The sequence below is a fragment of the Pseudomonas sp. NY15181 genome (assembly GCF_048068055.1).
Taxonomy (GTDB): domain Bacteria; phylum Pseudomonadota; class Gammaproteobacteria; order Pseudomonadales; family Pseudomonadaceae; genus Pseudomonas.
Genome location: NZ_JBLUPT010000017.1, coordinates 1 through 82,024, shown reverse-complemented (window position 1 = coordinate 82,024; position 82,024 = coordinate 1). Strand labels below are relative to the sequence as shown.

At 64.8% G+C, this 82,024-nt stretch carries 75 protein-coding genes, 1 tRNA gene and 1 pseudogene; 38 read left to right on the top strand and 39 right to left on the bottom strand.

The window, feature by feature from the left end:
• Positions 1–232 precede the first annotated feature (232 nt).
• Positions 233–1,432: a tyrosine--tRNA ligase gene (tyrS, locus tag ACNFBT_RS26440; protein WP_416753707.1), complete on the bottom strand. Its 1,200-nt coding sequence runs from the start codon at positions 1,430–1,432 to the stop codon at positions 233–235.
• A gap of 182 nt (positions 1,433–1,614) precedes the next feature.
• On the opposite strand from tyrS, the gene ACNFBT_RS26435 reads away from it, so the two are divergent.
• Both ACNFBT_RS26435 and ACNFBT_RS26430 read left to right on the top strand, forming a co-directional pair.
• Positions 1,615–3,060, top strand: a complete 1,446-nt coding sequence (locus tag ACNFBT_RS26435) for a peptidoglycan DD-metalloendopeptidase family protein (protein ID WP_416753705.1) — start codon at positions 1,615–1,617, stop codon at positions 3,058–3,060.
• A gap of 3 nt (positions 3,061–3,063) precedes the next feature.
• Complete coding sequence (locus ACNFBT_RS26430; protein ID WP_416753703.1) at positions 3,064–4,155, top strand: anhydro-N-acetylmuramic acid kinase; 1,092 nt, start codon at positions 3,064–3,066, stop codon at positions 4,153–4,155.
• 57 nt (positions 4,156–4,212) lie between these two features.
• On the opposite strand, the gene erpA is transcribed toward ACNFBT_RS26430, so the two are convergent.
• The gene (erpA, locus tag ACNFBT_RS26425) at positions 4,213–4,563 is read right to left on the bottom strand and encodes an iron-sulfur cluster insertion protein ErpA (protein ID WP_015475300.1); all 351 of its coding nucleotides are present in this window, start codon (positions 4,561–4,563) and stop codon (positions 4,213–4,215) included.
• 134 nt (positions 4,564–4,697) lie between these two features.
• Complete coding sequence (gene argC / locus ACNFBT_RS26420) at positions 4,698–5,732, bottom strand: N-acetyl-gamma-glutamyl-phosphate reductase (RefSeq protein ID WP_416753701.1); 1,035 nt, start codon at positions 5,730–5,732, stop codon at positions 4,698–4,700.
• A gap of 266 nt (positions 5,733–5,998) precedes the next feature.
• On the opposite strand from argC, the gene hemJ reads away from it, so the two are divergent.
• The 4 genes from hemJ to ACNFBT_RS26400 all read left to right on the top strand — a co-directional run bounded on the left by hemJ (position 5,999) and on the right by ACNFBT_RS26400 (position 9,467).
• The gene (gene hemJ, locus ACNFBT_RS26415) at positions 5,999–6,421 is read left to right on the top strand and encodes a protoporphyrinogen oxidase HemJ (RefSeq protein WP_416753713.1); all 423 of its coding nucleotides are present in this window, start codon (positions 5,999–6,001) and stop codon (positions 6,419–6,421) included.
• A 23-nt stretch (positions 6,422–6,444) separates the two neighbouring features.
• Positions 6,445–7,413: an NAD(P)H-dependent flavin oxidoreductase gene (locus tag ACNFBT_RS26410; protein WP_416753699.1), complete on the top strand. Its 969-nt coding sequence runs from the start codon at positions 6,445–6,447 to the stop codon at positions 7,411–7,413.
• 106 nt (positions 7,414–7,519) lie between these two features.
• A complete protein-coding gene (locus tag ACNFBT_RS26405) occupies positions 7,520–8,623 on the top strand; it encodes a DUF805 domain-containing protein (RefSeq protein ID WP_416753697.1) in 1,104 nt (367 codons plus the stop codon).
• Positions 8,624–8,678: 55 nt separating this feature from the next.
• Positions 8,679–9,467: an SDR family NAD(P)-dependent oxidoreductase gene (locus ACNFBT_RS26400; RefSeq protein WP_416753695.1), complete on the top strand. Its 789-nt coding sequence runs from the start codon at positions 8,679–8,681 to the stop codon at positions 9,465–9,467.
• Between the two features lie 7 nt (positions 9,468–9,474).
• Here the strand turns inward: ACNFBT_RS26400 and ACNFBT_RS26395 are convergent, their stop codons facing one another.
• Positions 9,475–10,956, bottom strand: a complete 1,482-nt coding sequence (locus ACNFBT_RS26395; RefSeq protein ID WP_416753693.1) for an AAA family ATPase — start codon at positions 10,954–10,956, stop codon at positions 9,475–9,477.
• Between the two features lie 92 nt (positions 10,957–11,048).
• Between ACNFBT_RS26395 and ACNFBT_RS26390 the strand changes: the two genes are divergently transcribed.
• From ACNFBT_RS26390 to ACNFBT_RS26380, 3 genes are all read left to right on the top strand, one after another.
• Positions 11,049–11,387 carry a histidine triad nucleotide-binding protein gene (locus ACNFBT_RS26390; RefSeq protein ID WP_152219864.1) on the top strand — a complete coding sequence of 113 codons (339 nt, stop codon included), beginning with the start codon at positions 11,049–11,051 and terminating at the stop codon, positions 11,385–11,387.
• A 95-nt stretch (positions 11,388–11,482) separates the two neighbouring features.
• Complete coding sequence (coq7, locus tag ACNFBT_RS26385) at positions 11,483–12,130, top strand: 2-polyprenyl-3-methyl-6-methoxy-1,4-benzoquinone monooxygenase (RefSeq protein WP_416753691.1); 648 nt, start codon at positions 11,483–11,485, stop codon at positions 12,128–12,130.
• Between the two features lie 145 nt (positions 12,131–12,275).
• Positions 12,276–12,953, top strand: a complete 678-nt coding sequence (locus ACNFBT_RS26380; RefSeq protein WP_416753689.1) for a carbonic anhydrase — start codon at positions 12,276–12,278, stop codon at positions 12,951–12,953.
• Positions 12,954–12,995: 42 nt separating this feature from the next.
• On the opposite strand, the gene speD is transcribed toward ACNFBT_RS26380, so the two are convergent.
• Positions 12,996–13,790, bottom strand: a complete 795-nt coding sequence (gene speD / locus ACNFBT_RS26375; protein WP_207887532.1) for an adenosylmethionine decarboxylase — start codon at positions 13,788–13,790, stop codon at positions 12,996–12,998.
• A gap of 221 nt (positions 13,791–14,011) precedes the next feature.
• The gene (locus ACNFBT_RS26370; protein ID WP_275609961.1) at positions 14,012–14,434 is read right to left on the bottom strand and encodes an OsmC family protein; all 423 of its coding nucleotides are present in this window, start codon (positions 14,432–14,434) and stop codon (positions 14,012–14,014) included.
• 378 nt (positions 14,435–14,812) lie between these two features.
• Here ACNFBT_RS26370 and crp point away from each other — a divergent pair, with 378 nt between their 5' ends.
• Entirely contained in the window at positions 14,813–15,460 is a 648-nt protein-coding gene (crp, locus tag ACNFBT_RS26365) for a cAMP-activated global transcriptional regulator CRP (protein ID WP_024763566.1), read from the top strand.
• Between the two features lie 60 nt (positions 15,461–15,520).
• Here the strand turns inward: crp and trpC are convergent, their stop codons facing one another.
• From trpC to ACNFBT_RS26330, 7 genes are all read right to left on the bottom strand, one after another.
• Complete coding sequence (gene trpC, locus ACNFBT_RS26360) at positions 15,521–16,357, bottom strand: indole-3-glycerol phosphate synthase TrpC (RefSeq protein ID WP_416753686.1); 837 nt, start codon at positions 16,355–16,357, stop codon at positions 15,521–15,523.
• Complete coding sequence (trpD, locus tag ACNFBT_RS26355) at positions 16,354–17,403, bottom strand: anthranilate phosphoribosyltransferase (RefSeq protein ID WP_416753685.1); 1,050 nt, start codon at positions 17,401–17,403, stop codon at positions 16,354–16,356. The genes trpC and trpD overlap by 4 nt, the downstream gene beginning before the upstream one ends.
• Positions 17,400–17,996 (bottom strand): aminodeoxychorismate/anthranilate synthase component II, encoded by a 597-nt coding sequence (locus tag ACNFBT_RS26350; protein ID WP_416753683.1) that lies wholly within the window; start codon positions 17,994–17,996, stop codon positions 17,400–17,402. The genes trpD and ACNFBT_RS26350 overlap by 4 nt, the downstream gene beginning before the upstream one ends.
• 351 nt (positions 17,997–18,347) lie before the next feature.
• The gene (locus ACNFBT_RS26345; RefSeq protein WP_416753682.1) at positions 18,348–18,998 is read right to left on the bottom strand and encodes a glycoside hydrolase family 19 protein; all 651 of its coding nucleotides are present in this window, start codon (positions 18,996–18,998) and stop codon (positions 18,348–18,350) included.
• Between the two features lie 46 nt (positions 18,999–19,044).
• Complete coding sequence (locus ACNFBT_RS26340; protein WP_416753680.1) at positions 19,045–19,230, bottom strand: hypothetical protein; 186 nt, start codon at positions 19,228–19,230, stop codon at positions 19,045–19,047.
• Positions 19,227–19,592 (bottom strand): hypothetical protein, encoded by a 366-nt coding sequence (locus ACNFBT_RS26335; protein ID WP_416753678.1) that lies wholly within the window; start codon positions 19,590–19,592, stop codon positions 19,227–19,229. Before ACNFBT_RS26335 ends, ACNFBT_RS26340 begins: the two co-directional genes overlap by 4 nt.
• A complete protein-coding gene (locus tag ACNFBT_RS26330; RefSeq protein ID WP_416753711.1) occupies positions 19,589–20,317 on the bottom strand; it encodes a DUF1983 domain-containing protein in 729 nt (242 codons plus the stop codon). Before ACNFBT_RS26330 ends, ACNFBT_RS26335 begins: the two co-directional genes overlap by 4 nt.
• A gap of 396 nt (positions 20,318–20,713) precedes the next feature.
• Here ACNFBT_RS26330 and ACNFBT_RS26325 point away from each other — a divergent pair.
• A pseudogene (locus ACNFBT_RS26325) lies at positions 20,714–21,064 on the top strand (phage tail protein); the annotation flags it as partial.
• A 52-nt stretch (positions 21,065–21,116) separates the two neighbouring features.
• Here ACNFBT_RS26325 and ACNFBT_RS26320 read toward each other — a convergent pair.
• The 3 genes from ACNFBT_RS26320 to ACNFBT_RS26310 form a co-directional block, all read right to left on the bottom strand.
• Positions 21,117–21,590, bottom strand: coding sequence for a GNAT family N-acetyltransferase (locus ACNFBT_RS26320; protein WP_416753676.1), 474 nt, complete (start codon positions 21,588–21,590; stop codon positions 21,117–21,119).
• An 83-nt stretch (positions 21,591–21,673) separates the two neighbouring features.
• Positions 21,674–22,033: a hypothetical protein gene (locus tag ACNFBT_RS26315; protein ID WP_416753675.1), complete on the bottom strand. Its 360-nt coding sequence runs from the start codon at positions 22,031–22,033 to the stop codon at positions 21,674–21,676.
• A 20-nt stretch (positions 22,034–22,053) separates the two neighbouring features.
• Positions 22,054–22,263, bottom strand: a complete 210-nt coding sequence (locus tag ACNFBT_RS26310; RefSeq protein WP_416753673.1) for a TraR/DksA C4-type zinc finger protein — start codon at positions 22,261–22,263, stop codon at positions 22,054–22,056.
• Between the two features lie 414 nt (positions 22,264–22,677).
• On the opposite strand from ACNFBT_RS26310, the gene ACNFBT_RS26305 reads away from it, so the two are divergent.
• Both ACNFBT_RS26305 and ACNFBT_RS26300 read left to right on the top strand, forming a co-directional pair.
• Positions 22,678–23,448 carry an XRE family transcriptional regulator gene (locus ACNFBT_RS26305; protein ID WP_416753671.1) on the top strand — a complete coding sequence of 257 codons (771 nt, stop codon included), beginning with the start codon at positions 22,678–22,680 and terminating at the stop codon, positions 23,446–23,448.
• Positions 23,449–23,557: 109 nt separating this feature from the next.
• Positions 23,558–23,872, top strand: coding sequence for a pyocin activator PrtN family protein (locus tag ACNFBT_RS26300; RefSeq protein ID WP_416753669.1), 315 nt, complete (start codon positions 23,558–23,560; stop codon positions 23,870–23,872).
• A gap of 200 nt (positions 23,873–24,072) precedes the next feature.
• On the opposite strand, the gene trpE is transcribed toward ACNFBT_RS26300, so the two are convergent.
• From trpE to ACNFBT_RS26250, 10 genes are all read right to left on the bottom strand, one after another.
• Complete coding sequence (gene trpE, locus ACNFBT_RS26295) at positions 24,073–25,566, bottom strand: anthranilate synthase component I (RefSeq protein WP_416753667.1); 1,494 nt, start codon at positions 25,564–25,566, stop codon at positions 24,073–24,075.
• A 215-nt stretch (positions 25,567–25,781) separates the two neighbouring features.
• Positions 25,782–26,603, bottom strand: a complete 822-nt coding sequence (locus tag ACNFBT_RS26290) for a phosphoglycolate phosphatase (protein ID WP_416753665.1) — start codon at positions 26,601–26,603, stop codon at positions 25,782–25,784.
• A complete protein-coding gene (gene rpe / locus ACNFBT_RS26285; RefSeq protein ID WP_015475282.1) occupies positions 26,603–27,277 on the bottom strand; it encodes a ribulose-phosphate 3-epimerase in 675 nt (224 codons plus the stop codon). Before rpe ends, ACNFBT_RS26290 begins: the two co-directional genes overlap by 1 nt.
• A 188-nt stretch (positions 27,278–27,465) precedes the next feature.
• Complete coding sequence (locus ACNFBT_RS26280; protein ID WP_416753664.1) at positions 27,466–28,293, bottom strand: ABC transporter permease; 828 nt, start codon at positions 28,291–28,293, stop codon at positions 27,466–27,468.
• Positions 28,294–28,306: 13 nt separating this feature from the next.
• Positions 28,307–29,557: an ABC transporter permease gene (locus tag ACNFBT_RS26275; RefSeq protein ID WP_416753663.1), complete on the bottom strand. Its 1,251-nt coding sequence runs from the start codon at positions 29,555–29,557 to the stop codon at positions 28,307–28,309.
• Positions 29,558–29,686: 129 nt separating this feature from the next.
• A complete protein-coding gene (locus ACNFBT_RS26270) occupies positions 29,687–30,736 on the bottom strand; it encodes an ABC transporter substrate-binding protein (RefSeq protein ID WP_416753662.1) in 1,050 nt (349 codons plus the stop codon).
• Positions 30,737–30,809: 73 nt separating this feature from the next.
• Positions 30,810–31,919, bottom strand: coding sequence for an ABC transporter ATP-binding protein (locus ACNFBT_RS26265; RefSeq protein WP_416753661.1), 1,110 nt, complete (start codon positions 31,917–31,919; stop codon positions 30,810–30,812).
• Positions 31,920–32,099: 180 nt separating this feature from the next.
• A complete protein-coding gene (locus ACNFBT_RS26260; RefSeq protein WP_416753659.1) occupies positions 32,100–33,137 on the bottom strand; it encodes an ABC transporter substrate-binding protein in 1,038 nt (345 codons plus the stop codon).
• A 164-nt stretch (positions 33,138–33,301) separates the two neighbouring features.
• A complete protein-coding gene (locus ACNFBT_RS26255) occupies positions 33,302–33,931 on the bottom strand; it encodes a response regulator (RefSeq protein WP_416753658.1) in 630 nt (209 codons plus the stop codon).
• Between the two features lie 30 nt (positions 33,932–33,961).
• Entirely contained in the window at positions 33,962–36,379 is a 2,418-nt protein-coding gene (locus ACNFBT_RS26250) for a PAS domain S-box protein (protein ID WP_416753657.1), read from the bottom strand.
• 152 nt (positions 36,380–36,531) lie between these two features.
• Between ACNFBT_RS26250 and ACNFBT_RS26245 the strand changes: the two genes are divergently transcribed.
• Positions 36,532–37,581, top strand: coding sequence for an alpha/beta hydrolase family protein (locus ACNFBT_RS26245; RefSeq protein WP_416753656.1), 1,050 nt, complete (start codon positions 36,532–36,534; stop codon positions 37,579–37,581).
• Here the strand turns inward: ACNFBT_RS26245 and ACNFBT_RS26240 are convergent.
• Genes ACNFBT_RS26240 through ACNFBT_RS26230 form a run of 3 tightly spaced genes read right to left on the bottom strand, consistent with a single transcriptional unit; the run spans position 37,578 to position 40,037 of the window.
• On the bottom strand, positions 37,578–38,342 hold the full coding sequence (locus tag ACNFBT_RS26240; RefSeq protein WP_416753710.1) for a DnaJ domain-containing protein: 765 nt from the start codon (positions 38,340–38,342) through the stop codon (positions 37,578–37,580). The genes ACNFBT_RS26245 and ACNFBT_RS26240 overlap by 4 nt on opposite strands.
• 1 nt (position 38,343) lies before the next feature.
• The gene (gene murU, locus ACNFBT_RS26235) at positions 38,344–39,018 is read right to left on the bottom strand and encodes an N-acetylmuramate alpha-1-phosphate uridylyltransferase MurU (RefSeq protein WP_416753655.1); all 675 of its coding nucleotides are present in this window, start codon (positions 39,016–39,018) and stop codon (positions 38,344–38,346) included.
• A complete protein-coding gene (locus ACNFBT_RS26230) occupies positions 39,015–40,037 on the bottom strand; it encodes an aminoglycoside phosphotransferase family protein (RefSeq protein WP_416753654.1) in 1,023 nt (340 codons plus the stop codon). The genes murU and ACNFBT_RS26230 overlap by 4 nt, the downstream gene beginning before the upstream one ends.
• A 129-nt stretch (positions 40,038–40,166) precedes the next feature.
• Between ACNFBT_RS26230 and ACNFBT_RS26225 the strand changes: the two genes are divergently transcribed.
• From ACNFBT_RS26225 to ACNFBT_RS26170, 12 genes are all read left to right on the top strand, one after another.
• Positions 40,167–42,941: an LPS-assembly protein LptD gene (locus ACNFBT_RS26225; RefSeq protein ID WP_416753653.1), complete on the top strand. Its 2,775-nt coding sequence runs from the start codon at positions 40,167–40,169 to the stop codon at positions 42,939–42,941.
• A complete protein-coding gene (locus tag ACNFBT_RS26220; RefSeq protein ID WP_416753652.1) occupies positions 42,922–44,214 on the top strand; it encodes a peptidylprolyl isomerase in 1,293 nt (430 codons plus the stop codon). Before ACNFBT_RS26225 ends, ACNFBT_RS26220 begins: the two co-directional genes overlap by 20 nt.
• 130 nt (positions 44,215–44,344) lie before the next feature.
• The gene (pdxA, locus tag ACNFBT_RS26215) at positions 44,345–45,346 is read left to right on the top strand and encodes a 4-hydroxythreonine-4-phosphate dehydrogenase PdxA (protein WP_416753651.1); all 1,002 of its coding nucleotides are present in this window, start codon (positions 44,345–44,347) and stop codon (positions 45,344–45,346) included.
• A gap of 116 nt (positions 45,347–45,462) precedes the next feature.
• Positions 45,463–46,281, top strand: coding sequence for a 16S rRNA (adenine(1518)-N(6)/adenine(1519)-N(6))-dimethyltransferase RsmA (gene rsmA / locus ACNFBT_RS26210; protein ID WP_416753650.1), 819 nt, complete (start codon positions 45,463–45,465; stop codon positions 46,279–46,281).
• Positions 46,278–46,658, top strand: a complete 381-nt coding sequence (gene apaG, locus ACNFBT_RS26205; protein ID WP_416753649.1) for a Co2+/Mg2+ efflux protein ApaG — start codon at positions 46,278–46,280, stop codon at positions 46,656–46,658. The genes rsmA and apaG overlap by 4 nt, the downstream gene beginning before the upstream one ends.
• Positions 46,658–47,482, top strand: coding sequence for a symmetrical bis(5'-nucleosyl)-tetraphosphatase (locus ACNFBT_RS26200; RefSeq protein WP_416753648.1), 825 nt, complete (start codon positions 46,658–46,660; stop codon positions 47,480–47,482). The genes apaG and ACNFBT_RS26200 overlap by 1 nt, the downstream gene beginning before the upstream one ends.
• A gap of 43 nt (positions 47,483–47,525) precedes the next feature.
• A complete protein-coding gene (glpE, locus tag ACNFBT_RS26195; RefSeq protein ID WP_416753647.1) occupies positions 47,526–47,855 on the top strand; it encodes a thiosulfate sulfurtransferase GlpE in 330 nt (109 codons plus the stop codon).
• 288 nt (positions 47,856–48,143) lie between these two features.
• Complete coding sequence (locus ACNFBT_RS26190; RefSeq protein ID WP_416753646.1) at positions 48,144–50,066, top strand: PrkA family serine protein kinase; 1,923 nt, start codon at positions 48,144–48,146, stop codon at positions 50,064–50,066.
• A 103-nt stretch (positions 50,067–50,169) separates the two neighbouring features.
• Positions 50,170–51,441: a YeaH/YhbH family protein gene (locus ACNFBT_RS26185; protein ID WP_416753645.1), complete on the top strand. Its 1,272-nt coding sequence runs from the start codon at positions 50,170–50,172 to the stop codon at positions 51,439–51,441.
• A complete protein-coding gene (locus ACNFBT_RS26180; protein WP_416753644.1) occupies positions 51,438–52,991 on the top strand; it encodes a SpoVR family protein in 1,554 nt (517 codons plus the stop codon). The genes ACNFBT_RS26185 and ACNFBT_RS26180 overlap by 4 nt, the downstream gene beginning before the upstream one ends.
• Positions 52,992–53,050: 59 nt before the next feature.
• Positions 53,051–53,560, top strand: coding sequence for a DUF4136 domain-containing protein (locus tag ACNFBT_RS26175; protein WP_416753709.1), 510 nt, complete (start codon positions 53,051–53,053; stop codon positions 53,558–53,560).
• 203 nt (positions 53,561–53,763) lie between these two features.
• Positions 53,764–54,993 (top strand): multifunctional CCA addition/repair protein, encoded by a 1,230-nt coding sequence (locus ACNFBT_RS26170; RefSeq protein ID WP_416753643.1) that lies wholly within the window; start codon positions 53,764–53,766, stop codon positions 54,991–54,993.
• Positions 54,994–55,097: 104 nt separating this feature from the next.
• Here ACNFBT_RS26170 and folK read toward each other — a convergent pair whose 3' ends face one another.
• Complete coding sequence (gene folK, locus ACNFBT_RS26165) at positions 55,098–55,634, bottom strand: 2-amino-4-hydroxy-6-hydroxymethyldihydropteridine diphosphokinase (RefSeq protein WP_416753642.1); 537 nt, start codon at positions 55,632–55,634, stop codon at positions 55,098–55,100.
• Entirely contained in the window at positions 55,625–55,978 is a 354-nt protein-coding gene (gene folB, locus ACNFBT_RS26160; protein ID WP_343578197.1) for a dihydroneopterin aldolase, read from the bottom strand. Before folB ends, folK begins: the two co-directional genes overlap by 10 nt.
• A gap of 80 nt (positions 55,979–56,058) precedes the next feature.
• Here folB and plsY point away from each other — a divergent pair, with 80 nt between their 5' ends.
• Positions 56,059–56,628, top strand: a complete 570-nt coding sequence (gene plsY, locus ACNFBT_RS26155) for a glycerol-3-phosphate 1-O-acyltransferase PlsY (RefSeq protein ID WP_416753640.1) — start codon at positions 56,059–56,061, stop codon at positions 56,626–56,628.
• A 93-nt stretch (positions 56,629–56,721) separates the two neighbouring features.
• Here the strand turns inward: plsY and tsaD are convergent, their stop codons facing one another.
• Positions 56,722–57,747, bottom strand: coding sequence for a tRNA (adenosine(37)-N6)-threonylcarbamoyltransferase complex transferase subunit TsaD (tsaD, locus tag ACNFBT_RS26150; RefSeq protein ID WP_416753639.1), 1,026 nt, complete (start codon positions 57,745–57,747; stop codon positions 56,722–56,724).
• A 201-nt stretch (positions 57,748–57,948) separates the two neighbouring features.
• Here tsaD and rpsU point away from each other — a divergent pair, with 201 nt between their 5' ends.
• The 9 genes from rpsU to ACNFBT_RS26105 all read left to right on the top strand — a co-directional run bounded on the left by rpsU (position 57,949) and on the right by ACNFBT_RS26105 (position 71,750).
• Positions 57,949–58,164: a 30S ribosomal protein S21 gene (gene rpsU / locus ACNFBT_RS26145; RefSeq protein WP_003085057.1), complete on the top strand. Its 216-nt coding sequence runs from the start codon at positions 57,949–57,951 to the stop codon at positions 58,162–58,164.
• 196 nt (positions 58,165–58,360) lie between these two features.
• Positions 58,361–60,376 carry a DNA primase gene (gene dnaG / locus ACNFBT_RS26140; RefSeq protein ID WP_416753637.1) on the top strand — a complete coding sequence of 672 codons (2,016 nt, stop codon included), beginning with the start codon at positions 58,361–58,363 and terminating at the stop codon, positions 60,374–60,376.
• Between the two features lie 79 nt (positions 60,377–60,455).
• Positions 60,456–62,312, top strand: coding sequence for an RNA polymerase sigma factor RpoD (gene rpoD / locus ACNFBT_RS26135; RefSeq protein ID WP_416753636.1), 1,857 nt, complete (start codon positions 60,456–60,458; stop codon positions 62,310–62,312).
• A gap of 106 nt (positions 62,313–62,418) precedes the next feature.
• The gene (locus ACNFBT_RS26130) at positions 62,419–66,153 is read left to right on the top strand and encodes a bifunctional diguanylate cyclase/phosphodiesterase (RefSeq protein WP_416753635.1); all 3,735 of its coding nucleotides are present in this window, start codon (positions 62,419–62,421) and stop codon (positions 66,151–66,153) included.
• Between the two features lie 16 nt (positions 66,154–66,169).
• Positions 66,170–66,246, top strand: a tRNA-Ile gene (locus tag ACNFBT_RS26125).
• Positions 66,247–66,662: 416 nt separating this feature from the next.
• A complete protein-coding gene (locus ACNFBT_RS26120) occupies positions 66,663–67,148 on the top strand; it encodes a Bro-N domain-containing protein (protein WP_416753634.1) in 486 nt (161 codons plus the stop codon).
• A 371-nt stretch (positions 67,149–67,519) separates the two neighbouring features.
• Positions 67,520–67,843 (top strand): hypothetical protein, encoded by a 324-nt coding sequence (locus tag ACNFBT_RS26115; protein ID WP_416753633.1) that lies wholly within the window; start codon positions 67,520–67,522, stop codon positions 67,841–67,843.
• 161 nt (positions 67,844–68,004) lie between these two features.
• Positions 68,005–70,185, top strand: coding sequence for a putative bifunctional diguanylate cyclase/phosphodiesterase (locus ACNFBT_RS26110; protein WP_416753632.1), 2,181 nt, complete (start codon positions 68,005–68,007; stop codon positions 70,183–70,185).
• Positions 70,182–71,750, top strand: a complete 1,569-nt coding sequence (locus ACNFBT_RS26105; RefSeq protein WP_416753630.1) for a PAS domain-containing methyl-accepting chemotaxis protein — start codon at positions 70,182–70,184, stop codon at positions 71,748–71,750. Before ACNFBT_RS26110 ends, ACNFBT_RS26105 begins: the two co-directional genes overlap by 4 nt.
• A 231-nt stretch (positions 71,751–71,981) precedes the next feature.
• Here the strand turns inward: ACNFBT_RS26105 and ACNFBT_RS26100 are convergent, their stop codons facing one another.
• The 4 genes from ACNFBT_RS26100 to ACNFBT_RS26085 form a co-directional block, all read right to left on the bottom strand.
• Positions 71,982–73,331: a glutamine synthetase family protein gene (locus ACNFBT_RS26100; RefSeq protein ID WP_416753629.1), complete on the bottom strand. Its 1,350-nt coding sequence runs from the start codon at positions 73,329–73,331 to the stop codon at positions 71,982–71,984.
• Positions 73,332–73,403: 72 nt separating this feature from the next.
• Positions 73,404–73,955, bottom strand: a complete 552-nt coding sequence (locus ACNFBT_RS26095) for a helix-turn-helix domain-containing protein (RefSeq protein WP_416753628.1) — start codon at positions 73,953–73,955, stop codon at positions 73,404–73,406.
• A gap of 13 nt (positions 73,956–73,968) precedes the next feature.
• The gene (locus ACNFBT_RS26090; RefSeq protein ID WP_416753627.1) at positions 73,969–75,258 is read right to left on the bottom strand and encodes an NAD(P)/FAD-dependent oxidoreductase; all 1,290 of its coding nucleotides are present in this window, start codon (positions 75,256–75,258) and stop codon (positions 73,969–73,971) included.
• 106 nt (positions 75,259–75,364) lie between these two features.
• Complete coding sequence (locus tag ACNFBT_RS26085) at positions 75,365–76,123, bottom strand: hypothetical protein (protein WP_416753626.1); 759 nt, start codon at positions 76,121–76,123, stop codon at positions 75,365–75,367.
• A gap of 286 nt (positions 76,124–76,409) precedes the next feature.
• Here ACNFBT_RS26085 and fnr point away from each other — a divergent pair, with 286 nt between their 5' ends.
• Entirely contained in the window at positions 76,410–77,120 is a 711-nt protein-coding gene (fnr, locus tag ACNFBT_RS26080) for a fumarate/nitrate reduction transcriptional regulator Fnr (RefSeq protein ID WP_416753625.1), read from the top strand.
• A 293-nt stretch (positions 77,121–77,413) separates the two neighbouring features.
• Here the strand turns inward: fnr and ACNFBT_RS26075 are convergent, their stop codons facing one another.
• Both ACNFBT_RS26075 and ACNFBT_RS26070 read right to left on the bottom strand, forming a co-directional pair.
• Positions 77,414–79,387: a PhoX family protein gene (locus ACNFBT_RS26075; protein WP_416753624.1), complete on the bottom strand. Its 1,974-nt coding sequence runs from the start codon at positions 79,385–79,387 to the stop codon at positions 77,414–77,416.
• Between the two features lie 206 nt (positions 79,388–79,593).
• The gene (locus ACNFBT_RS26070; RefSeq protein ID WP_416753622.1) at positions 79,594–80,301 is read right to left on the bottom strand and encodes an MOSC domain-containing protein; all 708 of its coding nucleotides are present in this window, start codon (positions 80,299–80,301) and stop codon (positions 79,594–79,596) included.
• A gap of 100 nt (positions 80,302–80,401) precedes the next feature.
• Between ACNFBT_RS26070 and ACNFBT_RS26065 the strand changes: the two genes are divergently transcribed.
• Positions 80,402–81,280 carry a LysR family transcriptional regulator gene (locus ACNFBT_RS26065; RefSeq protein ID WP_416753621.1) on the top strand — a complete coding sequence of 293 codons (879 nt, stop codon included), beginning with the start codon at positions 80,402–80,404 and terminating at the stop codon, positions 81,278–81,280.
• A gap of 347 nt (positions 81,281–81,627) precedes the next feature.
• On the opposite strand, the gene ACNFBT_RS26060 is transcribed toward ACNFBT_RS26065, so the two are convergent.
• Positions 81,628–82,024 (bottom strand): acyl-CoA dehydrogenase C-terminal domain-containing protein (locus tag ACNFBT_RS26060; protein ID WP_416753620.1); only part of this gene is annotated, 397 nt, incomplete at its 5' end.

The following is an 82,024-nucleotide window of genomic DNA, read 5'->3' as shown; positions in this document are numbered from 1 at the left end:
GCGCATTCTACAGCGATCAGGATCACTGTCAAGCACCTCGGCGATCTTCTTTTCGACTCACCGCCGGAGCAGCGAAGGAAAAGTGGCAAGCGATTCACCTGCCGGACCACCACTCTCAACTTCGAACATCTGTAAGTGCCTGATTTTCAAGCTCTTTCAGCGCTTCGTCGCTGGGAGTGGTGCGCATTATAGGGACTTAAAAAGACCCGTCAACGACTTCTTTAAACTTTCTTTACTCGGCGACCAGGGAGACGCGCGCAAAAGCCTTCTTACCGGCCTGCAGGACGTGGTTAGCGCCGATCTTGAAGACGAAGCTGCGATCCACGACTTCACCATCTACACGCACGCCACCGGAAGACAGCAGGTCGCGAGCGACTGCGGAGTTCTTCACCAGGCCCGCCTTATTAAGGACAGCGCCGATCGGCAGGTCTTCCGCCGCAGCAACCTCCACTTCAGGCAGGTCTTCCGGCAGCTCACCATCCTTCAGGCGGTTGCCAGCGGACTTGTGCGCCGAAGCGGCAGCCTCTTCACCATGGAAGCGCGCAACGATTTCCTCGGCCAGCTTGATCTTGATGTCCCGCGGGTTGGCGCCAGCCTCCACATCCTTCCTGAAGCCGTCGATCTCTTCCATGGAGCGGAAGCTGAGCAGCTCGAAGTAACGCCACATCAGGGTGTCCGGAATGGAGACCAGCTTGCTGTACATGACGCCCGGCGCTTCCTGGATACCGATGTAGTTGCCCAGGGACTTGGACATCTTCTTCACGCCATCCAGGCCTTCCAGCAGCGGCATGGTCAGGATGCACTGCGGCTCCTGGTCGTACGCACGCTGCAGCTCACGTCCCATCAGCAGGTTGAACTTCTGGTCAGTGCCACCGAGTTCCACGTCCGCGCGCAGCGCTACCGAGTCGTAACCCTGAACCAGCGGATAGAGGAACTCGTGAATGGCGATGGACTGGTTGTTGGCATAGCGCTTGCTAAAATCATCGCGTTCCAGCATGCGGGCAACGGTGTACTGGGACGCCAGGCGGATGAAGTCGGCAGGGGAAAGCTGGTCCATCCAGGTGGAATTGAAGGCTACTTCGGTCTTCGCGGGGTCGAGGATCTTGAAAACCTGGGCCTTGTAGGTCTCGGCGTTCTCGAGAACCTGCTCACGAGTAAGGGGGGGACGGGTAACACTCTTCCCACTGGGGTCACCGATCATCCCAGTGAAGTCACCGATCAGGAAGATCACCTGATGCCCCAGATCCTGGAACTGGCGCAGCTTATTAATAAGAACGGTGTGACCGAGGTGCAGATCGGGGGCGGTCGGGTCGAAGCCGGCCTTGATACGCAGGGGCTGACCGCGCTCGAGCTTGGCGACCAGCTCGGCCTCCACGAGAATTTCGTCCGCTCCGCGCTTGATCAGCGCCAGCTGCTCTTGGACCGACTTCATTGCAGTTTCCTGTACGTTGCGAGTTTCGAAAGGGAACCAACGATACAAGAACAGGCACTAAAAACAAGTTTTGCCCGGCGCCAGAGGACAGGACGTCAGAAGGCCGTCAGCAGGGTTGCCTCTGAAGGAATTTGGTTATATTTTAGGCAGTTATTTCACATTCCCAAAACACCACTCACGCCATGACGCAATCCGATCAGAAAGCGCCGTACTACCCGAAGAGCCATCTGCTGGCCGCAAGCGGTGTAGCAGCGCTCCTCAGCCTGGCTCTGCTGGTGTTCCCCTCGGCCGAGGTCGAGGCGAAGAAGACCACGCTCAATCTGGAGCTGGAGAGCGGCACCGACCGCATCATTCAGGAAAAAGACGATCTTCGACCCAACCCGGTCACGGAAGACGACGGCTCTTCTCCCTTTGCACAGATAGAAGGTTCGTCCGATAACCAGAACAGCGCCGGAAAAGACGCGGACAAGAAGAACGATCTCGCCGACTCGAGCAAACACCCCTCCCCCTCCGCCCCCGCAGAACCTGCGTGGAAGAGCGTGACCGTGGGCAAGGGCGACACTCTTTCCAACGTGTTCGCGAAGGCCGGCCTGCCGGCAAACGCCGTGCACGACATGCTTGCCGCCAACAAGGACGCCAAGCAGTTCACTCGTCTCGATGTCGGCCAGGACGTGGATTTCCTCATTGACGCCAAGGGCGACCTGCAGGGCCTGAAGGTCAAGCGCAGCGATATGGAGACCATCAGCCTGAGCAAGTCCGCCAAGGGCTATGACTTCAAGCGTGACCTGGTCAAGCCGTCGGTGCACGCCAACTATGCCCACGGCCGTATCGATAGTTCGCTGTTCGCCGCCGGCAAGAGCGCAGGCTTGTCCCACGACCTGATCATGTCGATGGCCAACATCCTCGGCTACGACATCGACTTCGCCCAGGATATTCGCGAGGGCGACGAGTTCGATGTGATCTACGAGTCCCAGCAGGTGAACGGCAAGCAGGTCGACACCGGCAGCATCCTCGCAGTCCGCTTCGTCAACCGCGGCAAGGCATACACCGCGGTGCGCTACACCACCAAGCAGGGCAACACCAGCTATCTGCGCGCCGACGGCAGCAGCATGCGCAAGGCGTTCATCCGTACTCCGGTGGACTTCGCCCGCATCAGCTCGCGCTTCTCGATGGGGCGTTTCCACCCCATTCTGAACAAGATCCGGGCACACAAGGGCGTGGACTACGCAGCGCCGATCGGCACGCCGATCAAGGCGACCGGCGATGGCAAGATCCTCGAAGCCGGCCGCAAGGGCGGTTACGGCAATGCGGTGGTGATCCAGCACGGTCAGAGCTACCGCACCGTGTACGGCCACATGAGCCGCTTCGCCAAGGGTATCCGCTCCGGTACGGCGGTGAAGCAGGGCCAGATCATCGGCTACGTCGGCATGACGGGTCTGGCCACCGGTCCGCACCTGCATTACGAGTTCCAGGTTAACGGCCAGCACGTCGATCCGCTTAGCGCCAAGCTGCCGACGGCCGACCCATTGAGCGGTCCGGAGCGCAAGCGCTTCCTCGCGCAGACCCAGCCGCTGATGGCTCGCATGGACCAGGAGAAGGCGACCTTCCTGGCCATGAACAAGCGCTGAGCCATGCCGCTCTATCTGGGGGTGATGTCCGGCACCAGTCTCGACGGACTGGACATCGCCCTGATCGAGCAAGGCGAGCAGACCACTCTGCTCGCTTCCCATTACCTCCCCATGCCGCCGGCCCTTCGCGCCGATCTACTGGCGCTCTGCTCCTCCGGCCCTGACGAAATCGCCCGCTCCGCCCTCGCGGAAAACAGTTGGGTCCATCTGGCAGCCCAAGGCATCAATGAACTCCTCGCCCGCAAGAAGCTGGACGCCAGCGCTATTCGCGCCATCGGCAGCCACGGCCAGACCATTCGCCACGAGCCGCACCTGGGTTTCACCGTACAGATCGGCAATCCGGCACTGCTCGCCGAATTGACCGGCATCGATGTAGTAGCCGACTTCCGTCGTCGCGACGTCGCTGCCGGCGGCCAGGGCGCGCCCTTGGTCCCGGCCTTCCACCAGGCCCTGTTCGGCAGCGACAGCCGCGAGTGCGCGATCCTCAACGTCGGCGGCTTCAGCAACGTCTCCCTGCTCAGCCCCGGCAAGCCCGTGCGCGGATTCGACTGTGGTCCGGGCAATGTGCTGTTGGACGCCTGGATTCAGGAACAACGGGGCGAAGCCTACGATCGTGATGGCGCCTGGGCCGCCAGCGGCAGCATCGACCAGGCACTGCTGCGGAAGATGCTGACGGACGACTTCTTTGCCGCCAGGGGACCGAAGAGCACCGGCCGCGAACGCTTCAACCTGAACTGGCTGACCTCGGTTCTGGCTGATCACAGCCCAGTGAAGGCCGAAGATGTACAGGCGACCCTGCTGGAGCTGACGGCACACAGCATTGCCGCCGCGCTGCTGGATGCGCAGCCCGGGTGCGAGGAAGTGGTGGTTTGCGGTGGTGGCGCTTTCAACGCAACGCTGATGCAACGGCTGGCCGCGCACATGCCCGGCGCCAACGTGATCAGCAGCATCGACCGTGGCGTACCGCCGGAGTGGATGGAGGCCATGGCCTTCGCCTGGCTGGCCCATCGGTTCCTGGAACGACTGCCGGGCAACTGCCCGGAAGTCACCGCCGCCCAGGGGCCGCGCATTCTGGGCGCGCTCTACCCCGCCTGAGTCGACCGCACATACGAAAACGCCGCGCAATTGCGCGGCGTTTTCGTTACTACGGCATCAGATCGAGAAGGACTGACCGCAGCCACAGGTGGTCGCTGCATTCGGGTTCTTGATGACGAACCGCGAACCTTCGAGGCCTTCCTGGTAGTCCACTTCCGCACCCGCGAGGTACTGGAAGCTCATCGGATCGACCACGAGGCTGACGCCGTCGCGCTCGACGATGGTGTCGTCGTCCGCGGTGTCCTCATCGAAAGTGAACCCGTACTGGAAGCCCGAGCAGCCACCGCCCGTGACGAACACCCGCAGCTTCAATCGCGGATTGCCTTCTTCGTCGATCAGGTTCTTCACCTTGGTCGCAGCGCCGTGGGAAAACACCAGCGGAGTGGGGGTGAAGGTTTCGATGGTCATGGTGACAACTCTCCCGGCCGAGGCCGTACGTTACAACATTGCGGGCTATTATCCGCTTACCCCAGAAAAACGGTCAACTAATCCGACACATCCTTTGGTCCAGATCAATCGACCGCTTCCCGCGGCATTTTTCCTTACGGCAGCAGCGCGACGTTGGACAGGCCCATGTGCTCGTCCAGGCCGAACAGGATGTTCATGTTCTGGATCGCCTGGCCGGACGCGCCCTTCACCAGGTTGTCGATCACCGACAGAATCACCACCAGGTCGCCACCCTGCGGACGGTGCACGGCGATACGGCAGACGTTGGCGCCGCGTACGCTGCGGGTTTCGGGATGGCTGCCAGCCGGCATCACGTCGACGAACGGCTCGTTGGCGTAGCGCTCTTCATAGAGCTTCTGCAGATCGACACCACGGTCGGCGACGCGGGCATAGAGGGTCGCGTGAATGCCACGGATCATCGGAGTCAGGTGCGGCACGAAGGTCAGGCCGACATCGCCTTTCGCGGCGCGGCGCAGGCCCTGGCTGATTTCCGGGAGGTGACGGTGGCCCTTCACCGAGTAGGCCATCATGCTCTCGCCGGCCTCGCAGAACAGCGAGCCGACCTTGGCGCCACGACCGGCGCCGCTGACGCCGGACTTGCAGTCGGCGATCAGTTGGCTGGCATCGGCCAGGCCATTTTCCAGCAGCGGGATGAAACCGAGCTGGGTGGCGGTCGGATAGCAACCGGGCACGGCGATCAGGCGCGCGGACTTGATGGCCTCGCGGTTGACTTCCGGCAGGCCGTAGACGGCTTCGGGCAGCAGCTCCGGCGCGCCGTGGGGCTGGCCGTACCACTTGGCCCACTCTTCGGCGTCCTGTAAGCGGAAGTCGGCGGACAGGTCAATCACCCGGGTACCGGTGGCCAGCAGCTCGCCGGCCAGGGCGTGGGCCACGCCGTGGGGGGTCGCGAAGAACACCACGTCGCAGTCGCCCAGGCGCTTCACGTCCGGCACGCTGAAGGCCAGGCCGTCATAGTGGCCTCGCAGGTTCGGGTACATATCGGCGACTTTCACGCCCTCCTCGGAACGCGAGGTAATCACCTCGACGCGTGCCTGGGGATGTTGTGCCAGCAGGCGCAGCAGTTCCACGCCCGTATAACCCGTACCACCTACGATACCGACCTTGATCATCTACCTGTCACTCCACCTATGGGGCCAAATTCAGGGGCAACCATGATATGAGCCGCTGCCCCTGCTGAACAGAGCGAATCCGCCTGGGGTCGACCATTCCGTCGGCCCGGGGTTTTGTAGTTCCGATCAACACACTGCCAAGCGCATCGCCCGACACGACGCGAGACCGGAAAACGATCGCGCCCGCAGAGCCGCTGCATCGAGGATGACGCCATTGCACTGCGCCACTACTATCGGCTCATCACTGATTCGAGGAAGTCCCGATGCTGTACCTGTGGCTCAAAGCCTTTCACATCATTGCCGTGGTCTGCTGGTTCGCCGGCCTGTTCTACCTGCCGCGCCTGTTCGTCTACCACGCCATGAGCGAGGACACCGCCAGCCACGAGCGCTTCTGCGTGATGGAGCGCAAGCTGTACCGCGGCATCATGGGCCCGTCGATGATCCTCACGATCGTCCTCGGCGCCTGGATGCTCTACCTCAACCCGGCCTGGCTGAGCCAGGGATGGCTGCACGCCAAGCTCACGCTGGTGGTCCTGCTGATTGGCTACCACCACGCCTGCGGGGCCATGCTCAAGCGCTTCGCCCGCGGCGAGAACGGCCGCAGCCACGTGTTCTACCGTTGGTTCAACGAAGTACCGGTCCTGTTCCTGCTCGCCATCGTCATTCTGGTGGTGATCAAACCCTTCTGACCCTGCCGACCGAGGAGACTGCCATGTCCCTGCCCGCCCTGCTCGACCGTCGCCTGCGCGTTCCCCTGGTGGCGGCACCGATGTTCCTGGTGTCCACCCCGCAACTGGTACTGGCCTGCTGCAAGGGCGGCATCGTCGGCAGCTTCCCGGCGCTGAACCAGCGCGAAAGCAGCGGCTTCAAGGCCTGGCTGGAAGAAATCGAGGCGGGCCTGGCCACCGCCCCCAAGGCAGCGCCCTATGCGGTGAACCTCATCGTCCACCACAGCAACCCACGCCTGCAGGCGGACCTGGCGCTCTGCGTGGAGCATCGCGTGCCCATCGTCATCACCAGCCTGGGCGCAGTGCGCGAGGTCGTGGACGCCGTGCACAGCTATGGCGGCCTGGTCTTCCATGACGTCACCACCCGCCGCCATGCCGAAAAGGCCGCGGAAGCCGGAGTCGACGGTCTGATCGCGGTCGCCGCCGGCGCCGGCGGCCATGCCGGCACCTGGAGCCCCTTCGCGCTGGTCGCGGAAATCCGCCAGTTCTTCGACAAGACCCTGCTGCTGGCCGGCTGCATCAACCATGGCCATGAGATTCTCGCCGCGCAGATTCTCGGCGCCGACCTCGCCTACCTCGGCACCCGCTTCATCGCCACCCGCGAGAGCAACGCCTCCACCGATTACAAACGGATGCTGCTCGAAGCCCGCGCCGCTGACATCATCCACACGCCGGCGGTGTCCGGCGTACCGGCCAGCTTCATGCGGCAGAGCCTGGAGGCTGCAGGCTTCGACCTGAAACGCCTGACCGACAAGGCCGACATCAACTATGGCGAGAAGCTCAAGCCAGTGAGCGACGAGGCCAAGGCCTGGAAGACCGTCTGGTCGGCCGGCCAGGGCGTCGGCAACATCCATGACCTGCCGTCGGTGGAGGAACTCATCGCGCGGCTCGACAACGAGTACCGCCAGGCCCTGACCCGCAGCACCACGCTGCCCGGCCAACTGCTGGTCTGACCAGCACCACCACTTGCCGATATCTGTGCCGGGGCCGCTTGTTGCCCCCCAAAGGCGCTATTACGCTGTATCGATCTCACCACAGCCCGCTGACAAGGATGCCCCAATGGACCAAGCCCGCTTCAAGATCGTGTTCGACGGCACGCTGATGCCGCAGACGCCGCTGGAAACCGCCAAGGAAAATCTCGCCCGCCTATTCAAGAGCGACACGTCGAAGATCGACGCGCTGTTCAGCGGCAAGCCGGTGGTGCTCAAGCGCGACCTCTCCGACGACGAGGCCGACAAATACCTACGCGCCCTGCATGGCGCGGGTGCCAACGCCCGCAAGGAAGCCGAGGAACTGGCGAGTGGCTTGAGCCTGGTCGAAACCGACGACCATCCCAGCGACGCGACGCTCGCCAGCCGCGCCTCCGCTGAAGCGATCCGCGACGATCAGATGGCCTGCCCCAAATGCGGGCATGTACAGCCCAAGGCCAGCGACTGCAGCGCCTGCGGCATCATCATCGAGAAATATGTCGCCCGTCAGGCCGAGATGAATGCCAGCGCGGCGGCGCCCGCCGCAGGGGCGTCGACCGCTTCTCCCTATGCCCCACCGCAGGCCCGCGTGGGCGATGAGTTGCCGGAGTTCGGCGAGCTCAAGCCCTTCACCAGCGAAGGCCGTATCGGCCGGGTGCGTTACCTGGGCTGGAGCATGGCGCTGTTCCTGGTCGCCATCCCGGTCTTCCTGCTGGTGGCCGGCGCCTTTGCGGTCTCCCAGACGCTGGGCATGCTGCTGGCGGCTGTCATATTCGTCGCCTACGCGATCGTCGGCATCATGATGGGCGTCCAGCGCCTGCACGATATCGGCTGGTCGGGCTGGCTGATGCTGCTCAACATCGTCCCGGTGGTTGGCAGCGTGTTCCCCCTGCTGATGATGCTGATCCCCGGCAACGACGGCGCCAACCGCTACGGCCCGCCGCCTCCGCCCAACAGCCGCGGCGTGGTAGCTCTGGCCTGGAGCATGGTGATCGTTCCGGTGGTAGTCGGTATCCTTGCCGCCGTCGCGATTCCCAGTTACGAGCAGTACGTCGAGCGCGCCAAGGCGGCCCAGTACCAACAGTCCGAGCAGGCCGAGCCGGATGCCGCCGCCACGGCCGCACCGTCTGACCAGTTCAACAGCGGCGACACCGAAGGCGCCGACTCCGACGACGCCGCCAGCACCGACCAGTAATGCAACAACCCGTGGCGGGCGTGGTCGAACGCCACCCCGCCACAGAGACCTTTGAATGCCTCGTTTTGCCCTCATTACCGGCGCCTCCAGCGGCATCGGCCTGGCACTGGCCGAAGCCCTTGCGCGCCGCGGCCAGGCGCTGATCCTGGTGGCCCGCCAGCGCGATGCGCTGGACAGCATCGCCTGCGAGTTGTCGCAGCGCTTCGGCGTCGAGGTGCTGTTCCGCCTCTGCGATCTCTCCGAACCCCTGCAGATCTCCGGCCTGCTCCACGAACTGGAGCAAAGCGGGCGGCAGATCGAGTTGCTGGTGAACAACGCCGGCATCGGCACCTCGGGTGCCTTCCTCGACCATGACTGGCCAAGCGAGCAGGAACTGCTGGAGCTCAACGTCCTCGCCGTTGCACGCCTGTGCCACGGCATCGGCGCCATGATGGAGCGCAGCGGCGGCGGGCAGATTCTCAACGTCGCCTCCATGGCCGGTTTGCTGCCCGGTCCGTGGATGAGCAGCTACTACGCGAGCAAGGCGTTCGTGCTGCACTTCTCCGAAGGCCTGCGCGAAGAGCTGAGAAAGCGCGGCATCAAGGTCTCCGTGCTGTGCCCCGGCCCCACCCGCACCGCTTTCTACCGCAACGCTGACATGCACCTGGACAAGGTCGGCAACGACAAGCGGATCATGTCCCCGGAGCAAGTCGCCTTCCTCACCGTGAAAGCCCTGCGCCGCGCACCGGCCATCATCATTCCCGGCTGGCGCAACCGCCTGTTCGTGCAGGGCATCCGGCTGCTGCCGCGCTGGGCCACGCGCAAGCTGGCCGGCCGCCTCAACTGCATGGCGTTGGCCAGCTGAACCACACTCAGTCGGCACGCACCGTGCGGCCGTCGGCCCACTCCCGCAGCTCGGCCAGCTCTTCGGCCATCACCACCGACAGCGGCGCCGTCCGCCGGATCTCCTCCAGCAGCAACGGCTGATCCACCGACTTTTGCCGCGCCTGCGCGGCATAGAAGGTACCGACCACGGCCTGCTCGATCTCGGCACCGGAAAAGCCCTCGGCGGCTTCGGCCAGCGCGCCCAGTTCGAACTGCGCCACGTCCAGCTCGCGGCGCGCCAGGTGGATACGGAAGATATCCATGCGCACCTCACGGTCCGGCAGGTCGACGAAGAACAATTCATCGAAGCGCCCCTTGCGCACCAGTTCCGGCGGTAGACGGTTGATGGCATTGGCGGTGGCGACCATGAACACGGGCGCCTTGCGCTCGGCCATCCAGGTCAGCAGCGTGCCGAGCACACGCTGGCTGACGCCATTGTCCTGGTCGCCGGTGGCCACGCCCTTCTCGATTTCGTCCGCCCAGAGCACGCAGGGCGCCATGCTGTCGGCCAGGCGCAGCGCTTCGCGCAAGTTGCGTTCGGTCTCGCCGAAGTACTTGTTGTACAGGCTGCCGAAGTCCAGACGCAGCAGCGGCAGGCCCCATAGCCCGGCGACAGCCTTGGCCGCGAGGCTCTTGCCGCCCCCCTGCACGCCGACCAGCAGCACGCCCTTGGGCAAGTCCTTGTCCTTGCCCTCGGTGAAGGCGCTCTGCCGCTCTCCGAGCCAGCGCTTGAGGTTCGCCAGCCCACCGACTTCGGCGAAGCGCGCAGTGTCGTGCTCGAAGCTGAGCACTCCGTCGAGGTTGAGTAGCTCGAACTTGGTACGGTTGAGTTCCGGCAGGTCTTCCTGGGTGATCGCACCGTCATTGCAGATCACACCGCGTGCCAGCGAGCGGGCCTCGCCGTGGGTCAGGCCACGCAGGTTCTTCACCACCTGGCGCAGGGTGCGGTTGTCCGTGCGCACCCGCGCCCCACTGTTACGCTCGCTCCAGCGGGTGGCTTCCTGGCGGACGATGCCGACCAGCTCGTCCTCGGAAGGCAGCGATAGCGCGAAGCGCGCGGCGAACCGCTGGACCTCCGCCGGCAGCTTCAGCGCGTAGGACACCAGTATCACCGTGGGCTTGAACGTCCCCTCGGCCATGGCGATTTCCTTGAGCAGGCGAACCGCGCGGGGATTGTCATCGAGGTAGGGATGCAGATCGCAAAGCACGTAGAGGGTCGGCTGCGGGTCGGCCTTGATCAGCCGTAGCGCGGTTTCCGCTTCGCGGCTGTCGCCCTCGCCCTGCGGCTCGCCGCCGAATCCCAGGCGCTGCAGCCCCTCGGTCGCCGACCAGAGCCGCAGGTCGAGCCTGCGGCGGACCGCAAGACCGGTCAGGGTTTCCAGGACCCGGGGTTCGTCCCAGGACTCGATCACGATCAGCTTGACCCTGGAATCGAGCACCAGTCCCAGGTCATGGATATCGTTCTGCACGCTGGCTCCTTGCGAATACCGCCGGGAATCTGGGCGGTGCGGGTCACGGCCGCTAAACTCCTGTTCCACCCAACCAGATCGGAGGAACGTCCGTGGACTGTTTGTTCTGCAAGATCGTCGCCGGGGAAATTCCCGCGCGCAAGCTTTATGAAGATGACCAGGTGATCGCCTTCCACGACATCGGCCCACAGGCGCCGGTGCACTTCCTGGTGGTCCCGAAGAGGCACATCGCTACCCTCAATGACCTGCAGGAAGCGGACAAGCCGCTGGCCGGCCATATCCTCTTCACCGCCCAGCGCCTGGCGAAGGAACTGGCCTGCGACGAAGGCTTCCGCGTGGTGATGAACTGCAACGACCTGGGCGGTCAGACCGTGCATCACATTCACATGCACGTGCTCGGCCAGCGCCAGATGCACTGGCCGCCGGGTTGACGGACGGCTAGCGGACGCTTCGCGCGCACCACGACAAGACCTGTCATCCGCCATCCGGTAAACTGCCGGGCGAATGTTCCTTCCGGAGGTGCGCCATGTCCGCCGACCGTCACTACTCCCCCGCTGACCGCTTCCTGCTGCAGGCCGATGCCGCCTTGCGCACCTTACTGCCGTTCAGCGGTCATCCGGGGCGTCCTTCGCCTGCCATCGTCCAGCCGGACGCCGAGCTCAGCGAAACCGATGCCCGCCATGTCGCCGGCCTGATGCGTATCAACCACACCGGTGAAGTCTGCGCCCAGGCGCTCTACCAGGGCCAGGCGCTGACCGCCAGGCTGCCGCAAGTGCGCAAGGCCATGGAAGCCGCCGCCGACGAGGAAGTCGACCACCTGGCCTGGTGCGAACAGCGCATCCGCGAACTGGGCAGCCGGCCGAGCCTGCTGAACCCGCTGTTCTATGGCCTGTCGTTCGGCGTCGGCGCCGCCGCCGGCCTGATCAGCGACCGCGTCAGCCTCGGCTTCGTCGCCGCCACCGAGGACCAGGTGTGCAAGCACCTTGACGAGCACCTGACCGAGCTTCCCGCCGAAGACCAGAAGTCCCGCGCCATCCTCGAACAGATGCGTGTCGATGAAGAACAGCACGCCACCAGCGCCATCGAGGCCGGCGGCCTGCGCTTCCCGGCGCCGGTGAAGTTCGGCATGACCCTGCTGTCGAAGGTGATGACCAAGTCCACCTACCGGATCTGAACCGTCCCTCCGGGCGGCCCGCATCACCGCCCGGACAGCCTTTTCCTTCGCGCACGGGAAGTTTTCCTAAGCCGTTTTCCCCACCTTCCGCACCACACGTTCCCCGTGGATTCTGCTCCGGTTCTTTCCCCGAACCGGAGCTTCCATGCGTTTCATCACCCGCTTTTCCGTTCTGCTCGCCCCGCTTTGCCTGACATTTGCCGCTGCCCACGCCGCCGACGCCCACTGGACCTACGCCGGCGACCAGGGCCCGGCACACTGGGGTGAACTGGGCAGCGCGCTGTGCGCCAGCGGCACGCAGCAATCGCCCATCGACATCGAGACCTCGCAAGCGCAGATGCACAAGGTCAGCGCCGAGGACCTGAAACTGCACTACGGCAAGCAGCCGCTGAAGCTGATCAACAATGGCCACACTATCCAGGCCACCGTGGCCGACGGTGACTCGCTGACCTTCAAGGGCGACGAGTACCGCCTGCTGCAGTTCCACTTCCATACCCCCAGCGAGCACCAGTTCAATCACCAGGCCTATCCGATGGAGATGCACCTGGTGAACCAGGACAAGGATGGGCACCTGCTGGTACTCGGTCTGATGATCAAGGAAGGCCGAGAGAATCAGGAGCTGGCACACCTGCTGAAGCAGTTGCCGAAGGAGGAAGGCAAAAAAACCGAGCTGCCCGCAAAATTCGCGCCGAACCTTGCTCGCCTGGTGCCCAGCGCCAGCCATCACCTCTTCTACAACGGGTCGCTGACGACCCCGCCGTGCACCGAGGGCGTGCAGTGGGTGCTGGTCGCGAGGTGGACGAGGACTGATCGCCGCCCATGAAAAAGGGCGCCCGTGGGCGCCCTTTTTCGTCGTGCATGCTGATCAGCGCGGCATGTTGCGCGCGTAGAAGATCTCCAGCATCTCGTGACGCACACGCTCTTCCACCTGCTTGCGCTGCTCGGGCGACAGGTTGCGGGTCGCATCGCCGAACAGGTAATTGTCCAGGTCGAATTCCTTGAGCAGCATCTTGGTGTGGAACATGTTCTCCTGGTACACGTTCACGTCGGTCATCTGATAGGCCTCGTACGTGTCGTCGGAGAGATAGTTCTGGATCGAGTTGATCTCGTGGTCGATGAAGTGCTTCTTGCCTTCCACGTCACGGGTGAAGCCGCGCACGCGGTAATCCACGGTGACGATGTCCGAGTCGAACTGGTGGATCAGGTAGTTGAGCGCCTTGAGCGGCGAGATGACGCCGCAGGTCGACACATCGATGTCCACCCGGAAGGTCGCGATGCCTTCCACCGGATGGATCTCCGGATAGGTGTGCACGGTGATATGGCTCTTGTCGAGGTGCGCCAGGATGGTTTCCGGTAGCGGCCCCGGGGATTCCTCGATCTGGCTGTCGGTCGGGGTGACCGGCTGCTCGGAGATCAGGATGGTCACGCTGGCGCCTTGCGGGTCATAGTCCTGACGGGCGATGTTCAGGATGTTTGCGCCAATGATGTCGACAACATCGGTGAGGATCTGCGTGAGACGTTCAGCGTCGTACTCTTCGTCGATGTACTGCACGTAGGCCTGCTGGTCTTCAGGCGTCTCGGCATAGCAGATGTCATAGATGTTGAAGCTCAAGGTCTTCGTCAGGTTGTTGAACCCGTGGAGCTTGAGTTTGCTTTTCACCGTGGGAACTCTCTTCAATGCGGCTCTGCCGCGTGGTTGAGCATGCCCGTCAGATGCGTACGGCGCACCTGCGTAGGACGGTTTACACCTCTTCGCGATGGCGATTGTGGTTGCTTGGTTTCGGGCCGGGGGCCCTGAAAAAAGGTGGCGCATTATGCAGAGGTCAAGCGACCTCTGCCACAGTTTGCGCACCCTTGATGATGAAAGGATGAACCTGGCCGTCAGCCCAGCTCGACGATCTCGTAGTCATGGGTGATCTCGACGCCAGCGCGACCCAGCATGATCGAGGCGGAGCAGTACTTCTCGGCCGACAGTTCGACCGCGCGCTTGACCTGCGCTTCCTTCAGACCACGGCCCTTGACCACGAAGTGCACGTGAATCTTGGTGAACACCTTGGGGTCCTCGGTGGCGCGCTCGGCTTCGAGGAAGGCTTCGCAGCTTTCCACCGGCTGGCGGCCCTTCTTCAGGATGCTCACCACGTCGAAGTTGGTGCAGCCGCCCAGGCCGAGCAGCAGCATCTCCATAGGACGCACGCCCAGGTTGCGGCCACCGGCATCCGGCGGGCCGTCCATCACCACCACGTGGCCGCTGCCGGACTCACCGAGAAACATGGCTTCGCCAGCCCACTGGATACGCGCTTTCATTGAGAAGAACTCCGCCGAAAAAAGGGGCGCCAGCTTATCACAGCCCTTTCGAGCGCCCAGCGGAGACGCCGGCTGTTAGCTGCGTCGCAATTCGGTGAGGATCACAGTCATTTATCGCTTAAGCTGGCGCCATTTTACTGGCACACTCTCGGAAATTGCCCTGACGAATGTTCCGGTTTTCCCATTGTTGGTAACACGTCGTCTGTTAATCTCTTGCCCGATTACGTACAGGCAAGTCATTGCACCAAGGGGCAATCTTGCCGCCCTGGGGATCGAGGGGGATCGAGCCAGGGACACACGGCGCCATTCTTTACTGAATAAAAAATCATTAGACGCCTGTTGTGCAAAGGCCACTCTTTTACTTTCCGGGACTCGGGCATGGTAGCTATTACCCTCACACCCAAAATCAAGAACCTCGACAAGCTGCTCGCGCACTGTCACCGCCGCCGCTTCACCGCCAAGAGCACCATCATCTACGCCGGGGACCGCTGCGAGAGCCTGTTCTTCATCATCAAGGGCTCGGTGACCGTACTGATCGAGGACGATGATGGCCGCGAGATGATCATCGGGTACCTCAACACCGGCGACTTCTTCGGGGAGATGGGGCTCTTCGAGAAGGAAGGCAGCACAGGCCAGGAACGCAGCGCCTGGATTCGCGCCAAGACCGAATGCGAAGTCGCCGAGATCAGCTACGCGAAATTCCGCGAACTGAGCCAGCAGGATCCGGAGATTCTCTTCACCCTCGGCAGCCAGATGGCCGATCGCCTGCGCAAGACCACCCGCAAGGTCGGTGACCTGGCCTTCCTCGACGTGACCGGCCGTGTCGCCCGCACTCTGCTGGACCTGTGCCAGCAGCCGGACGCCATGACCCACCCGGACGGCATGCAGATCAAGATCACCCGTCAGGAAATCGGCCGCATTGTCGGCTGCTCCCGCGAGATGGTCGGCCGCGTGCTCAAGAGCCTGGAAGAACAGGGTCTGGTGCACGTGAAGGGCAAGACCATGGTGGTCTTCGGCACTCGCTGAAGCGCCCCCGGAACGCAAAAAAGCCGGCAATCGCCGGCTTTTTTGTGTCTGCAAAGAAGGTCAGTCCGGATCGGCGCCCAGCTTGACCTTGCTGTGCTCGGGGAAGAATAGGCGCTTGAGCTCGGTGCCCGGCTCCTCGGCGCGCATGAAGGCTTCACCAACCAGGAAGCCGAACACATCGCTGACTTCCATCAGCTCGACGTCGGCGCGATTGAGGATGCCACTCTCGGTGATCACCATGCGATCGCGCGGGATTTCCGGCAGCAGGTCGAGGGTGGTCTCCAGGCTCACTTCGAAGGTGTGCAGGTTGCGGTTGTTGATGCCGACCAGCGGAGTGTCCAGAGTCTTCAGTGCGCGCTCCAGTTCCGGGGCGTCGTGCACTTCCACCAGGACGTCGAGGCCGACGTCCTTGGCCACCGAGGCCAGCTCGGCCATGCGCACGTCATCCAGCGCCGAGACGATCAGCAGGATGCAGTCGGCGCCGATGGCGCGGGCCTCCACCACCTGGTACGGATCAATCATGAAATCCTTGCGGATCACCGGCAGCTTGCAGGCTGCGCGGGCTTCCTTGAGGTAGGCATCGCTACCCAGGAAGAAGTCGATATCGGTCAGCACGGACAGGCAGGCGGCGCCACCCTCTTCGTAGCTGCGGGCAATATCGGCCGGATCGAAGTTCTCGCGCAGGATACCCTTGCTCGGCGAGGCCTTCTTCACCTCGGCGATGACCGCCGGCTCACGGCGCTTGGCGCGCTCCAGCAGTGCGTTGGCGAAGCCACGCGGGGCGTCCGCTGCACGCGCCAGCTGCTCCAGCTCGGCAATGCTCACGCGGGTGCGGCGTTCGGCGACTTCTTCGGCCTTGCGGGCCAGGATCTTCTGCAGAACCGTCGGCACACTCACTGTGCGTTCTCCTCTCGGTAAACGGCGGTGAAGGCCGCCAGCTCTTCCATCTTCTCCCGCGCCAGCCCCGTGTGCAGGGCGTCGTGGGCCAATTGCATGCCTTCGTGCAGGCTGGTGGCCAGGTCCGCGGCATAGAGCGCGGCGCCGGCGTTGAGCACGATCAGCTCGGCGGCCTTCTGCCCGGCTTCGGTCTTGCGCCGACCCAGAGCGTCGCGAATCAGCTCCAGTGACTGCTGCGGGCTGTCGACGGTCAGGCCGATCAGGCTCTGGCTCTTGATGCCGAAATCTTCCGGCTGCACTTCGTATTCGGTGACTACGCCGTCTTTCAGTTCGGCGATATGGGTCGGCGCGGCGAGGCTGAACTCATCCAGGCCATCGCGCGAATGCACCACCAGGATGTGCTCGCTGCCCAGGCGCTTGAGCACCTCGGCCAGCGGGCGGCACAGCGCCTGACTGAACACGCCGACCACCTGGTGCTTCACGCCCGCCGGGTTGGTCAGCGGGCCGAGCATGTTGAACAGGGTACGCAGGCCGAGCTCGCGGCGCGGCGCGGCGGCGTGCTTCATGGCCTTGTGGTGGACCTGGGCGAACATGAAGCCTACGCCGACGGTCTCGATGCAGCGCTTCACCTGCACGGGCTTCAGGTCCAGGTAGATGCCGGCGGCTTCCAGCAGGTCGGCGCTGCCGCTCTTGCCGGACACCGCACGGTTGCCGTGCTTGGCCACCTTGCCGCCGGCCGCCGCGACCACGAAGGCCGCCGCCGAGGACACGTTGAAGATGTTGGCGCCATCGCCGCCGGTGCCGACCACGTCGACCACGTGCTTGAGGCTGTCCAACTCGACCTGGTCGGCCAGCTCGCGCATCACCGCGACGGCGCCGACGATCTCGTCGATGGTCTCGCTCTTCATGCGCATGCCCATGAGGAAGGCGCCGATCTGCGCGTCGGTGCACTGCCCGGTCATGATCTCGCGCATGACGTCCTGCATTTCCTCGGTGGTCAGGTCCAGCTGGTTGACCACGCGGTTGAGGGCTTCCTTGATGTTCATGCGCGCACCCCGCCGGTCTGCTTGAGGAAGTTGGCCAGCATTTCGTGGCCCTGTTCGGAGAGGATCGACTCAGGGTGGAACTGCACGCCCTCGACGTTCAGCGTCTTGTGGCGCAGGCCCATGATCTCGTCGACCGAGCCGTCTTCCAGCGCCGTCCAGGCGGTGATTTCCAGGCACTCGGGCAGCGTCTCGCGCTTGACCACCAGGGAGTGGTAGCGGGTCTGGGTCAGCGGATTGTTCAGGCCGGCGAACACGCCCTGGTCCTTGTGGAACACCGGGCTGACCTTGCCGTGCATGACCTGGCGCGCGCGCACCACATCACCGCCGAAGGCCTGGCCGATGGACTGGTGGCCCAGGCACACGCCCAGCAGCGGCAGCTTGCCGGCGAAGCGCTCGATGACGGCCAGGGAAACGCCCGCCTCGTTCGGCGTACACGGGCCGGGAGACAGGACGATGCGTTCGGGATTAAGCGCGGCGATCTCGTCGACGCTCAGTTCGTCATTGCGAATGACGTGGATGTCGGCCTTCAACTCGGCAAAGTACTGCACCAGGTTGTAGGTAAAGGAATCGTAGTTATCGATCATCAGCAGCATGTCTGCTCGAACCTCATGATTGCACTGCTTTCGGATCGCGCCATCGTCGACACCCGATGCGGCCCTGCGGGCTGCGCGAATCTGGCAATTATGCCAGCGGATGGGAGAAATGGACGCGTAAGAAGAGACCGGCGCTATGCCGGGAAAGAAGGAATCAGGCGCGCCAGCGCCAACGGGCGAATGCCTTGAGGAGGGAAGTGATGATGCGGCTGCGGTGGATCACGGTTGCGGTCTCGCCTAGCGATGGCCGAACAGTAGCCCAAGGCCGGGCGCCAGCGCAATACGCACGGCGCCCCTGCCGACGAAGGTAGGAAGGTTCAGCGGCACTCCTGGAGGGCGCGCAATTGGGGCTCACAGGGCCAACGCCATCCGCTCCTGCAGGATTGCCTGTGCTCTGCGCCAAAGCTGTGTGCGTTGCTCCAGGCCATTGAGCCCGCCATTGATGCGCCGGGTAATATCCGCAAAACGCCCATCGTCGGCCAGCTCATTGAGGCCGTGCTGGCGCCACCACCAGGCGCCCGACTGGCATGCCCAGAACGGCTCTGCCAGCAGTTGCGGGTTCTCCAGAAAGCACTGTCCCAACCCTTTCGCAACTGCCCCGTAGTTCAGGCGCCCAGTAATCTGCAAAGCCCCACGCCCACGGTAACGCCAACCATCACCGGAAGCCTCATCGCCATTGCCGTTACGGCCGGCGTAGACAATGTTGGCAATACGCTCGGGCTGGTAGGCAATCTCCCGCGCCAGTGCCGTGGGCGATCCATCGGCGCTGCGAAAACGCCTCGGCCAAACCACGGCCAATCGCTGTGCGCTGTATGCCAGGTTCTCCAGCAAGAGCGAGAAGCCGCCACACTCATGTCCGGTCTGCGCGAGAAACGCGGCCTGCCGCTCAGCTGTATCAATGGCGAAACATGCCATGGCCTTGTTGAGTGCGGGAACAAGGACTCCGGCCTGTCGAGCAGCGCCGGGAAACAAACGTATAAACTGCATTTCACTCAGTGACATGTGCAGCTCCGAAAAAAATAGCCCCGCAATGCGGGGCTTGGGGTTATTAAGGCTTAGGAAAGCGCTGCTTGACTCTTTGCAACTCCGCCAACCATTGCTCGACTTCACTCGACAGCGGCACAACAGTTTGCAAGGTCTCGGCCAATTGCCTGATGGCATCGAGCTGGTCGCCAATGGGCGGGTAAGCCTCTGCCCGGCGCGCACTGTAATTACTGCGATGGGCGATCTTCATGGCTGAACCTCTATCTGATCCACCCAATCCAGGTAGGGTAGCAGTGCAACGGTTACGAAGTAGGTACCGGGCAATGGAAATTCCAGCTCGATATCTTCCCCATCCGCGGTATAGGTCGCGTCCTCTATCGAAACAATGGCGCCGGCCGGAACGCCCCGTAGCGTCATATCATCCCATTGGATCAGCATGGGTGGCCGAGGCAACACCTGATCGCCGACCACATAATCGAGCCCTGGCTGACCCGCCGCTCCAAGCAGCACCTCTCTGTCATCATCAGCCAGGCGTTCCGGCTCGTAGGTGGTGCCGCAGAACGTCACTACCCCGGTAGCGCGGTCGTAAACCACAACCTGATGGATGTTCATCGTTTAACTCCCAATACCACTAGCCCCGTACTTCCTATGTCTCGGCCGCCCAGCCTGATCCGACATGTCCCAGAACAATGGTAAGTACCAGCCTCCACATCGAATCTTGCGATCGCAACCGCACTGCTCGAATAGCCCTTATAGATCGATATTCCAGTTTCCGGCCCAACCATGCCGTTTAGAGTCGCACCCAAGATCATCTCCGCCACGCTAAAGTCACCAGGACGCGCAAGTGCGTTCGCACTCACAATAACCATGACAGTGCCTCTATGGCTCATGTGGATATAGGCGTCAGGTATCCGCCCCCAGCCGTGCCCACCCACCGGCACAGTCACCGCTTGGCCCGCGATACGCAGGGTGTCTATCTGCGCTTCCTGGATTTGCGCTGTCGTGATGGCGGCATTCTGAATCTTGGCGCTGGAGATCGAGGCATCCTGAATTTTTGCATTGGAGATCGAAGCATTCTTAATGAACGCTTCGTTAATGAACGTCTGCCCATTAACCACCGAAAACGGCACTTGCGGGTTGTTGTTAACGCTGTTCAGCACCGCAAACCGGTCAGCCATTACGTAAACACTGGGCTGCATGCCATTGGGCGTGTTCTCCACGCCCACGCCAATACCAGCAAGGTACTGTTGCCCCCAACTTGTAACGGCCACCTTTGCCGACCACATCGCGGACAATTTACCGTTGGTACCGGCCAGCGCCTGACTGGTTACCTGCACACTCGATGACGCGTTGTTAGCGGTAGCCTGCGCCGTCTCGATGCGCTGGCTCAGACTGCCATCGATATTAGCGCGGACGGTCTGCTCGTTGGAGATCAGCGCAGTGTGGTTGTTGACCGTGGCCAGTACGCTGTCGATCCGCTGGCCCAATGCACTGTCAGCATTGACGCGCGCAGTCTGCTCGGAATCGATGCGCGCATGGGCGTTCTCGGCACGCGCCGAGACGCTGGACAGCTTGGTCGCCGTGCCCTCTCCCGTTGTCTTCACCGTCTGTATCGTTGAGTTGAGCCCACCGATATCCGTTTGCAGACTGGTGATCTGCGTGGCCTGCTGCGCGGTAACCTTAGCGTACTGTGTCAGTTGCGATTGCTGGTCAGCTACGCCGGTGGTTCGGCGCACAACCGCTACACCCGCGCGCTGGTGAGTTACGACAACCCGGCGAACAACTACGACACGGACGTGGCGGCCTTCGCCGATGATGCGTTGGCGCTGCGCTATGGCGACCGCCCGGTAGAGATCAGCGCCATCGGCTGTACCCGGGAATCGGAAGCCATACGTCGTGGCCAGTGGGCGGTACTGACCAACCAGTTGGATCGCACCGTCACCTTCACTACGGGCGCCGAAGGTCGCATTCCGCTGCCGGGCTACATCATTCCGGTGGCCGATTCGATGCTGGCGGGGCGCGAGATCGGTGGGCGTATTTCGGCGGTGGCCGGACGCGTGATCACCCTGGATCGCGATACCGAGGTGAACCCACCAGCAATGTGTGGCCGAAACACCGAAATCGGTTTTCGAATATTCAGAGTGCCTTGCTCATCAGTACCGTGGTGAAGCCGCTGTGCCATTCCTCGTCGGGGTAGAAATCGACCTCCGCGTAACCGTGCTTGCCGTAGAAGGCACGCGCCTGGCGGTTGAAAGTGTCAGTCTCCAGGCGGACTTGCCGATGCCCCGCCCTGGCGATTTCATCTTCTGCATGGCGCAGCAGTGCCACGCCAATCCCCATGCGTTGCTGTCGTGGTGAAACATGCAATGAGTCGATGAAGTCGTCGCGCCAGTCGAGCAGGCCGACGACCTCGCCACCGAGGCAGGCGACGCGAAAGAACGTCAGGCGCTCGCGCACATAGGCGGCGGTATGCGCGGAAGACTCGAAGCGCGCGACGGCTTCTGCGGTGAGCTCGGGCTTCCAGGTGGCTTCGTAGGTTTCGCCGAGGATGCGCTGGATGGCATCGGCATCGGCGGGTTCGGCACGGCGAATGAGGATAGAGGTGGTCATGGGGCGCGAGCATAGCTCAATGCCGCCCGCGGAAAGCACGAAGCCCGGCGCAAGGCCGGGCTTCGGATGAAGAAGGGAAAGGATCAGGCGACGCGGCGCATCAGCCGCGACTGGATGCTCTGATGCGCCACATGCAGGCGCAGGTAGAAGGTGTTGCGACTGCAGCGGCAGTGCCGGTACTTCTGCGAGGCCTCGCTGTCGCGGTTGAGGTAATGCTCGGTGACCACGTCCTTCTGCTCGTCGGGCAACTGGTTGATGATCAGGTCCAACTCGGCAACGCGGTCGAGGATCACCCGGCTACCCCGCGTGCCGCGCACCATCTCGCCCTTGTTGGCGATCATCATTGCCAGCAGGTTGCCGCCGGCATAACCACCACCGGCGCTGCCAGGGTTGTGCATCTCTTCGGCCCAGAGCTTGAGCATTTCGTCGATGGGTTTGATCACGGCGCTTCTCCTAAGGCAGCTCAGTGCCGCCGCTCCAGTTCGTCCATTGCCTGGCAGTCGATGCAGCGGGTGCAGCCCGGTGCGGCAAGGCGGCGCGCCGGTGGGATGTCGTCGCCGCAGTCCTCGCAGTACTCGGCGGATCTGACAGCCACCGCCGAGCGGCGGCTGTGCAGCAGGCCCTCGATGCGGTCGAGCACCAGGTCGTTGGCGTAGTCGGCGATATCAGCCATGGCGCACCTCCGTATCGACGGAGATAGAGGGCTGCAAGGTGCAGTAATGGTGCTGGTTCATGAAGGTCCTCCTGGCGACGTGCCCTCCGTGGTCGCCGAGCCTTCGGCCGCCTGGGGTGGTCAGTCGCGATCTGTTCGTCGCGGACGCCAACCCTTCGCGGCAGCGTCCCTTGCCGGTACGCGGGCGGCGCCTCCCTGGCCCGCCCGCGTCCTCCAGCTGCTCCGCGCATCACGGTCTGCAGGCAACCTGCGGCATCCTTGCCGCAGCGGTGGGGAAGCCGTTGCTTCCCGTCAGCCCATGCCGGTTTCTCATCTGCACGGAGGGCTGCTGGTTTTTATGATTACAACCATAGCTATATTTAGTCAACACCAAAGCTATTTACAGCCTACAACCCAGGAGGTAGAGTGCCGGCCATGGACAAGACACCCTCATCGACGCTGGCCGACCGTCTGAAGCAGGCGATGGCCTCGCGCAACCTCAAGCAGGAAACCCTGGCCGAAGCCGCCGGGGTCTCGCAGAACACCATCCACAAGCTGACCTCGGGCAAGGCGCAGAGCACGCGCAAGCTGATCGAGATCGCCAGTGCGCTGGGCGTCTCGCCGACCTGGCTGGCCACCGGCGAAGGCTCGTCGACGGCAGGCGCCAGCGCACCGGTAGTGCGGCCAGCCGATGGCAGCCCGCTGCGACTGGAACCGCTGCACCCGTGGGATAGCGACACGCCACTGGACGAGGACGAAGTGGAACTACGCCTGTACAAGGAAGTGGAACTGGCGGCCGGCGCCGGCCGCACCGCAGTGCGCGAGATAGAGGGGCGCAAGCTGCGTTTCTCCTACGCCACGCTGCGCGCCGCGGGGGTCGATCCGGCGGCGGCGATCTGCGCCCAGCTCACCGGCAACAGCATGGAACCGCTGATCATGGATGGCTCCACCATCGGCATCGACACGGCCACCACGCACATCACCGATGGCGAGATCTACGCCCTGGAACACGAGGGCATGCTGCGGGTGAAGTTCGTCTACCGGCTGCCCGGCGGCGGCATCCGGCTGCGCAGCTTCAACCGCGACGAATACCCCGACGAGGAGTACCCGCCGGAGCAGTTCGACAGCGGACAGATCCGCATGATCGGCTGGGTGTTCTGGTGGTCCACGGTGCGTCATCGCCGTGCGCCGACCCTGGTGCGATAAACATCACAAACCCCGCTTCAGCGGGGTTTTCTTTGCGCGTCGATTGAAGACAAATACAACCTTTGCTATATTTCCTCTGTCGCCACAACCATAGGAACAGGAGAGTCCCATGCAGTCGACCGCCGATATTCGCCCCGCCCCGCGTCCGGAGACGGTGAGCCTGGTCTACCAGATCTTCGGGGACGTCCTGGTGCCGCTGGAGCAGGTGCGCGAGCGCTGGTTCCGCAACCTGAATCGGGAGAACTTCAGCAAGGCGCTGTCCTGCGGGCGCATCGCCCTGCCAGTGACCACGCTGGACGACAGCCACAAGGCGATGCAGTACGTGGCGGTGGATCACCTGGCGGCTTACGTGGAAGAGCGTTCGCAGCAGGCCGATGCGGCTCTCGCCCGCCGGAAAGCAAACCTGCAGGCAGTTCCCCTGTAGGAGCCTCATTCCATGATGCTTCCGCGCAAGGATTCTCCCTCACCCCAACCCTGGCTGCGCGCCCCGCTCCTGAGGGAGAGGGAGCAGTCCGGGGCGAGCGGAAAGTCCTGCATTAGCGGGTGGCATGAAACCGATGTCGAGCAGTTCGAGCCCAATAAAAAAGCCCCGCCGAAGCGGGGCTTTTTCATCGAGTCATCGACTCAGTCGCGGCCATGCACCTTGGCGGTGTGCTCGGCCAGCGCCACGGCGCGGAACATCGCGCGGCGCTTGTTGATGGTCTCTTCCCACTCCGCCGCCGGCACCGAGTCGGCAACGATGCCGCCGCCGGCCTGGACGTGGAGTTCGCCGTTCTTGATCACCGCGGTGCGGATGGCGATGGCAGTGTCCATGTTGCCGTTCCACGCGAGGTAACCCACGGCGCCGCCGTAGACACCGCGCTTGACCGGCTCCAGCTCGTCGATGATTTCCATGGCGCGGATCTTCGGCGCGCCGGACAGGGTGCCGGCCGGCAGGATGGCGCGCAGGGCGTCCATCGCGGAAAGCTCCGGCTTGAGCTGGCCGTTGACGTTGGAAACGATGTGCATGACGTTGGAGTAGCGCTCGATCACCATCTGCTCGGTGACCTTCACCGTGCCGGTGTCGGACACGCGGCCGACATCGTTGCGGCCCAGGTCGATGAGCATCAGGTGCTCGGCGATTTCCTTGGCGTCGGACAGCAGGTCTTCTTCCAGCGCGCGGTCCGCTTCTTCGGTAGCGCCGCGCGGGCGGGTGCCGGCGATGGGGCGCACGGTGACTTCGCCGTCCTCGACGCGCACCAGCACTTCCGGCGAGCTGCCGACGACGTGGAAGTCGCCGAAGTTGAAGAAGTACATGTACGGCGTCGGGTTGAAGCAACGCAGCGCGCGGTACAGGTCGATGGGCGCAGCGGCGAAGTCGATGGACATCCGCTGCGACGGTACGACCTGCATGCAGTCGCCGGCCAGGATGTATTCCTTGATGGTGCCGACGGCGCGCTCGTAGTCCTCGCGGGTGAAGCTGGCGCGGAACTGCGGCTCCGGCGCGTTCACCGCGCTGAAATCCAGGCCACGGCGCGGGGTGATCGGCTGGCGCAGGCGCTCCAGCAATTCTTCCAGCTGGGCCAGGCCCTGGTCGTAGGCGTCGGCCTGCGCCGGGTCGGCGAGGACGATCGCGTGCATCTTGCCGGCGAGGTTGTCGAAGACCACCACCGCGTCGGAAACCATCAGCAGGATGTCAGGGTTGTTCAGCGGATCGGGGTTCGGGCACTGCGCCAGGCGCTGCTCGACGTAGCGCACGCAGTCATAGCCGAAGTAGCCGACCAGTCCGCCGTTGAAGCGCGGCAGACCGGCGATGGTCGGCACGCGGTAACGGTCCTTGAACTCCTCGACGAAGGCCAGCGGATCGGCGCACTCGAAGCTCTCGGTCTCGACGCCGTCGACCTTGATGCTCGCCTGGTGGCCGTACACGCGCAGCACGGTGCGGCTGGGCAGGCCGATGATGGAGTAGCGCCCCCACTTCTCGCCGCCCTGCACGGATTCGAGCAGGTAGGTGTTGGGGCCGTCGGCCAGCTTCAGGTAGATCGACAGCGGGGTGTCGAAGTCGGCGAGGGTTTCGCAGGTCAGCGGAATGCGGTTGTAGCCTTCGGCGGCCAGGCGCTGGAATTCTTCGCGGGTCATGATCAGCCTCGTGGAATAAGAGCCTGTTTAGGATCTCGCGAGCTAGAGCGGAACAAGGCGAAATCGCTTGAGAGAGCGGAGTTTACACGCAGTAAATGAGCATCTCGAAAGCGATTTCAACGCAGTGCCGCCGACGCGCAGCAGATAGTAAACGGGCTCTGAGGGGGTAACGGTCTTGTTTGCACACACGCGCCGGGCGTACCGGCCAAAGGATGTCAGGCGCGCCAGCGCCAGCGGGCCAGGGCCTTGATGACTTTCATCCAGAGTGTGTGGGGAGCCGTTTCCACGGTGCTGTCTCGCTGAGCGGGTTTGGAGGCGGAGTCGGGCAACACTATCGCGTTGCCCGAGTCGAAGCAAGGCAGCAGATGGCGCAGGTCGTCCACCACCACGCTCGGGGCTTCCTCGGTGATCGGGCGGCCGTGGTTGTAGCCGTAGGTCAGGCCCACGCTGCGTACGCCGGCGGCCTTGGCGGCGAGGATGTCGTTGCGCGAATCGCCGACGAACAGGGCATCGTCCGCCGACACGCCGGCCATCTTCATCACGAACAGCAGCGCGGCGGGGTCGGGTTTCTGCTGCGGCAGGGTGTCGCCGCCGATGATCCAGCGGAAGAACTTGCCCAGCTTCATCTCGTCCAGCAGCGGGCCGACGAAGCGCTCGGGCTTGTTGGTGATCAGCGCAAGCTCCACGTCCTGCTTCTTCAGCCACTTCAGGGTGTCCACCACGCCGGGATAGACCACGGTGAGTGCGTGGCTGTCGGCGTAGGCTTCCATGAAGAGTTCCAGAGCGCGCTCGGTGTCTTCCTCGCTGACGCCTTCATGCTCGATGCTGCCGGCCAGGGCACGGCGCACCAGCACGCGGGCGCCGTTGCCGACCCAGTGGCGCACGGAATCGAGGCCGGCCGGCTGGCGACCGAGCGCCAGCAGCATCTTGTCTACCGCGGCGGCCAGGTCCGGGACCGAGTCCACCAGGGTGCCGTCCAGGTCGAACATCACCAGACGCGGCAGGTGCCCGGCGAACAACGGTTGCGCAGCGCTCATCACTTGCGCGCCTGCGCAAGCTCGGCATGCATGGCGCGGATGACCTCGGCGTAGTCCGGTGCGTTGAAGATGGCGGAGCCGGCGACGAAGGTGTCGGCGCCCGCTTCGGCGATCTCGCGGATGTTCTTCACGTTCACCCCGCCGTCGATCTCCAGGCGGATGTCGCGGCCGGACGCGTCGATCAGCGCGCGGGCTTCGCGCAGCTTGTCGAGGGTGCCGGGGATGAACTTCTGCCCGCCGAAGCCGGGGTTCACGCTCATCAGCAGGACCATGTCGATCTTGTCCATCACGTACTTGAGCGCATCCAGCGAGGTGGCCGGGTTGAACACCAGGCCGGCCTTGCAGCCGCCGTCCTTGATCAGTTGCAGGGAGCGGTCGATGTGCTGCGAGGCTTCCGGGTGGAAGGTGATGTAGGTGGCGCCGGCCTCGATGAAGTCGCCGATGATGCGGTCCACCGGGGAAACCATCAGGTGCACGTCGATGGGCGCGGTGACGCCGTACTTGCGCAGGGCCGTGCAGACCATCGGGCCGATGGTGAGATTCGGCACGTAGTGGTTGTCCATCACGTCGAAGTGGACGATGTCGGCGCCGGCAGCGAGCACCTTGTCCACATCCTCACCCAGGCGGGCGAAGTCGGCGGACAGGATCGACGGAGCGATGGCGTAGGGTTGCATGGCGCACCTCTGTGGGCGAAATCACGATGGCGCGCATTGTAGCCGCTCGGGCGACTCGAAGGGGATTGGACCGATGGCCGATACGGAAAGTGCGGAGAATGGTGCGGGAAAGCGGAGAAAAAGATCGCGGATCGATCCCGCCGCCGTGGGTGAGCACGGCGACGGTACCGTCCGCGAAACACTGTGAATCAGGCAGTCGGCGCGGTCCGCATCTTCTCGCTGCGGCCGCGCAGCCACTCGAGGGTCAGCAGGAGCAGGACGGAGAAACCGATCAGCAGGGTCGCCGCGGCGGCGATGGTCGGGCTGAGGTTCTCGCGGATGCCGCTGAACATCTGGCGCGGCAGGGTGGCCTGCTCGGGGCCGGCGAGGAACAGGGTCACCACCACTTCGTCAAAGGAGGTGGCGAAGGCGAACAGCGCGCCGGAGATCACCCCGGGGGCGATCAGCGGCAGGGTGACCTTGAAGAAGGTCAGCACCGGCGGCGCGCCCAGGCTGGCGGCGGCGCGCACCAGGTTGTAGTTGAAGCCCTGCAGGGTCGCCGACACGGTGATGATGACGAACGGCACACCGAGCACCGCGTGGACGATAATCAGCGAGATATAGCTATTGCCCAAACCCAAAGGCGCGAAGAACAGGTAGCTGGCCACACCGATGATCACCACCGGCACCACCATCGGCGAGATCACCAGGCTCATCACCAGGGCCTTGCCGCGGAACTCGCCGCGGGTCAGGCCGATCGACGCCAGGGTGCCGAAGACCATGGCCAGCACGGTGGCCGCCGGGGCGACGATCATGCTGTTGGTCAGCGAACGCATCCACTCGGCGGAGTTGAAGAAGTCGGCGTACCAGCGCAGGGAGAAGCCCTGCAGCGGGTAGACCAGGAAGGTGCCGGAGTTGAAGGACAGCGGCACGATCACCAGCACCGGCAGCACCAGGAACAGCAGGACCAGGCCGCAGAGGATGCGCAGGGTGTAGAACCACACGCGCTCGACCGGGGACATGTAAGGACTCAGCATCTTCTTATTCTCCTCAGCCCAGACGCAGGCGGCTTGCGCCCACCAGCCAGCCATAGATCACGTAGAGCACCAGGGTGGCGAACAGCAGCAGGCCGCCCAGGGCCGTGGCCATGCCCCAGTTGATGGTGGTGTTGGTGTAGAAGGCGACGAAGTAGCTGACCATCTGGTCGTTCGGGCTGCCCAGCAGCGCCGGGGTGATGTAGTAGCCGATCGACAGGATGAACACCAGCAGGCAGCCTGCGCCGACGCCGGCCACGGTCTGCGGGAAGTACACCTTCCAGAAGCTGGCGAACGGGTGGCAGCCCAGGGAGATGGCGGCACGCATGTAGCTGGGCGAGATGCCCTTCATCACGCTGTAGATCGGCAGGATCATGAACGGCAGCATGATGTGCACCATGGAGATGTACACGCCGGTGCGGTTGAACACCAGCTGCAGCGGCTGGTCGATCAGGCCCATCTTCAGCAGCGCGCCGTTGATCAGGCCGCCCGACTGCAGCAGCACGATCCACGCGGCGACGCGCACCAGGATCGAGGTCCAGAACGGCAGCAGAACGAGGATCATCAGCAGGTTGGACTTGCGCGTCGGCAGGATGGCCAGCAGGTACGCCAGCGGGTAGGCCAGCAGCAGGCAGATCACGGTGATCACCGCGCCCATCCAGAAGGTGCGGGCGAAGATGTCCAGGTAGATCGCCTGGTCAGGCGTGGCGCGGGCGATTTCGCCCAGATCGTCGATGCGGTGATCCAGCGCCGCCAGCAGGTAATAGGGGGTGACGTGGCTGGCGTTGCGACGGATCGCCTGCCAGTAGGCCGGGTCGCCCCAGCGCTCGTCGAGGCCTTCCATCGCGTCCTTGTACGACGCCGGCTGCTCCTTGAACGGCAGCGCGCGGGCGGTCTTGGACAGCAGGCTGCGGTAGCCGGCCAGTTCCATGTTCAGGCGCTTGGAGAGGTCACCGATGGTCTGGTTCTTGCGCGCGGCGACCAGGTCTTCGCTCAGCGCCTTGTACACCGCATCCGAAGGCAGCGACTTGCCGTCCCACTCGGAAATGGCGTTGACGGTGAGCGGCAGCGCGCCGACCACCTCGGGGTTGTTCACGCTCTTGTAGAGCAGCGCCACGATGGGCACCAGGAAGGTCAGCAGGAGGAAGACCAGCAGGGGCAGGATCAGTGCCTGGGACTTCAAACGGTTCATCCGCTCCGCGCGCGCCAGGCGCTGCTTGAGGGTGGTGGTGCCGGCGACCTCGTTCAGGGACACAGCGGTGGCCATAGCGAACTCCGGTAAAACAGGCCGCCTCAGGAGCGGCCAAGGTGTGGTGTCAGGAGGAGCCGCCGCGAGGGGGAGCGGCGGTTCCGGTCCGCCACGGTCCGGGCGGCCGTGGCGGTTTGGCACTGCTACTTATTTAGCGGCCCAGGCGTTGAAGCGCTGTTCCAGCTGCTCGCCGTAGTCAGCCCAGAAGGTCACGTCCATGCCTACCTGACCCTGCATGTTTTCCGGGGTGGTCGGCATGTTGTGCAGCAGCTCCTTGCCCAGCAGCGGCACGGTGTTCTTGTTCACCGGACCGTAGGCGATGTTCTCGGCGTAGATCTTCTGCTGCTCGGGCTTGACTGAGAAGGCGATGAACTTGAGGCTCTCTTCGACTTTCTTGGCGCCCTTCGGGATGGCCCAGGCGTCGAAATCGTAGATGCCGCCGTTCCAGACGATCTTCAGGTTGCTCTCCTTCTGCACGGCGGCGATGCGGCCGTTGTAGGCGGAGCTCATGACCACGTCGCCGGAAGCGAGGTACTGCGGCGGCTGGGCGCCGGCTTCCCACCACTGGATGCTCGGCTTGATCTCGTCGAGTTTCTTGAAGGCGCGATCCTGGCCTTCCTTGGTGGCCAGTACCTTGTAGACGTCCTTGGGCGCGACGCCGTCGGCCATCAGGGCGAATTCCAGGGTGTACTTGGCGCCCTTGCGCAGGCCGCGCTTGCCCGGGAATTTCTTGGTGTCCCAGAAGTCGGCCCAGCTGGTCGGAGCGGTCTTGAGCTTGTCGGCGTTGTAGGCCAGGACGGTGGACCAGACGAAGAAGCCGACGCCGCAGTTGCTCACGGCGCCCGGCACGTAGTCGTCGGCCTTGCCGAGGATGGCCGGGTCGATGGTTTCGAACAGGCCTTCGTCACAGCCGCGGGCCAGTTCCGGCGATTCGACTTCAACCAGGTCCCAGGAGACGCTGTTGGTGTCGACCATGGCCTTCACCTTGGCCATCTCGCCGTTGTATTCGCCGGCGACGATCTTGTCGCCGGTGCTCTTCTGGTAGGGCTCGTAGAACGCCTTCACCTGGGCGTTCTTGTTGGCGCCGCCGAAGGACACCACGGTCAGGTCGGTAGCGGCCATCGACTGGGCCGCGCAGGCCAGACCGACGCTCAGTGCCGCGAGCTTCAAGCCCGCTGCTTTCAGGGACTTCGACATTATTGTTGTCTCCACAGTGTGCAGGTTTGTTTTTCTTGGATGCATCAGGCCCGGGAGTGGCCGGGCCTTGGTGTCACGCCGCCGGCAGCGGATCGAGCGCGCGGACGTGCTCGACGGCCCACCCCAGCGGTACTACATCGCCAACACCCAGCGCGGGATCGAGCTCGGCGATCGGCTGCTTGACGAAGAAATCGGTACGGCCGCACACCTCCAGGCGGATGCGCACGTGGTCGCCCAGGTAGATGAACTCGGCGACGCGGCCGGAGAAGCGGTTCACGCAGTTCTCGCTGTGGCCGTTCAGGCGTACGCGCTCGGGGCGGATCGACAGGCTGACGGTGTCACCGACGTTGCCGACGTTGACCGCCAGCGCCTCGACCTTTTCGCCACGGGCCAGGCCCACGGTGCAGCGGTCGCCATCGCGTGCCTGGAGCTGGCCGGCGATGCGGTTGTTCTCACCGATGAAGTTCGCCACGAAGGAGTTGCGCGGATGCTCGTAGAGCTCGGCCGGCGGGGCGATCTGCTGGATCTCTCCCTGGTGGAACACGGCCACGCGGTCGGACATGGTCAGCGCTTCGCCCTGGTCGTGGGTCACGTAGACCACGGTTACGCCCAGGCGCTGGTGGATGTGCTTGATCTCCATCTGCATGTGCTCGCGCAGCTGCTTGTCGAGCGCACCCAGGGGTTCGTCCATCAGCACCAGTTGCGGCTCGAAGACCAGCGCGCGGGCCAGGGCCACGCGCTGCTGCTGGCCACCGGAAAGCTGGGCGGGATAACGACCGGCGAAGGAGTCGAGTTGGACCATCGACAGGGCGCGTTTCACGCGCTCGGTGACGTCGGTCTTGCTCATGCCGCGCACGGACAGCGGGAAGGCCAGGTTCTCGGCCACGGTCATGTGCGGGAACAGGGCATAGTTCTGGAACACCATGCCGATGTCGCGCTTGTGCGGGGGGACGTTGTTGATGGCGCGCCCGGCGAGCTGGATTTCACCGGCGGTGGGGGTTTCGAAACCGGCCAGCATCATCAGGCTGGTGGTCTTGCCGGAACCGGAAGGCCCCAGCAGTGTCAGGAATTCGCCTTTGCGAATGTCCAGATTGAGGTCCTTCACGATGAGGGATTCGCCGTCGTAGCTCTTCTGTACGCCACGGAAGCTTACCAGCACATCGTTTGCCTGATTCTCGGCCATAACCGCACCTTTGTTTTTTTGTAAATGCCGTTGGTCTCAAGCCTAGAGAAGCTGGACCCGCGCGCAAATCGGGCGGTATGAGAGATTGCTATAAGGCTTAGAGAGGATGCTTTGTAGGGCGATCCCTACAAAGCATGGGGATATGAGTTGCCGGCCGGCGACGGGCCGGCAACCTCTTCCTCAGCGCTTGGCCCAGGCCTGGAAGCGCTTCTCCAGGGCATCGCCGTGCTCGGCCCAGAACGCCACGTTCATGCCCACGGCGTTGGCGATGTTCTGCGGCGCGGTGGGCAGGTTGGCGGCGACGTCCGGTGCCAGCAGTTCCACGGCCTTGCGGTTGGTCGGGCCGTAGGCAATGTTCTCGGCGAAGGCTTTCTGCTGCGGCGGCTGGCTGGCGAAGTGGACGAACTGCTCGGCCAACTCCTTCTTGAACACACCCGAAGGCAGCGCCCAGAAGTCGAAGTCGTAGATGCCGCCGGCCCAGACCATGCGGAAGCCTTTGTTCTCGCCCTGCGCGGCGGCGATCCGCCCGTTGTAGGCGGAGCTCATCACCACGGTGCCGTCGGCCAAGTCGCGCACCGGGTCCTGGCCGGACTTCCACCAGGCGATGTTCGGCTTGAGCTCATCCAGCTTGCGGAAAGCCCGGTCGACGCCTTCTTCGGTGGCCAGCACCTTGTAGACGTCCTTGGGCGCGACACCGTCGGCCATCAGGGCGAATTCCAGGCTGTACTTGGCGCCCCAGCGCAGGCCGCGCTTGCCGGGGAATTTCTTCGTGTCCCAGAAATCCGCCCAGCTGCCGGGCGTGCCCTGCAGCTTGCTCTGGTTGTAGGCCAGCAGGGTGGTCCAAACGAAGATGCCGACACCACAGGGCTGCACCGCGCCGGGGACGAAGTCGGCGGCATTGCCCACAGTCTTGGCGTCGAGCTTCATGAACAGCCCTTCCTCGCAGCCGCGGGCGAGTTCGGGGGCCTCGACTTCCACCACATCCCAGGACACGTGGCTGATCTCGACCATGCGTTTGAGCTTGGCCAGGTCGCCGTTGTAGGAGCCGTGCACGACCGCATTGTCGGTGGCCGTCTTGAAAGGTTTGTAGAAGGCCGCTTCCTGGGCTTCCTTGTTGGCGCCGCCAAAGGAAATCACCGTGACATAGTCCGCCAGCGCCGGCACAGCGACGCTCCCCAGCAGGCCGAACAGCAGCCCTCCCCTTACCGCTCGCAACATCGTCTTCTCCTTGTTATCACGACGTACCGCATGAAGCGGGCAATGATTCCCTGCCTCACGTTGGCTAGATAGACGGCTTCTTACAGAAATCGGACACGTCGCACAGAGTGGCGGGAAAATTCAGTCAGCCAACTGTCACAGATCAAACAGCGGCACAGGCCTATTCAGAGGAGCTTGTGCTCCATGGCGTAGCGGACCAGGTCCGCCACCGAGTTGGCGTTGAGCTTCTGCATCAGCCGCGCCTTGTGGGTGCTGATGGTCTTGCTGCTGACCGCCAACTGCTGGGCGATCTCGTTGACGCCCTCGCCGTGCACCAGGCGCTCGAATACCGAGAACTCGCGTTCGGAGAGCAGCGCGTGTGGCGGCCGCGAATCGGTCAGGCCGACCTCGAAGACCATGCGGTCAGCAAGCTCCGGATCGATATAGCGGCCACCGCTGGCGATCTTGCGAATCGCCGTGAGCAGCAGCGCCGGGTCGCTGTCCTTGGTGGCATAGCCGGCGGCGCCGGCCTTCAGCGCACGGGCCACCATCTGCACCTCGTCGTGCATCGACAGCATCAGGATCGCCGGCGGATTGTTCAGCGCGCGGATTCGCGGGATGGCTTCCAGGCCGTTGACGCCGGGCATGGAGATGTCCAGCAGGACCACTTCACAGGGGGTCTGGCGCAGGGTTTCGAGCAGCTGTTCGCCGTTGGTGGCCTCGCCCACCACCTGCAGGTCCTTGGCCATGCCGATCAGTTGCTTGATGCCCTCGCGCACGATCGTATGGTCTTCCGCCACCAGCACTCGAATCACCGCCGTTCCTCCCGCTCATTGTCATTATCGTTATCGATCTTTCGTTTCAGCAGCCAGGGGCACCCGAACCCACAGCGTGGTGCCCTCCCCCGGCTGGCTGTCGATCTGCAGCGTGCCGCCGAACATCAGCACCCGCTCACGCATGCCCACCAGGCCGAAGGACACGCCCTGGCGCGTGGCGCCCGGGTCGAAGCCCACGCCATCGTCTTCGATGCGCAGGCACAACTCGTTGCCCTCGACGCTCAGTTGCAGCTCCACAGTATGCGCCTGGGCATGGCGCATGACATTGGTCAGCGCCTCCTGGAGGATGCGGAACAGGCCGATGGCCTTGGCGTCCGACAGCGCTGGTGGATTCTCCGGCACCTGCACCAGGCAGGGGATCTGCGTGCGCGCCTCGAAGCGCCGCGCCTGCCATTCGACCGCCGAGCCGATGCCGGCATCCAGGATCGGCGGGCGCAACGCGGTGGCCACGTCGCGCACCAGCTGGAACAGCTGGGCGATCAGGCGCTTCATGTTGTCCAGGCGCTCGCGCAGGCCGCTGTCCAGCTCGGCGTAGGCCAGCTCGCACATCGAGGTTTCCAGCTTGAGCACGGTGAGCACCTGGCCCAGTTCATCGTGGACTTCCCGTGCGATGCGCGCCTTCTCCTCCTCCCGCACGCTCTCCAGGTGCGCCGACAATTCGCGCAATTGCGCGCGGGACTCGCCCAGCTCCAGCTCGATCTGCTTGTTCTCGGTGATGTCCCAGACCACGCCGTCCCAGGCCAGGCGGCCATCGTCGAGGGTCCGCACCGTGGCCTTGATGTCCACCCAGCGCTGCTCGTGGCTGCGGGTGAGGATGCGTCCCTGCCAGCGCCAGTTGCTGCCGCTTTCCACCGCCTGCAACTGGCTTGCGAGATAGCTGTCGCGCTCGGAGGGCACCACCAGCCCCATGATCCCCAGGCCGCTCTCGCGCAGGTAGCCGGGGGCGTAACCGAGCGAGGTCTCGCTGCCGCCAGTGATGAAGCTGATGTAGGCAAAATCGGAGTCGTCGTCCGGCGCGTTGGGCTCCAGGCGGAACACCAGCCCCGGCACGTTGGCGGCGATGCCCTGCAGGCGCGCTTCGCTTTCCTCCAGCGCCGCGCGGGCGCGGCGGCGCTCGGTGACGTCGGTCAGGAACACCAGCAGGTATTCGGAATCGCCGAAGCGCAGGAAGCTTAGCGAGACATCCGCCGGCAGCCACTGGCCGTCGGCACGCAGGCACTGGGTCTCGAAGCTCAGCGGCGCCTCGTCGGCATTGCGCGCGCGGCGCCAGAGGTTGAGCCAGCGGTCCATGTCCAGCGTCGGTTCGAGGTCCGCCAACGGGCGATCCACCACGGCGCCCGGCAGGTAGCCGAGCATTTCCTCGGCGGCGCGGTTGGCATAGCGCACGTGGCTGTCCCAGTTGACCCAGAGGATGCCCACCGTACTGCTATCGATGGCGAACTGGGTCAGGCGCAGCGCCTGCTCGGCGGCCTGGCGCAGCTCGATATCGCGCCGCACGGCGACCAGGCGTGACTCCAGCGCCCGATGCTGGCGGCGCTGCAACAGCAGTGCGCCGGTGGCGAAGGCCAATAGCAGGCCGAGCAGGATGCAGAGGTTCTGCCAGAAGCCCGGCGAGGAGCCCAGGCGCGGATAGCTTGGCTGCAGCCAGCGTTCGTGGAGCTGGTCAAGGTCCTTGGCCGGCACCGCACGCAGGGCCGCATCGATGATCGACGCCAGCTCCGGCAGATCGCGCCGGGTGGCTACGCGCAGCAGTTGCGGATAGCCGATATCGGCCACCACCGAGAGACCGGTGAACTCGGTCTCGCGCGTCAGGCGCGCCAGCTGCGCCTCGTCGATCACCGCATAGTTGGCTTCACTGCCAAGCACCTTGCGCAGCGCCTCGCGGTCGCTGTCGACCACCTGCAGCGCGAGACTCGAATAGGTGCTGCGCAGGTAATCCACCACAGGTCCGGGCCCGCGCACCGAGACGGATTCGCCGTCGCCGAGGTTGTCCAGCTCCACCGATGTACCGCTGCGGCGGTCGCCCACGACCAGGCGCGGCACGCGCAGGTAGGGGTCGGAGAACAGCCAGTCGCGCAAGGCTGCCGGCGTCTGGCTGATGCCGGGCGCCAGGTCGATCTCCCCGGCACGCACCGCGCGCTCCAGCGCCGCCAGGTCCGTATAGGTGCGCCACTGCAGGGTCACCCCCATGGACTTGGCCAGCCACTCCAGCAGCTCGACGTTCGCCCCAGACAACTGCTGCAGGCGGCGGTCCTGCTGCACATAAGGCGCTTCCAGCAGCGTACCGACGCGCAGTTGCGGATGCTCGGCAAGCCAGACGCGCTGGCTATCGTCGAGCGCCAGAGGCGGTGCCGCGTTCTCCGCCGCAGCCAGCAACGGCAGGCAACACAACCAGAGCAGACAGGCTTTCCAGAACAGACGACTCATGCCGACAGCACCCCAGGATTTCATTGCGCCACTAAACAGCCGGCATACCTTACAGCAACCCCAGCGGAACCCGGCATGGCCTGCGCCTGACAAACTCAATAACAGCCGCTAGGCTGGCCGCACTCGCGCCCGCCCTGACATGGATATCGCCGATGCCGCATCTGCCTCGCCCTACCCTGCTCGCCCTTTGCCTATCGCTCGGCCTGTCGCCGGCCTGGGCTGGAGAGGCCAAGCCCGCCGCCGAGGAAAAGCCCGCGGCGGCACCGGCGGTGCGGCCGCAGGTCAGCGAGCGCAGCCGGGACGACGCCAGCGGTCTGGAACGGCAGCTGCCGGAACAGGAGCGGCAGATGCTGCAAGCGGGTGACGAAAGCTTCCTCGCCCTCTGGCTGCCGGCCAACACCGCCGAAGCGCAAGGCGTGGTGATCCTGATCCCCGGCGATGGCGAAAGCGCCGACTGGCCGGTGGCGATCGCCCCGCTGCGGCGCAAACTGCCCGACGCCGGCTGGCAGAGCCTCAGCGTGACCCTGCCCGACCCGCAGAGCACGGCCCCAGTGCCGCGCCCGGCCGAGTCGGCGGACAAGGCCAGCGCGGACACCGACGCCACCGCCGCCGACAGTGCCAGCAAACCGGAAGTGACGGGCAGCGCGGGCAACGCCACGCCCACCCCGGAAAGCACCGGCGAAACCGGCAGCGCCGAGCCGGCCCAGGCCAACCCGGCAGAGGCCGCGCCAACGCCGACCGACCCGGTGGAGCTGCGCAAGGCCCACTCCGAGCGCGTACTGGCGCGCATCCAGGCGGCGGTCGATCTGGCCGAGCAGCACAAACCCAAGGCTATCGTCCTGCTGGGGCACGGCACCGGCGCCTACTGGGCGACCCGCTACCTGGGCGAACGCACACCGGCCGATATCAGGAACCTGCTGCTGGTGGCGCCCGCCATGCCACGCGACTTCCTGCCTTCGCTGGAAGACACGGTGCCCCTGCTCAGCCTCGCCACCGGCGACTTCTACTACAAGGACAAGGCCGTCGACCGCACGGCGGCGCAGCGGCGCCTGCAGGCCAGCAAGCGGCAGAAGTCACCGAACTACATCCAGATCGGCATGAACGCGCTGCCCGCCGACCTTGCGACCGAGCAGGAGCAGCTGTACCGCCGCGTTCGCGGCTGGCTGTCGATGCACCTGGAGCCGGTCGGGCAGAGCGATTAACGGAAGCCGCGCCGCTGCCGGACGAGTAGGTAGGCGGCCTGGATCTCGCGGGTCTTCTCGGTGGCGGCGGCAATGCGCTCGGGGCTGGCCCCCAGGCCTTCGAGCTTGTCCGGGTGGTTCTGGCTGACCAGCTTGCGGTAGGCGCGCTTGATGTCCTCCGGTTCGCTGTCCGGCGTCACGCCCAGCACGCGCAAGGCCTGGGTATAGGACTCGCGCGGCGTCACCGCAGGCTTCGTCCGCTCCGCGCCCAAGGCCAGGGCCTGAATGCGGGCGCGCGAAAGACCGAGCCAGTCACCCCACTGCAGGATCAGTTGCTTCTCCGCCGAACCTGGAGCACCAACGGCCCAGGCCATGCGCCAGCAGGCCAGCAACAGTCCTTCCGCGGTCGCCTCATGACCGCGTCGCTGACGCAGACCGATCTCCAGCATTTCGCCGCCGTTCTTGCCGCGCCCGAAGGCTTCGATGGCCTGGCGGCGCGCACTGTCATCCAGTTGCAGGCGCAGCATTTCCGCACGCGCCTGCTGGATGTGCGCATCGTGCACGCGGCCCCGGATCTTGGCCAGGCGGCCGAGCAGAAGAAACAGCAGCTCACGGTCACCGACCTGCGGGCCGCCGCGCAAATGCTCCAGCAGCCCACGCCAGGTGCGCACCTTCAGACGACGGTCAAGCACCTGGCCGAGCAATCCTCCGAGCAAGGCTCCGGGAATGCTCGCCAGCGCCCAGCCGGCGAGCAGGCCCAGCAATGTGCCCGGCCAGAACACCTCAGCCCTCCGCCAGTTGGCGTTCGACGTCAGCCAGACGCTCATGGGTGCCGACGTCGACCCAGCGACCCACGTGCTGCACGCCGCTCACGCGGCCGGCCGCCATCGCCTGGCGCAACAGCGGCGCCAGCTTGAAGGCGCCGGGCTCGCAGCCGTCGAACAGCGTCGGATGCAGGACGGCGATGCCGCTGTAGGTCAGGCTCGGCTCGCCTTCGCGGTAGTCACTCACCCGGCCGTCGCGCAGGCAGAAATCGCCGCGCGCGTGATGGTCCGGATTGTCCACCAGCACCAGGTGCGCCAGATCGCCTTCGGCCAGCGCGCCGTGCAGGCTCGCGTAGTCGAAGTCGGTCCAGATGTCACCGTTGGCGATGACGAAGGCTTCATCCCCCAGCAGCGGCAGTGCCTTGAAGATGCCGCCGCCGGTTTCCAGTGGCTCGCCTTCGGGCGAATAGCGGATGCTCACCTCGAACCGCGCGCCATCGCCCAGGTAGTCCTCGATCTGCTCGCCGAGCCAGGCGTGGTTGATCACCAACTGATCGAAACCGGCACGGCGAAGCGCCCGCAGCTGGTACTCGATCAGCGGCACGCCGCCTGCGCGCACCAGCGGCTTTGGCGTATGCAGGGTCAACGGGCGCAGGCGTTCGCCCTTGCCCGCAGCGAGAATCATGGCCTTCATGCGGGATGCGTCTCGTCTTTGGGCAGGCTGGCCAGCAGCGCGGCGAGGTCGGCCAGTTCGGGACGACGGGCTATCACGCTTTCCAGATAGCGGAAGAAGCGCGGTACATCGCCCAGGTAACGCGGCTTGCCGTCACGGTGGCAGATGCGGGCGAAGATGCCGATCACCTTGAGGTGGCGCTGTGCGCCCATCAGGTCGCTGGCGCGCAGGAAGTCCTCGAAGCGCTCCGGCAGCGGGATGCCCGCAGCCTGCGCCTTGCGCCAGTAGCGCGACAGACCATCGTGCACACGCGGCTCCGGCCAGCTGAGGAAGGCGTCCTTGTAGAGGCAGGTCACGTCATAGGTGACCGGGCCGTAGACGGCATCCTGGAAATCCAGAACGCCCGGATTCGGCTCGCTGAGCATCAGGTTGCGCGGCATGTAGTCGCGGTGCACCAGCACGCGCGGCTGCTCCAGCGCGCTCGCCACCAGCAGGTCGCAGGTACGCTGCCAGGCGGCCAGTTGCTCACCCTCCAGGGTAACGCCCAGGTGGCGCTGCAGGTACCAGTCGGGGAACAGCTGCAGCTCGCGGCGCAGCAGGGCGTCGTCATAGGCCGGCAGGCGCTCGGCGACGTTCACCTGCTGGAAGGCCACCAGCGCATCGAGCGCCGGCTCGAACAGCTCCTCGGCGTTCTGCGGGTTCAGCACATCGAGGTAGGTCTGACGGCCGAGATCGCTGAGCAGCAGGAAGCCCTGCTCGACATCCTCGGCGAGGATCTGCGGCACATGCACGCCGGCTTCGGCCAGCAGGCCGGCGACCTTGACGAAGGGCCGGCAATCTTCCTGGGGCGGCGGCGCATCCATCACAATCAGGCTGCGGCCATCGCCCTGCCAACGGAAATAACGGCGAAAACTGGCGTCGCTGCTGGCCGGCGTCAGGCTCGCCTCGGGCACTGGGCCCCAGCCTTCGGCGTTGAACACAACGGGCAAACTCAAGTCCAACCAGCGGATCATCTGCTGGTAACGGGCATCCTGTGACATCTTTATGGGTTCTCCACGGCCCTAGCCGTTGCGCGGGTCATGCTTTATTATCCAGCATCTTTTTGAGCCCATCGAGTGGCTCGCGGTCCTCACTGGGCCGATGGCTCGCAGGAAGCCCGGATTAACAAGATGGCAGTGAATTTCCCCGTGTTCCGTAGAAAATTCCCCTTACTGGTGACCGGTGGCCTGCTGGCTATTCAGCCGCTCGCCTCTGTGACCGCGGCACCCGGTGAGCAGTTCGCCTGCCAACCTTCCGCCTCCGGCTCCTGGAACTGCGCACCGCAGGAGAGCGCCACCAGCGTTCCGCGGCCGCAGCACAGTGCCACCGCCGTGAGCGCAGGCGCCAGCACCGCCGCCACCAGCGGCGAGAAGTCCGCCGGCGGCTCCGCCACCAACACTGAAGAACCCAAGCAACTGGTCACCCAGTCCGGCGGCCGCGGCCTGACGTCGCGCAGCACCGATTACAGCCACCTCGACTGGGTACCGCGCGAGAAACTGACCGCCGCCCAACTGGCAGAAATGGGCCCGTACTGCAGCGGCGAGTACGTCGAGCCGGTACGTCCGGGCATGAACGACAAGACGCCCAACGACGAGGCGCCGACCTACGTCTCGGCCAAGGTTTCGCGTTACGAGCAGGAAAAGCAGATCGCCACCCTCGCGGGTAACGTGGTCCTGCGCCAGGGCAGCATGCAGGTCGAGGCGGACGAAGCCAACCTGCACCAGGCCGAGAACCGCGGCGAGCTGGTCGGCAACGTCAAGCTGCGCGACAACGGCGCGCTGATCGTCGGCGACCACGCCGAGTTGCAACTGGACAACGGCGCAGCGAAGATCGACAACGCCGAGTACGTCATGCACCAGGCCCAGGTCCGTGGCAGCGCGCTCTACGCCAAGCGCCAGGAAGACGCGATCATCCAGCTCAAGGACGGCACCTACACCCGTTGCGAGCCCAACAGCAACGCGTGGGTCCTCAAGGGCAACAACATCAAGCTGAACCCGGCCACCGGCTTCGGCACCGCGACCAACGCGACCCTGCGGGTGAAGGACATTCCGGTGTTCTACACCCCGTACATCTATTTCCCGATCGACAACCGTCGCCAGTCCGGCTTCCTGCCGCCGTCGTTCTCCAGCTCCAGCGACACCGGCTTCACCCTGACCACACCGTACTACTTCAACCTGGCGCCGAACTACGACGCCACGTTGTACCCGCAGTACATGGTCAAGCGTGGCCTGCTGATGGAAGGCGAGTTCCGCTACCTGACCCACTCCAGCGAAGGCCAGTTCAACGCGGCCTACCTGAACGACAAGGACGACGACCGCAAGGGCTTCCCGCAGTACACCGACACCCGCTGGCTGTACGGCTGGAAGAACGTCAGCGGCCTGGATTCGCGCCTGCTGGCGCAGGTGGACTACACCCGCATCAGCGACCCGTACTACTTCCAGGACCTGGACACCTCGCTGGGCATCAACGCGCCGACCTACGTGAACCAGCAGGGCTCGCTGACTTACCGTGGCGACAGCTACACCGCACGCCTGAATGCGCAGGCCTACCAGCTGGCGAACGTGACCGACGTGACGCCATACGATCGCCTGCCGCAACTTACCCTGGACGGCACGCTGCCGTTCAACCCGGGCGGTCTGAAATTCACCTACGGCACCGAAGCCGTGCGCTTCGACCGCGACCTGGATGAAACCGTCTACCTCAATGACGACGGCACCATCAAAGGCACCCGCCCGGACGCCAATATCCAGGGCCTGGCTCGCGCCACCGGCGATCGCTTCCATGCCGAACCCGGCATCAGTCTGCCGATGACGCGCGGCTGGGGCTTCATGACCCCGACCGTCAAGGGCTTGTACACCAAGTATGACCTGGACCTGGATGGCAGAGGCAAGGCAACGCTACCATCGTACATCAATTACGACAGCAGCCCTGACCGCGCGCTGACCCTGGCCAAGCTGGACAGCGGCCTGTACTTCGATCGCGACACCACCTTCGGCGGCACCAAATTCCGCCAGACCCTGGAACCGCGCGCGATGTACCTGTACGTGCCGTACAAGAACCAGGACAACCTGCCGACCTTCGACACCGGCGAATTCACCTTCAGCTACGACTCGCTGTGGCGTGAAAACCGCTTCACCGGCAAGGACCGCATCGGCGACGCCAACCAGCTGTCCCTGGGCCTGGGCTCGCGCTTCATCGAGGACGACGGCTTCGAGCGCGCCTATATCGCTGCCGGCCAGATCTACTATTTCAGCGACCGCCGCGTACAGCTGCCGGGCTTGACCGAGAACGACCTGCGCGTCAACGGCCAGGAAAACCCGGACGCCGATACCTGGCGCTCGCCGTACGCCCTGACCGGCCTGTATCGCTTCAACCATGACTGGTTCGCCAGCTCGGACTTCAACTGGAACGCGGACAGGCATCACACCGACAACGGCAACCTGATGTTCCACTATCAGCCTGAAGCCGATCCCCGCAAGATTCTGAACGCCGGTTACCGCTATCGCGCCGACACCAAGAGCTTCGATCCGAATACCGGCCGGTTCACATACAACAACGACGTGAACAAGATCGACCAGCACGACTTCTCGTTCATGTGGCCGGTACTGCCGCAGTGGGCTGCAATCGGTCGCTGGCAGTTCGACTACAACCAGAGCCGTACACTGGAAGCCTTCGGCGGCTTCGAATACGACAGCTGCTGCTGGAAGCTGCGCCTGATCAATCGCTACTGGGTCAACTACGACGACGAGAATTTCCTCACCTCCAACGACACGTCGAAGTCCGACCACGGTGTGTTCCTGCAAATCATCTTGAAAGGCCTTGGCGGCGTGGTTGGCAACCAGGTGGAAGGCTTCCTCGACCAAGGTATCCAGGGTTATCGTCAACGTGAAGACCATTCTATGTAAGGCCCTGCGCCCGCTGATGCTGGGCGCGCTGTTGGTAAGTTCCGTCGTGCACGCCGAAGTGGTTCCGCTGGACCGTGTAGTCGCCATCGTCGACAACGACGTGGTGATGCAGAGCCAGCTGGACCAACGCCTGCGCGAAGTCCGTGCAACCATCCAGAAGCGCGGCGCGCCGCTGCCGCCGGAACATGTTCTGACCCAGCAGGTGCTCGAGCGCCTGATCATCGAGAACATCCAGCTGCAGATCGGCGACCGCTCCGGCATCCGCATCACCGATGAGGAGCTGAACCAGGCCATGGGCACCATCGCCCAGCGCAACAACATGAGCCTGGACCAGTTCCGCGCCGCCCTCGCCCACGACGGCCTGTCCTATGACGACGCCCGCGAGCAGGTGCGCCGCGAGATGGTCATCAGCCGTGTGCGCCAGCGCCGCGTGGCCGAGCGCATCCAGGTCAGCGAGCAGGAAGTGCAGAACTTCCTCGCTTCCGACATGGGCAAGATCCAGCTCTCGGAAGAGTACCGCCTGGCCAACATCCTGATCCCGGTACCCGATGGCGCCTCGCCAGAAACCGTGCAGGCCGCCGGCCGCCAGGCCACCGAGCTGTACCAGCAACTCAAGCAGGGTGCGGACTTCAACCAGCTGGCGGTGTCCCGCTCGGCTGGCGACAACGCCCTGGAAGGCGGCGAGATCGGCTGGCGCAAAGCCGCCCAGCTGCCCTCCCCGTTCGACAGCATGGTCGGCAGCCTGGCCGTGGGTGACGTGACCGAGCCGGTGCGCACGCCGGGCGGCTACATCATCCTCAAGCTGGAAGAGAAGCGCGGCGGCAGCAAGATGCTGCGTGACGAAGTGCACGTCCGCCACATCCTGCTCAAGCCCAGCGAAATCCGCAGCGACGAAGAGACCCAGCGCCTGGCCGAGAAGCTCTACGAGCGCATCCAGGCCGGCGAAAGCTTCGGCGAACTGGCGAAGAAGTACTCCGAGGACCCGGGCTCCAAGCTCAATGGCGGCGACCTGAACTGGGTCGACCCGGAATCCCTGGTACCGGAATTCCGCGAGGTGATGAACAACGCGCCGCAAGGCCAGGTCACCAAGCCGTTCCGTTCGCCGTTCGGCTGGCACGTGCTGGAAGTCCTCGGTCGCCGCGCCACCGACAGCAGCGACAAGTTCCGCGAGCAGCAGGCTGCCCAGACCCTCCGCGCACGCAAGTACGACGAGGAACTGCAGGCCTGGCTGCGGCAGATCCGCGACGAAGCCTACGTCGAGATCAAGCAGTAAGCCGCTTGAGTCGCTACGAAGAAACCCGGCCTTGGCCGGGTTTCTTTTTATCCGCACCAAGCTTCGTCGTGGAGGGGGTTCGTCGTAGAGTAGGCGCATCCGCTCCAATGCCCTGATTCGAGATCACCTGATGAGCACTTCCGCGCTTTTTGCCCTGACTCCCGGCGAGCCCGCCGGCATCGGCCCCGACCTCTGCCTGCTGCTCGCCCGCGAAGCCCAGCCCCATCCGCTGGTCGCCGTCGCCAGCCGCCAACTGCTGGCTGAGCGTGCCGAGCAGCTCGGGCTGAGCATCACCCTGCAGGAGGTCGGCCCTGGGCATTGGCCGAGCGCACCATCCGCCGCAGGTACGCTGTACGTGTGGGACACCCCGCTGGCCGCTCCGGTCGAACCCGGCAAGCTGAACCAGGCCAACGCCGCCTACGTGCTGGAAACCCTGACCCGCGCAGGCCAGGGCTGCCTCGACGGGCATTTCGCCGGGATGATCACCGCGCCGGTGCACAAGGGTGTGATCAACGAAGCGGGCATCGCCTTCTCCGGCCACACCGAATTCCTCGCCGACCTGACCTCCACCGCCCAGGTCGTCATGATGCTCGCCACCCGCGGGCTGCGCGTGGCCCTGGTGACCACCCACCTGCCGCTGCGGCAGATCGCCGACGCCATCACCCCGGAGCGTCTGGAGCGGGTCACCCGCATCCTCCACGCCGACCTGCGCGACAAGTTCGGCATCGCCAACCCACGCATCCTGGTCTGCGGCCTGAATCCCCACGCCGGAGAAGGCGGCCACCTCGGCCATGAGGAAATCGACATCATCGAGCCGACCCTTGAACGCCTGCGCACCGAGGGCATGCAGCTGATTGGCCCGCTGCCGGCCGACACCCTGTTCACCCCCAAGCACCTGGAGCACTGCGACGCCGTACTCGCCATGTACCACGACCAGGGCCTGCCGGTGCTCAAGTACAAGGGTTTCGGCGCGGCGGTCAACGTCACCCTCGGCCTGCCGATCATCCGTACATCGGTGGACCACGGCACCGCCCTGGATCTCGCCGGTACCGGCAGGATCGACAGCGGCAGCCTGCAGGTCGCCCTGGAAACCGCCTACCAGATGGCCGAAGCCGGCGCCGTGCACAGGTGAATCCCGCCTCTCCGTTCGGCCAGCGTTTCGTGCTGGCCACGCAGGGCTGGTAAACTGACGGTTTTTCGTCCCCAGCTCGCAGCCTCGCGCTCCCAGCTGCTCCTCCGGAGCCCTCGATGTCCGAACTCTTCCAACACCGCGCCCGCAAACGCTTCGGCCAGAACTTCCTGCATGACGCCGGGGTGATTCACAAGATCCTGCGCGCCATCGCCGCCAAGGAAGGCCAGCACCTGCTGGAAATCGGCCCGGGCCAGGGCGCCCTGACCGAAGGCCTGGTGGACAGCGGCGCCAAGCTCGACGTGATCGAACTGGACCTGGACCTGATCCCACAACTGAAATGGCGCTTCGGCCTGAAGCCCAACTTCAGCCTGCACCAGGGCGACGCCATGAAGTTCGACTTCTCCAGCCTGGTCGCCTCCCCTGACGACAAGCTGCGCGTGGTCGGCAACCTGCCCTACAACATCTCCACGCCGCTGATCTTCCACCTCCTGGACCACGCTTCGATCATCCAGGACATGCACTTCATGCTGCAGAAGGAAGTGGTGGAGCGCCTGGCTGCCGAGCCGGGCAATGGCGATTGGGGCCGCCTGTCGATCATGGTGCAGTACTTCTGCCGGGTGGACTACCTGTTCACCGTCGGCCCCGGCGCCTTCAACCCGCCGCCGAAAGTCGAATCGGCGATCGTGCGCCTGGTCCCCTATACCGAACTGCCGCACCCGGCCAAGGACCATCGCCTGCTCGAACGCATCGTCCGCGAAGCCTTCAACCAGCGCCGCAAGACCCTGCGCAATACCCTGCGAGCGCTGATGAGCGTGGAAGAGATCGAGGCCGCCGGCGTCGACCCGACCCTGCGCCCCGAGCAGCTGGACGTGGCCGACTTCGTCCGCCTGGCCAACCGCCTGGCCGATCACCCTGCGCAGGACACTTCCGCATGAGCGATCCGCGCTACAACGTCACCGTCAGCGTCACCACCCGCCACCTGCCGGAGCAGTCCCAGCCGGAGCAGCAGCGCTACGTGTTCGCCTACACCGTGACCATTCACAACCAGGGCGAGCAGGCCGCCAAGCTGCTCACCCGCCACTGGATCATCACCGACGGCAACGGCCACGTGCAGGAAGTGCGCGGCGCCGGCGTGGTCGGCGAGAAGCCGCTGATCGAGCCGGGCGCCAGCCACACCTACACCAGCGGCACCGTGCTCGCCACCCAGGTGGGCAGCATGCATGGCAGCTACCAGATGATCGCCGACGACGGCCACCACTTCGACGCCGAGATCCCGGTGTTCCGCCTGGCCGTACCGGGGGCCCTGCACTGATGGCCACCTACGCCGTCGGCGACCTGCAGGGTTGCCTTGAACCGCTCAAGTGCCTGCTCGACCAGGTACGGTTCGACCCCGCGATGGACAAGCTCTGGCTGGTCGGCGACCTGGTCAACCGTGGCCCGGCCTCGCTGGAAACCCTGCGCTACCTCTACGCCATCCGAGAGTCGCTGGTGTGCGTGCTGGGTAACCACGACCTGCATCTGGTCGCCGTGGCCTACAACACCGAGCGCCTGAAGAAGAACGACACCCTGCGCGAGATCATCGAGGCCCCGGACTGCGCCGAGCTGATCGAGTGGCTGCGCCAGCAGCGGCTGGTCTACCACGACGCCGCGCGCGACTTCACCCTGGTGCACGCCGGCATTCCGCCGCAGTGGTCGATCGCGAAGTCCCTGCAGCGCGCCGCCGAAGTCGAGGCGGTACTGCGCGACGACGACCAGTTGCCGCTGTTCCTAGACGGCATGTACGGCAACGAGCCGGCCAAGTGGGACAAGAAGCTGCACGGCATCGAGCGCCTGCGGGTGATCACCAACTATTTCACACGCATGCGCTTCTGCACCCCCGAAGGCAAGCTCGACTTGAAATCCAAGGAAGGCCTGGACACCGCGCCGCCCGGCTACGCCCCCTGGTTCAGCTACGCCGAACGCAAGGCTGCCGGACGCAAGGTCATCTTCGGCCACTGGGCGGCGCTGGAAGGCCAATGCGATGTACCCGGCCTGTTCGCCCTGGACACCGGCTGCGTCTGGGGCGGCAGCATGACCCTGCTGAACGTCGACACCCTCGAGCGCATCCACTGCAGTTGCGCCCGCCAACACCCCTGATTCCAGCGGGGCCGAGCGCCCCGCGTCTTGCGAGGTACCCCACATGAGCGACTTCAAGCGCATCGCCCCCGACCTGGCCCAGCAACTGCGCGAAGGCGGCGCCCAGGTCGTCGACATCCGCGACCCGCAGAGCTTCGCCCTGGGCCACATCACCGGCTCGCGGCACATCGACAACTACTCGGTGGCCGACTTCATCCGCGAAGCGGACATGGACGCACCGCTGGTGGTGGTCTGCTACCACGGCAACTCCAGCCAGAGTGCGGCGGCCTATTTCGTCCAGCAGGGCTTCTCCGAGGTCTACAGCCTCGACGGCGGCTTCGAACTGTGGCGCAGCGTCTATCCCGCGGATACCAGCGCGGGCGGCTCCGACTGAAAGCCCCTACGAAAGAGACGGAATAGCTCCCCAAAAAATCTGTAACTTCTCGCGCTTTCGCCCTTTACAGGTCTGAGAACGAACTATCCTTTCCCTCAGGCCATCCAAAACAGGGAGAGCCGGCACACCGGCTTCCGGGTAATCGGCAGTGACCATTTGGGGCGGATCAGGGCAGTTGCCAGGTTCCGTTGGAGTTCTGGGGGATTCTCGCCGGCATCACTGGCGGCCCGACCGCACCCGCACACGACCGATCCCGCGCCGGCTCCATGCATCGAGCGAGGAGACGTCATGAGCATTTTCAGTCACTTCCAGGAACGCTTCGAAGCGACCCGTCAAGAGGAATACTCCCTGCAGGAGTACCTGGATCTCTGCAAGCAGGACAAGACCGCCTACGCCACCGCTGCCGAACGGATACTGATGGCCATCGGTGAGCCCGAGCTACTCGACACCTCCGTCGATTCGCGCCTGTCGCGGATCTTCTCCAACAAGGTGATCCGTCGCTACCCGGCCTTTGCCGACTTCCATGGCATGGAAGAGTGCATCGACCAGATCGTCGCCTTCTTCCGTCACGCGGCCCAGGGCCTGGAAGAGAAGAAGCAGATCCTTTACCTCCTCGGCCCGGTCGGCGGCGGCAAGTCGTCCCTGGCCGAAAAACTCAAGCAACTGATGGAGCACGTGCCCTTCTACGCCATCAAGGGCTCCCCGGTGTTCGAATCGCCCCTGGGGCTGTTCAACCCCGATGAAGACGGCGCCATCCTCGAAGAGGACTACGGCATTCCCCGGCGCTACCTGCGCTCGGTGATGTCGCCCTGGGCGACCAAGCGCCTCAACGAGTTCGGCGGCGACATCAGCCAGTTCCGCGTGGTCAAGCTGCACCCCTCGATCCTCAACCAGATCGCCATCGCCAAGACTGAACCCGGGGATGAGAACAACCAGGACATCTCCGCGCTGGTCGGCAAGGTGGATATCCGCAAGCTGGAAGAATTCCCGCAGAACGACGCCGACGCCTACAGCTACTCGGGCGCGCTGTGCCGGGCCAACCAGGGCCTGATGGAATTCGTGGAGATGTTCAAGGCGCCGATCAAGGTCCTGCACCCCTTGCTCACCGCGACCCAGGAAGGCAACTACAACAGCACCGAGGGCCTGGGTTCCCTGCCCTACAGCGGCATCATCCTCGCCCACTCCAACGAATCGGAGTGGCACAGCTTCCGCAACAACAAGAACAACGAGGCCTTCATCGACCGGATCTACATCGTCAAGGTGCCGTACTGCCTGCGCGTCTCCGACGAGATCAAGATCTACGACAAGCTGCTGGTCAACAGCTCGCTGGCGCACGCCCACTGCGCGCCGGACACCCTGAAGATGCTCTCGCAGTTCTCCGTGCTGTCGCGCCTGAAGGAGCCGGAAAACTCCAACATCTACTCGAAGATGCGCGTCTACGACGGCGAAAACCTCAAGGATACCGATCCCAAGGCCAAGTCGATCCAGGAATACCGCGACACCGCCGGCGTGGATGAAGGCATGGCCGGGCTTTCCACCCGCTTCGCCTTCAAGATCCTGTCGAAGGTCTTCAACTTCGACCCGCATGAAATCGCCGCCAACCCTGTGCACCTGCTTTATGTGCTGGAACAGCAGATCGAGCAGGAGCAGTTCCCGCCGGAAACCCGCGAGCGCTACCTGCGCTTCCTGAAGGAATACCTGGCGCCGCGCTACGTCGAGTTCATCGGCAAGGAAATCCAGACCGCGTACCTCGAGTCCTACAGCGAATACGGTCAGAACATCTTCGACCGCTACGTGCTGTACGCCGACTTCTGGATCCAGGACCAGGAATACCGCGACCCGGAGACCGGCGAAATCCTCAACCGTGCCGCCCTCAACGAGGAACTGGAGAAGATCGAGAAACCCGCCGGCATCAGCAACCCGAAGGATTTCCGCAACGAAATCGTCAACTTCGTGCTGCGTGCCCGTGCCGGCAACAACGGCAAGAACCCCAGCTGGCTGTCGTACGAGAAGCTGCGCGTGGTGATCGAGAAGAAGATGTTCTCCAACACCGAGGACCTGCTTCCGGTCATCAGCTTCAACGCCAAGGCGAGCAAGGAGGATCAGCAGAAGCACAACGACTTCGTCAAACGCATGGTCGAGCGCGGCTATACCGAGAAGCAGGTGCGCCTGCTGTCGGAATGGTATCTGCGGGTTCGCAAGTCGCAGTAGTCTGCCATCGGCGCGGCGGTTTCCGTCGCGCCGGTCGCCGTCGCATTCGGACCTGCTCCGGGGCGGCTCCACGCCGCCGCGCAGCAGGCCCTGAGGAGCATTCATGAGCTACGTCATCGACCGGCGTCTGAACGGCAAGAACAAGAGCACGGTGAACCGCCAGCGCTTCCTGCGGCGTTACCGTGAGCACATCAAGAAGGCGGTGGAAGAGGCCGTGAGCCGCCGCTCCATCACCGATATGGAACATGGAGAGCAGATCAGTATTCCCGGCCGCGATATCGACGAGCCGGTGCTGCACCATGGCCGTGGCGGCCGGCAGACGGTCGTCCACCCCGGCAACAAGGAGTTCACCTCCGGCGAACACATCCCGCGCCCCCAGGGCGGCGGCGGCGGACGCGGCGGCGGCAAGGCCAGCAACCAGGGCGACGGGATGGACGACTTCGTCTTCCAGATCACCCAGGAGGAATTCCTCGACTTCATGTTCGAGGACCTGGAACTGCCCAACCTGGTCAAACGTCATCTCACCGGCAGCGATACCTTCAAGACCGTGCGCGCCGGCATCAGCAACGAGGGCAATCCCTCACGCATCAACATCGTGCGCACCCTGCGCTCGGCCCACGCACGACGCATCGCCCTGTCCGGCTCCACCCGCGGCAAGCTGCGCGCGGCGCTGGCCGAACTGGACCGCCTGAAGCGCGAAGAGCCGGACAACCTGGGCGACATCCAGGCACTGGAGCTGGAAATCGCCAAGATGCGTGCGCGCATCGACCGGGTGCCGTTCCTCGATACCTTCGACCTCAAGTACAACCTGCTCATCAAGCAGCCCAACCCGACCTCCAAGGCCGTGATGTTCTGCCTGATGGACGTCTCCGGCTCCATGACCCAGGCCACCAAGGACATCGCCAAGCGCTTCTTCATCCTGCTCTACCTGTTCCTCAAGCGGAACTACGAGAAGATCGAAGTGGTGTTCATCCGCCACCACACCAGCGCCCGTGAAGTCGACGAGGAAGAGTTCTTCTACTCCCGCGAAACCGGCGGCACCATCGTCTCCAGCGCGCTCAAGCTGATGCAGGAAGTGATGGCCGAGCGCTACCCCACCAACGAGTGGAACATCTACGCAGCGCAAGCCTCGGATGGCGACAACTGGAACGATGATTCTCCGGTCTGCCGCGATATCCTGATGAAACAGATCATGCCGTTCGTGCAGTACTACACCTACGTCGAGATCACCCCGCGCGAGCACCAGGCGCTGTGGTTCGAGTACGAGAAGATCCGCGACAGCTTCGAAGACAGCTTCGCTCAGCAGCAGATCGTCTCCTCCTCGGACATCTACCCGGTGTTCCGCGAGCTGTTCCAGAGGAGGCTCGTCGCATGAGCAAGCGTCAGCCGATTGCCACCGGCTCGGAGTGGACCTTCGAGCTGATCCGGCAGTACGACCGCGAAATCAGCCGTATCGCGGAGCGCTACGCGCTGGATACCTACCCCAACCAGATCGAGGTAATCACCGCCGAGCAGATGATGGATGCCTACGCCTCCGTCGGCATGCCCATCGGCTACAACCACTGGTCCTATGGGAAGCACTTCCTCAGCACGGAAAAGAACTACAAGCGCGGCCAGATGGGCCTCGCCTACGAGATCGTGATCAACTCCGATCCGTGCATCGCCTACCTGATGGAAGAGAACACCCAGTGCATGCAGGCGCTGGTGATCGCCCACGCCTGCTACGGGCACAACAGCTTCTTCAAGGGCAACTACCTGTTCCGCACCTGGACCGATGCCACCTCGATCATCGACTACCTGGTGTTCGCCAAGTCCTACATCAACAAATGCGAGGAACGCTACGGCATCGATGCCGTGGAAGACCTGCTGGACTCGTGCCACGCCCTGATGAACTACGGCGTGGACCGCTACAAGCGGCCCTACCCGATTTCCGCCGAGGAAGAGCGGCAGCGTCAGAAGGAGCGCGAAGAGCAGATCCAGCGCCAGGTCAACGACCTCTGGCGGACCATTCCCAAGGCCGCCGGCAAGGACAAGGAACAGGGCCTGGCCCGCTATCCCAGCGAGCCGCAGGAGAACATCCTCTACTTCATCGAGAAGAACGCCCCACTGCTGGAGCCCTGGCAGCGCGAGGTGGTGCGCATCGTGCGCAAGGTCGCGCAGTACTTCTACCCGCAGCGCCAGACCCAGGTGATGAACGAAGGCTGGGCGACCTTCTGGCACTACACCCTGATCAACGATCTCTACGACGAGGGCCTGGTCAGCGACGGCTTCATGATGGAGTTCCTGCAGTACCACACCAGCGTGGTCTACCAGCCCGGCTTCGACAGCCCCTACTACAGCGGCATCAACCCCTACGCCCTGGGCTTCGCCATGTACCGCGACATCCGCCGCATCTGCGAGGAGCCCACCGAGGAAGACAAGCGCTGGTTCCCGGACATCGCCGGCAGCGACTGGCTGGCCACCCTGAAATTCGCCATGAAGAGCTTCAAGGACGAGAGCTTCGTCCTGCAGTTCCTCTCGCCCAAGGTGATCCGCGAGTTCAAGCTCTTCAGCATCCTCGACGATGACCAGAAGGACGACCTGCTGGTCGATGCCATCCACGACGACGACGGCTACCGCAAGATCCGCGAAACCCTGGCCGCGCAGTACAACCTCGGCAATCGTGAGCCGAACATCCAGATCTGGGACGTCGACCGCCGCGGCGACCGTTCGCTGACCCTGCGCCACCAGCAGCACGACCGCAAACCGCTGGGCGACTCCACCGACGACGTGCTCAAACACCTGCACCGCCTGTGGGGCTTCGACATCCACCTGGAAACCCTGCAGGGCGACAACCTGGTCAACACCTTCCACATGCCCCCAAAGGGTGAACGCGACAGCGAGGAGGGATACCCGCGGCTCGACCTGATCATTCCACCCATTTGATCGGTTGACCGGTGCATCGGGCCGCTTCCAGCATGGCGAGACTCCCCGTGGAGATCGCCATGCGCCTGTTCGCCATCCTGCTGCTCTGCCTTGCCGTCGCAACCTGCACCAACCAGGTGCCGAGGGCACAGGTTTCCCACCCGGCCGACGCACGACTATCGAGCCTGCGCGACTTCCAGCTGATGCCGCCGGAGAACGCCGTCGACGCGCTGCCCTACCGTAACCGCTACCCACTGATCAACGCCCAGGTGCGCCAGGGCCTGATCGAGCGCGGCTACCGGGAAAGCGCCACGCCGCAGATCCGCGTCTACTACTGGCTGGCCCTGCAGGACGCGCCGCTGGAGTTCAAGGTCGACACCCCACCGCCCAACCCGCTCGGCCCCTACCTCGCCATCCACCGCCTGCACGACGAAACCGGCACCCTGCGCCTGCGGCTGACCGATGCGCAGGAACAGACGCTCTGGGAGGGCACCGTCAGTACCGGCCTGAGCCCGGCCCATGCCAGCGCGACGCTGTTGCAGGACGCCATCCAAGCCCTGCTGAAGCAAGTCCCCGCCGCTTCGCCGTGATGGAGTCCCCGTAACAATGGACCTTGTCCGCGATAATCCCCGCAGCGGAGCCCATCGCGGACAAGGGCCAGGCTCCTGCGAAAGCACCCCGTGCCTGTAGGAGCGAGCTTGCTCGCGAACCGCCCCCAGCGCCCCAAGAACTGCTCCGCTTGAACCTCTCCCAGCAAACCCCGAAGCTATCCCCCAGAACAGGAGACAGCTTCATGCAGATCTACAAGGTGGGCGGCGCCGTGCGCGACCGCCTGCTCGGCCAGCCCTTCAGCGACACCGACTGGGTGGTGGTCGGCGCCAGCGCCGACGAAATGCTTGCCCAGGGCTACCGCCCGGTGGGCGCCGACTTCCCGGTATTCCTCCACCCGAAAACCGGCGAGGAATACGCCCTGGCACGTACCGAGCGGAAAAGCGGGCGCGGCTACGGCGGCTTCACCTTTTACGCCAGCCCCGACGTCACCCTCGAAGAAGACCTGATCCGCCGCGACCTGACCATCAACGCCATGGCCGAGGACGCACAGGGCGCGGTGGTGGACCCCTACGGCGGCCAGAAAGACCTCCAGGCCCGGCTGCTGCGCCACGTCTCCCCCGCCTTCGCCGAAGACCCGCTGCGCGTGCTGCGCGTGGCCCGTTTCGCCGCCCGCTATGCGCCGCTGGGGTTCCGCGTAGCGCCGGAAACCCTGGCGCTGATGCGCGAGCTGTCCGAGTCCGGCGAACTGGAAGCGCTGACCGCCGAACGCAGCTGGAAGGAAATCTCCCGCGCCCTAATGGAACCGCGCCCGGACGTGTTCATCCAGGTCCTGCGCGACTGCGGCGCCCTCGCCGTACTGATGCCAGAAGTCGATGCGCTGTTCGGCGTGCCGCAGCCGCCCGCGCACCACCCGGAAGTGGATACCGGGGAACACGTACTCGCCGTCCTGCGCCAGTGCGCCGAACGCGACCAGCCGCTCAGCGTGCGCTGGGCCAGCTTGGTGCATGACGTCGGCAAGGGTGAGACACGAGAGGAAGACTGGCCGAAACACCACGCCCACGAACACCTCGGCTTGCCGTTGATCGACGCGATCAACGCGCGCTTCAAGGTCCCGCGTGACTGCCAGGAGCTGGCGCGGCTCGTCGGCGAGTACCACACCCACTGCCACCGCGCACTGGAACTGCGGCCGAACACCGTCCTGGAATTACTGCAGGCGTTCGACGTCTACCGCCGCCCACAGCGCTTCGAAGAGTTCCTCCAGGCCAGCGAGATGGACACCCGCGGTCGCCACGGGCTGGAACAGCGAGCATACCCGCAGGCGGATTACCTGCGCGGCGCCGCCCAGGCTGCCCGCGCGGTCGCCGTGCAGCCGCTGCTGGAAAAGGGATACAAGGGCGCCGAACTGGGCGAAGCGCTCAAGCGCGAGCGCCTGACGGCCCTGAAGACCTACAAGGAAAACTACACGGGCTGAATCGGTGGGATAACCCTGTAGGAGCGAGCTTGCTCGCGAACAATCTCACCGATTGGATCGGTGTTATGCGGTTCGCGAGCAAGCTCGCTCCTACAGAAAAGCCCTTAGGCCGCCGGATGCGCCTCAAGCAGTGCCGCCGGCGTCAGCTCCACGCCGCGCCACTGGAAGGGCACCGGCCAGAGTCGCTGGTCGATCCGCGCCTCGGCCCACAGCTGGGCAAAGGTGCGCTGCAAGCCCGGATGCTTCAGCTGCGGCGCCAGCAGCGACAGCGGCCAGAGCACGAAGGCGTTCTTCAACACCTCGGCACGCGGCAGCGTCAGACCATCGAACTCGCCGTGCAGATCGCCGTACAGCAGCACGTCGATATCCAGCGGCAGCCCCTTGCGCTCCGGCGCGTAACGGCCGTTGTCCGCCTCGATGTGCTTCAGCCGCAGGCTCAGCTCCGCCAGTGGCAGATCCGTGCGCGCCACGATCACGAAGTTGTAGAAGGGACCGCTGCGAATGCCCACCGACTCGCTCTCGAACACCGGCGAGCAGTGGATATCCTCGAGGAAACCCTCCAGCGCCTCGAGCCCCGCGAGCAGATGACGCTCGCGCTCGAAGTTGCTGCCCAGGCCCAGGTAGACCGTCGTCAGCGGCATCCGCGTTCGATCTCCACACCCACGCCGATGGCCGCCGCGACGGCGCCGGGCTTGGTGACTTTCAGGCGCAGCCACTGGATGCCGAACTCCGCCATCAGCAGCGCAGCCAGGCGTTCGGCAAAGGTTTCCACCAGCTGGAAATGCGCATCACGGGCGAACGCCATCACGCGCTCGGAGAGCACGGCATAGTCCAGAGCCTTGGTGATGTCGTCGTCGGCCGCCGCCGGGCGGTTGTCCCAGCCCAGCGTCAGGTCCAGGCGCAGGCACTGCCGGATACCCCGTTCCCAGTCGTAGACGCCGATCACGGTGTCCACTTCCAGCCCCTCGATGAAAACTCTGTCCACTGACTGCATGCTCCAAGGCTGCACGACAATCGGCCGGCGCCCCGTTAGAATCGGAAACGACCTCGTCTCCGGTGGAAACCATGTTCTGGTTCTTGGCGATCCTCGCCTACCTGCTCGGATCACTGTCCTTCGCGGTACTCCTCAGTCGCCTGTTCGGCACCGCCGACCCGCGCGCCAGCGGCTCGGGCAACCCCGGCGCCACCAACATGCTGCGCCTGGCTGGCAAGAAGATCGCCATCCTCACCCTGCTCGGCGACCTCGCCAAGGGGCTGCTGCCCGTACTCATTGCCCGCCAGATCGGCCTGACCGACATGCAGCAGGCCTGGGTCGGGCTGGCCGCAGTGATCGGCCACCTCTATCCGCTTTACTTCAACTTCCGTGGCGGCAAGGGCGTCGCCACTGCCGCCGGCATGCTGCTGGCGCTGTACCCGCCGGCGGCGCTGCTCGCGGCAGCGGCCTGGCTGGTCACCTTCAAGCTCTCGCGCACCAGTTCGCTCGCTTCCCTGGTCGCCACGCCGCTGACCCTGCCGCTGCTGGCCTGGCAGGAGCCGTCGGCACTGCTGCCGATGACCGTGCTCACCGGCCTGATCGTCTGGCGTCACCGCAGCAACCTGCGCGACCTCATCGCCGGACGCGAACGTCACTTCTGATCAGCCAGCTTCCCGTCCGGCAAACCGCGCTGCAAGCGAAAAAACGGCCCATGCCGCTCAGAGCATGTGCCGCGTCGTTTGCAGCTTCATTATTCAGACAGCCGGCAGCGACTCCATTGGCCAGCGCGCCTGCACGCCAATCGAAGGGCCATCCTTCTGCCCGGCCAACAGCCGCTGGCAGCCAGCATAGGCGATCATCGCGCCGTTATCGGTGCAGAAGCGCGGGCGGGCGTAGAACACCTGCCCCTTCATCTCACCGAGCATCTTCTCCAGATGCTGGCGCAGCGCCTGGTTGGCGCTGACGCCACCGGCGATCACCAGGCTCTTGAGGTGCGTCTGCTTGAGCGCGCGGCGGCACTTGATGGTCAGGGTCTCCACCACGGCGGTCTGGAACGCCAGGGCGATATCGCAGCGGGTCTGCTCGCTGTCATCGCCGGCCTCGACGCAACGCTGCCAGGTATTCAGGGCGAAGGTCTTCAGGCCGCTGAAGCTGAAATCCAGGCCCGGGCGATCAGTCATCGGTCGCGGGAAGACGAAGCGACCGGCGGTACCGCGCTCGGCCAGGCGCGCGATCTCCGGACCACCGGGGTAGCCCAGGCCGAGCAGCTTGGCTGTCTTGTCGAAAGCTTCGCCGGCGGCGTCGTCCACCGACTCGCCGAGCAGCTGGTAACGGCCGATGCCATCGACCCGAACCAGCTGGGTATGACCGCCGGAAACCAGCAAGGCGACGAACGGGAACTTCGGCGGCTGCTCTTCCAGCATCGGCGCCAGCAGATGGCCCTCCATGTGGTGCACGCCGACGGCCGGTACACCCCAGGCAAATGCCATGGCCTGGGCGCAGGAAGCACCGACCAGCAGCGCCCCCACCAGGCCGGGACCGGCGGTGTAGGCGATGGCGTCGATGTCTTCGGCCGTGCAGCCGGACTCGTCCAGCACCTGGCGGATCAGCGGCAGCATGCGCTTGACGTGGTCACGGGAAGCCAGCTCGGGAACCACGCCACCGTAGACGCGGTGCAGGTCGATCTGGCTGAACAGCGCGTCGGCCAACAGGCCCTTTTCGCTGTCGTAAAGTGCGACGCCGGTTTCGTCGCAGGAGGTTTCCAACCCCAGCACTCGCATGGGTTTGAGCCTTTACTCTGGGCAAATTTGAAGCCGCGCATCATAATCGCCGGCTTGGCTTCGGACCAGCGCTTTTCGATCGGAGGCTTTGCATTCCTTCGCCCGAACGTTTAATATCCGCAACCCTTGAAAACCGCCGACTCCCGAACCAACTGTCAGGAGCGCGATAAACCCCCGGTAATCATTGAAGGTACGACCTGGATGCCCGCCGTCAAAGTTAAAGAGAACGAACCCTTCGACGTAGCCCTGCGTCGTTTCAAGCGCTCCTGCGAAAAAGCAGGTGTACTGGCTGAAGTTCGTAGCCGCGAGTTCTACGAAAAGCCGACCGCCGAGCGTAAGCGCAAGGCCGCTGCCGCTGTTAAGCGTCACGCCAAGAAAGTGCAGCGCGAGCAGCGCCGCCGCGAGCGTCTGTACTGAGTTACAGCGCTACGCCGCACGCTTTCCGCATCGCCCGGCCCACTCGCCGGGCGAGTGCCTGAAACAGGGCACGACTACTCCGATTCGCACCCGCGAACTTCGGAGTTTTTTGCTTTTCCAGCCGATGCTTATTTTGCAAACCCACGACTAGCCGCCTGCGGCTATGCTTGGGTCCCCCCTGCGTCCCGATGAGTCTATGGCCGGCCTGATTCCACAATCCTTCATCGATGACCTGCTCAACCGCACCGACATTCTCGATGTGGTGAGTTCGCGCATCCAGCTGAAGAAGACCGGCAAGAACTACAGCGCCTGCTGCCCGTTCCACAAGGAGAAGACCCCCTCCTTCACCGTCAGCCCCGACAAGCAGTTCTACTACTGCTTCGGCTGCGGCGCCGGCGGCAACGCGCTCGGCTTCATCATGGACCACGACCAGTTGGACTTCGTCCAGGCGGTCGAGGACCTGGCCAAGCGCGCCGGCATGGACGTGCCCCGCGAGGAAGGCCGGCGCGGCAACAAGCCCCGCCAACCGGTCGACTCGCCGCTCTACCCGCTGCTCAGCGCCGCCGCCGAGTTCTACCGCCAGGCGCTGAAAAGCCACCCGGCACGCAAGGCCGCCGTGGAATACCTCAAGGGCCGCGGCCTGACTGGCGAGATCGCCCGCGACTTCGGCCTGGGTTTCGCCCCGCCGGGCTGGGACAACCTGCTGAAGAACCTGGGCGGCGACAGCCTGCAACTCAAGGCCATGCTCGACGCCGGCCTGCTGGTGGAAAACCCCGACAGCGGCAAGCGCTACGACCGCTTCCGCGACCGGGTGATCTTCCCCATCCGCGACAGCCGCGGCCGGGTGATCGCCTTCGGCGGCCGGGTCCTGGGCGACGACAAGCCGAAGTACCTGAACTCGCCGGAAACACCGGTCTTCCACAAGGGCCAGGAACTCTACGGCCTGTTCGAGGCGCGGAAGAACAACCGGGATCTCGACGAGATCATGGTGGTCGAAGGCTACATGGACGTCATCGCCCTGGCGCAGCAAGGCATCCGCAATGCGGTGGCGACCCTGGGCACGGCCACCAGCGAAGAACACATCAAGCGGCTGTTCCGCATCGTGCCGAACATCCTCTTCTGCTTCGACGGCGACCAGGCCGGCCGCAACGCCGCCTGGCGTGCACTGGAGTCGGCGCTGAGCAACCTGCAGGACGGGCGCAAGGTGCGCTTCCTGTTCCTGCCCGAAGGCGAAGACCCGGACAGCCTGGTCCGCGCCGAAGGCCCGGACGCCTTCCGTGCCCGCCTCGCCCATCAGGCACAGCCGCTGGCCGACTACTTCTTCCAGCAGCTGACCCAGGAAGCCGACCCCAGCACGCTGGAAGGCAAGGCCCACCTGGCAACCCTGGCCGGACCGCTGCTGGAGAAGATTCCCGGCAACACCCTGCGCCTGCTGATGCGCCAGCGCCTGGGCGAGATCACCGGACTCTCGAGCGACGCGCTCAACCAGATCAGCGCACCACGCTCCGGGCATTCCGGGCATGCCGCTCACTCAGCCGCCGCGCCGTCGCACGGCCCGGAGCAACACGCCCACGAGTACGCCGACTACGACATGAGCCAGTTCGCCGACCACGGCGACAGCCACTACCAGGATGCTTCGAGCTACTTCGAGGCGCCGAAGGATTTTTCCGCCGGCAACGGCGGCGGCAAGCCGGGCAAGAAGCCCTGGAAAGGCGATCGCAAGTGGGACGGCAAAGGCCGGAAAGGCGAGTTCACCCCGCGCCAGCCGCGCACGGAGATCAGTGTCGAATCGCCGACCCTGACCGCTCTGCGCACCCTGCTGCACCATCCGCAGCTGGCGCAGAAGGTCGAGGATGCCAGCCACTTCGCCAACGAAGGCCAGACTTACTCGCAGCTGCTCGCGGCCCTGGTCGAAGCGCTACAGAAGAATCCCACCCAGCGCTCGATGCACCTGATCGCGCGCTGGCACGGAACCCCGCAAGGACGCCTGCTGCAGGTCCTGGCGGAAAAGGAATGGTTGATCGGTCAGGACAATCTTGAAAAGCAGTTCTTCGACACCATTACTACACTTGCACACAATCAACTGCACAGCAGCCGCGAAGCGCGTCTGCGTAGCGTGTTGCAGAAGAGCCCCAGTGAACTGACCGACGATGAAAAAGCCTTATTGCGGGAGCACATCAGCTCCCCCTCGTCACCAGGCGCCCAGAGCTGAACTGGCGCCTGAAGCCTCGAATCTGGTATAATCCTCGGCTTAATTTCAGCCCGCCAAGACCTTCAGTGGATAGGGTGTTATGTCCGGAAAAGCGCAACAGCAATCTCGTCTCAAAGAGTTGATCACCCGTGGTCGTGAGCAGGGCTACCTGACTTACGCAGAGGTCAACGACCACCTGCCGGAGGATATTTCCGATCCGGAACAGGTGGAAGACATCATCCGCATGATCAACGACATGGGGATCAACGTATTCGAGACAGCCCCGGATGCGGATGCCCTGTTGCTGGCGGAGACCGATACCGACGAAGCCGCCGCCGAAGAAGCCGCTGCCGCCCTGGCTGCGGTGGAGAGCGACGTCGGCCGCACCACCGACCCGGTGCGCATGTACATGCGCGAAATGGGTACCGTGGAACTGCTGACCCGCGAAGGCGAGATCGAAATCGCCAAGCGCATCGAGGAAGGCATCCGCGAAGTAATGAGCGCCATCGCCCAGTTCCCGGGCGCGGTGGACGGCATCCTCGAAGAATACAGCCGAGTGGTCGCTGAAGGCGGCCGCCTGTCCGACGTCCTGAGCGGCTACATCGACCCCGATGACGGCAGCCTGCCGGCCGAGGAAGTCGAGCCTGTCGACCTCAAGGACGACAGCGCCGATGCCAAGGCCAAGGACGACGAAGAAGACGAAGAAAGCGACGGCGAAAGCTCCGACGACGACGAAGGCGATGGCGGTCCGGACCCGGAAGAAGCCGCCCGTCGCTTCGGCGCCGTTTCCGAGCAGCTGGACAAGGCCAAGAAAGCCCTGAAGAAGCACGGCCGCGGCAGCAAGCAGGCCAGCGAGGAGCTGCTCGCCCTGGCCGAACTGTTCATGCCGATCAAGCTGGTGCCCAAGCAGTTCGACGTACTGGTCGCCAAGGTTCGCGATTCGCTGGACAGCGTCCGCCGCCAGGAACGCGCCATCATGCAGCTGTGCGTACGTGATGCGCGCATGCCGCGTGCCGACTTCCTGCGCCAGTTCCCCGGCCACGAAACCGACACCGCCTGGGTCGACGCCGTACTCAAGGGCAAGCCCAAGTACGCCGAGGCCATCGAGCGCCTGCGTGACGACATCCTGCGCAACCAGCAGAAGCTGGTCGACCTGGAAGCCAGCTCGCAGCTGACCGTCGCCGAGATCAAGGACGTCAACCGCGCCATGTCCATCGGCGAGGCGAAAGCCCGCCGTGCGAAGAAGGAGATGGTGGAGGCGAACCTGCGTCTGGTGATCTCCATCGCCAAGAAGTACACCAACCGCGGCCTGCAGTTCCTCGATCTGATCCAGGAAGGCAACATCGGCCTGATGAAGGCGGTGGACAAGTTCGAATACCGTCGCGGCTACAAGTTCTCGACCTACGCCACCTGGTGGATTCGCCAGGCGATCACCCGCTCGATCGCCGACCAGGCACGCACCATCCGTATCCCGGTGCACATGATCGAGACCATCAACAAGCTCAACCGTATCTCCCGCCAGATGCTGCAGGAGATGGGCCGTGAACCGACCCCGGAAGAGCTGGGCGAACGCATGGACATGCCGGAAGACAAGATCCGCAAGGTCCTGAAGATCGCCAAGGAACCGATCTCCATGGAAACGCCGATCGGTGACGACGAAGACTCGCACCTGGGCGACTTCATCGAGGACTCCACCATGCAGTCGCCGATCGAAGTGGCGACCAGCGAGAGCCTCAAGGAAGCCACCCGCGAAGTCCTCGCCGGCCTCACCGCTCGCGAAGCCAAGGTCCTGCGCATGCGCTTCGGCATCGACATGAATACCGACCACACCCTCGAGGAAGTCGGCAAGCAGTTCGATGTGACCCGTGAGCGTATCCGCCAGATCGAAGCCAAGGCGCTGCGCAAGCTGCGCCACCCGTCGCGAAGCGAGCACCTGCGCTCCTTCCTCGACGAGTGATGAAAAACCCCCGGCCCGAGCCGGGGGTTTTTCTTTTGGGCCTTCCACTGGGCAAAGTGCCACGTCTACACTTCGGCGTAATCTCCCCCCAGCAATGAGGCCCTCCATGCCGCGTCTGCAGGCAGTTCTACTCTGGTGCCTCGCATTCTGGGCCGGGCAGGCGCTCGCCCTGAGCCTCACGTCCGAGGAACAGCGCTGGCTGCAGGAACATCCGAGCCTGCGCCTGGGCATCGACACCTCCTGGCCGCCCTTCGAATTCCGCGACAGCGACGGCCACTACCAGGGCCTCGCCGCCAGCTACGCCGACCTCATCAGCCAACGCCTGAACGTCCAGATGGAACCGGTGGAGCCGGCCAACTGGGGCGAACTCCTGAAATGGGCCCGGGACGAGAAGATCAACATCCTTCCCGGCATCATGGCCACACCAGATCGCCTTGAATACCTGACGTTCACCCGCCCCTACCTCGACTTCCCGATCGTCATCCTCGCGCGCAAGGACGGGCCGGCACCGCGCAACCTCACGGACCTCTATGGGCTGAAAGTCGGCGTAGTCGCCCATTACGCGCCCTATGAACTGCTGGCCACCAACCACCCCGACATCAGCCTGCAACCGCTACCCAGCATCGCCGCCGGCCTGCAGGCCCTGGCCACAGGGCAGGTCGATGCCTTCGTCGGCGATCTAGCCTCCAGCGTCTGGAACCTGCGCCAGCTCAAGCTCGAAGGCGTGCAGATCAGTGGCGAAACCCCTTACCGCTACCAATTGGCAATGGCGGTGCCAAGAAGCCAGGCCGTCCTCGCCGGCATCATCGACAAGGTCGTTGCCGACCTCAAACCCGAAGATATCGAAGCCCTGCAGGAGCCCTGGGTTGGCGGCCTGCTCGACAAGCGGCCGATATGGCGGGAAATGCTCGGCATCGGTCTCCCCGTCTTCCTGCTGATCACCTTCACCGTCCTGGTGCTGATCACCATGAACCGCCGCCTGCGCGGTGAAATGCAGCGGCGGGAGAAACTCGAACTCGCCCTTCGCGACAGCGAGCAACACTATCGCGGCCTGGTCGAGAGCCTGACGGCCATCGCCTGGGAAATGCGCCTGTCGGAAAACCGCTTCACCTACGTTTCCCCCCACGCCCAGCGCCTGCTCGGCTACCCGATCAAGGACTGGCTGGAGCCCGGCTTCTGGCAGCGCACCCTGTACCCGGATGATGCAGAACAGGCGGTCACCTACTGCATGAGCGAAAGCCAGGCGGGGCGCAACCACAGCTTCGACTACCGCATGCTCGCCGCCGATGGCCGCGTGGTGTGGATTCGCGACATCGTCACCCTGATCCAGCATGGCGACGACAAGATCCTGCGCGGCCTGATGATCGACATCACCGAAGCCAAGCAGACCGAGCAGGCACTGCGCCTGTCCGAGCAGAAGTTCGCCTCGGTGTTCCACCACTGCCCGGACATCATCGTGCTCGCCCGCCGCAATGACGGCACGCTGCTGGCCGTGAATCGCACCTTCGAGCAGCAGATCGGCATTTCCTCCGGCGAGGCACTGGGCAAGACCTCCACCGAACTGGGCATCTGGGGCGAACCCGGCATGGGGCCGGCGATGCTTGCCCGCCTGCAGGGGCAGAACCTCGACAACATCGAGATTCCCCTCAATCGCCGGGATGGCAACCGCTTCACCGGGCTGCTCTCGGCCCAGCACGTCATCCTCGACGACACCCCCGCCCTGGTCGTGGTGGTGCGCAACATCACCCAGGTCAAGCAGACCCAGGAGCAACTGCGCGTCTCCGAGGAAAAATTCGCCAAGGCCTTCCACGCCTCTCCCGACGGCATGCTCATCACCCGTATCAGCGACGGGCGGCTGGTGGAGGTCAACGAAGGCTTCACCCGCATCACCGGCTACGACCGGACCGACGTGGCCCAGAGCTCTACCCTGAGCCTCGGGCTCTGGGCCAACCCGGCCGACCGCGAGCGCCTGCTCGCCTTCATCGACCAGGACGCCGGCGTGCAGGACTTCACCGTGCAGATCCGCACCCACGACGGCAGCCTGCGGCTGTGCGAACTCTCCGCCCACCGCATCACCATCGGCAGCGACGACTGCCTGCTGACCATCGCCCGCGACATCACCGAGCGCCAGCAGATGCAGGAAAAACTGCAACTGGCCGCCACCGTCTTCGAGAGCACCGCCGAAGGCGTGATGATCACCGACGCCAGCCAGCGCATCATCGCCGTCAACCGCGCCTTCAGCGAAATCACCGGCTACAGCGAAGCCGAAGCACTTGGCCACTCGCCGCGCCTGCTCGCCTCCGGCCAGCACGACAGCAGCTTCTACATCGCCCTCTGGCACCAGCTCAACGCCGACGGCCACTGGCAGGGCGAAATCTGGAACCGCCGCAAGAACCATGAGCTGTACCCGGAGTGGCTGACCATCAGCGCCGTGCACAACCCCGACGGCGAACTGTCGCACTACGTCGGCGTGTTCGCCGACATCTCCACGCTCAAGTACGCCCAGGCCAAGCTCGACTACCAGGCCCACCACGACCCCCTCACCGGCCTGCCCAACCGCCTGCTGTTCGAAAGCCGCCTGACCACCGCGCTCAAGGAAGCCCAGGAAGACCACCACCAGGGCGCCGTACTCTTCCTCGACCTCGACCGCTTCAAGCACATCAACGACAGCCTCGGGCACCCCGTCGGCGACCTGCTGCTGCAATCCATCGCCCATCGCCTGCGCGATCAGTTGCGCGACATCGACACCGTAGCCCGCCAGGGCGGCGACGAATTCATCATCCTGCTGCCCGGCCTGCATCATGCGGTCGACGCCGAACACGTCGCGAAAAAGCTGCTGCATTGCTTCGAGGCGGCATTCATCGCCGGCGAACAGGAATTCTTCGTCAGCGCCAGCATCGGCATCTGCCTCTACCCCGGCGACGGCAGCGATGTCGCCACCCTGGTGAAGAACGCCGATGCCGCCATGTACCGAGCCAAGGCCCAGGGCCGCAACCGCGTGGAGTTCTACACCCGCGAACTCACCTTCCAGGCCACCGAACGCATGGCCCTGGAGCACGAACTGCGCCGCGCGCTGGAAAGCGACCAACTGCAGCTCTACTACCAACCCAAGCTGGCGCTGGGCAGCGGCCTGCTGGTCGGCGCCGAAGCCCTGATCCGCTGGAAACATCCGCAATTCGGCGCGATCTCTCCGGACCGCTTCATCCCGCTGGCGGAAGAAAACGGCCTGATCCTGCCGCTGGGCGACTGGGTCCTGCGCGAAGCCTGCCGGCAGATGAGCCGCTGGCAGGACAGTCACGCCGCCTTCGGCCCGCTCTCGGTCAACCTCGCCGGCGCCCAACTGCGCCAGCTCCACCTCGTCGACCGCATCCGCGACCTGCTCGCGCGGTACCACCTGCAGCCCTCGCGCCTGCAACTGGAAATCACCGAAAGCTTCCTCATGCACCAGACCGAAGAAGCCCTCGCCATCCTGCACAACCTGAAAAACCTCGGCGTACAGCTCGCCATCGACGACTTCGGCACCGGCTATTCGTCCCTGAGCTACCTCAAGCAGCTACCGCTGGACATCCTCAAGATCGACCAGTCCTTCGTCCATGGCCTGCCCGACGACCCTCACGATGCCGCCATCGCCCGCGCCATCATCGCCCTGGGCCGCAGCATGAACCTCACCGTGATCGCCGAAGGCGTGGAGCACCAGGCCCAGGAACACTTCCTCGAAGCCGAAGGCTGCGACCAGATCCAGGGCTACGCCTTGAGCCCCCCGCTGCCGGCCGACGCCTTTGCCAACCGATTCCTCACTCCACTGAACTCGGTTGGCGCTCCGGAAAACGCATCGGTATAATCCGCCGGCCTTCTGGGGGCCTATAGCTCAGTTGGTTAGAGCAGAGGACTCATAATCCTTTGGTCCACGGTTCAAGTCCGTGTGGGCCCACCACCCTTTCAGCAAAAAGCCGCGCGGATGCGCGGCTTTTGCGTTTCTGGGCGCCGGTGAGCCGATTGAGTGCGCTATTCGGCTCACGAGATGAGCCGAATAGCCATCTCAGCAATTTACGAATCGCCCTACGCCGCAATGGCGTTGCTGTCCTACAAGGGCTCTGCGTAGCGTTCTCCCTGCCACGGTTCGCCGTGGTCAGGAGTGGAATCCTGAAAAAGGCACATGACGCAATGCACGCCATAGCAGAGGACAGCAGCCCCACGGCTGCAAATCTCTGGTGGTCTATGGCGGGCCGTGCAAGGAGGGCTCGGTGCCCTACCGGTCGTGTGCCACACCGGCGATTCCACCCTTGCACGGTCCGCCTCCCTTTTCGGTTGTTCGGGCGGCGGCTTCCTGGATGTACACGGAGAGACAGCATGAAGACTTCCGATTCAACCCTGGCCGATGAAGGCCTGATTCCAACCGTTTTCCACCGCTACAACCGCCGGCTGCGCGGGATGCTGATCGAGCGGCAGGCGTGGTTCGTTCTGCGCGACCTGACGAAGTTGACCAACAGCCATCTGGGCAAGCGCTTCACGCAGAAGTTGGACCCGGATCAGGTTCGCCTCGAAAAAATCGCAGGGGCGACCGAGAAGGAATACCTGGTCAGCGAGAGTGGCCTGTACGCGTTGCTGATGGTGCATTTCTATCACCCGGAGAACCGCGGCTTGCGGCAGTGGCTGAGCAATGAAGTGGTGCCGGCGCTGCGTGATGCCCAGCAGCACAATCCGCATCTGCCGCAGCGGCGGATGGAGCGGATGGAGGGGCACCTGATGAGCGTGATGGACTGGCAGGGCAAGCTCTGGATTCGCTGGAGCGATGCGGTGCGGCTGATGGAGGAGGAGCTGCGCTCTTTGCGTTGATCCTTCGGGGCTTTGGGAATCGCGGACAAGGTCCGCTCCTACGAGATCAAGAGCCCCTCACCCTAACCCTCTCCCGCAAGCGGGAGAGGGGACCGTTCGGTGCAGGATGAAACGTTAGCGTCAGCCGGCACGGTCTGCCCCCTCTTCCCAAGGGAGAGGGCCGGGGCGAGGGGAAAGCTCAGGCACAGACTGCCCAGAAGAACACCGTTGCTCCTGCAGGGGAAGCCTGAAGCCCGGGCTTCCCTCTCCTCCCACAATGCGAGCCGCATCACAGCAACCGTCGACGGGGCGCGCCTGGGCATGACGGGGATCAATGCTCGATACCTGTACGTCATTAAATTGATGTCCTTTTGCCACTAATGAGCTTTGCCATGACTCTCCACCGGTTCCCGGTGCAGCTGCTGGTCGCATCCCAGGACCCTGCGCAGGCCCGTCAGGTCCGTGCGTTGCTGGCTGCCTACGGTCTACCCTGCGCGGTGCTCGAAGGCCCTGAGGACTGCGTGCAGGCGCCGCTGTGCCGCTGGTTCAAGGACGCGCCTTTGAGCGATGCGGCGCAGCTGCATGCGCTGCTGGCCGATGCCATTGGCGTACTGGAGCGCAGCCGCCATGCCTTCCGCTCGCGCGAGCTGGGAGAGTTGCGGCGTCGGCTCAGCGCCGCGCTGGAGGAGTTGTCGGGGCCGCACGCACTGGTGTAAAACTCTCCGACCCGCGTTCCGCTGCTGCGGAAGCTGGCTTTGCCGGGCAGGACTTGTGGGCCTGCAAGACAAAGCGCCGTGTTTGTCGCCGTTCATTCGGCTGACGAGCCGGCGCTTTTTTCATGCCCGAACAAAAACCAGCCACCCGCAAGGAGCCAAGCATGGGCCTGGGACCGAAGCTCGACAGCGTGCTCGAGCGCATCGGCCTGTCGATGACGGAAATCGAACAGCGCCTGGAGTACCTGGACTGGGGCGATGACGATGCCCGCCAGTTGAAAGGACGCGCCAGCGAACTCGATCTGTGCCACCGGCAGTTCATCGAGCGACTCTACGACCACCTGCGCCACTTCCCCCACCTGGCGGCGATCCTCGCCGACCCGGCAACGCTGGGGCGGCTCAAGCACAGCCAGTTCGAGTACTACCGCCAGCTCTGGGACGCCCCGCAGAGTGCCGACTATGTACATGACCGCCTGCGTATCGGGCTGGTGCATCAACATGTGGGCGTGGAGCTGAAGTGGTACCTGGGCGCCTATCGGCTGTACCTGGAGCACATGCTCGACGAGCTGCTCGGCGATGCGCCGGAAGCGGCGAGCTTCAGCAGCCTGCTCAAGCGGGTGTTCTTCGATATGTCGCTGGCCATCGACACCTACAGCGCGGCCCAGCGCCAGGCGCTGGAGGACAGCGAGGCGCGCTTCGCCCGCGCCCTGCGCGGGGCCAATGACGGTATCTGGGACTGGGACCTGGGTAACGACCGCCTCTACGTCTCCGAACGCTGGGCGCGCATGCTCGGCCTGTCCCGCGACAACCTGGGCGAGAGCAGCACCAGCTGGTTCGCCCGCGTGCACCCGGACGACCTGCCCGGCCTGCGCCAGGCCATCGATGCGCACCTGCGTGGCAGCAGTCCGCTGCTCAATCACGAATACCGCATCCGCCAACGCGACGGCGGCTACCTCTGGGTGCAGGCGCGCGGGGTGATCACCGATGGACGCATGGCCGGCTCGCAGACCGACATCAGCCAGCGCAAGGCCAGCGAGCACCAGCTCAGCCATGCGGCGCGGCACGACCCGCTGACCGGCCTGGCCAACCGCCTGCGCCTGGACGAGCTGTTGCAGCAGGCGCTGATGCGGCAGCGCCGCCCCGGTGCGCGCGAGTCCGCCCTGCTGTTCATAGACCTGGACCGCTTCAAGCTGATCAACGACAGCCTCGGCCACGCGGTGGGCGACCGGGTGCTGGTGGAGATCGCCCAGCGCCTGCTGCGCTGCCTGCGCCTGGGCGATCACCTGGCGCGCTTCGGCGGCGACGAGTTCGTGGTGCTGCTCGATGACCTGGCCAGCCTGAACGACGCCGAACAGGTCGCCCAGCGCATGCTCGATTACCTGCACCTGCCGCTGCACGTGGACGGCCGGACGCTGGTGGTCAGCGCCAGCATCGGCATCACCGGGCTGATCAGCGACGGCCAGGCCATCGATACCTTGCAGGCCGCGGACCTGGCGCTGTACCGCGCCAAGGAAGCCGGCAAGGCACAGTACGCGCGCTTCAGCCAGGAGCTGCAGGCCCAAGCACAACGCCGCCTCGACCTGGAAAGCGCACTGGCCCAGGCGCTGCGCAACGAGGAGTTCAGCCTGAACTACCAGCCCATCGTGCGCCTGGACGGCGACCAGGCATCCTGGGTGGCGGTGGAGGTGCTGCTGCGCTGGAGCCGCGATGGCGAGGCGGTATCACCGCTGCAGTTCATTCCGGTACTGGAGGAGTCCGGGGAGATCGTCCGGGTCGGCGACTGGGTGCTGCGCCAAGCCTGCCGGCAGACGGCGCTCTGGCAGCGCGAGGGGCGCAAGGACCTGTACTGCTCGGTGAACCTGTCGAGCCGCCAGCTGCAGCAGCCTGGCTTCGCCGCGCGCGTCCGGCAGATTCTCGCGGAAAGCGGGCTGTCGCCGTGCAGCCTGGTATTGGAAATCACCGAGAGCCTGCTGATGCAGGACGGCGCGGAAACCCTCGCCTGCCTGCGCGAACTGGCCGCCCAGGGCGTGCGCCTGGCGCTGGATGATTTCGGCACCGGCTATTCGTCGCTGGGCTATCTCAGGCGCTACCCGCTGCACATCCTGAAGGTGGACCGCAGCTTCATCACCCGCGTGCCCGACGACCCGGAGCTGAGCGCCATCTGCCGGGCGATCATCGGCCTCGGCCATAGCCTGGGGCTGGAAGTGGTGGCCGAAGGCGTCGAGCGCCAGGCACACCTGGACTTCCTGCATCAGGAGGGTTGCCGCTATGCCCAGGGCTTCCTGTTCAGCCGGCCGCAGGCGCCGGAAACCCTGTTCGAGAACGATCTGGAGCAACCACGATGAAGCTGAACCTGCCGATCACCGGACGCCAGGTCGAGGTCCCGGACAACGCCAACATTCTCTCCACCACCGACCTCAAGGGCGCGGTGAGCCACGTCAATCCGGACTTTCTCGCCATCAGCGGCTTCACCGCCGAGGAGTTGCTGGGGTTCAACCACAACCGCGTACGCCACCCGGACATGCCGCCGGCCGCCTTCGCCCACCTGTGGCAGACGCTGCAGGCCGGGCGCAGCTGGATGGGGCTGGTGAAGAACCGCTGCAAGAACGGCGATCACTACTGGGTCAGCGCCTTCGTCACGCCAATCCGTCGCAATGGCCGGGTGGTGGAGTACCAGTCGGTGCGCACGCGGCCCAGCGCTGCGCAGGTCGAGGCCGCCGAGCGGCTGTATGCAAGGCTGCGGGAGGGCGCGGGATTGTCCCGGCCGCGTCTGCCGCTGATGGCGCAGTTAGTGATCGGACTGGGCGTCGCCCAGGGGGCAGGCGCCTTGCTGGCGCTCTTCGCACCGAATTTGGCGCTGCCGGGCTTCCTGCTCTCGCTGGGGCTCACCGGCGGCTGGGTGTGGCTGCGTCTTCGTCCACTCGATGCATTGTTCAAACGCGCCCGGCGCATAGCCGACAACCCGCTGAGCCAACGCCTGTATTCGGGCCGCGACGATGAGTTCGGCGAGCTGGACTTCGCCCTGCGCATGCTGGAAGCGGAAACCGCCGCGGTAGTCGGGCGCATGGCGGATGCCTCGCAGCAGTTGGCCGAGCACGCCACGGCGCTGGCCGACGCTATGGCCGGCGGCAGCGCGGCCACGCAGTTGCAGCAGCGCGAGACCGAACAGGTCGCCAACGCCATGCACGAACTCGCGCAGAGCGTACAGGAAGTGGCGCGCCATGCGCAGCACAGTGCCGTGGCCGCGCAGTGCAGCGACCGCATCACCCAGTCCGGGCATGACGACGTGCGCAGCACCCGTGGCCAGCTCGCCGAGCTGGAAGCCGGCGTGCGTCAGGCGTGCGCCGCCGTCGAGGAGCAACAGACGCACAGCGAGGCGATCTCGCGGATGCTGGAGGTGATCCGCGACGTGGCCGGGCAGACCAACCTGCTGGCGCTCAACGCCGCCATCGAGGCTGCGCGGGCCGGCGACAGCGGGCGCGGCTTCGCGGTGGTCGCCGACGAGGTGCGCGCCCTCGCCTCGCGGACCGAGGAATCCGCGCGGGACATCCAGGGGCTGATCGGCAATCTGCAACGCGGCGCCGAAGACTCGGTACGTGCCCTGTGGCATTGCTGCGAGCAGGCGCTGGCCAGCCTGGATCAGGCCGGCCAGGCCACCGGCACGCTGGAGCGGATCAGCGAGCAGGTGTCGTCGATCCAGCGCATGAGCCTGGAGATCGCCACCGCCATCGAGCAGCAGGGTGCGGCCAGCGAGGAGGTGCAGCGCAGCCTGCAGGCGATTCGCGGGTCCGCCGACAGCAACGCGGCCAACGCCGGCACCTGCCAGCGCAGTGCGGCGCGCATGGCGGAACTGGCGGCGGAGCTGCGATTGCTGGCGGAGCATTTCTGGGAGGGGAGCCGGAGCGCCTAGCCCTTGGCGCTCCGGCAGAAGGGCTTTCGCAGGACCGAGGGGGAGCCCCAGGAGCGTAGGGCGTATAACGTTCGACGTTATACGCCGTTTGACCTCGGCCTCCGCCCGCGCTGACTCCAAACAGGACACTTCTCGCCAAGCGCTTCGAGTTCGACCGATGCACCGACTGACAATCATGGTGTAGCGGCGTACAACCGCGAACGGTTGTACGCCCTACGGAGTTAGCCGGTCTCAGAGGAACCAGCGGTATTCCCGCGCGCTGACTTCGTTCATGAAGTCCAGGTGGTCGTGGCGCTTGTTCTCGCAGTAGACGAAAACGAACTCGCTGCCCAGGCCATCCTTCACCACCGGATGGTCTTCCATAGCGGCGACGGCGCCGAGCATGTCGCGGGGGAAGTCGATGCCGCTGGTGCGATCTTCATTGAGCGGGGCGATGGGTTCGCGCTTGGCTTCCAGGCCGTGCTCCATGCCGGTGAGGATGGCCGCCAGCACCAGGTAGGGGTTGGCGTCGGCGCCGGCCAGGCGGTGCTCGATGCGCAGGTTCTTGCCGTCGGATTCAGGGATGCGGATGCACGCATCGCGGTCCTCGAAACCCCAACTGGCCTTGCTCGCCGCGTTCACCCGCGAGCCGTAACGGCGGTAGGCGTTGTGGTTGGCGGCGAAGATCGGCATGCAGTGCGGCAGCAGTTCCAGGCAACCGGCCACGGCGTGGCGCAGGGCCTGCTGGTTGTCGCCAGCGAGCAGGTTATTGCCGTCGCGATCGTACAGGCTGACGTGCACGTGCATGCCGCTGCCCGGCGCGTGCAGGTACGGCTTGCTCATGAAGCTGGCGCGGTAGCCGTGCTTGAGCGCCACGCCACGGGTGGCGCGGGCGAACAGCGCGGCCTGGTCGGCGGCGTGCAGGCCATCCTCGCAGTGGGCGAAGTTGATCTCGAACTGGCCAGGGCCGATCTCGGCGGTGATCACGTTGGCGTCCACGCCCTGTTCGCGGGAGGCTTCGACGATTTCGTGGAGCACGTCGGAGAAGCGCGAGAGGCGCTCGATGTGCATGTTCGGCTGGTCGTCCTCGTCGTCGCACAGCGGGTCGCGCGGGTACTGCGGCAGACCGGCGTCAAGCTTCTTGTCGAACAGGTAGAACTCCAGCTCGAAAGCCACCACCGGGCGGATGCCCTTGGCTTCCAGGCGCTGCATCACGCGGGCAAGCACTTCGCGCGGCTCGAACTCGATGGGCGCGTGGGTACCGTCTGAGCTGATCAGCATCTGCCCCAGCGGCTGGTTTTCCCAGCGCACCGGCTTGAGCGAGCCGGGGATCAGGCGGCGCGGCGCGTCCGGGTCGCCGTCGTTGAAGCAGTAGTCGCCGATCGGGTGCAGGCCGCCCTGTACGCCCAGCAGCACGCAGTTCTGCGGCAGCTTCAGCGGGCTGCCGGCTGCGACTTTTTCCAGCATGTCGACGGGGTAGCGCTTGCCGTAGAAGTGGCCGGGGATGTCCAGGCAGATCAGGTCGACGTAGCGGATGTCAGGGTATTGCTGACGGAAAGCACGGACTTCACTGAGCAGGTCGGGATGGGTCGGGCGGTTCATGGTGCTGGGGCCTTTTCTGGGCGGCGCCGGATCGTTTTCCCAAGCCAACCCTCGTGGGCTGGCTTGGGAAATTCACGTGAAGATCCAGAGCACTCGCGTGGGTTTGTCGGTGAGGTTGCCGTAGCGGAACTGGCTGTGCGGCGGCAGCTGGAAACTGTCGTTGGCGTGCAGGGTGATGGTGTCGCCCTCGTACCAGATGGTCAGCTCGCCTTCGAGGACGAAACCGCCCTGCTCCGAGCTGTCGTTCAGGTGCCCCTCGCCGCTGGTGGCGCCAGGGGCGAGGATGCTGTCGAGCATGGAGAAACCACCGGACATGTTCGGCGAGGCGAGAATGTCGGTGACGCCGCCGGCGTAGTACAGGGTGCGGCGGTCGGCCGGGCGGGTGACCCAGTCGAGCTCGCGGCGGGTGTCGCCGGCGTAGAAGTAAGTGGTCGGCACGCCGAGGGCTTCGCTGATGGCGGTGAGGTCGGCCACGGTCGGCTGCGACAGGCCGCGCTCGACCTGGGAGAGGAAACCCACCGAGCGGCCGATCTGTTCGGCCAGCGCGCCCAGGGTGAGGTTCTTGTGCTTGCGCAGGTCGCGGATCAGCGTGGCAAGGTGTTCGTTGGTGACCGTCTGGGTCATGGCGAAATCCGATTCAGAAAAAGTCGCGCAATCGATACCAAGCTTTACCGGCGGCTTCCAGTGGCGCGGCGAATCGCTGGCCACCGGGGAACCCGGGATTGCGGATGCGTTGATAGAGGTCAAGCTCGTCGCCGCGCCCCAGCATCGCCTCGCTCACCGCACGTGCGGCGGCGAGGCTCGGCAGTACGCCGTGGCCGGAATAGCCCTGCAGCCAGTACAAGTCGCCGCGCCGGCCGATATCCGGGGTGCGGCGCATAGTGCAGTCGATGTGGCCGCCCCAGGCGTATTCCAGCTCCACGCCCTTGAGTTGCGGGAACACACGCTCCACGAACGGCCGCGTGGCGGCGCGGATATCGCTGGGCATGCCGCCCAGGTAGGTGCAGCCGCCGCCGAACAGCAGGCGGTGGTCGGGGGTCAGGCGGAAGTAGTCGAGGACGAACTGGTTGTCGGTGACGCAACAGTTCTTCGGCAGCAGCGAGCGGGCCAGCTCCTCGCCCAGGGGCGCGGTGGCGACCTGGTAGGTGCCCACCGGCAGGATGCGCTCGGAGACGTCGCGGTCGAGCCCATCGATGTAGGCGTTGCAGGCCAGCACCAGGGAGGCGCAGCGCACGCTGCCATGCTCGGTGGTCACCTCATAGCCGTTGCCGCTCTCGCGGAAGCTCAGGGCGCGGGTCTGCTCGAAGATGCGCCCGCCGGCGCGCTCGAAGGCACCGGCCAGGCCGTAGGCCAGCTTGAGCGGGTTCAGGTGGGCGGAATGGGGATCATAGAGGCCGGCCTGGTAGCGGTCGCTGGCGATCCACTCCGGCAATTCCTCGCGCGGCACGAAGCGCAGGCCTTCATAGCCCCAGCGACGGTTGGCTTCGGCCTGCCAGTCGTAGAGCGAGCCGACACGGCGCGGCAACACGGCGGTCCACAGGTGGCCGATGCGGTAGTCGCAGTCAAAGCCGTGGCGTTGCGGCAGGTCGCGTAGTTCGTGGGCGGCCCAGAGCATGCCTTGCCAGAGGCGCAGCGCGCCTTCATGGCCGAGGTCGGCCTCGATCGGGCCCAGGTCGCTGGACCAGCCCGGCAGGGCCTGGCCGCCGTTGCGCCCGGACGCGGCCCAGGCGATGCGGCTGGCTTCGATCATGCAGACCTGGCGTCCGCCTTCGGCGAGTTGCAGGGCGGTGTGCAGGCCACTGAAACCGGCGCCGATCACCAGCACCTCGCATTCCAGCGGTTCGCGCAGCGCGGCGCGCGGCTGGATCAGCTCGGGGTTGGCGCCGGCGTAGTAAGTGCCGACCGGCTCGCTCGAACGCAGGAACATGGCCACCTCGTGAAATTGTTTTGTTTATTTTTCATGAAAAATAACAGAACAAATTTCACAAGGCTAGCCCACCGCTTACCATACCGACGGGAAGCGGCGTCGAGGATCAGGACGCCAGCACCGCCGTGCTGGGTTCCTCGTCACGCTTCTGCCGCAGGCTGACCACGATCACCAGCGCCACCAGGATGCCGGCCAGGATCGCCGAGGAACCGATGGTGCCGAAGTCCAGGCCACCCTTCTCGTGGGACTTGGTCAGCACGTCGCCCAGGGTCGCGCCGAACGGGCGGGTGAGGACGAAGGCGACCCAGAACAGCAGCACCGAGGACAGCTTGGTGAAGTAGTGCAGCAGCACCACCACGGCGATCAGGCTGCCGATCAGCAGCGCGCCGCCGGCAAAGCCCAGGCCGGAATCGTCGGCGAGGAAGTCGCCCAGCGCGGTGCCCAGGGTGTTGGAGAAGAGGATCGCGATCCAGTAGAACATCTCGCCCTTGAAGCTGCGGATGTTGTCCACCGACAGCGAGGTGCCGCTGAAGCGCCAGGCCGCGAAGATCGCCACCAGGATGCTCACCAGGATCGCCGAGCCGCTGGCGTAGCCCAGGCCCAGGGTGCGGTCCATGAAGTCCGACATCGTGGTGCCGGCGGTACTGGTGGAGAGGATCACCAGCCAGTACAGCCAGGGCACGTAGCGCTTGCTGGCGAGCTGGCCGACCAGGGTGACGAGGAACACGCTGATGAGGATCAGCGAGCTGACGGCGTAGCCGACGTTCAGGGTCATCGACAGCAGGTCGCCGGCGGTTTCCCCCAGGGTGGTGGCGCAGATCTTCATCACCCAGAAGGCCAGGGTGATCTGTGGAAGTTTGTTCAAGGCATGACTCCGGAAGTGAGCGGGATGGACGCAGGCCCTTCCCGCTGGCCGCGTCACTGGCACCCGGAGTTCCTGTGGGCTCCCCCCATGACCCCATGGTGCACGGTGGCGAAGACTGCGGTTTGTGCGGTGAAGAAAGGGTCAAGCCGGAATGAAAAATCCATTCGATAGACGCTTTTCCTACCACCCGACAAGTGACAGATGGTCGTCTATTGCTATGGTTTGAGGGGGGCGATACGCCCGAGAGCGCCGTGCCACGCGCATGGGCCGGTGCATGGGGATAGGGATGAATCAGATGATCAAAGCGCAACCGTACTGCAAGAACTGCCGGCTGGCACCGCCGACCTTGAGCGACGACAAGATCGAGGAACTGGAGGCGATCATCAAGCCGGGCCACCTGCTGCACAAGGGCGACTTCGTGTTCCGCCAGGGCGACCCGTTCCACAGCGTGTATCTGGTCCGCTCCGGCTCGATCAAGACCTTCACCACCAACGAGCAGGGCCTGGAAAAGATCACCGGGTTCTATTTCGCCACCGAGATCTTCGGCTTCTCCGGCATGGGCGAAGGCAGCTACCCGGTGTCGGCGCAGGCGCTGGAAAGCACACTGTGCAGCGAGATTCCGTTCAATCAGCTGGAAGAGCTGTCGCTGCAGATTCCCGGCCTGTCGCACCAGATCATGCTGATGATGAGCCGCAAGATCCGCGAGGATCAGCAGATGAAGCTGCTGCTTTCGCGGCTGAATTCGGACTCGCGCATCGCCGCCTTCCTGCTGAACATTTCCGCGCACTTCCGCGAACGCGGATTCTCCGCCACGCGCTTCCGCCTGAGCATGTCGCGCAATGAGATCGGTGATTACCTGGGGCTGGCGGTGGAAACCGTGTCGCGCAGCTTCACCCGTCTGCAGAAGCACGGACTGGTGCGGGTGGACGGGCGGGAGACGGAGATTGTCGACTTCACCGAGTTGTGTGCGTTGGCGGGGGGTGAGGTGGAGCTTTGAGCTTTCCGTGGGAGCGGGGTTGGCGAGCAAGCTCGCTCCTACGAAGAGCATCAGCGAGCGCCGGAAATCGCGGGGAACGGCGCCCCCTGTAGGAGTGAGCTTGCTCGCGAACCGCCACGGCACCGATCTACCAAGAGCCCCTCACCCTAACCCTCTCCCGCAAGCGGGAGAGGGGACCGATCGGCGCAGGATGAAGCAGCACCGTCAGCCGGCACGAACTGCCCCCCTCTCCCTTTGGGAGAGGGCCGGGGTGAGGGGAAAGCCCGAGCGCCAGACTTCCCCCTCACTAGCCATCAGGTCCCGATCACACCCCCATCATCCTTGGTGATCACCAGCGTCGTGGAGCGCGGGATGCTCCTGCCGTCGCTGGCCGGGAAGCTGATGCCCGGGTGCTGGATGTTCACCCACATCGTCCTGCCATCCGGGCTCTGGGTGATGCCGGTCAGCTCGCAGCCGCGCGGGCCGACCAGGAAGCGGCGAACCTCACGGCTGTGCGGGTCGGCGCAAAGCAGCTGGTTGCAGCCCATGGCGTGCATGGGTTTCTCGGCATCGTCGTAGTCGGTCTCGATCCACAGGCGGCCGGTGGTGTCGAAGTACAGGCCGTCCGGCGAGGAGAAGATATCGCCGTTGATGGTGCCGACCAGGTTCTCCGGCGCGCCGGAGCCCTTCTGCTCGCCGGCCAGCAGGAAGACTTCCCACTGGAAGGTCGTCGCGGTCGGGTCGCCGCCGGTCTCGTTCCAGCGCAGGATCTGCCCGTGCAGGTTTTCCTTGCGCGGGTTGGCCGCATCCACCGACTGCTTCTTGCCGCGTCCGTCGTTGTTGGTGAGGCTGACGTAGACCTCGCGGGTGGTCTGCTGCACCGCAACCCACTCGGGGCGGTCCATCGGGGTCGCGCCCAGCTTGTCGGCGGCGGCGCGGGCGTTGACCAGCACCTCGGCCTGACTGGCGAAACCGTTCTCGGCGGTCAGGCCGTTCCGCCCATGTACCAGCGGCAGCCACTGTCCGCTGCCGTCGGCGTTGAAGCGCGCGACATAGAGGGTGCCTTCGTCCAGCAGGTCGCGGTTGGCGGCACGGTTGGCCGGGTCGTACGTGCCGGCCGGGACGAACTTGTAGATGTACTCGCCCTTGGTGTCATCGCCGTAGTAGAAGGCCATGCGGTTGTCCGCGCCCAGCGACAGGGTCGAGCACTCGCGGCAGAAGCGGCCGACGGCGGTGCGCTTCTTCGGCGTGGATTTGGGGTCGAACGGGTCGATCTCCACCACCCAGCCGAAGCGGTTCGGCTCGTTGACGTGGCCGCCGTGGGGCTGGTCGGCCTTGGGGGTGGCGTCGAAGCGCGCGTCCACCGCCTCCCAGGCGTAGTAGTTGCTGAACTGGCCGTTGGACAGGCCATAGCGCTTGTGCGAGACGCGCTTGGCGTAGTCGTCCTTGTCGCGGTTGACGAAGTACTGGTGCCAGTTCTCCTCGCACGCAAGATAGGTGCCCCAGGGCGTGACGCCCATGGAGCAGTTGTTCAGGGTGCCGAGCACCTGCTTGGCATCCGGGTCGCTGGCGGTGCGCAGCAGGTCATGGCCAGCCAGGGGGCCGGACAGGTCCAGCGGCGAGCTGCCGGTGATGCGGCGGTTGTAGCTCGAACCCTCGACACGCTGCCACTGGCCGCTGGCGTCCTTCTTCACCTCGATCACGCTCAGGCCGTGGGCGGCGATTTCCTTGCGTACCTCGCCTTCCGGGCGGCCACGGCTGCCATCAGGGCGATCCTCGAAGGTCTGGCCCTTGGGGTGCAGCGTCGGATTGATGTACTCGTGGTTGATCACCAGCAGGCCGTGGCTGTCCGGTGCGTCCGGGAAGGGGAAGTAGTGCATGCCGTCGTGGTTATCGCCGGCCTGCAGCTCCTGGGTTTTCCAGTCCTCGCTGGCGTCGCCCTTCCAGGCCCGGGAGCCGGTGACCACGGCATCGCCCCAGGAGAAGAACGGCCGGGCGGTATAGCCCTCGGCGACGATCACGCGGTCGAACTTCGGGTCCTGCTGCACCGGCACGCCCTTGAAGCCCAGTAGCGCAGACGGCGCGGCGGCCTCGGCCGCGAACAGGCGACGCGGCGCGTAGAGACCGCCGCCGAGGAAGGCCACCGCACCGAGCACCAGGCTGTTCTTCAACAGGCGGCGACGGGCCGGGTCGATCAGCTCGCTCATCGGCACATTGCCGGAGGGGTTGATCACCTGGTCATCGAAGGCGGCCAGTCGATCGTGAAAGTCCTGGAATCGTTCGCTCATGGAGGGGTTCCTTCCGCACGGCCGTCGGCAGGACGGCTCGGGTTGCCAATTAAAGATATGCGCGGAAGGTTAGGAACGCGGTGTTACGACGGGATGACAGCGCCGCCTGCCCCAGCGAGGGGACAGGCGGCGGGAATAAAAGCCGCCCCACAGGACCAAGACGACGTCCGGAGGCGGGCGCGAGGGCATTTGCGAAGCAGCGCGGCTCAGGCTTGCAGGCCGCCCTGCTCCAGGCATTCGGGGCCCGCCAGGCGGGCCGTCCAGTCTTCCAGCACTCCACTGGTCAGGCGTTGCGCGGCGGTCTTGCGCCAGCGCAGGGAGAGCGCGTCGCAGGCCATCATCAGGCGCAGTCCGGTACGTTCCAGCGGGTGGCCGAAGTACCAGTCCAGCAAGCTCGCCACGGAGAGCTGCGGGTAGTGCCGCTGCACCAGTTCCAACGGCGCGTCGGGCGCCACCATGCCGGCACGGCGGACCCGGTAGAACCAGCCGCAGCGCCCCTGCTCCTGCACCTCGAAGGGCAGCTCGGGCAGGTTCCAGCGCCGCGCCAGGCGATAGCTCGGCGAGCGCGGCTGGCTCACTTCGATCAGCGCCTCCCCCCAGCGGAACAGGTCGCCGATGCACACCTCGTGTTCATTGAGGCCGAAGGTCGACAGGTTCTCGCCGAAGGCCGGCTGCCGCCAGCGCGTCTGCGGGTGCAGCTTGCGCCAGTGGCGGTAGTGCTCGGCCGGGTAGTGGTGCAGTGCGCGATCCAGGCCGCCGTCGCGACGCAGGTCGCCCCTGGCGTCCCCCGGCAACCCTTCGGCGCCGAGCCAAACTTCCTGGTGCGCCTCCAGCTTGTCGATGTCGCTGAGCAGACCTCCCCAACTTTCTTCGACTTTGCCTATGAAAACGCCCTGGATGACGATGCTTTCCACCTTTGTCTACCCATCTGAGACAGCGGACAAGCGCTAGAGTAGTGGCCTGGATAGCCGACTATCCATTTCGATTTTCCAGTTTCGTTGATAAGCAGACCTTATGGATTTTCGCCAGCTCCGCTATTTCGTCGCACTCTACGAGGAAGGCCACGTCGGGCGTGCCGCCGAACGCCTGGCGATTTCCCAGCCAGCGCTGTCGCAGCAGATTCGCCAGTTGGAGCAGAACCTCGACGTGGCGCTGTTCCAACGCAGCGGCAAGCGCCTGTTGCCGACCGCCGCTGCGCACACGCTGTACAACCACGCGGTACCGCTACTGGACGGCCTGGAGCGCGCCCGCGAGGCCCTGCGCGGCTACCGTGGGCAGAGCGCGCGCAGCCTGAGCATCGGCGTGTTGCAGACGGTCAACGCCAACCTGGTGCCGCATCTGGTGGAACGCCTGCACACCGCCCAGCCGCATGTGCAGGTACGCATCTACGAACTGTCGGGCGTGGAGATCGAGCGGCGCCTGCTGGTCGGCCAGCTCGACATCGGCATCGGCTTCCTGCCGCCGCGCCAGCCGGCGCTGCACGGCGTGGAGCTGTACCCGGACGAGCTGCAGCTGGTGATCGCGGCGGACCATCCGCTGAAGGATTTCAAGAAGGTCTCGCTGGCCCAGGCGGCGGAGCTGCCGATGTTGCTGCTGGGCGAGGAGTTCCGCGCCCGGCAGATCTGGCAGGAGCAGTTGGCGGCCATCGGCCGGCGGCCACGGGTGCAGGCCGAGCTCAACCACATGGGCGGCATCCTCGACAGCCTGCCGCAGAGCCGCTTCGCCACCGTGCTGCCAGGGCGCGCGCGGCAGATGCACGGGCACCCGAACCTGCTGTGGAAGCCGCTGAGCGAACCGCGCATTCCGTTGAGCGTGGGGCTGGTCTACCGCGATGCGCAGCGCCAGCAGCCGACGGTGGAGCTGTTGCGGTCGTTGCTCGACGGGGCGGTTTGATCGCGACCGCTTTTCGTAGGAGCGAGCCTGCGCGTGCTGGTTTGCAGAAATCACAGGCAAAGAAAAAACCCCGCTTCTTTCGAAGCGGGGTTTTGCAGACCGATATCCTGACGTCCGTGCTGGCCACCATCCATGGTGGATTCCCTTGTTTCCGTATTGTCGTTGGCGCTTCCTGCGCAATGTCCTGACTGAGGAGAAGGTTAACCGCGCAAGCACATTTCAGACAGACGCTGATCACCACCAGCGTTTGTAAGCCTAGGCTTACACGCAATCGTGATACCCAGGTTACCGAACGGAATAACCTGCCATAAAAAAAGCCCCGCCGGAGCGGGGCTTTTGCATAGCGCTTAGAACTGCGCGGCGTCCAGCAGGTACAGCGACTCGCTGCCAGCCTTCACCGAAGCGCTCAGGGAGTGGATGCGCGGCAGCAGGCGGGCGAAGTAGAAGCGCGCGGTGCCGAGCTTGCTGGCGTAGAACTCGTCCTGGCCTTCCTTGCCCAGCGAGGCGCGCGCCATCAGGGCCCACATGTACGCATAGGCGGTGTAGCCGAAGGCGTGCAGGTACTCGACCGAGGCAGCGCCGATCTCGTTCGGGTTGCCCTTGGCGCGGTCCAGGACCCAGGCGGTCAGCTCTTCCAGGTTCTGCACGGCGGCGTTCAGCGGGCCGGTGAACTCGGAAAGCTCAGCGGAGGCCGAAGCGGTGAAGGCGCGGATCTCGTCGGTGAACAGCTTGGCGTAGGCGCCG

Excerpts from the sequence above, each read along its gene's own strand:
- tyrS (WP_416753707.1), bottom strand. The coding sequence starts at position 1,432 with ATGAAGTCGGTCCAAGAGCAGCTGGCGCTGATCAAGCGCGGAGCGGAC.
- ACNFBT_RS26435 (WP_416753705.1), top strand. The coding sequence starts at position 1,615 with ATGACGCAATCCGATCAGAAAGCGCCGTACTACCCGAAGAGCCATCTG.
- ACNFBT_RS26430 (WP_416753703.1), top strand. The coding sequence starts at position 3,064 with ATGCCGCTCTATCTGGGGGTGATGTCCGGCACCAGTCTCGACGGACTG.
- erpA (WP_015475300.1), bottom strand. The coding sequence starts at position 4,563 with ATGACCATCGAAACCTTCACCCCCACTCCGCTGGTGTTTTCCCACGGC.
- argC (WP_416753701.1), bottom strand. The coding sequence starts at position 5,732 with ATGATCAAGGTCGGTATCGTAGGTGGTACGGGTTATACGGGCGTGGAA.
- ACNFBT_RS26410 (WP_416753699.1), top strand. The coding sequence starts at position 6,445 with ATGTCCCTGCCCGCCCTGCTCGACCGTCGCCTGCGCGTTCCCCTGGTG.
- ACNFBT_RS26405 (WP_416753697.1), top strand. The coding sequence starts at position 7,520 with ATGGACCAAGCCCGCTTCAAGATCGTGTTCGACGGCACGCTGATGCCG.
- ACNFBT_RS26400 (WP_416753695.1), top strand. The coding sequence starts at position 8,679 with ATGCCTCGTTTTGCCCTCATTACCGGCGCCTCCAGCGGCATCGGCCTG.
- coq7 (WP_416753691.1), top strand. The coding sequence starts at position 11,483 with ATGTCCGCCGACCGTCACTACTCCCCCGCTGACCGCTTCCTGCTGCAG.
- ACNFBT_RS26380 (WP_416753689.1), top strand. The coding sequence starts at position 12,276 with ATGCGTTTCATCACCCGCTTTTCCGTTCTGCTCGCCCCGCTTTGCCTG.
- ACNFBT_RS26370 (WP_275609961.1), bottom strand. The coding sequence starts at position 14,434 with ATGAAAGCGCGTATCCAGTGGGCTGGCGAAGCCATGTTTCTCGGTGAG.
- crp (WP_024763566.1), top strand. The coding sequence starts at position 14,813 with ATGGTAGCTATTACCCTCACACCCAAAATCAAGAACCTCGACAAGCTG.
- trpD (WP_416753685.1), bottom strand. The coding sequence starts at position 17,403 with ATGAACATCAAGGAAGCCCTCAACCGCGTGGTCAACCAGCTGGACCTG.
- ACNFBT_RS26350 (WP_416753683.1), bottom strand. The coding sequence starts at position 17,996 with ATGCTGCTGATGATCGATAACTACGATTCCTTTACCTACAACCTGGTG.
- ACNFBT_RS26345 (WP_416753682.1), bottom strand. The coding sequence starts at position 18,998 with ATGTCACTGAGTGAAATGCAGTTTATACGTTTGTTTCCCGGCGCTGCT.
- ACNFBT_RS26340 (WP_416753680.1), bottom strand. The coding sequence starts at position 19,230 with ATGAAGATCGCCCATCGCAGTAATTACAGTGCGCGCCGGGCAGAGGCT.
- ACNFBT_RS26335 (WP_416753678.1), bottom strand. The coding sequence starts at position 19,592 with ATGAACATCCATCAGGTTGTGGTTTACGACCGCGCTACCGGGGTAGTG.
- ACNFBT_RS26320 (WP_416753676.1), bottom strand. The coding sequence starts at position 21,590 with ATGACCACCTCTATCCTCATTCGCCGTGCCGAACCCGCCGATGCCGAT.
- ACNFBT_RS26310 (WP_416753673.1), bottom strand. The coding sequence starts at position 22,263 with ATGGCTGATATCGCCGACTACGCCAACGACCTGGTGCTCGACCGCATC.
- ACNFBT_RS26305 (WP_416753671.1), top strand. The coding sequence starts at position 22,678 with ATGGACAAGACACCCTCATCGACGCTGGCCGACCGTCTGAAGCAGGCG.
- ACNFBT_RS26300 (WP_416753669.1), top strand. The coding sequence starts at position 23,558 with ATGCAGTCGACCGCCGATATTCGCCCCGCCCCGCGTCCGGAGACGGTG.
- trpE (WP_416753667.1), bottom strand. The coding sequence starts at position 25,566 with ATGACCCGCGAAGAATTCCAGCGCCTGGCCGCCGAAGGCTACAACCGC.
- ACNFBT_RS26290 (WP_416753665.1), bottom strand. The coding sequence starts at position 26,603 with ATGAGCGCTGCGCAACCGTTGTTCGCCGGGCACCTGCCGCGTCTGGTG.
- rpe (WP_015475282.1), bottom strand. The coding sequence starts at position 27,277 with ATGCAACCCTACGCCATCGCTCCGTCGATCCTGTCCGCCGACTTCGCC.
- ACNFBT_RS26280 (WP_416753664.1), bottom strand. The coding sequence starts at position 28,293 with ATGCTGAGTCCTTACATGTCCCCGGTCGAGCGCGTGTGGTTCTACACC.
- ACNFBT_RS26275 (WP_416753663.1), bottom strand. The coding sequence starts at position 29,557 with ATGGCCACCGCTGTGTCCCTGAACGAGGTCGCCGGCACCACCACCCTC.
- ACNFBT_RS26270 (WP_416753662.1), bottom strand. The coding sequence starts at position 30,736 with ATGTCGAAGTCCCTGAAAGCAGCGGGCTTGAAGCTCGCGGCACTGAGC.
- ACNFBT_RS26265 (WP_416753661.1), bottom strand. The coding sequence starts at position 31,919 with ATGGCCGAGAATCAGGCAAACGATGTGCTGGTAAGCTTCCGTGGCGTA.
- ACNFBT_RS26260 (WP_416753659.1), bottom strand. The coding sequence starts at position 33,137 with ATGTTGCGAGCGGTAAGGGGAGGGCTGCTGTTCGGCCTGCTGGGGAGC.
- ACNFBT_RS26250 (WP_416753657.1), bottom strand. The coding sequence starts at position 36,379 with ATGAGTCGTCTGTTCTGGAAAGCCTGTCTGCTCTGGTTGTGTTGCCTG.
- ACNFBT_RS26245 (WP_416753656.1), top strand. The coding sequence starts at position 36,532 with ATGCCGCATCTGCCTCGCCCTACCCTGCTCGCCCTTTGCCTATCGCTC.
- murU (WP_416753655.1), bottom strand. The coding sequence starts at position 39,018 with ATGAAGGCCATGATTCTCGCTGCGGGCAAGGGCGAACGCCTGCGCCCG.
- ACNFBT_RS26230 (WP_416753654.1), bottom strand. The coding sequence starts at position 40,037 with ATGTCACAGGATGCCCGTTACCAGCAGATGATCCGCTGGTTGGACTTG.
- ACNFBT_RS26225 (WP_416753653.1), top strand. The coding sequence starts at position 40,167 with ATGGCAGTGAATTTCCCCGTGTTCCGTAGAAAATTCCCCTTACTGGTG.
- pdxA (WP_416753651.1), top strand. The coding sequence starts at position 44,345 with ATGAGCACTTCCGCGCTTTTTGCCCTGACTCCCGGCGAGCCCGCCGGC.
- rsmA (WP_416753650.1), top strand. The coding sequence starts at position 45,463 with ATGTCCGAACTCTTCCAACACCGCGCCCGCAAACGCTTCGGCCAGAAC.
- apaG (WP_416753649.1), top strand. The coding sequence starts at position 46,278 with ATGAGCGATCCGCGCTACAACGTCACCGTCAGCGTCACCACCCGCCAC.
- ACNFBT_RS26200 (WP_416753648.1), top strand. The coding sequence starts at position 46,658 with ATGGCCACCTACGCCGTCGGCGACCTGCAGGGTTGCCTTGAACCGCTC.
- glpE (WP_416753647.1), top strand. The coding sequence starts at position 47,526 with ATGAGCGACTTCAAGCGCATCGCCCCCGACCTGGCCCAGCAACTGCGC.
- ACNFBT_RS26190 (WP_416753646.1), top strand. The coding sequence starts at position 48,144 with ATGAGCATTTTCAGTCACTTCCAGGAACGCTTCGAAGCGACCCGTCAA.
- ACNFBT_RS26185 (WP_416753645.1), top strand. The coding sequence starts at position 50,170 with ATGAGCTACGTCATCGACCGGCGTCTGAACGGCAAGAACAAGAGCACG.
- ACNFBT_RS26180 (WP_416753644.1), top strand. The coding sequence starts at position 51,438 with ATGAGCAAGCGTCAGCCGATTGCCACCGGCTCGGAGTGGACCTTCGAG.
- ACNFBT_RS26175 (WP_416753709.1), top strand. The coding sequence starts at position 53,051 with ATGCGCCTGTTCGCCATCCTGCTGCTCTGCCTTGCCGTCGCAACCTGC.
- ACNFBT_RS26170 (WP_416753643.1), top strand. The coding sequence starts at position 53,764 with ATGCAGATCTACAAGGTGGGCGGCGCCGTGCGCGACCGCCTGCTCGGC.
- folK (WP_416753642.1), bottom strand. The coding sequence starts at position 55,634 with ATGCCGCTGACGACGGTCTACCTGGGCCTGGGCAGCAACTTCGAGCGC.
- plsY (WP_416753640.1), top strand. The coding sequence starts at position 56,059 with ATGTTCTGGTTCTTGGCGATCCTCGCCTACCTGCTCGGATCACTGTCC.
- tsaD (WP_416753639.1), bottom strand. The coding sequence starts at position 57,747 with ATGCGAGTGCTGGGGTTGGAAACCTCCTGCGACGAAACCGGCGTCGCA.
- rpsU (WP_003085057.1), top strand. The coding sequence starts at position 57,949 with ATGCCCGCCGTCAAAGTTAAAGAGAACGAACCCTTCGACGTAGCCCTG.
- dnaG (WP_416753637.1), top strand. The coding sequence starts at position 58,361 with ATGGCCGGCCTGATTCCACAATCCTTCATCGATGACCTGCTCAACCGC.
- rpoD (WP_416753636.1), top strand. The coding sequence starts at position 60,456 with ATGTCCGGAAAAGCGCAACAGCAATCTCGTCTCAAAGAGTTGATCACC.
- ACNFBT_RS26130 (WP_416753635.1), top strand. The coding sequence starts at position 62,419 with ATGCCGCGTCTGCAGGCAGTTCTACTCTGGTGCCTCGCATTCTGGGCC.
- ACNFBT_RS26120 (WP_416753634.1), top strand. The coding sequence starts at position 66,663 with ATGAAGACTTCCGATTCAACCCTGGCCGATGAAGGCCTGATTCCAACC.
- ACNFBT_RS26115 (WP_416753633.1), top strand. The coding sequence starts at position 67,520 with ATGACTCTCCACCGGTTCCCGGTGCAGCTGCTGGTCGCATCCCAGGAC.
- ACNFBT_RS26110 (WP_416753632.1), top strand. The coding sequence starts at position 68,005 with ATGGGCCTGGGACCGAAGCTCGACAGCGTGCTCGAGCGCATCGGCCTG.
- ACNFBT_RS26105 (WP_416753630.1), top strand. The coding sequence starts at position 70,182 with ATGAAGCTGAACCTGCCGATCACCGGACGCCAGGTCGAGGTCCCGGAC.
- ACNFBT_RS26100 (WP_416753629.1), bottom strand. The coding sequence starts at position 73,331 with ATGAACCGCCCGACCCATCCCGACCTGCTCAGTGAAGTCCGTGCTTTC.
- ACNFBT_RS26095 (WP_416753628.1), bottom strand. The coding sequence starts at position 73,955 with ATGACCCAGACGGTCACCAACGAACACCTTGCCACGCTGATCCGCGAC.
- ACNFBT_RS26090 (WP_416753627.1), bottom strand. The coding sequence starts at position 75,258 with ATGTTCCTGCGTTCGAGCGAGCCGGTCGGCACTTACTACGCCGGCGCC.
- fnr (WP_416753625.1), top strand. The coding sequence starts at position 76,410 with ATGAATCAGATGATCAAAGCGCAACCGTACTGCAAGAACTGCCGGCTG.
- ACNFBT_RS26075 (WP_416753624.1), bottom strand. The coding sequence starts at position 79,387 with ATGAGCGAACGATTCCAGGACTTTCACGATCGACTGGCCGCCTTCGAT.
- ACNFBT_RS26065 (WP_416753621.1), top strand. The coding sequence starts at position 80,402 with ATGGATTTTCGCCAGCTCCGCTATTTCGTCGCACTCTACGAGGAAGGC.